This window comes from Aeromicrobium sp. 636 (assembly GCF_024433585.1).
Lineage (GTDB): Bacteria > Actinomycetota > Actinomycetes > Propionibacteriales > Nocardioidaceae > Aeromicrobium > Aeromicrobium senzhongii.
The window spans coordinates 224,148-336,841 of sequence record NZ_WNJU01000003.1 but is presented as its reverse complement, the minus strand read 5'-3'; the positions used below and the strand labels follow the sequence as shown (position 1 = coordinate 336,841).

Genomic DNA, 112,694 nt, shown 5'->3' with positions numbered 1-112,694 from the left:
TGCAGTCGCTGGCCGTGCGGCGCGTGTCGACGGCACTCGTGGTGGCGGTGGGCTGGCTCTACCTGATCCCGCAGTTCCAGGGCGCCGGGCTGACGCTGCAGACGGTCCTGGACGCTCCCCGCTGGTTCGGCACGGTCCTCGTGGCCGTCATCGTGACCGTGAGCGTGGCCCTGGGCGGCATGCGCGCCATCACCTTCGTCCAGGCGTTCCAGTACTGGCTGAAGCTGACCGCCCTGCTCGTGCCGGTGATGTTCCTGCTGCTGGCGTGGTCGCGCGACGGCCGGCCCGGGACCCAGGCGCCCGTCGACTGGTGGGTCCCGCTGGGCGACGGCGGCCCCGAGGCGATCTACTCCACCTACGCCGTCATCGTCGCGACGTTCCTGGGCACGATGGGACTGCCGCACGTCGTCGTGCGCTTCTACACCAACCCCGACGGCCACGCGGCGCGCCGGACGACCCTGGTCGTCCTGGTGCTGGTCTCGGCGTTCTACCTGCTGCCGACGATCTACGGCGTGCTGGGTCGGGTCTACGCCTCGGACCTCGTGGCCTCGGGACGCGCCGACGCGGTCGTCCTCGAACTGCCCAGTCGCCTCGTCGCGGGGACGGCCGGCGAGTTCCTGACCGCACTGGTGACCGCGGGCGCCTTCGCCGCGTTCCTGTCGACCTCGTCGGGAGTGACGATGGCGCTGGCGGGCGTGGTGGGTCAGGGACTGAGCAGCCACGGCCCGTGGCGGGGACGGCTCTCCTCGATCGCCGGGCTGCGGGTGGCGGCCGCGTTGTGCGTGACCGTGCCCCTCGCCCTGGCGTTCGTCACCGAGCCGATCCCGGTGGCCAGCTCGGTCATCTTCGCCTTCGCTCTGGCGGCGTCGACCTTCTGCCCGCTCCTCGTGCTGGGCATCTGGTGGCGCGGGCTGACCTCGGCCGGCGCGATCGCCGGGCTCCTGGGAGGCGGCGTCTGTGCGGGCGTCGCCCCGTTCGTGTCCCTCGCCCTCGACACCGAGGGATGGTGGAACACGCTGATGAGTCAGCCGGCGCTGTGGTCGGTACCGGTGGGGTTCGGCCTGATGGTGGGCGTCTCACTGGCGACGCGGGGCACCGTCCCCGCCACGGTCGGACGCACGATGGTGCGCCTGCACACGCCCGAGCGGGTGCAGGTCGACCGGCGATTCTGAGTCAGACGCTGCGCGACGTGTCGAGACGGTCGAACGCGTCGAGCACCTGCTCCATCGTGGGCTTCTGGGCCACCGTGGCGACGGAGGACTCGACGAGCCCCTCGCGCTCCTGGCGCAGGTGGCGCTTGACGGTGGAGGTGGAGCACCCCAGCCGCTCGGCCAACTCGCGGCAGGTCTCGTCGGGGTGGGCCCGGCGGGCGCCCATGACCTCGTTGTGGTCGACGGGCCCGCCACCGACGCGAGCGGTGCCGTACGCGCCGGAGTCGACCCGGACCTCGATGCCCAGCTCTCGGCGCATCGCCCGGCGGTCGGCCTCACTGGTGCAGGCGAGGAACCCGGAGACGTCGACCTCGACCACGGCCCGGTAGAGGCAGTCGTCGAGCACCGAGCAGCCGGCACAGCGGCGATGCGCCGCGGCCTTCTTGCCCTGGTAGTCGCGCCACTGCTCGGCGGTGACGTCGCGACGGGACGGCGGGGACAACAGGATCTCGTCCTGGTACATCGCCGGCGCCATGGCGCACGGCGGGAGGGTCGGCCTCATTGCCCATCTCCTGGAGTTGCGGGTGCTTCCAGTCTAGAGGTACATTCCGCCGGCATCACCCGGGGTGACGGGTGTCTCGCCCTCGCCACCTTCGCCACCCTCGCCCCGGTTCGCGCCGCCCGGAAGCGCCAGCCGCATGTTGTGCAACTGGCTCTGGGCCTGGACCTGCTGGGCGTACAGCGCCGCCTGGATCCCGTGGAAGAGCCCCTCCAACCAACCGACGAGCTGGGCCTGGCCGACGCGCAGCTCGGCGTCGCTCGGCGACTCGGCGTCGAACGGCAGGCTGAGGCGCTCGAGCTCCTCGACGAGCTCGGGAGCGAGGCCGTCCTTGAGCTCGTCGATGGACTGGTGGTGGATCTCGCGCAGGCGGGCTCGGCTGGCGTCGTCGAGGGGCGCAGCCTTCACCTCTTCGAGCAACTGGCGGATCATGCCGCCGATGCGCATGACCTTGGCGGGCTGCTCGACGAGGTCGGTGAGCGCCGTGCGGGACTTGTCCTGCGGGGCGGGCACCGGCTGGCCGTGCGGGTCGATGATCCGGTCGTCGGTCATGGCCTCAGCCTAGGCATGCCGCTGCAGGAGCGCCGCTCGACCTCAGACACCGACGTCCAGCACGACCTTGCCGATGTGCGAGGACTCCTCGAGGATGCGGTGGGCGTCGGCCACGCGCGCCAGCGGCACGGTCTCGTGGACGATCGGACCCAGGCGGCCCTGCTCGATCAGCGGCCAGACGTGCTCGACGAGGTCGGCCATGATCTCGGCCTTCTCCTGGGCCGGGCGGAACCGCAGGGACGTCGCGGCGATGGTGCCCTGCTTCGCCAGCAGTGCCCCCAGGTTCAGCTCGCCCTTGCGTCCGCCCTGCATGCCGATGACGACGATCCGGCCACCGCGCGCCAGGGAGGCCACGTTCTGGGCGAGGTACCTGCCGCCGATGATGTCCAGCACGACATCGACGCCCCCGAGGTCCTGGCACGCCTCCACGAAGTCGTCCTCGCGGTAGTTCACGACCACGTCGGCGCCGAGCTCGCGGACGGTCCGGGCCTTGTCCTCGCTGCCGACCGTCGTGACGACCGTGGCCCCGAAGGCCTTGGCCAGCTGGATCGCGGTGGTGCCGATGCCACTGGCACCGCCGTGGACGAGCAGCTTCTCGCCCTCGCTCAGGCTGGCCAGCATGAAGACGTTGGACCACACGGTCGCGTACGTCTCGGGGATGGCCGCGGCCTCGATCAGCGTCGTCCCGGTGGGAACGCGCACGACCTGACCCGCCGGAGCGACGACCCGCTCGGCGTAGCCCCCGCCGCTCAGCAGGACGCAGACCTCGTCGCCGGGCGCGTGGTCGGTGACGCCCTCGCCCACGGACTCGACGATGCCGGAGCACTCCAGCCCGAGGACGTCCGTGATGCCCGGGGGCGGCGGGTAGTGACCCTGTCGCTGCAGCAGGTCCGCGCGGTTGACGCCCGCCGCGGCGACCGTGACGGCCACCTCGCCCGGCCCGGGTGCGGGGTCGGGCAAATCGGCGACGACGAGGCTCTCGGGGCCTCCGGGCTCTTCGACGATGACGGCTCGCATGCCCACCACGGTAGTGACCGGCACACTGGTGCGTATGCAGTTGACGCTCGTGCAGATGGCCGCGACCCTCGACTCGGCGGCGAACCGTGCCCGGATCGAGGAGGAGCTCCGGCCCCTCGAGGGCCAGGATCTGGTGGTCCTGCCCGAGGCGGTGATGCACGACTTCGGGCCCTCCGACCACGACCTGGCGGCCGTCGCCGAGCCGTTGGACGGACCGTTCGTCGACCTGCTGAGCCGTGAGGCCCGCCGGTTGGGCGCGACGATCGTGGCCGGCATGTTCGAGCGCACCGACGACCTGCCGTTCAACACCCTCGTCGCGATGGGGCCCGACGGCGACCTGGCCGCCACCTATCGCAAGATCCACCTCTACGACTCCTTCGGCTACCGCGAGTCCGAGCGCCTGCGCGCCGGCGACGTCGACCCCGTCGTCCTGCCGGTCGGCGACCTGACCGTGGGCCTGATGACCTGTTACGACCTGCGCTTCCCCGAGATGGGGCGTGCCCTGGTCGACGCGGGCGCCGAGGCGTTCGTGGTCCCGGCCGCGTGGGTCGCCGGCGAGCACAAGGTCGACCACTGGCGCACGCTGCTGCGGGCCCGGGCGATCGAGAACACCGTCTGGGTGGCCGCCGCCGGACAGGGCGGATCGCGCTACAGCGGTCATTCCTTGGTGGCCGATCCGTGGGGAACTATCGTGGAGGAAGCCGCCGGGGGGAACGAGCTGGTCACCGCAGACATCGCGGTGGACGCCGTGCGGCGGTCCCGCGAGGTCAACCCCTCGCTCGCCAACCGGAGGATGCAGACCCTGTGACCACCGTCCAGCCCGGCCGACGTCGCCTCGACACGTCGGTCCCCACGCCGTACGAGGTGGCGACCCGCGAGCCACGCGTCACGTCCGCGCGATGGTCCCGCCTCCTGATGCTCGGGACCTTCGTCCTGTGGGTGCTCAGCACCCTCGGCGCGACCACCGCGATCGTGGACGTGGGTGCGCCGCAGTGGCTCTGGCGCCCCAGCGCGGCGGCGCTGCTGGTCGCCTTCTCGGTGATTCTGACCCACCGTGTCGGCGGCTACATGCGCATCTGGGTGAGCCTGACCCTGCTGTTGTCCGTGGCCGCCCTGGTCTCCGACCTGAACTTCCTGCTGGCGGCCGCAGCGGGCGCCACCGCCGTCCTCTCGTCCGTCTCTGCCGTCGTCTTCACGCGGCCGGCGGACTCCGTCCTCGAGGTCCTGCGCGAGTACCTCGTCATGCTCTCGTTGGCCCTCAGCGGCGCGGTCGGCGTGGCGGCCTGGAACGCCACGGTCGTCGTGCGGCCGTTCGGCCTCATCGTCATGGCCATCGCCGTGACCCTGGCGATCGCGATCGTCTGGCGGCTGGGCTCGGGCCTGCACGGCCTGGGCCGGAACCACCTCAAGCTGCTGATCGTGATCGCCGTCGTGGCTGTCGGCCTGTTCTACTACGGCAGCTTCGTGCGCACCGCCGGATCGCCGGGACTGAAGAACCTCCTGGACGACGCGATCGTGTGGCTGCGCCAGACCATCGGCGGTGTCCCTCGGCCGTACGAGTTCCTCATCGGCTTCCCCGCGCTCGTCGTGGGCACGTCGATGCGCTCGCGCTATCGCGAGGGCTGGTGGGTCTGCGTCTTCGCCGTCGTCGGCACGGTGATCGTGGCCAACTCGCTGATCGACCCGCGTGCCTACCCCTCGTACTTCGCCCTCTCCACGCTCTACAGCGCCATCTTGGGGCTCGCCCTGGGGCTCCTCGTCCGTGCGGTCTTCCTGCGGCCGCGGACGTCCCGTGCCGCCCGCGCGGTCCAGCAGTCCCGCCGTTCCGAGCCGGAGCGTTTCTCGCCCCTGCGCTGAGCCCCACGGCCCGCTCCCGACGCCGCGACCAGAGGAATGCCAGAATCGGTGCAGGTGTCGTCGCTCCGGTGGCGGCCCTGGAGGGGTGCCGGAGTGGCCGATCGGAACCGCCTTGAAAGCGGTCGCTGGCAGTGATGTCAGCCGCGGGTTCGAATCCCGCCCCCTCTGCGTGACTCGTTACCGACTCGACCGGGCGCACCTCATGGTGCTCGCCGGTGTGTGCTTCATCGTGGCCGCCGTGAGCGTCCTCGTCGCCTTCCTGACCGCAGGAGGCGGCGGCCTCGCCAACGGCGTGGCGATCGTGGCGGGGGGCATCGCCCTCGTCGCGCTGCTCGTGGCTGCCGTCGCCAACCTGCGACCGCCCGTGGTCCTCACGCTCGACCCCGCCGGGTACCGCGCTCGGGGGCGCCACGGCGAGGGAACGTGGAAGGGCGTCGAGTCCGTCGAGGTCAGCGACGGCCTGCTGCGCTTCACCGACGGCGCGGGCGCCGTCACGGCATTCCCGCTCAGCCTGGTCGACCGCAGCCGCCGGGCCGAGCTGATCCGCGAGGTCTACGACCGGCTCAACACCGCCCACGGCTACCGGCGCTTCGACCCGACCGACGCCGGCTGACCCGCACCCGACGCACAGCGGCTCAAGGAGCGGGCCTGTCTTCCTCCTCGACGTCGTCGGCACGCGCGAACCACTGGCCGCCGGGGTCGGCCAGCTCCGGGAGGATGTCCCACCACGAGACGTCGTGGGTCAGTCTCGGGCCGTCTCGGTCGATGATGATCGGATCGCCGGCTGGAGGGGTGGTACCGGTGAACTCCTGGATCTCCAGGTCGAAGTAGGACAGGCCGTCCGCGATGGCCTTCCGGCCGGGATGAGCAGTCGTGGGGAAGAACTCGTCATTGAGGTAGGCGACAGCGCCCTCGATCTCGACGTCGAAGGCCCGTCCGCCGCCCCAGGAGGACTTCGCGATGACCAGCCGGGACCCGTCCTCGGAGTACTCGGGTACGCCACCGAGCACGGACAGCAGGTCCGCCACGGTGAATCCCGGTCCGGGTGAACCCTGGGCGTCCTGGGTCATCGACTTCCTCCGTACCGGTGCCGCTCGGCGACGACCAGTACATCAGCCCACGGCGCAACCACCACGGCTTTCGCCGAACTCGGCGGCCGGGAACGAGAGAACCCCCGCCGGGCTCTCGCTCGACGGGGGCTCCCACGTGACTGATTGGCGGAGATGGAGGGATTTGAACCCTCGAGAGGTTTAAACCTCAACCCGCTTAGCAGGCGGGCGCACTAGGCCACTATGCGACATCTCCAGACAACCGGATCAGGATACCCACCCGCACCCCCGACCGCCGAATCAGGGCAGTCGTTTGACGATCGAGGCACCGCGCTCGTAGAAGTCCTCGGGCAGATCCGCCAGCGGTGTCGCCTCGTGCGGATGCGCGCGCATCCCGTCCAGCAGCAGGGTGCGCATCCGGCGGGCGAGCCACGCACGGTTCTCCGGGGCGGCCGTCTGGACCGCGCTCAGCATCAACGGAGCGGCACTCAGGTCGGCCACGGTCAGGTCCGGGCGCGCCATGCCCTCCTCGACGGCCCGCTCGGCCACGGTCCGCAGGGTGCCGACCCACCGGTTCGTCGGGCGGTAGTCCGGATCGCTGATCGCCAGGCGTCGCATCACCTCGGCCACGATGCGCCGGTCGATCATCACCTGGGTGGACTCGTCGACGATCAGCTCGAGCGCCTCCCACCCCGACTCGATCTGCAGCGCCCGCTCGGCGATGTCGTCGAAGAGCGCGATGTGGCGGTCGTACAGGGCGCGCCACAGATGTTCCTGCGAGGCGAAGTTGCGATAGAGCGTCCCCGTGCCGACCTTCGCGGCGGCTGCCAGCGCGTGCATCGGTGCGTCGAGGCCGTTCTCGGCGAAGTAGACCTCGGCGGTGTCGATGATGCGTTCACGGTTCGCCACAGCGTCACGACGCATGGGAACACGGGGCTTTTCGGACATCACCACCAATTTACGCGATGCTGAGCAAAAGGGGTCCTCGCACCCGATTTCGCGCCCGGGAAGGGTCCAAGGTAGACTCGTCGAGGCCCGCAAGGGTACGCGCCCGTAGCTCAACGGATAGAGCATCTGACTACGGATCAGAAGGTTAGGGGTTCGAATCCCTTCGGGCGCACCACATCAGGAACGCCCCTCAGTGATCTCACTGGGGGGCGTTCTTCGTTTCCCGGCGGCCGTCATCCTGCGCCGGCTCGGGGCCCAGTGGCTGTGCCTTCCGCTGAGGCGCTCACCGGGTGGTCGCGGCGCGCCACGCCATCAGCTGGCGGTGGACGTTCCACGCGCCGACGAGCACGGGCGTGTCACCCAACTCCGGGACGACCTCGGTGAGGTCGGGGTCCAGAAGCCAGTCGCGCGGATGGATGAAGAGCGCCTCGTTCTGAGGCCCGCCGATGCCTCCGTGCGAGCCGACCTGCTCCTCGAAGGCGTGCACCCTGTCGAGCGCGTCGACGGTCGAGAGGACGACGAGATCGCCGGCATCGGTCAGCGCGTGCAGGCGGGCCAGGTCGGCCGCCGTCCGCGAGGGGTAGCCCAGCAACGGGTCATCACCGCTGGCGGCGCTGGACCCGCCGAGACCGCGCACGCCGTGACGGCCGATCACGAGGGGATCGCCGGCGTCGTCCGTCGACATCACCAGGCCCACGCCGGGGCTGTCCAGCAGCCCTGGCACGAGGGCGGGCCACGCGGCGTCGATCTCGGCGAGGTTCGGCCTCGAGGACAGGCGCCGGAACCAGATCATGCCCAGGTTGCCGCCGCCCGTGACGGCGACCTCCGGGTCGTCGGAGCCGGCGACGAGGCCCTCGGGGGGTGCCCGGTTCTCGCCGACCACGGCGGAGATCAGGGCATGGACGGGGCCGCGCTGCTCGCCCTCCTCGGTCGTCGTGAGCACCGTGGCGTCCGAGCCTCCCGACCTCATCAGCTCGACCACGCGATCGGCGAAGGAGCAACCGGCGAGCTGCGAGAACGGTGCGCCCAGGCTCTGTCCGTGGTCCGACACCACCACGAGGTCGTAGCGGGTCGCGACCGACCGGGCGACGTCCTCCAGTGCCGCGAGTGCGCCGTCGAGACCTTCGATCGCCGCCATCGACTCGGGCCGCTCCGGACCGGCATGGTGCGCGATCTCGTCGTAGTCGACGAAGTCCACGAAGATGATGGGTGACCCCCGCGTCATCTCGTCGGCGATCAGCGACAGGTCGAGCTTGCGCAGCAGCACGTTGGTCAGGCCGCGCAGCACGGCGTAGTCGACCTTGCGCGGGATCCGGGGCCGGACGTCGCGCACGCGCTGGCGGTGACCCTGGCGGAACTCCTTGATCACCTCGCCCACGGTCAGGACGAGCGCGCCGGGGAGCAGGAACGGTCGGATGAAGAACGACAGGTAGGTCGATCCCGAGCCCAGGTCGCGCAAGCGGGTCGAGCGGCTCACCGTGAGGTACGAGCGTGCCGCGCCGCCGGTGAAGGTCGTGCTGATCGCGGTGCCGTCGCGCAGGAGCCCCGAATCCGCCGGGAAGCGCGCCTCGATCACGCGGGCGTCGGCCGGGTTCCCCGCGACGAGCAGGCGGCCGGCGCGGCGGTCCCACCAGCGGTAGGCGGGGATGTCCGCGCTCCCGTGCAGGAAGCCGGCCATGCTGGCGGGCGTCGTGCACGGGATCGTCGACCACCAGCCGGTCAGCGTGTGGCTGGAGCGCACCCAGCGAGCGATGTTCGGTGCCTGGCCGCCGGCCAGGGCCCGTCGCAGGACCGGCAGCGCCACCCCGTCGAGCTGCACCACCAGCAGGCCGCGCGGTCGATCCTCCCGGCCGACGCCGGCGCGTGCCCACCTCTGGCGCAGACCGCCGCCCGTGGCGGCCCCGACGACGTAGTGGCTGTCCGTGGCGCCGGAGAGCCACCTCCCGCAGGCCATGACCGCCCCGGCGACCAGCAGGACCACCAGGGTGTCGCCGATGCCCAGGTCCGTGTGCGCCGCCAGGTCGATCGCCGCACCGAGCACGAGCACCTGGGCTGCGAAGCCCAGCACCAGCGCCGTCAGGACGCTCCCTCCCGACGCCAGCAGGCGCAGGGGTCGCGACACGATCGCGTCGAGCACGAACATCGCGACGAACACCACGACGACGAGGAGCAGCTCATCGGTGACGCTCACCCCCACGGCCGCCAGGCCCAGCGTCAACGCGACCGCCGCCACCACGACGGTCCACACCGCCTGCAGGACGTCGGCGACCCCCGGCACCCAGCTCGCCCCGGTGCGCTCGGGTGCCGGTGAGGCCCACCCTCGCTCCGTGGCGTGGCTCACATGGTCATCGTTCCACGAGTGAGCTCCGTGCGGACTCCCATCGAGGTCCCGACGATGCGGGTCGCCGGCGCCTGCGCGGCCATGGCCGTGCGGAACCGATCGCCGGGTGAGGCGAACCAGTGGTCGTGCGTAGGGCCCGTCGAGCGCAGCACCACGGGCCAGAAGGTGCCGTGGTGCACGGGGACCACCCAGCGCGCCCCCACGTCCCGGACGGCCGCGGCGGCCTGCACGGGGTCCAGATGCTCGTCCCCCAGGGACGGTCCCCACCCGCCGATCGGCACGAGCGCGAGGTCGACCGACGCGACGCTCGTGAAGTCCATGGGCCCGGTGTCGCCCGGGTACCAGCAGGTCGTGTCCGCCCGGGCGAACCGGAATCCCAGCGCCGGAGCGCTCGCGCTGCGCGGTCGCCGGTCGCGGCGGCCGTCGTGCCGCGCGGGCAACACCTCGATGTCGACGCCCGCCGCGGTGACGCGGTCGCCCGGCACGACCTCGATCACGTTCAACCGCTCCAGGGAGCGAACGGCGCGCACCGCCCCGCGCGGCACGACGATCGGCACGTCGTCGGCGAACCGGCGCAGCGTCGGCAGGTGCAGGTGGTCGTGGTGCAGGTGCGAGATCAGGACGAGGTCGGCTCGCGTCGCGCGAGGGCCTGGCGGAGGACCGGTGCGGCGCAGGTGGAACAGCCGACGCGCCGTCAGCGGATCGGTCGCGACGGTCGCACCGAGCAGCTCGACCGTCACGAAGGCATGGCCCCACCAGGTGACCGCGGTCATGCCTTCAGTGTGCGCGTCGGCGGCCCCGGCCGACCAGCGCCGACCGTGCCCGTAACACAAGGCCCACGGGCGACATCCGGCGAAAGCCCTCGCATCCCGGCACACGAGCGCTCCGACGGGCGGCGAAGAGGAGTCGCTGGTCCGGAAACTTGTTACATCGATGCGATCCGATGAACGCCGGACGACATCACCGCGTAACCATCGCTGTCGAGACTCGATCCCGCCCCTGCTCCGCGTCCCCGGCGGAGCTTCCCCCCACCTGAGAGGGATCAGATGATCAAGCAACGAGGATGGCGCCTCGCCACCGTGGCAGCGCTGATGGCGGTGCCACTGGCGGCCGTGCCGGCCCAGGCGGCCGACGGCGAGTTGGCGTCCGGCTCCGACTGGAGCGTCTCCCGCACCGCCGGCGGCTACCTGGTCACGGTCGACCTGCCGAAGCGCCTGCCGATGGTCTCGGATGCGCCCACGATCGAGGTCGACGGCACGCCGATCGGCATCGCCACCGAGTCCGCCGACGGCAAGAGCCTGTCGGTCTTCACGGCGGACGCCTCCGTGGTCGACGCGGACGACGTCGAGGCCGGTTGGTTCAGCAAGCCGTCGGGCGCCCGCGTGAAGATGGCCACCCTCGACGAGATCGCCCAGGCCGACCCCGAGGCCCTCGACGCGAACCCGGCGTCGCTCGGCAGCCACGAGCACACCGAGGCCGTCTACAACTTCGGAGCGCAGTCGATCCCGCTGGCCGGCATCGGCGGCATCCGCGGCGAGCTGCAGGGCAAGATCTACCTGCCGAAGACCGGCGGACCCCGCCCCGTCGTGCTGCTGCTGCACGGCCGCCACACCTCCTGCTCCACCGGGACGGCCAACCCGAACCGCTGGCCGTGCGGACCGAACCAGATCAACGTCCCGAGCTTCGCCGGCTACGACGGCACCGGCCGCGCGCTGGCCAGCCACGGCTACGCCGTCGTGTCGATCTCGGCCAACGCGATCAACTCCAACGACAACCAGCTCGCGCTGGACCAGGGCGCCCAGGCGCGCGGTCAGCTGCTGCTCGACACCCTCTCGATGCTGAAGAAGGCCAACGAGGGCGCCGCGGTGAGCCACTACGACGCGCAGCAGGAAGGCAACGTCACGCTCGCGCAGGCGCTCGCCGACCAGAGCCCACTGCCGGGCCTGTCCGAGGGCACCGCGGGGCTGGCCCCCGCCGACCTCGTGGGGCGCTTCGACTTCTCGAACATCGGCATGATGGGCCACTCCCGCGGCGGCGAGGGCGTCACGTCCGCGGCGACCCTGAACCAGGGCCTGGAGAAGCCGTGGAAGATCACGTCGATCCTGCCGCTGGCGCCGGTCGACTTCGCCCGCATGACGGTGCCGAACGTGCCGATGAACGTGATCCTGCCGTACTGCGACGGTGACGTCTCCAACCAGCAGGGCCAGCACATGCTCGACGACTCGCGCTACGCGTTCGACGACGACGTGCTGCGCAGCGGCGTGTGGATGATGGGCGCGAACCACAACTTCTACAACACCGTCTGGACACCGGGGAAGTACGACTACTCCGTCTCCGACGACTGGGGTGCGAACTCCACCGACGCCGTCTGCGGCCCGCGCTCGAGCACGAACATCCGGCTGAGCGCCGACGCGCAGTACGACGCCGGCACGGCCTACATGGCCGGCTGGTTCCGCCTCACGATGGGTGACGAGAAGCAGTTCCTGCCGATGTTCGACGGCTCCGCCTCGGTTCCGGAGGTGCTCGGCTCGGCCGACATCCGCAGTGTCTCCACGGCTCCGGCCTCGGCGCGCCAGACGATCACGACGTTCGAGAAGGCCAGCTCGCTGGTCAAGGTCCAGGGTGCTGCCACGGCCACCGTCTGCGCCAGCGCGGCGGGTCGCACCGTGACGCAGTCGCTCGCGGCCTGCACGTCCTCGGCACTGGGCACCAGCGCCCAGCCGCACTGGACGCCTGCCTCGAACGGCGGCAACGTCCCGGCCACGCCGGTCACGAAGTTCTCGTGGACGGCCCTGTCCTCGGGCACCGGCAACGCGGCCACGGCCAGTGAGGTGCGCGTCAACGTCCCCGCGAAGGCGCGCAACGCGTCGTCGATGGAGCGCCTGTCGGTCAAGGTGGCCGCGGACGACACCGTCGACAGCAGCACGGCGCTCTCGGTCACCGTCGTCGACGGCTCGGGTGCGACCCACACCGTCCCGGTGGCGGATCTGAACGCACTGGCCGTCTCGCGACTGCCCGCCTCGACCGATGCACGGTTGAAGAAGATCGTCCTGCAGCAGGTCGACCTGCCGGTCGCCACGCTGAAGGACGCCGGCCTGAACGTCTCGGACATCCGTGAGGTCCGCTTCGGCGCCCTCGAAGGTCCGGACGGCCTGGCTGCCGGTGGCGTGTTCCTGTCGGACCTCGCGTTCGAGAGCTCGGCGGTCGGCACGGCGGACAGCAAGACCGTCCCCACGCTGAACGTGAAGGCCCCCGTCGTCGACGAGGGCAACGCTCCCGGCACGGCCGACATCGCGGTCTACCTCGACGACGCCGCGTCGATCCCGGTGACCGGCTACGTGTCGGCCCTCGGGTCGGCCACCGGTCGCGCCGGCATCGCCATGGAGAAGGTCACCTTCGCCCCCGGCGAGACCTGCAAGGTCGTCACGGCGCCGATCCTCGGCGACACCGCGGCCAGCACGACGAACTCCACGTCGGTGAAGACCTCGGTCATCAACACCCAGGGTGCCGTCATGGGGGCCGACGCCCTCGACTGGATGATCGTCCGCGAGGACGACGGCGTCACGGGCTCGGCGACGGCGCTGCCGTCGGCGGGCGTCCAGGGCGATGCCTGCGCCGAGCTGGCAGCCCAGGACGAGGCCGTCGAGGTCTCGGTCGGTGACAGCAAGCCGCAGCCCGGCGAGAGCCTCACGGTGACCGCCGGCGGGTTCCGCTCCGGCGAGGGCGTCACGATCACGGTCGACGGTGTCGACCCGGTCGTCACGGCCGCCGATGCGACCGGCGTCGTGACCGCCGCGATCGTCATCCCCGAGACCGCGACCCGCGGCGCCGCGACCGTCTCGGTCACGGGCAGCGGCACCGGTCGCACGGGCGAGACCTCGGTCTCGATCCTGGACGCGAGCTCGACGAGCCTGTCGATCTCGCCCGAGGCCCCGGCGATCAACGAGGCCGTGACCCTCACGGCGACCGTCACCGGCGGGGACACCACGGGCTCCGTGGAGTTCCTGGACGGCGACACGTTCCTCGGCACCACCGAGGTCGTCGACGGCACGGCCACCGTGGAGGTGCCCGGCTTCAAGGCGGGTGCGCACACCCTCGTGGCGCGCTTCGCCGAGACCGGCGTCACCGCGGGCTCGGCCTCCAACCCGGTCGCCTTCACCCTGGTGAAGGGCAAGCCCACGATGGTCATGTCGCTCTCGAGCGCCTCGACCGTCTTCGGGCAGGCCGCGAAGCTGTCGGCGAACGTCGGGGACGCGGACGGTGGCACGGTCACCTTCCGCTACGGCGCGGTCACGAAGACGGTCCCGGTCGCCAAGGACGGCTCCGCCGCCCTGACGCTGCCGGCCACCCTGAAGCCCGGTCGCTACACGGTGTCGGCCGCGTACGACGGCACCGACCGCACTGCCGCCAGCGCGAGGATCTCGACGTCGCTGGTCGTGACCAAGAAGGGCACGTCGGCGTCCGTCTCGGCACCGAAGTCGGTCAAGGCCGGCAAGGCCCTGCGCGGCAAGATCGCCGTCCGCGGCGGTGTCGCCGGTGTGGCGCCCACGGGCACCGCCAAGGTCTACGTCGCGAAGGGCAAGGGCGGCTACAAGCTGGCCAAGACGGTCCGCGTCCCGTCCTCGGGCAAGGCGACCTACGTGGTGAAGACGCCCAAGAAGCGCCAGAGCCTGCGGGTCAAGGTCGTCTACTCCGGTGACGCCAACTACGGGTCCAGCAAGTCCACCGTCAAGGCGGTGCGGGTGCGCTGATCCCTCACGACGAGGCCCCGGCAGCGATCAGCTGCCGGGGCCTCGTCACGTCCGGGCCGCGACCGAGCGGCCCACCCACGGGAAACGCCCCGGTCGCCGAGGCGACCCGGGGCGGCCTTGACCGCCTTGCTGACCTTCGTGACCGGCGCCCAGCCGGACTTCGTGCCCGTCACCCTTTCGTGAGGGGGAGGTCCGCTCATCCTGTCCAACTCGCGTCCCGGGCGCCACGAATCGCCTCAAGATTCGCGCGCCCGCAACATCGGGAGGTCGCCTGCGGACCCCTGCCTGAGATGCGATCAGGCCCCATCCGTGTTCGCATGGTGGGGACGAAGAATCGAGAGGAAGGCTGGAGTCATGGGACTTGATGACAAGTTGAAGAACACCGCTGACGACCTCAAGGGCAAGGGCAAGGAAGCCACCGGCAAGGCCAGTGACGACAAGAGCCTCGAGGCCGAGGGCAAGGGCGACCAGGCCAAGTCCGACCTCAAGCAGGCCGGCGAGAACGTGAAGGACGCGTTCAAGCACTGAGCACAGACCTACGACGAGGGCCCCGGGAATCCGATGATTCCCGGGGCCCTCGTTCGTGGAGCGCTCAGACGGTCGGCGGCACCGTTCCGGTGACTCCGGGCTCGGCCGTCGGGGACGTGGTGCCGGCCGTCGGCTGACCCGGCGTCGTGTACGTCGACGCGGTGTAGGTCGGCTCGTCGGCCATCTTGGCCTTGACGAATGCGGCGATGCCCGCGATCCCGGCGGTGAGGAGCCCGACGAAGGCGACCTTCTTCACACCGGCGAACCGCGGCTTCTTCTGGATCGGCAGCCGGTCGCTGACGTCGTCCGGCAGCTTGTCGACCAGGCCGTCGCGCAGGTCGAGCAACTCGGACTTCTCCGGCAGCTTCTCGATGAGGTCGTCACGCAGCGCCAGCCATTCGGCCCGGTCCGGAAGTCGCTCGATCAGCTGGTCCTTCAGGTCGCGCAGATCGGCGCCGTCCGGCAGCTGCTCCACGACGGTGTCCTTCACGCTCTTCTTGCCCTTGCCCACAATGGCTCCTTCGCACAGATGTCGTCGGAGTCCCATCGTGGCTCACGACGGAGTCGTACGCACCTCGGAAGAACCTTCGAGCACGACCTCGGCGGCCTCCTTGTCGGGCCGCAGCCCCCGCCAGCTGGCGTGGCGCAGGTGCCCGGCGGGCGACCAGTCGCCGTAGACGACCTCGCCCACGACCTTCGGCGTCACCCACGTCGCGTCACGCGACGCCGCGGTCTCGACCTCGTCGACGAATGGCGACGTCTTGCGGGTCAGCGGGTCCAGGAGCCGGCGCAGGCGCAGGCGCTCGTCCTCCGTGAAGCCGGTGCCGACCCTGCCGAGGTACCGCAGGCCTCCCTCGACGGGCACACCGAGCAGCAACGAGCCGATCCCCCGGCCACCCTTGCTGGGGCGCCAGCCGCCGACGACGACCTCCTGGGCCTCTTGGTTCTTGATCTTCAGCCAGTCCGTCGACCGCGCCCCGGGCTCGTACGGGGCCTTGCGCCGTTTCGCGACGACGCCCTCCAGCTTGTGGCGACGACTGAGCGTGACCGCCTCGTCGAGTGAGCCGCCATGGGCCGGCGGCACCTGGACCACGTCGCCGGTGAGGTCCAGGTCCTCCAGTGCCACGCGGCGGTCGTCGTAGGTCTGGTCCCGCAGGGACGTGCCGGCGTGCTCGATCAGGTCGAACACCAGCAGCCGCGTGGGCACCGTGCGCCGGAGTCGCTCGACGTCGGCGGCCTTGGTGACGCCCATGCGCTGCTGCAGGCGACCGAAACTGGGCACGCCGGACTCGTCGAAGGCCACGATCTCGCCATCGAGCACGGCGTCCAGACCCAGGCTCGCCAACTCCTCGACGACCTCGGGATAGCTGGCGCTCACGTCGTTGTGGTTGCGCGAGAACAGCCGCACCTTCTCGCCACCGACCACGGCGATGCACCGGATGCCGTCCCACTTCAGCTCGTAGGCCCACTCGTCGCCCGAGGCGTCCCTGGCGCCGGCCAGCACCGCCAGCATCGGCGGAACGAACCCCGAGCGCGCGGCCTCCTCGGGCGGCTTCGACGTCGCCTTCTTCTGCGGGGCGGGCTCGTTCTGCTCCTTCATCAGGTGGATCAGCCAGTTCTCGCCGGTCTTGATCAGCGCGAGCCGCTTCGATCCGCCGAGTCCACCGTCGCGGGTGCCGTGCAAGGTCGCGATGACCTCATGGTCGTTCCACTTCTCGAGGTCGTAGTGCCCGTGGTCCCAGATCGTGACGTGCCCGGCGCCGTACTCACCCTTCGGGATGTCGCCGGCGAACGTGGCGTACTCCAGCGGATGGTCCTCGGTCTGCACCGCCAGATGGTTGCCCGTGGACGACTCGGGCACGCCCTTCGGCAGCGCCCACGAGACCAGCACGCCATCACGCTCCAGCCGGAAGTCCCAGTGCAGACGACTGGCGTGATGCTCCTGGATGACGAAGATCGGGTCGCCGGTGCGCCCGCGGACGACCGAGTCCGGAACCGGCTCAGGCGTCTTCGCGGCATCGCGCATCGACCGGTAGGTCGCGAGCCGGTCGGTCATCGGCGCCGCCAGCGCCGCCATCGGGTCGCCGCGCTCGGCCAGCCGGGCGGGCACCTCGTCGAGGGTCAGGTGACGCAGGTTCTCGTCCAGCTCGTCCCAGTCGCGCGGGACGGCGACGGTGGGCTCGGCACGGCCACGCAGCGAATACGGCGAGATCGTCGTCTTGTTGCCGTTGTTCTGGCTCCAGTCGACCAGGACCTTGCCCTGGCGCTTGGCCTTGGACATGTCACTGACGACGAGCTCGGGCATGACGCCCTCGAGCGCCTGGGCGACCTGCTTGGCGAAGGCGTTCACGTAGTCGGAGTCGTGCTGGCCGTCCAGCGGCGCGTACAGGTGGATGCCCTTGCTGCCACTGGTGACGGGCACGCACTCCAGGCCGACGTCGGCGAGCAGCTCGCGGGCCGCATGGGCGATCTCGACGCACTCCGGCAGGCCGGTTCCCGGGCCGGGGTCGAGATCGATCACGAGGCGATCGGGATTCTGGGCCACGCCGGTGGCGTCGACCCGCCACTGCGGGACGTGCAGCTCGAGCGCGGCCACCTGCCCCGCCCACGCGAGATCGGCGACCGACTCGAAGATCGGGTAGGTGTTCGTGTGCGACCGGTGCTTGATCGTGACCCGCCGGATCCACGAGGGCGCGGAGTCGGGCAGGTTCTTCTCGAAGAAGACCTGTTCCTCACTGCCGGTCCCGTTGACCCAGCGCTTGCGCGTCACCGGGCGGCCTGCCAAGTGCGGCAGCAGCCACGGCGCGACCGCGACGTAGTAGGCGATGACGTCGGCCTTCGTCGTCCCGGTGGCGGGATAGATGACCTTGTCGCTGTTGGTGAGTCGCAGCAGGCGTCCGTCGACCGAGACGGTCTGGGGCGCGGTCCGTGGCATCTCGCGAACCCCCTGCACCGTAGACTTGATACTTCAGACATTGTGAAGGAGCGGCCTTGAACGTGCCCGATTTCTTCTCCGAAGTCGCTCTTGACCTCCATCAGCAGCGCACGACGGCGAAGACCGTCGACCTCATCACCGAGTATGCGAAAGTCGCAGCCGACTGCAACGACGCCGGCATCATGCTGGTGCACAACCGCACCAAGATCGAGACTGCCGCCTCGACCTCGGACCGGGTCGTCGAGTCACACCAGTTGCAGCACGAACTCGACGAGGGTCCGTGCCTGGACGCCCTGGAGTCCGGCGGCAGCTTCGTGTCCAACGACGTCCAGACCGACGCACGCTGGCCCGCGTGGGGCCCTGCGGTCGCCGACCTGGGGATCCACAGCGCCATGAGCGTGCTGCTGGAGACGCGCGAGCGGCGCTACGGCTCGCTCAATCTGTACGCCGACCGCCCGGACGCGTTCGACTCGAACGACTTGGCCACGGCGACGATCTTCGCCCGTCACGCCTCGGTCGCCCTGGCCAACGCCCATCAGGAGCAGGGTCTGCTGACCGCGATCGACGCGCGCAAGATCATCGGCCAGGCGCAGGGCATCTTGATGGAGCGCTTCGACATCGAGTCCGACCGGGCGTTCGAGGTATTGCGGCGCTACTCGCAGAACCACAACCAGAAGCTGCACGCCGTCGCGACCTGGGTCGTCGAGAACCGCAAGCTCCCCGTGACCGACTTCCCCCACGCGGTCAAGGTCGAGATACCGGCTCAGCCGAGCGGCGACACGCAGCCCACCTGACCGTCAGGCCGACGACTTCTTCTTCGCCGGCTTCTTCTTGGGCTTCTCGTCGCCCTTGCGCGCCTCGACGCTGCGGCGCAACGCCTCCATCAGGTCGACGACCTCGGCGCCCTCGTCCTCCTGGACACCGAAGGTCGCCTCGCTGTCGATGCCCTCGCCGGCCTTCTGCTTGGCTTCGATCAGGGTCTTCAGCTGTTCCTGGTAGTCGTCGGTGAACTGGCTCGCGTCGAAGTCGCCGGCGAGCGACTCGATCAGCTGCCCGGCCATCGCCAGCTCCTTCTGCGTCACCTTCGCCGTGTTCTCCAGGACCGGGAAGTCGGCGGTGCGGACCTCGTCGTCCCACAGCAGCGTCTGCAGCACGAGCACGTTGTCGCGCACGCGCAATGCGCCCAGCCGGGTGCGCTGGCGCAGGGCGAAGGTGACGACGGCCGTGCGCTCGGTCTCCTCGAGCGCCTGGCGCAGCAACGAGTAGGGCTTGAGCGCCTTCTCCTCCGGCTCCAGGAAGTACGGGTTGCCCAGCCGCAGCACGTCGATCTGGTCGTCGGGGACGAACTCGACGACGTCGATCTCGTGGCTGCGCTCGGCGGGCAGCGACTTGAGGTCCTCGTCGGTCAGGACGATCGTCTTCTCGCCGTCGTCGAAGGCCTTGTCGATGTGCTTGTAGGCGACGATCTCCTTGCAGATCTCGCACCGGCGCTCGTAGCGGATGCGGCCGCCGTCCTCGTCGTGGACCTGGTGCAGCGACACGTCGTGGCTCTCGGTGGCGGAGTAGACCTTCACCGGCACGTGGACCAGCCCGAAACTGATCGCGCCCTTCCAGATGGCTCGCATCTGGCCAGTATCGGCCCTCAGCGCCGCCAGCGCGAGCGCTTGGACCCGGTGGCCACGGGCCGCTCGATCGGGACGAAGCCCGGCTCGTACGGTTCGAGGCCCGAAACGCGCTCGTCCAACTGGTCGAGCGCGCGGGGCAGGTCGTCGAACGTCACCCCGGCCAGCTGATTGGGCGAGAACCGCCACCACGCCAGCTCCTGCAGCCGCTCGCGGGTCTGCGGATCGACCCGGTCGCGGATCGGTCGGGCAGGCACTCCCCCCACGATCGAGTACGGGGCGACGTCGTCGGCCACCACCGCGCCGGCCGCCACGACGGCCCCGTCGCCGATGGTCACTCCGCGCAGGATCACGACCTTGGCGCCGATCCACACGTCGTTGCCGACGACGGACGGCTCACCGCGGAACGAGGGGCGTCCCCCGGCCTCGGGGTCGATCACCTCGGATCGGTCGGCCGACGGGTGCCAGCCCCAGGTCGCCTTCTTGTACTGGAAGGAGTTGACCCCCAGCCAGGTCAGCGGATGCCCGGTCGCGCCGATCAGGACGTCGGGCGCGAACTCGCAGTAGCGACCGATCGTGGCCGACTGCGACTCGATGCCGTGGGCCAGACTCGTGAACGCACCGACCCGGGTCACGCCGCCGCGGACCAGCAGATCGCCCAACATGCGGATGGGTGGCTCGGCCAGCAACTGGGACGACCCGACGACTCGCAATCCCTCGGTTCCGCGCGCGTGCTCGACCACGATCGCCAGCCTAGGGCTTCGACGGACCGGGGACGCGCCAGTGCCCGTGTTACCTCCCCGCAACCCGGACACGGAACAATGACCGTCATGGCGTTTCTGCTGCGCGTCGAGCTTCCCGACGTCCCGGGCTCCCTCGGCGCACTCGCGACGGCTCTCGGTAGCGCCGGAGCCGACATCGAGGCGATCGAGATCGTCGAGCACCGGCCCGACGGCGTCGCGGTCGACGACGTGCTCCTCGAGCTGCCCCACACGGTCATGCCCGATGCGCTGATCACGGCGTGTCAGGGCCTCGAGGGCGTCCATGTCCACTGGATCAGCCGCTACAACGCAGGGGCCAACCTCAGCATGGACCTCGAGGCCGTCGAGGCGTTCACCAACGAGCCCGACCTGGCCATCGCCCGGCTCATCGAGGTCATCCCGTCGACGTTCCGCACCGACTGGGCGCTCGCGATCGGCCCCGGCCCGGACGGTGCGCAGTTGCTGCACGGGTCGTCCGCCGCCCCGAAGATCGTCCCCGAGTGCGACGAGTGGCTGTCGGTCGAGCACGCGAGCCCGCTGCCCGAGGTGTCCGCCTGGGACTCCACGGTCCTCGCGGGGTCGCCCGCCGTGACGCGTGCGGGCACCCGGTTCTTCGTCGCCGTCGGGCGCCACGGCGGACCCGAGTTCCTGGCCTCGGAGATCGCCCGGATCGGCCACATGGTGTCGCTGGCCGCGTCGGTCCAGACCGACGACGACTGACTGCTACTTCTGGTCGGTGACCGGCGTGTGGGCGTGGTGGAAGCGGCCCAGGGCCTCCACCTCGGCCTCCATGGCCGGCACCGTCTTGCGGGTCAGCAGCCGCACGTAGGGCGTGGTGGCCGGCGAGTTCACGAACGCCTTGGTCCAGTTCGCCAGCAGGACGGCCTTCGGCACGTAGACGCGGCTCTTGCGTTTCGCCAGGCCGATGAGGATCTTCTCGGCGCAGGTCTCGACGTCCGTGGTCGTGTTGGCCGGGTAGGGCAGCTTGGTCCGGATCGCCTTGAAGGACGGCAGGTCGGCCTCGGCGTTGCGGACGATGTCGGTGTCGATCCACGAGGGGTGGCACAGGCCGACCTTGATGCCCAGGTGGGCGACCTCCTGGCGCAGCGCGATCCCGAGGGCCTCGTTGCCGGCCTTGCTGGCGGCGTACGCGCTCAGGCCGGCGATGTTGGAGAAGGCCGCCAGCGACGAGACGACCAGGAGATAGCCCTTCGTGCGCTCCAGGTGCGGAATGGCGTACTTGGCCGTGCGGAAGACCCCGTTGAGGTTCACCTCGATGACGCGCTCGAAGGCCTGGTCCTCGATCTGGCGCACGGTGCCGTACGAGGCGATGCCCGCGTTGGCGACGACGTGGTCGAGACGGCCGAAGTAGGCGGCCGCGGCGTCGATCGCGTCCCGGACGTCCTCGCTGTTGCGGACGTCGGCCTCCCACCAGGCGGCCGACTCGCCCAGCTCGTCGCTGAGCGACGCCAGCAGGTCCGGTTCGAGGCCGACGAGCGCGACCCGCCCGCCGTGGGCGACGTAGGCGCGGGCGACGGCGGCACCGATACCGCGGGCCGCTCCGGTGATCAGGGCGACCTTGCCGGCGAAGTGCTGGGGCTTCAGAGAGGACATGCCCGTCAAGATACCGCCGGTATGTGGAATGTGTCACCCGCAATGTCACATCCGGTCCGCCACCGGGTGGATCGTGGCGCACGGTGTCCATGTGACCCACCTCATGGCCGAGGGGGAATCCAGGCGGGCTATCCTCTGCGGGATGAGCACCCCTCCACCCGAGCTCGGCTCGATGCGGATCGGCGTCGTCAAGGAATCCGCCCCCGGTGAGACTCGTGTCGCCGCGACGCCGGCGACCGTGAAGCAGCTGATCGACCTCGGTTACCTCGTCACCGTCGAGCACGGCGCCGGCGAGGCCTCGAGCTTCACCGATGCAGCCTACGAAGCCGCCGGCGCGACCATCAGCGACAAGCCGGACACGTGGGCCAGCGACGTGATCTTCAAGGTCAACGCCCCCACCGAGATCGAGATCGCCCTCATGCTCGACGGCGCCACGCTGATCAGCATGATCAGCCCCGGCCTCAACCCGAAGCTGGTCGAGACGCTGGCGTCGCGTCCCATCACGGTCCTGGCGATGGACGCGGTGCCGCGCATCTCGCGCGCGCAGTCGATGGACGTGCTGTCGTCGATGGCCAACATCGCCGGCTACCGCGCGGTGATCGAGGCCGCCAACGAGTTCGGCCGCTTCTTCACCGGCCAGGTCACCGCCGCGGGCAAGGTCCCGCCGGCCAAGGTCCTGGTCGCCGGCGCCGGCGTGGCCGGCCTCGCCGCGATCGGCGCCGCCTCCAGCCTCGGCGCGATCGTCCGTGCCACCGACCCCCGTCCCGAGGTCGCCGACCAGGTCAAGTCGATCGGTGGCGAGTACCTCGAGGTCGTCGTGCCCGACGAGGACAAGGAGGTCTCCACCGACGGCTACGCCAAGGCCACCAGCGAGGCCTACGACAAGCGGGCCGCCGAGCTCTACTCCGAGCAGGCCGCCGACGTCGACATCATCGTGACGACCGCCCTGATCCCGGGCCGCCCCGCGCCCCGCCTGATCACCGCCGCCGACGTGGCCACCATGAAGCCCGGCAGCGTCATCGTCGACATGGCCGCGGCGCAGGGTGGCAACGTCGAGGGCTCGGTCGCCGGCCAGAAGGTCGTCACCGAAAACGGCGTCACGATCCTGGGCTACACCGACCTCGCGGGCCGGCTGCCCACCCAGGCCTCGCAGCTGTACGGCACCAACCTGGTCAACCTGATGAAGCTGCTGACGCCGGGCAAGGACGGCCAGATCGTCCTGGACTTCGACGACGTCGTCCAGCGTGGCGTCACCGTCGTGCGCGACGGCGAGAAGACGTGGCCCCCGCCGCCGGTCCAGGTCTCGGCTGCTCCCGCGCCCGTGGCGGCCGCCGAGCCGGCCCCGGCTCCCGAGCCCAAGAAGCCCGTCAACCCCGCGATCAAGATCGGCGCGATCGCCGTCGGCGTGCTCGCGTTCTTGTGGGTCCTGGCGAACGCGCCCGGACAGCTGCCCCAGCACTTCACCGTGCTGGCGCTGTCGATCGTGATCGGCTACTACGTGATCGGCAACGTCCACCACGCGCTGCACACCCCGTTGATGAGCGTCACCAACGCCATCAGCGGCATCATCGTGGTCGGCGCCATGCTCCAGATCGGCGATTCCGACGCGGTGATCCGCGCCCTGGCCTTCGTCGCCGTTCTCGTCGCCAGCATCAACGTCTTCGGCGGTTTCGCCGTGACCCGACGCATGCTCAGCATGTTCTCGAAGTGAAGGGCTGATCCGTGACTGCCTCCTCCTTGGCCAATGCCGCGTACCTCGTCGCGGCACTGTTGTTCATCCTCAGCCTCGCCGGCCTGAGCAAGCACGAGACGGCCCGCCGCGGTGTCGCCTTCGGCATCTCGGGCATGGCCATCGCGCTCGTCGCGACGTTCATCCTCGTCGTCGACTCCGAGCCCGGCATCGGCCTGGCGCTGCTGATCGTCGCCATGGTGATCGGTGCCGCGATCGGCCTGTGGCGCGCCAAGCTCGTCGAGATGACGGGCATGCCCGAGCTGATCGCCCTGCTGCACTCGTTCGTCGGCCTGGCCGCCGTGCTGGTGGGCTGGAACGGCTACCTCGCGCACGGCGACTTCGCGACCCAGTCGCTCGAGGACATCCACAACGCCGAGATCTTCATCGGCGTGTTCATCGGTGCGGTCACCCTCACCGGCTCGATCGTGGCGTTCCTCAAGCTGAGCGCCCGGATGAAGAGCGCCCCGCTCGTGCTCCCGGGCAAGAACTGGATCAACCTCGGTGCGCTCGCGCTGTTCCTCATCTTGACGATCGCGTTCGTCATCAACCCGTCCCTGGTGCTGCTGATCGCCGTCACGATCGTCGCGCTCGCCCTGGGCTGGCACCTCGTGGCCTCGATCGGCGGCGGCGACATGCCCGTCGTCGTGTCGATGCTCAACAGCTACTCCGGTTGGGCCGCGGCCGCGTCGGGCTTCCTGCTCGGCAACGACCTGCTGATCATCACCGGCGCCCTCGTGGGCTCCTCGGGTGCCTACCTGTCCTTCATCATGTGCAAGGCGATGAACCGCTCGTTCATCTCCGTGATCGCCGGCGGATTCGGCATCGAGGCCGGACCGTCCGACGACACCGACTACGGCGAATACCGCGAGATCACCGCCGAGGCCGTGGCCGAGATGCTGTCGGACGCCAAGTCCGTCGTCATCACCCCCGGCTACGGCATGGCCGTCGCCCAGGCCCAGTACCCGGTCGCCGGTCTGACCAGCATCCTGCGCGAGAAGGGCGTCGACGTCCGCTTCGGCATCCACCCCGTCGCCGGTCGCCTGCCCGGTCACATGAACGTGTTGCTCGCCGAGGCCAAGGTCCCGTACGACATCGTCCTGGAGATGGACGAGATCAACGACGACCTCGCCGAGACCGACGTCGTGCTGGTCATCGGCGCGAACGACACGGTCAACCCGGCCGCCTCCGAGGACCCGACCTCGCCCATCGCGGGCATGCCGGTCCTGCACGTGTGGGAGGCCAAGAACGTCATCGTGTTCAAGCGCTCGATGGCCGCCGGCTACGCGGGCGTCCAGAACCCGCTGTTCTTCCGCGAGAACAGCCAGATGCTGTTCGGCGACGCCAAGGACCGCGTCGAGGACATCATCAAGGCCCTCTGACGCACGTCCCGCCTCCGGCGGGCCAGATGTGTGGCGATGCGTACCCTTTCCGCCCGGAAAAGGTACGCATCGCTTCATTTCAGGCGCTTGCGGCCTCGATCTCGGAGCGCAGCCAGGACTTGAGGTCCTCGGGCGCGAAGCTCGCGTCGACCGCAGCGGTCGCCAGCGCCCGGAGTCCGGCCTCGTCCAGGCCCAGCAACTCCGCGGCGATCTCGTACTCGGCGTTGAGCGTCGTGCCGAACATCGGCGGATCGTCGGAGTTGATCGTGACGGTCACCCCGGCCTCGACGAGGGACGGCAGCGGGTGCTCCTCCAGGGAGGGCACCGAGCGCGTGCACACGTTCGACGTCGGGCACACCTCCAGCACGATCCCGTCGGCGGCGAGGCGCTCCAGGAGGGCCGGGTCCTGCGCGGCCGCGATGCCGTGCCCGATGCGCTCGGCGCCGAGCTCGTCGATGCTGTCCCAGATCGACTGCGGGCCGGTCGACTCCCCGGCATGCGGCACGCTGTGCAGGCCGGCGGCACGTGCCGCCGCGAAGTGGGGGGCGAACTGCGGCCGGGGCACGCCGATCTCGGGCCCGCCCAGTCCGAAGCCCACCAGGGCATCGGGCTGCAGGCGCAGCGCCGTGTCGAGGGTGACGTCCGCCGCCGGCAGTCCGGACTCACCCGGGATGTCGAAGATCCACTGCAGCGCCGTGCCGAAGTCGCGCTCGACGGCCCGCCGCGCGTCCTCGATCGCCTCGACGTACGCCTCGGCGGCGATCCCCCGCGCGATCGACGTGTACGGCGTCATCGTCAGCTCGGCGTACCGGACGTTCTGGGCCGCCAGGTCGCGACCGACCTCGTGCGTCAGGATCCAGATGTCCTCGGGCGTGCGCAGCAGGTCGACGACCGAGAGGTAGACCTCGATGAAGTGCGCGAAGTCGGTGAAGGTGAAGTACTCGGCCAGCGCCTCGGGGTCGGACGGCACGGGCGAGTCCGGGTGCCGGGCCGCCAACCGCGCCACCGTGTCCGGCGCGGCCGAGCCCACGTGGTGGACGTGCAACTCCGCCTTCGGCAGCGCCGCGACGAAGTCCTGCATCAGTCGACGACGCCGTACAGCCGATCCCCGGCATCGCCCAGGCCCGGCACGATGTAGCCGTTCTCGTCGAGGCGCTCGTCCAGACCGGCGCTGAAGAGCTGGATCGGCACGTCGATGTGGGCCGTGTCCCGCTCGAGCCGCTCGATGCCCTCGGGGGCCGACAGCAGGGTGATCGCCGTGATCTCCTTGGCGCCGCGCCGGACGAGGAAGTCGATCGCCATCGCCAGCGTGCCGCCCGTGGCCAGCATCGGGTCCAGGACGTAGCACTGGCGGCCGTCGAGCCGGTCCGGGAGGCGCTCGGTGTAGGTCTCGGCCTCGAGGGTCTCCTCGTTGCGGATCATGCCCAGGAAGCCGACCTCGGCCGTGGGCAGCAGGCGCTGCATCCCCTCGAGCATGCCCAGGCCCGCGCGCAGGATCGGGACGACCAGCGGACCGGGGCTGGTGAGGCGGACACCGTGGGTCGTGGTGAGCGGCGTGGTCACCTCGATCGGCTCGACGCTGACCTCGCGCGTGGCCTCGTACGCCAGCAGCGTGACGAGCTCCTCGGTGAGCCGACGGAAGGTCGGGGAGTCGGTTCCCGCGTCTCGCAGGACCGAGAGCTTGTGGGAGATGAGGGGGTGGTCGGCGACGTGGACACGCATGGGTCGAGGGTAGCGGCCGCACGTGGACGTCTGTCACCATCGCAGGGTGGCCGAGGACGATGTGGACTTCGTGATCGCCGCGTACCGCGACGACGGTGCGTGGACCGTGGTCGAACTCCCGGCGCGCCTGGGCGAGGACTTCGAGGCGTTCACCGGCGCCCTCGCGCGGTTCCCCTCCGACGTCGGCGTGCTCGGCCTGGCGTCGGTCAACGACGACTTCTTCGTCATCGTGCGCCGCAGCGGCGACCACGTGCGCGCCCTGCTCTCGGACGCCACCGCGGCGTGGGACTGGTCGCTCGCGGTGGACCTGGCCGAGGCGGTCGACGCGCCCGACGGCGACGAGGAGCCCGTGCCGGTCGGCGATCTCGAGATCGTCAGCGACCTGGGCCTCGCGTCGGTCGAGCTGGGGCTGCTGTGCGACGACGACGACCTGTTCCCCGACGAGGCGCTCGCGTACGTGGCCGACAAGCTCGGCTTCGGCGACCAGTTCGAGGCGATCGTCGGGTGACCTGGGTCCCGTTCATGCAGCGGGCGCTCGAGCTGGCCCGCGAAGCGGCGGCCGGTGGCGACGTTCCCGTGGGCGCGGTGGTGGTGCACGACGGCTCGATCATCGGCGAGGGCCGCAACGTCCGCGAGCGTGACGCCGACCCCACGGGTCATGCGGAGGTCGTGGCACTGCGCGAGGCGGCCCGTCGCCTGGGTCGCTGGCGCCTCGACGGCTGCACGCTGGTCGTCTCCCTCGAGCCGTGCACGATGTGCGCCGGCGCGCTCGTGGCCGCGCGCGTCGACCGCCTCGTCTTCGGGGCCTGGGACGACAAGGCCGGGGCCGTCGGCTCGCTGTGGGACGTCGTGCGGGACCGCCGCTTGAACCACCGGCCGGAGGTCGTTCCCGAGGTGCTCGCTCCCGAGTCCTCCGTGCTGCTGCGCTCGTTCTTCGGGCGCTGACGGTTCCCCCACGCACCCCATCGGGGAATACCCCGGGCCCGTGCGCGTTCTACTAGTTGAATCTTTAACTATCTTCTGGGAGACTGGCCCCATGAGCAGCATGCAGATCGGCATCTTCACCGTCGGCGACGTCACGACGGACCCCACGAACGGCACGACGCCGAGCGAGCACGAGCGCGTCAAGAACACCGTCGCGATCGCGAAGAAGGCCGAGGAGGTGGGCCTGGACGTGTTCGCCACGGGCGAGCACCACAACCCGCCCTTCGTTCCCTCGAGCCCGACGACGACGCTGGCGTACATCGGCGCGCAGACCGAGCGCATCATCTTGTCGACCTCGACCACGCTCATCACCACGAACGACCCGGTGAAGATCGCGGAGGACTACGCCACGCTGCAGCACCTCGTGGACGGCCGCATGGACCTCATGCTCGGCCGCGGCAACACGCCCCCGGTCTACCCGTGGTTCGGCAAGGACATCAGCAAGGCCGTCGAGCTGACGATCGAGAACTACCAGCTGCTGCGCCGGCTCTGGTCCGAGCCGGTCGTCAACTGGGAGGGCAAGTTCCGCACGCCGCTGCAGGGCTTCACGGCGACGCCCGCTCCGCTCGACGGGGTGGCGCCGTTCGTCTGGCACGGCTCGATCCGCACCCCCGAGGTCGCCGAGCTGGCCGCGTTCTACGGCGACGGATACTTCGCCAACAACATCTTCTGGCCGAAGGAGCACTACATCCGGCTGATCAACTTCTACCGCCAGCGCTACGCCCACTACGGGCACGGCACGGCGGAGCAGGCGATCGTCGGCCTCGGCGGTCAGTTCTTCATGCGCAAGAACAGCCAGGACGCGGTCAACGAGTTCCGGCCGTACTTCGACAACGCGCCGGTCTACGGTCACGGCCCGAGCATGGAGGACTTCACCGAGCAGACGCCCCTCACGGTCGGCAGCCCGCAGCAGGTCCTGGAGCGCACCCTGGCGTTCGCCGACTACTTCGGCGACTACCAGCGCCAGATGTTCCTCGTCGACCATGCCGGACTGCCGCTCAAGACGGTCCTCGAGCAGCTCGACCTGCTCGGCGAGATCCTGCCCACCATGCGCGCCGAGTTCGACGCGCGGCGACCGGCGAACGTGCCGGACGCTCCCACCCACGCCGCGCGCGTCGCCGCGCGTGACGCCGCGCTCGCCGAGGAGGTGTCCGCATGACCCGCATCGTCGCCCTGTCGTCGGGCGTCGGCGAGCCGTCGACCACGCGCCTGCTGGCCGACCGGCTCGCCGCGGCGGCAGGCACCGCCCTCGGCGGCGCCAGCATCGAGGTCGTCAACCTGCGTGAGCTGGCGCACGAGATCACCGATGCGGCCCTCACCGGGTTCGCCGCGCCACGACTGCAGCACGTGTACGACCAGGTCGGTGAGGCCGACGCGCTGATCGTCGTCGTCCCGACGTTCAAGGCGTCGTACCCCGGCTTGTTCAAGTCGTTCGTCGACGCGCTCGACAACGACGCGCTGATCGGCAAGGTCGTCCTGCTGGGGGCGACGGGTGGCACGGCGCGGCACTCGATGGTGATCGACTTCGCGCTGCGGCCGCTGTTCGCCTACCTGCAGGCGGTGGTCGTGCCGACCGGGGTCTTCGCGAGCCCGCACGACTGGGGATCCTCGGGCGAGGGCACGCTGCAGAGCCGGATCGAGCGCGCCGCCGGCGAGTTGACCAGCCTGCTCGGAGGTCAGGGGTCCGGCCGGTCGAAGAACGACGAGATCGATCTGTTCAGCGAGACGATGCTCTCGATCAGCCAGCCCGACTGATCGACCGCTCAGGGTGTCGCGGCCACGACGGCCGCGACACCCGTGAGCACCGCGGCGACGGCTCCGTGGACGAACCGCTGCTCCCACAGCACGGCGGTGAACTCGCGCAGCACCGCGGCCGCCCACAGTCGCGGCCCGGTCGAGGCGCCGAGGCCGTGGCCGGCCAGCCCGGCGTCCCGCATCAGCATCGCCGCGCGGAAGGCGTGGAAGTCGTTGGTCACGACGGCGAACCGGCCCTGCTCGAGCCCGTGGTGCGCGGCGATCTCGGCACTGAACCGCAGGTTCTCGTCCGTCGACGTCGACCGGTCCTCGCGGCGGACGAGCGCCTCGTCGACGCCGCGGTCCACGAGGTACCGAGCCATCGCGACGGCCTCGGGCACCGTCTCGTCGGGGCCCTGTCCCCCGGCGCAGATGACGTGCGTGTCGCGACCGCGGGACCGCGAGCGCTCCAGCGCGACGCGGGCGCGGTCGAGCCGGGACGCCAGCACCTGGCTGACCCGGTCGCCGTGGAGCCCGGCGCCGAGCACGATCACGACGTCCACGGGACGGGCCCAGCGGCGCACGATGCGGCCGTAGACGGCGCCGTAGCCGACGAACGCCACGAAGAGGAAGGCGACGTAGAACGCCGGCGTGCCCAGCACGAAGAGCCAGCCGACCAGGTCGTCCGCCGCCCCAACCCAGGCCCCCAGGACGGCCGCGCAGTAACCGAGCGCGACCACTCCCAGCGCCACCGCGACCCGCCCGACGCGGGCCCGGCCCGGCTGGCGACGCATCGTCAGCCCGCACAGGACGCTGAACGTCGCCAGGGACGCCAGCGCGAGAAGCAGCGCGGCCAGCACGCCGCCCGGTCCGGCGACCGCCAGCACCGTCGCGCCCGCGGCGAGGAGCGCGAGGACCCCGACCGAGAGGCTCCGCGGCTCGCGCCACGCGACCGCCGCGGAGGCCACCGCGAGCAGCGCCACGAGCGTCCAGACCACGCCCCGACCCTAGGGGCGAGCGGCCCGTTCCGCCCCGATTGGGTCGGACCGGGGTGACTGCCGTAAACTCCTCGGCGGTGGCGTGTCCGAGCGGCCTAAGGAGCACGCCTCGAAAGCGTGTGTGGGTTCACGCCCACCGTGGGTTCAAATCCCACCGCCACCGCCAGCATCACCAGGACCCCCGTCGAGCGCGAGCCCGGCGGGGGTTCTGTCATGTCCCCCGTCGCCCGCGACGACGCATCCGGCTGGATTCGGCCCCGTGGGTCACCGTCGACGGGATACGTTGCTGACACCGTACGAGGAGTAGACGATTGCGCGAGACCTGGCTCTCCGAAACGGTCACCCGTGACCCGCGGACCGTGCCGGGATTCGACCGCGCCGTCGAGCTCGGCCTGACCCCCCGAACCCCGGCCGACCCGCCGCCGACGGTGACGACGAACTCCCGTCGCCTACTGCTGGCCATCGTCGCGACGACCTTCAGCCTGTTGCTCGTGGTCTTGCTTCTCGCCAACGCCACCCCCGCGCCACCGTGGCTCCTCGGCCTCGTCACCGCGTTGACGCTCGCCATCATCGTGAGGATGTTCGTTCGGCTCCGGCGCGTCATGTGGGACGAGATCAGCGCGGGATACTGCCGGGTCGACTACATGGTCGCTCTGTTCAGCCGCGACCCCGAGTACCGGTTCCCGGCGAGCCGCATGCGCGGCGCGCCCTGGGACCTGCGAGGCCTGTGGCGACTCGCGGACGACGGCTCCGTGGTCGTCGAGCCCGACTGGTCGGTGCTGCCGCCCGGCCACTATCCCTCCCCGAACCGCCCGGGCCAGCTCGAGCTCTGGACGGGAAGCGCGTGGGCCTACCGGTACGAGGAGCCCCGCGTCCCGTTCCTCTGAGAACTCGGCCCGCTCGCCGCTGGAGCCGACAGAACGTAGGCTGACAATCCACGGGAGGGGGGTCTCGCATGTGTTTCTCGATCGAGGCCGACGTGGTCGCAGGCGTCGCACTCCTCCCCGTGGCCGCCCTGTCCCTTCGCGAGGTCCGGCACGTGCGGGAGGTGCCGTTCGCTGCACTTCCGCTCCTGTTCGCCCTCCATCAGCTCACCGAGGCGCTCGTCTGGGCGGGGCTGGAGGGTCACGTCTCGGCAGGCGTCATGCAAGCCGCGGCGACGGTCTACGTGCTCTTCGCCTTCCCCGTGTTACCGACCTTGGTACCCCTCGCCGTCCTCCTGCTCGAGCCGAAGGGCGCACGGCTGCGGGTGGCGCCGTTCGTCGCTCTCGGCCTGGTGGTCTCGGCCCACCTGGCGTATGTCGTGCTCAACGGGCCGCTCGTCGTCGAGGGCCATGACCACGCCATCGTGTATCGGATCGATCTCCAGCACGGCATGTTCTGGGCGGTGCTCTACATCGCTGCCACGGTGGGGCCGGCGCTGTTGTCGGGCTACCCGTCGATCGTGGCCTTCGGTGCGCTCAACCTGGTGGGGCTCTCGCTGGTCGCCCTCATCTACCGCGACGCCTTCGCCTCGCTCTGGTGCGTCCTCGCGGCCCTCCTGTCGGTGATGGTGCTGCTGCACATGTATCGCCGGCGGCGCCTGCCCGACCCGCACCGGCTCCGCGGACAGCCGCTGGTGCCTGTCCACTGAAGCCCGGCATCAGCGCGACGAGCGGCACCGCGCGCACCCGCATCCGGCGTGCGGCGCGTCGGGTCAGCCGATCTCGGCCAGGCGCGGGGCGACCTTCTCGCCGAACTCGGTGACCCAGCGGACCGGGTCGGGGCCCTCGGGCTGCACGGAGACCGTCTCGATGCCCAGCGCGGCGTACTGCTCGACCTTCGCCAGGAAGGCGTCGGGATCGGCGACCGCGTCGCCCGGCGGCAGCATCGTGCGGTGGATCTCGGCGGGGTCACGACCGACGTCCTCGCAGTGGCGTTCGAGGACCTCGAGCTTGTGCTTGATGCCGTCGACGCCGATCGGGAAGAGGTTGCACGCGTCGCCGTACTGGGCGACCAGGCGCAGTGTCTTCTTCTCGCCCTGGCCGCCGATCACGATCGGCGGGTGGGGCCGCTGGATCGGCTGGGGCTGGCAGATCGTCTCGGCCAGCTGGTAGTGCCTCCCCTCGTACGGACCGTCGTCGTCGCTCCACATCTGGTGGACGATCTGCAGCGTCTCCTCGAGTCGCTCGAAGCGCTCGCCGAGCGGCGGGTACGGCACGCCCAGGGCCAGGTGCTCGCGCTCGTACCACGCGGCGCCGAGGCCCAGGACCGCCCGACCGCCCGACAGGACGTCGAGCGTGGTGACCGTCTTGGCCAGGAGTCCGGGGTGGCGGTAGGTGACGCCGGTGACGAGCAGGCCGAGCTTGACCCGCTCGGTGACGCCTGCCAGGAAGCCCAGGGACGTGTAGCCCTCGAGCATCGGGTCCTCGGACCGGCCGACGTTCTCCATCTGGAACCAGTGGTCCATCAGGGTGACCGAGTCGGCACCGATCTGCTCGGCCGTCCGAGCGGTCTCGGCCAGGGTCGGGCCGAGCGTGTCCGGCTCGCCGGGCAGGGTGAAGTTGTAGACGTGAACGCTGAATCGCACGACGTCAGCGTAGGCACGACTCCACGATCGGCGCGATCGCTGCGCGATCCGTCAGGTCGACGGCGGGGTCGCTCAGGACCTCCAGCATCGCCTGGTCGTCGGGCGTGAGAGCGCGCTTCCCCGCCAGCGCCTTGCGCACCCCGGCCATCATCGAGCGTTCCACGACGTTGAGCCGGTCGCGGTCCATCGCACCGCGCAGATGGAAGACCTCGAGCCGGTCCCGCAACGCGGGATCGAACTTCGCGGCGACCAGCTCGTCGCGCTTCGTGGAGAGGTCCGGGTCGCTCAGACCCACCGTCACGAGCACCCAGCGGGTCGAGCTGCCGATCTGCATCGCGTCCTTGAGGACGCCGCTGTCGCGCAGCAGCGGCCCGTAGATCGCGGCGCAGAAGACCACGAGGTCCTGCTCGGCCAGGTGGTCGGGCGAGACCTCGTCGGAGGCCACGACGCGCGCGTCCAGCGCTTCGGCGATCCACTCGGCGTAGCGCCTCGCGGATCCGTACTTGGAGGCATGCACCACCAGGATGTCCACACCTCGAGGTTAGGCCTCGAGGGGGTTCCCCCGCGATGCGCCGAGCCCTCGACCTGCTCCTCGACGGCGTGGCGCGCGCCACCCCGCCGGCCCGACATCGGCACGACGGTAGGTTGATCGCGTGACCACGCGCCGGCTGCTGCTCGTCAACGGGCCCAACCTCAACCTGCTGGGCACGCGCGAGCCCGACATCTACGGCGCCGAGACGCTCGACGACGTCGAAGCCCTCGTCACCGAGGTCGCCACGGCGCGCGGGTACGAGATCCGGGCGATCCAGAGCAACCACGAGGGTGTGCTGATCGACGCCATCCACGAGGCGCGCCACGACTGCGCCGGCATCGTCATCAACCCCGGCGGGCTGACCCACACCTCGGTCGTCCTGCGCGACGCGCTGTCCGGCGTGGCCCTGCCGGTGGCCGAGATCCACATCTCCGACGTGATGGCCCGCGAGCCCTTCCGGCACCACTCGTACGTGGCCGACGTCGCCGTCGTGCACGTCGTGGGCCAGGGCGTGCCGGGCTACCGCGTGGCCACCGAGCGAATCATCGACCACATCGACGGCCGTTAGGATCACCCGCTGATGCGAGGGAGGGCGACGCCGTGAGCGCGCACGATCTCGACGTCATCCTGCTGGTGGGATCCGGGGTCCTGATCCTCGCGGTGCTCGCCGTGCGGCTCTCGGTCGGCGTGGGCCTGCCGTCGTTGCTGATGTACCTGGGCCTGGGCGTCCTGATCGGGTACGACGGGGCCGGCGTGCAGTTCGCCGACGCGAACCTGGCGCTCATGCTCGGCCTGTCGGCGCTGATCCTGATCCTGGCCGAGGGCGGCCTGACCACGAACTGGTCCCAGATGCGACCGTCGCTGGGCCTGGGCGTCCTGCTGGCCACGGTGGGCACCTCGCTCAGCGTCATCATCGTGGCCGCCGGAGCGCACTGGATCTTCGGCCTCGAGTGGGAACTGGCCGTCCTGATCGCCGCGGTCCTGTCCCCCACGGACGCCGCGGCTGTCTTCTCGGTGCTGCGCTCGGTTCCCTTGAAGTCGCGGGTCTCGGGCGTGCTCGAGGCCGAGTCGGGACTCAACGACGCCCCGATCGTCGTCCTCGTCACCGCGATCAGCGTGGGCGAGATCGGCCACTACGGCGCGACCGGGTTCTTCGCCCTCGTCGTCTACGAGCTCGTGATCGGCGCCCTGCTGGGCCTGCTGGTCGGAGCCGGTGGAGCCAAGCTGCTGCGGCGGGCCGCGCTGCCGGCCGCGGGTCTGTATCCGCTGGTCGTGTTCGCCATGACGGTGCTGGCCTACGCGCTGGCCGCGACGATCCACGCCAGCGGCTTCGCGGCCGTCTACGTCGCCGCCGTCGTGCTGGGCAACACCGAGCTCCCCCACCGCTCGGCCACGCGGTCGTTCGTCGAGGGGATCGGCTGGCTGGCGCAGATCGGGCTGTTCGTCATGCTCGGTCTGCTGGTGCACCCCAGCGACATCCAGGCCTGGCACATCGGCGCGGGCGTCGGCATCGGCGCGCTGCTGACCTTCGTCGCCCGGCCGGCGTCGGTCGCCGCGTGCACCGCCTGGTTCCGGGTCGGCTGGCGTGAGCAGCTCTTCATCAGCTGGGCCGGGCTGCGCGGCGCGGTGCCGATCGTGCTGGCCACGATCCCGCTGGCCAACGGCGTCTCGCACTCGATCGACCTGTTCAACACGACGTTCGTCGCGGTCGTCGTCTACACGATCATCCAGGCCGGTCCACTGGGCCGGTTGGCGCGCTGGTGCGGGGTCGAGACGGATCGGGGACGCGAGGTCGAGATCGACGCCGCACCGCTCGAGCGGGTCTCGGCCGACCTGCTGCAGATCCGCGTGCCACCGACGTCACGACTGGCGGGGGTCGAGGTGGGCGAGCTGCGCCTGCCCCGCGGCGCCTCGGTCACGATGGTGGTCCGCGACGACTCGACGTTCGTGCCGCATCGCACCACGCGGATCCTGGTCGGCGACGACCTGCTCATCGTCACCACGCGCGATCTGCGCGAGGAGGTCGAGCGGCGACTGCGCTCCGTCGCCCGCCACGGCCGCCTGGCCGGGTGGGACCAGGATCCGCGCACCCGTCGCAGCGACTGAGCTACGGCAGCGTGATGGCCGGGACGCAGACGGACACGTCACGACCCGCCTCGATCTTGGTGCTCGCGTCCTTGTTCAGGCCGGCGTACTTCGGGCCGATGAGGATCGAGATCCCGTCCTCGGTCTCGAAGTCGGCCGGGACCCGCTCGACCTTGCCCTTGAACTGCGCGGCCACGAGGCGGACACGCGGGTCGTCGGGCTCGTTGGTGAGGATCGCGACGTTCTTGGTCCGGACCTTGCCGGGGTTGTTCTTCGCGACACCGCCGAGGAAGCCCCGCCGCTCCAGGTTGATCTTGACGCGGTTCGCCGCACCGGTTCGCCGGCTCGAGTTGTAGACGTGGACCATGACGAGGTTGCTGCTGAGGACCTCGCCCCGCGCGACCTTCTTGATCTCGCAGGCGGCCTCTTCCGACACCGGCTCGGGGCTGGCGAACGACAGCCTGATGCCCAGCAGCGTGCCCATCACGAAGATCCCCGCGGCGGCCAGGACGACCAACCGCTGTGCGGCCTTGTTCACTGGTTCTTCCCGATCGTGTGGACGCGGGCGTGGACCATGGTGCGCTGCTGCAGCGCGGCACGCAGGGCCCGGTGCAGTCCGTCCTCGAGGAACAGCTCGCCCTTCCACCCGACGACGTGCGCGAACAGGTCACCGAAGTAGGTCGAGTCGCTGTCGAGCAGGGTCTCGAGGTCGAGCGTCTTCTTCGTGGTGGTGAGGTCGTCCAGACGGACCTGCGTGGGCGCGATGGCAGCCCAGTCCTGCTGGGTCAGTCCATGGTCCGGGTACGGTCGCCCGTCCCCCACGCGGCGAAAGGTCACCTCGTCAGTCTAAGGGGCTCACCGCAAATCGGGGCCACCGTCCGAACCCCGGTGCGTCCTGCCACCGGGCGGTGGAGCGCAGGCAGTCGGCGCGGGAACCTGAGAGACTCGGGAGGTCCATCTCCAGGAAGAAGCGGTGATCAGATGTACACGGGGGTTTCGCGGATCGCGACGGGACTCGTCCTGTCGGTGGGTCTGCTCGCACCGGCACTGGTGAGCGTCCCGGCCGAGGCGGCCGAGCCGACCTACGTGACGAAGAAGATCGTGATCGGCAAGAGCCACCAGGGGCGCAACATCGTCGGCTACTACCGGGGCCACCCGAACGCCAAGCGCGTCCTGGTGATCCTCGGTCAGATGCACGGTGACGAGCCGGCCGGCCGCAAGACCGCGCTGCACGCGATCAAGCGGGTCAAGCCCAAGGCGGGCACCGGGTTGTGGATCGTCCCGACGATGAACCCCGACGGCGCCGCGAGGAAGACCCGCACGAACGCCCGCGGCGTCGATCTCAACCGGAACTGGCCCACGAGCGGCTGGATCAAGGGCAAGAAGGGACGCACGTACGGCGGCGCGAAGAAGGCCAGCGAGCGCGAGACGCGCGCCATGATGGCGTTCCTGAAGAAGTACAAGCCGGACTACATCACCTCGTTGCACCAGCCGCTGAAGGGCATCGGCAAGGCCGGCAAGGACGTCGCCTTCGAGAAGCGTCTGGCCAAGGAGCTCAAGCTCAAGCGCAAGTACTTCGGGGTCTCGCAGGGCAAGGGCACCTCGCCGACGCTGACCGGCTGGTACAACCGCCACTACGCCAAGCACGGGACGGCGATCACCGTCGAGTACGGGCGCAAGCCCAGTGCGGCGTACGTGAAGGGCGCGAGCCGCGGCCTGATGCGCGCGGCACGCGTGCACCCCTAGGAACGCAAGGACCCCTCGCGTACCCGGCAGGGACCACTGACCCTTGCTGCATTCCTGCCCTGGGGGAGTTGGGTGATGTGCCGCCACGCGAGGGGCTGCACACCAATATACGGGTCAGGCTCCAGCCGCGTGACGGACCCCGCGGACCCGCGCCCCGCAGACCTGCACAGGATCTTCACGATTCGTCCCCGCATCCTGCCGATCGGGCCTCCTAGGTTGGGGGCATGACCGCACGCCGCATCCTGCTCGTCGAGGACGAGCCGACCATCGGGGCCGCCGTGACCGACCGGCTGACCGCCCACGGACACGAGGTCGTGCGGGCGTGGGACGGCCCCGGCGCCGTCGCGGCGTTCGAGGAGCACGAGCCCGATCTGGTCGTGCTCGACGTGATGCTGCCCGGCTTCGACGGGCACGAGGTGTGCCGCCGGATCCAGGCCGTCCGGCCGGTCCCGGTATTGATGCTCACCGCCCGCGACGACGAGGCGGACGTGCTGGTGGGGCTGGCGGTCGGTGCCGACGACTACCTGACCAAGCCGTTCCGGATGAGGGAACTGGTGGCACGTGTGGCCGCCCTGCTGCGCCGGGTCGACCGCGCCGCGGAGCTGGCGTCCTCGCCTGCTGAGCCCGTGCGCACGTGGGGCGACCTGCGGCTCGACGTGGGGGCGCGGCGCGTGTGGCTCGCGCAGGACGAGATCCACCTGACGCCCACCGAGTTCGATCTGCTGGTGTGCCTGGCCAGTTCGCCCGGGGACGTCCTGTCCCGCGAGCGGCTGCTCGCCGAGGTGTGGGGTTGGGCCGAGGCGTCCGGGACCCGCACCGTCGACAGCCACGTCAAGGGCCTGCGGGCCAAGATCGGCGCCGACCGGATCCGCACCGTGCACGGCGTCGGGTACGCGCTCGAGGTAGGGACCCCACGATGAGCGGCCCACTGGACCCGATCCGGTCGGTCAAGTTCAAGCTGGGGCTGCTCGTCGCCGCGAGCGTCTCGGTGGCGGTCGTCGTGGCCACGTTCGGCGCGGCCAACGACGTTCCGATGTGGCTCATCAGCCCGGTGACGGTGACGCTCGCCCTGGCCGTCACGCAGCTGCTCGCGTCGGGGATGACGTCACCGTTGCGGCAGATGACCGTGGCCGCGTCGCGGATGGCGCGCGGCGAGCACCGCACCCGGATCACCGACACGTCCCGCGACGAGATCGGCGACCTGGCCCGCGCGTTCAACGCGATGGCGGCCGAGCTGGAGCAGGTCGAGCGGCAGCGTCGCGACCTCATCGCGAACGTCAGCCACGAGCTGCGCACGCCGTTGACCGCGATGTGCGCCCTGCTGGAGAACCTGGCCGACGGGGTGAGCGAGCCCGATCCCGCGGCCCTGCGCAGCGCCCTGGCCCAGGCCGAGCGGCTCTCGGCACTGGTGTCCGATCTGCTCGACCTCTCGCGGCTGGACGCCGGCGCGGCACCCATGGAGCCCGAACCGGTCGCGGTCGCGGCGCTGCTCGAATCGGCGGCCGACGAGTTCCGCTACGACGACCGCGACGTCACGATCGCCGTGACCGTCGAGCCGGCCGACCTCGTGGTCGAGGCCGACGCGGCGCGCTTGCGCCAGCTCGTGGCCAACCTGGTCGACAACGCCCTGCGGCACTCCCCGGCCGGCGGAACCGTCACGGTGAAGGCCACCGCGGCGGGTGACGACTGGCGGCTCGAGGTCGCCGACGAGGGGCCGGGGGTGCCGGCCGAGTCGCGTGACCGCGCCTTCGAGCGCTTCGGCACGCTCGCCGAGACCGAGGGCGGCGGTGGGACCGGGCTGGGCCTCGCGATCGCCCGCTGGGTGACCGACCTGCACGGCGGGTCGATCGGCTTCGTCGATCCCGAGCCCGGACGCACCGGCGCCCGCGTCCTGGTCACCGCCCCCCGTCATCCGTCCCCCGTCCCGACGGGCACGTCGAAGGAGATCCCCATGGCCCCGACCCGTACGCCCGCCTCACCGCCGCCGCAGCCACCCCTGACACCGTTGCCGTCCATGACCGACTCGCTCTTCGGCGGGTTCTGGCCCGATCCCGGCACGCCCGGACGACCGCGCCTGCTCGGCTGGGCGCTCGGGGTGGGCGTCCTGGCCGGCATCGCCCTGCCCTTCAACGACCTGGGCCTGGGCACGTTCCTCGTGCTGATGGCGGCCGGACTGCTGATGCTGTTCGCGAGCCCGCGGCGACGGGAGCCGTTCACGATCACCTGCGCGCTGCTGTGCACGGCCCTGGCCTCGGTCGCGGTGATCCGCGACGCCGAGTGGATCGTCATCCTGTGCCTGATGGCCGGCGGCGGCCTCGCCACCGTGGCTCTCACCGGCGCCCGCCGACTCCCGACGTTCATCCTCTCCGCGATGTCCTGGCCCCTCGCCGGACTGCGCGGCCTGCCGTGGCTCAGTCGCACGCTGCGCACGTTGACCGGGACCGGCAACGGGATCGCCGTCCTGCGCACGGCCCTGTGGTCGCTCCTCGGTGTCGTGGTGTTCGCCGCCCTGTTCATGTCCGCCGACGCCCTGTTCGCCGAGTGGTTCGGCGCGCTGGTCCCCGACCTCGGCTCGGCGGACTTCGCCGTGCGACTGTTCGTGGCCGTCGCGATCGCGGGGATCGCGCTGGCCGGTGCCTACCTCGCGCTGAATCCGCCGCAGGTCGAGACCGTGCGGTGGGACAACCGGCCCGTGGCGAAGCGGTTTGAGTGGCTCGTGCCGGTGCTCGTGATCGACGCGGTGTTCATCGCCTTCCTGGTGGCGCAGGCCGCGGCGATCTTCGGCGGTCGCGCCTACTTCGAGCGGACCACGGGGCTGACCTACGCCGAGTACGTGCACCAGGGCTTCGGCCAGCTGACGGTCGCCACGGCGTTGACGCTGCTGGTGGTCTGGGCCGCCTCGCGCAAGGCTCCTCGCGAGACGGCGGCCGACCGAGCCTGGCTGCGCGGTGCCCTCGGCCTGCTGTGCGTGATGACGCTGCTGGTGGTGGCGTCGGCACTCCACCGGATGTCGCTCTACCAGGAGGCGTACGGCTTCACCCAGCTGCGACTGCTGGTGGACGTCTTCGAGGGCTGGCTGGGCCTGCTGGTGCTGGCGACGCTCGCGGCCGGCTGGCGGCTGCGGGGGGCCTGGCTGCCGCGGTTCGGTCTGCTCAGCGGCGTGGTGCTGCTGCTGGGGATCGCCGCGATCAACCCGGACGCCTGGATCGCCGATCACAACCTCGACCGCTACGAGTCCACCGGCAAGGTCGACTGGTACTTCCTGGCCCAGCTGTCCGACGACGCGGTGCCGACCCTCGAGTCGCGCCTCGGCGCCGACCGCGACTGCGTGCTGACGGCGGTCCGGCCCGACCCGGGGAGCTGGCTCGAGTGGAACCTCGGTCGCAGCCGCGCCGAGCACCTGGGCGTCACCACGAGTGTCAACGCGGTGTACGACGATCCCTGCCCGGGACAGACCGCCGACTGACCGGGACGGGGCCGATTCGCCGGGCGCGACGCGGTCCACGTAGACTCTCCGGCGGAGGATTCGCATAGTGGCCTAGTGCGCTCGCTTGGAAAGCGGGTTGAGTGAAAGCTCTCAGGGGTTCGAATCCCCTATCCTCCGCCAGCAAGGACAGAAGCCAGCGGGCGGTACGCACCAGCGTGCCGCCCGCTGGTGTGTCCGGCGGCACCGCGGCGGGGGCTTGCCTCCGCCAGCAAGGACAGAAGCCAGCGGGCGGTACGCACCAGCGTGCCGCCCGCTGGTTCTTTTTTTCCCGCCGCCCCGGGCTCCTGCAGATGCGGACTGCCCCGATCCGTGCGACCGTCATCCGAGACAAAACGGCTTACGCACTCGCGTGGACCGTCCCCAAGGGAAGGGACCCTGACATGTACTTCGGTGGCTCCATTGCTCTCATCGCCATCGGCGCGATCCTCGCGTTCGCGGTGCAGGACACCATCTCCGGCATCGACCTCACCATGATCGGCTACATCCTGATGGCCGCTGGCGTGTTGGGCATCGTGCTCACGCTCATCGTCAACTCGCAGCGCGACCGCGGCGTCCGCGACGGCGGGCGCGACGACCTCCCGCCTGCACGCTGACCCGCCACCACCTCGCCTCGACGCCCGCCGGAAGCATCTGCGACCGGCGGGCGTTGACGCGTACATGCGTGGTGAATACAAGGTCCCCGGCGGCAAGCTCGTCGCGGTCGACCTCAAGGTACACAACGACCGGTTGAGCGACGTCAGCGTCTCGGGGGACTTCTTCCTCGAGCCCGAAGAGGCGCTCCTCGACATCAACGCGGCCCTGACGGGGTTGTCCGTGGACGCCTCCGTCGAACAGCTCACGTCGGCCATCGAGGGCGCGGTGGACTCCCAGACCGCCTTCATCGGCTTCACCCCCGAGGCCGTCGGCATCGCCGTGCGGCGGGCCCTGGGCAAGGCCACCGGCTGGCACGACCACACCTTCGACGTCATCGGCCCGGTCACGCTGGACCCGGCGATGCACGTCGCGCTGGACGAGGTCATCGGCCGCGAGGTCGCCGAGGGCACCCGGCCCCCGACGTTCCGGTTCTGGGACTGGGACAGCCCGTTGGTCGTCATCGGCTCGTTCCAGAGCTACGCCAACGAGATCGATCCCGAGGGCGCGGCCAAGCACGGCATCAACGTCGTGCGGCGCGTGTCCGGCGGCGGGGCGATGTTCATGGAGCCGGGCAACACCATCACCTACTCGCTCGTGGTCCCGAAGTCGCTCGTCGAGGGCCTGAGCTTCGAGCGCTCGTACTCGTTCCTGGACGACTGGGTGATCGAGGCGCTGGCCGAGGTGGGCGTGAAGGCGCACTTCGTGCCCCTCAACGACATCGCCAGCGACGCGGGCAAGATCGGTGGAGCGGCGCAGAAGCGCCTCGCGGCCGGCGCGGTCCTGCACCACGTGACGATGGCCTACGACATCGACGCCGACAAGATGACCGAGGTCCTGCGGATCGGCCGCGAGAAGATGAGCGACAAGGGCACCCGGTCGGCCAACAAGCGCGTCGACCCGATGCGCTCGCAGACCGGCCTGTCGCGCGACGCCATCATCGACGCGTTCCTGCAGACCTTCCGGCGCCGGTACGCCACCCACGAGTCGGACTACACCGAGGCCGAGCTGGCCGAGGCGCGCGAGCTCGTCGACGCGAAGTTCTCGAAGCGGGAGTGGACCCACCGGGTTCCGTGACGTGACGGTTTACCACGGGACCGTGGTAAACAAGCGCCTCCCAAGGGAAGTTTCCCTTGGGAGGCGCTGAAGTACCACGGGACCGTGGTAAACCGACCGTGCCGAACTCAGCCGATCGGGTCGAACACGTCGTGGTCGCCGACGGTGGCGGCCAGGCGGGCGCGGTGGAAGTCCGCGTCGCCGATGAGGTGCTCGATCGCGATGAGACGGCTCGCGTAGTGGCCGACCGAGTACTCGGCGGTCATGCCGATGCCACCGTGCAGCTGGATCGCGTCCAGGCCGATGTGCTTGCCGGCGACGCTGGTCTGCAGTGCCGCGTGCGAGGCCGCCGTGGCCAACTGCTCAGGCGTGGTGTCCTCGTCGGCCGCCACGATCGTGGCCCACATGATGGTGCTGCGAGCCAGCTCGAGGGTCACGTACATGTCCGCGGCGCGGTGGTTGAGCGCCTGGAACGTGTTCAGCGTGACGCCGAACTGCTTGCGCGTCTTGAGGTAGCCGACCGTGGTGGTCAGGGCCGTCTCCATCGCGCCCAGCGCCTCGTGCGCGTAGGCGATCCGGGCTCGGTCCAGGGCGCTCTCGATCGCGGCGGTCTGGTCGCCACCCTCGCCCAGCTGCACCGCGGGGGTGTCGCCGAACGTGACGGTCGCCGCGCGGCCGCCGTCGTTGGTGATCGTGGTCTCGACCGCCGTGGCGCCCTCGACCAGGAACACGCCCGTGCCGCCCTCGGGCAGCGCGGCCGTCACGAGCAGCAGATCGGCGCGCTCGGCCTGGACGACCGGCGCCTTGACCCCGTTGAGCACACCGTCGGCGAACGTCACGGAGGACGCGTCGGCCGACCAGCGCCGACCGGGCTCCATCCACGCCAGGATCGGCAGGATCTCGCCACCGGCGACGGCGTCGACGTACTGCTTCTTCTGCTCGTCGGTGCCCAGCGCGTCGATCAGGCCGCCGGCCAGGACGATCGCCTCGACGAACGGGTCGGGCGCGATGACCTTGCCCAGCTCCTCGGCGGCCAGCGAGACCTCGACAGGGCTGGCCTCGAACGGCAGGCTCAGCACGCCCATCTCGGCGAGCTTCTCCCAGGCGGTGAAGCCCGGGTCCGTCGCGGTGGCCTCACGACGCGTCTCGGACGAGTCGTAGACGTTGGTGATCAGACCGCGGACGGCCTTGACGAGAGCCTTCTGCTCCGAATCGATGGTGAAGTCCATGTCACAGTCCCAGGATCGTGCCGGCGATGATCTGGCGCTGGATCTCATTGGATCCGCCGTAGATCGACACCTTGCGGTTGTTGAGGAAGATGCGGGTCTCACGACTCGTGATGGCCGCCGGGCCCTCGAGGTCGACGAAGAGATCCGAGACGGCCTGCGTCAGCTGCGAGCCCTTGATCTTCAGGACGCTCGACGCCGGGTGCGGCTTGTCGCCGGCCGAGCCGGCGGCCACGCGCAGGGCGGTGAGCTCGAGCGCGTTGAGTTGGTTCTCGAGGTCGACGATGCGCGACGCGTACTGGTCGAAGACGCCCATCTCCTTGGCCTTGTCCTTGGCGGTGGCCAGGTTGCGCTGGCTGGCGCCGACCTGGGCGATGCCGACGCGCTCGTTGCCGAGCAGGAACTTGGCGTACGTCCAGCCCTTGTTCTCCTCGCCGACGAGGTTCTCGACCGGGACGCGCACGTTGTCGAAGAAGACCTCGTTGACCTCGTGGCCGCCGTCGATCAGCTCGATCGGACGGACCGTGAGGCCTTCGGTCTTCATGTCGATCAGCAGGAAGCTGATGCCCATCTGCTTCTTGGGCGCATCAGGATCGGTGCGGACGAGGCAGAAGATCCAGTCGCCGTACTGGCCGAGCGTGGTCCACGTCTTCTGGCCGTTGACGACGTAGTGGTCGCCGTCGCGCACGGCGGTGGTGCGCAGGCCGGCGAGGTCGGAGCCGGCGTCAGGCTCGGAGAAGCCCTGGCTCCACCAGATGTCGAGGTTGGCGGTCGCCGGGAGGAACCGCTCCTTGATCTCCTGCGAGCCGAAGGTCGCGATGACGGGGCCGACCATGGAGGCGTTGAACGCCAACGGCGGGATGACGCCGGCCAGCTGCATCTCCTCGTGCCAGATGTGGCGCTGGAGCTGGGTCCAGTCCTTGCCGCCCCACTCGACCGGCCAGCCCGGAACGGCGAGCCCTGCGGCGTTGAGGGCCTGCTGCGACCGGACGATCTGGTCACGGGTGATCTCACCGTGGTTGATCATCGTGTCGCGGATGTCCTGCGGAACCTGGGTGGTGAAGAACTCACGCATCTCCTCGCGGAATGCCTGGTCCTCGGCTGACAACTGAAGTCTCATGAGTGCCCCTTCGCACTAAGCGCTTGCTTACCGGTGAGAATACTGTGCAACTCCCGTTGACACCAGCGAGTCACTTCCGTTTCGACTTGGCGCGGAACGGGCCCACGAGGCGGGGGCCGGACAGCCTGCGCTCGAGCCGTCGGGTCTCGCGTCCGAGTGGCTGGGCGGCGTACTCGCCCAGGATCACGCCAGCGGCCAGAGCCACGGCCACGGCCGACGCGGTGATGCCCGAGGAGATGCCCGAGAGGTTCTCCTCTGCCAGCTGGGCCAGCGAGCGGTAGATCGTCAGACCCGGCAGCAACGGCACGATGGCCGGGACGACCATCACCAGAGCCGGTACCCGCAGCCAGCGCGATGCGGGATAGCTGACCACACCGATGACGAACGCCGCGATCGCCGCGCCCCACGGCCGGTCGAGCCCGTTCTGCACGAGGGCCGACGCCAGGGCGCCGGCGGCCGCTCCGATCACGGCGATCGCCGGCACGGAGGACCACGGCGCGTACGACTGGACCGCGAAGCCGGCGGCGGCGACGCCCGCGCCGATCGTCACGTACGGCAGGTACGACATATCCGGCCAGACGGTGCCCGAGCCGAGGTCGACACCGAGCATCCGGCCCACCATCAGGCCACCGCTGACGCCCGCCACGATGCCGGCGGTGGCCAGCAGGACCTCGAGCAGCCGCGCCACGGCCGTGAGGTGGTAGCCCGTCAGGGCGTCCTGGATCGCGCCCATGAGGCCCAGTCCGGCCAGCAGCACGACGATGTTGGCCGCGATGACCAGCGACGGCGGCGCGGGCAGCGAGAGCGCCGCCACGGACACGGCGATCAGCGAGGCACAGAGCCCGCCGACGACCTGGATGTAGAAGTCGGGCAGCCGGCGCACCTCGAGCAGTCGCCGGAGCAGCTCGATGGCGACGGCCGCGACGAAGGCGGTGAGGCTGACGAAGAACCCGCCGCCCAGCATCAGGGCCACACCGGCGCCGACCAGGCCCGAGGACCCGATCACGATCGCGCGAGGTCGCGCGTGACCGCTCGTGGCGATCGCCGAGAGACGCGAGCGCGCCTCGTCGAGATCGATCTCGTTCGCGAGCAGCTCGGCCACCAGCCGGTCGACGGCGGTGACGTCCTCGAAGTCGGTCTCGCGACGCACGACGTTGCGACGCAGCAGCAGCGGCGGCTCGTCGAGCTCCTGGTCGTGGACCATCGTCAGCATGATGTGGGTGACGTCGACGTAGGTGCCGCGCAGTCCCAGATGGTGGCAGATCGACGACATCGTGGCCGAGACGTCGGCCGTTCCGGCACCGTTGGACAGCAACATCTCCCCGACCCGGAGGGCGAAGTCCATGATCCTCAACGTCTGAGGTGCCGAACTACTCATGGGTCCACCATGTCGGACGACACGGAACGGTGGACAGGGCCTCGGTCCGGTCTCCTTCCGTACGCGCCTCAGCGCGCCGGGATCACCGCCGCTTGAGCACCTTGCTGACGACCGGATGCCCGTTCTTCCAGCCCAGCTTGCCGACGTAGAGGTGCTTGGGCCCCTGCCCGCGCTTGAACCCGGGCTCCTGCCCGTTCCAGAACAGCACCCACGTGCCCGGCGAGGTGGCGATCGCCTGGGCGTTGCCCTGACCCCACGTGTTCGTGCCCGCCGGGAAGGTCACCCGGCGCGCCGTCGTGGGCCAGCCGGTCCACAGGCTCCGGTTGGTGCGCGACTGCGTCCAGTACCGGTCATGCGTGCCGTACCAGCCCCAGGACGTGAACAGCACGTACTTGCCACCGCGGTGGATCAAGGAGGGGTTCTCCTCGATGTACCGGTGGCGCTTGCTGGTCAGCTGGACGCTGCGTCCGTTCCGGTTCACCGGATTGGCGATGAGCTGGTTCGGCCGGGCCGGGTTCAGCGCCACCATCCGGATCGTCGTGTGCCAGTACTTCTTGCCGTTCCTGGTGTACCCGTGCGACGTCTTGTAGGTCAGCACGGTCTGGCCGTTCACCACGGCGGGGGTGGCGTCGATCAGGCTCGTGGTGCCCTCGTTGGGGATCAGGTCCTTGGGCTTGGTGCCGCTGCCCTTGAAGCACGACAGCGGGCGCGCGTCCGGGACGAAGGGGCCCGTGGGACGAGTCGACGTGCCCGTGCCGATGCAGCGTTGCGAGCCGCGACCGGGGACCAGCGCCGAGTAGAACAGCACCCACCGGCCGTTGGTGCCCCGGATGATCGACGGGGCCCACACCGAGCGCTTCTGCTTGGCGGACTTGGCCCATGCCGGCGTGCCGGTCAGCAGCGTCGTGCCGGTGCGCTTCCACGGACCGTTCGGCTGCGGAGCCGTGGCGAAGGCACCCGGCTTGTTCCACGAGGTCGTGTGGGTCATGACGTACCCGCCCGACGGCAGCTTGGCCACACCCGGATTGGCCCACTTCTTCAGGATCGGGGCGTCCGGGCCGGCCGCCTGGGCGGCGGGCGCCGTGAGCGCTCCGGCACCGAGAACGGCGACGGCGGAGACCGCTGCCAGGACGAGACGTCGGTACGGACGATTCATGGTTCTCTCCCGGATGAAGGGACCGGCGGGCCGGTCGATTCGGAGTCTAATCACGGCTCGGTCCCGGACGGGCGATTATGAGGACGAGCGGTGCTCGCGCCGTTCGCCGCCTACGCTGGGGGCGCCAACGGACGTCGCAAGGAGCACCATGACCGGCTGGATCGAGGACATCCTCCAGGACCCGTACGAGCAGCTGACGCTGGACCTGGGCACCGACCCCGACGGCGAGGGCGCCATCCGCGCGACGCTCGTCCGACGCCGGTTCGAGGGCGAGCCGCGGGCCGCCGTCATCTACGTCCACGGCTTCTCCGACTACTTCTTCCAGACCGAGCTGGCCGAGTTCTACGCCGATCGCGGTTACGCCTTCTACTCGCTCGACCTGCGCAAGTGCGGCCGCTCGCTGGACGAGGGGCAGACGCCTCACTTCGTCTCGGACCTGTCCCTCTACGACGCCGAGCTCGACGAGGCGCTGCGCATCGTCCGCTCCGAGGTGCCGGACGTGCCGATCGTGCTCTCGGCGCACTCGACCGGCGGCCTGGTCCTGCCCCTGTGGCTCGATCGGATGAACCTCCTGCCCGGTGGCACGCGCGCCCGCGGCATCGCCGGGATAGTGCTCAACAGCCCGTGGTTCGACCTGCAAGGGCCGGCGTGGATGCGCACGGTGGGCACGACGGTCGTCCGCAGCGTGGCGAAGGCTCGGCCTCTCGACCGGATGAAGCTGCCCTTCACCGACTCTTACGGAGCGAGCCTGCACTCGTCCCGCGGCGGCCAGTGGGACTACGACATCGCGTGGAAGCCGCTGGAGGGCTTCCCGGTGACGTACGGCTGGATGGGAGCCGTGCGGCGCGGTCACGCCCAGCTGCACCGCGGCCTGGACATCGGCGTGCCGTCGCTCGTGCTGCGGTCGCACCGCACGTGGTTCAGCCGCAACCACCACGCCAAGACCGACACCTCCGACGCCGTGCTCGACGTGCGGCAGATCGTGCGCTGGTCCGGGTGTCTCGGCGACGCGGTCACGTCCCTGCCGGTTCACGGCGCGCGCCACGACGTCTACCTCTCGAACGACGAGCCGCGGGCCGAGGCGTATCGCCTGACCGCGGAGTGGCTCGACCGCTGGATCCCGTGAGCACTCCCTGGGCCGCGGCGGCCCGGCTGGCCCCACCCCTGCCCACTTTTGGAAACGGATTCACCTCGATTCGGCCGATGCACGTGAATCCGTTTCCAAAAGTGGGAGGTGGGGTGGCGCCATGAGCCGCACCATCGGGTTCGACCTGGACATGACGCTGATCGACTCGCGTCCGGGGATCCGCGCCGTGTACGAGGAGCTCTCGCGTCAGACGGGCGTGTTCATCGACGCCGAGCTGGCGGTGTCGCGACTCGGTCCTCCGCTGACCTGGGAGCTGGAGCACTGGTTCCCGGCCGAGGCCGTGCCCGAGATGTTCACCCGGTACCGCGCCATGTACCCCGAGATCGCGATCCCCCGGGTCCTCGCGATGCCCGGCGCCGCCGAGGTGCTCACGGCCGCCCGCGAGCTCGGACGCGCGATCGTCATCACCGCCAAGGCCGGCGACAACGCCGCGCTGCACCTCGACCACCTCGGCCTGCCGTACGACGCGGTCATCGGCGACGCCTGGCGCGAGCAGAAGGCCGAGGTGCTGGTGCGCGAGTCCGCCGACACCTACATCGGCGACCACGTGCACGACATGGACGCCGCGCGCATCGCCGGAGTCACCGGCATCGCCGTCCCGTCGGGGCCGTGCTCGGCCGAGGAGCTGCGCGACGCCGGAGCCGACCACGTCGTGAGCGACCTGGCAGCCGTGGTCTCGCTCCTGCGGGGTGCGTGAGCCGCATGTGACGCAGGTGACAGCTCTTCCGACCGCGGTAGTAAGATCGCCGACGCTCGGGGGAGCTGATCCATCTCGGAGATCCCCCATGTCGTCGCGTTCGCACCTTCTCGTCCCTGCCGTCGTCGCGCTCGTCGTCGGGGTATCCGTCCCAGCGGTCGCCGACGACGCGATCGACGACCCCGGTCAGACCCCCCCGGCCGCCCTCGCGCCGTCGGAGGAGCCGACCGAGGAACTGCCGAGCGACCCGACCCAGCCCACCGCCTCCGCTCCCACGGAGAAGCCGGCGGCCGAGGCATCCCAGCAGCCCACCGCGGCACCGACGACCGAGCCCAGCGCCTCCGCGACACCGAGGTCGAGGCCGACGCAGCGACAGGCCGAGACCCGCCTCGCCGCTGCCGGCGCCATCACGGAGGTCAGGACCTACTGGCAGCTCCAGCAGGCCGTGTCGACCTGCGCCGCGGGTGACGTGACCCGACTGGCGGCGGACGTCTCGGTCAGCGGTCAGGTCCTTGTCGTCTCGTGCGACGCCACGCTCGACCTCGCCGGGTTCGACCTGAATCTCGAGGGACTGCTCGTCGACGGCGGATCTCGGGCGACCATCGACGACTCCGTCGGCGGCGGGCGGCTGACCTCCTCGAGCCGCCACTACCGCATCGCGGCGATGTCTCCCACAGCCGGCTCCGAGCTCACGATCGCCGGCGGCACCATCACCACCACCGGAGCGCACTCCATCGCCGGCCTCACGGTTCCCGCGAACGCCACCCTCAACATCACCGGCGGCACCGTGACTGCCACGGGAGGAGCGATGTCCGCCGGCATCGGCGGCAACGGCTGGGCCGACTCGGGGACGACCACCATCAGCGGCGGGACCGTGCACGCGACCGGCGGCTACCAAGGCGCCGGCATCGGCGGCGGCTACAACCGCAGCCAAGGCCCGATCTCGATCACCGGAGGAACCGTCACCGCCATCGGACGCGGCGGCCAGTACAGCACGACGGACGAGGGCGGCGCCGGCATCGGGACCGGGGACGACGGATATTCCCGCGGTCCGATCCTCATCGGTGAGCACGCCGCCGTCACCGCGACCGGAGGGCCCCTCGCCTCCGCGATCGGCTACGGGGGCGACGCCTTCGACTACAGTGCCGACGCCGACGCCAAGGTGCGGGTCACGATCAACGGCACGGTCCGCACGAACGGCATCCTCAACACGTACAACGGCGTCTACACGATCGGCAGTACTGGCCAGGTCCTCGGCCTCGAGAGCGATCCCCAGGCCGGCCCGGTCATCACCGGCAGCGGCACGATCGTCAACAACGGCGCGATCCGACCGACCTCGGTGGCATCGACCGCCAAGGTCAACAACCATCACTTCACCGTCTCCTACGACCTCGCCTCGGGCACCGCCGGGCCCGGCGGCGCGCCGAGGGCGAAGATCTATGCGCCGACTCTGCGCGCCGCCGGCGTCACCCTGCCGGCGCGACCCACGCGCAGCGGCCACGTCTTCGACGGGTGGCATCGCTCCGCGACGCGAATCTCCGAGACGACGGACCTCGGTACCGGCTCGACCAACGGCTCCGCCGTGGCGATCGGCCTGCGCGCCCAGTGGCTCACGGTGAGCAACTACCTGACCGCGAACCTCGGTTCGGGATGCACTCCCGGCTCGATCGTGCGTCTGCCCGAGGACATCACCTCGGCCGCCTCGGTGCCCGTCGCGTGCACGCTGACCCTCGACCTGAACGGCCATGGCCTCACCGCCGCGGGCGTCACGATCGCCAGCGACAAGACGCTGACCGTCGATGATTCGCAGGGCGACGGGACCCTCACCAGCACCTCGACCAGCGAGGCCGGGATCGGCACCAGCGGGGCCGCCCTCGTCGTCGACGGCGGCACCATCGAGGCCACCGGCGGCCGACGAAGCGCCGGCATCGGGGGTGCCGAGGGCGGCGCCCCGGGCACGATCACGATCAACGGTGGCGTGGTCACCGCGACCGGCGGTGAGTCAGGCTCCGGCATCGGCAGCGGCGAGCTCGGCACTCCCGTGGACATCACGATCACCGGCGGCACCGTCACGTCCACCGGTGGCGCCGCCGCCAGCGGCATCGGTGGTGGCGGCCGCAGCCCTGCGGGCGACATCACCATCTCCGGCGGCACGGTTGACGCCACCAGCGGCTCCAACGCCTCCGCGATCGGTCCCGGCTCCTTCGCCGGCCACGCACCCGGCTCGAGCGAGGGGTCGCTGACCGTCTCGGGCGGTGCCGTCACCGCCACCGGGGCCGGCCACTCGTCCGGCGGAACAGGCGGGCACCTCTCCCGGCTCGCCCACATCGACATCACCGGCGGCACGCTCACCGCGTCCGGCACGGACGAGAACTCCGGTCTCGGAGGGTCCTTCACGAACTCGTGGCCCGACGTCACGATCGGCGCCGGCGCGACGGTCACGTCGATCGACGGCCCGGCGTACGCGGCATCCGCATCCGGCACCCCGAGCTTCCCGCGGGGTCACCTGCAGGTGGACGGCACGCTGCGGCTGCCCAGCAGCGCGTTGAACGTCGACCGGTTCGCCTCGGCGAGCATCGGTTCCACGGGCAAGGTCCTGGGCACGGTCGCCGACCCCACCGCCGGTGGCGCCATCGCCGGCAGCCGCGTCGCGCTCGACAACCAGGGCATCATCGCGCTGAGCGACGTCACCGCGTCGGTCACTGGTCACCACTACGCCGTCACCGCGGGCAGCGACACCGTCAAGATCTACGGCCCGACCATGACGGCTGGCCATCGGTCCCTTCCCGCAGACCCGACCCGCGGCATCGACGTGTTCACTGGTTGGACCCACGCGGGCGACCCGTTCACCGCCACCACGCCCTTGCTCGGCCCGAGCACCAACGGTGCAGCCGTTCCCGTGGCACTGACCGCCACGTGGGACGAGGGCATCGCGGCGTTCGACCGCTCGGCCACCACCGTGACGGCCGGGGACCCGGTCGCGGTTGACCTCACCCTGACCGACGGCAGCGGCGACACCGTCACCGTCGACCCCGCCGACTGGGACCTCACCCTTCCGACCGGCGCCTCGCTCATCCCGGAGGGCGGCGGCTGGGAGCTCCTCGGCACGCGTGCCGGCACGGCGACGATCGTGGCCTCGACCGAGGTCCGTGGGCGCACCTATACCGCCGAGCTCGAGTTGACGGTCCAGGCGGCGGTGCTGTCCCAGCTGGTGCCGACCTTCACCGGCACGGCCGCTCAGGGCGAATCCGTCACCCTGGCGACAGACGGCACCGACCGGTTCGGCAACGACCTGGGCGACGTCACCGGCGACGTGACCTTCACCAGCTCCATCGCCTCCGACGTGATCGACGGCGACCAGGTCTCCTTCACCGAGGCAGGGACCCGAATCGTCACCGCAACCCACTCCAACGGCACCACCGCCACGCTCGCGATCAACGTCGCCGTCGTCCTGGACGAGGTCGTCACCTTGGATCTCGCCTCCACCGGCACTCCTGCCCAGGGCGAGACGATCACCTTGACGGCCACCGGCACCGATCGCTTCAACAACGACCTCGGTGACGTCACCGGCGACGTGACGTTCACCAGCTCCGACCCCACCGACGTCATCGACGGAGACGAGATCTCCTTCACCAAGGCCGGCAAGCGGACCATCACCGCGACGCACACGAACGGCACCGTCGCCACCCTCCTGGTGGACGTCGCGGTCGTCCTCGGCGAGGTCGACGGCATGGAAGTGGGCTTCACCGGCGCAGCTCGCCAGGGCGACACCATCGTCCTGACGGTGACCGGCACCGACCGGTTCGGCAACGACCTCGGCGACGTCACCGACGACGTGACCTTCACCAGCTCCGTCCCGACCGACGTCATCGCCGGCAACCGGATCACGTTCCCGCACGCGTCACCGCACACCATCACCGCGACACACACCGACGGAGCGACCTCGACCCTGCTGATCGAGGTCGAGCCGCTGCCCGTCGCCGTCGACGAGCCCACGGACCATGCGGACGACCCCGAGGCAACCGCAAAGCAGGCTCAGGACGACGCGGCTCTGGCCGAAACCGGCAGCACGGCGACCGCCTGGTGGTTCGCGTGCGGTCTGGCGCTCCTGCTCGCCGGTGTCGGCACGACGAGACGTGCGCGGCGCCGATGACCACTGTCGGCGCGGGCGTCTAGGCTGGTCTCCGTGGACGCACCCCCCTTGGCTCTGTACCGGCGATACCGGCCCGAGACGTTCGCCGAGGTCATCGGTCAGGATCACGTGACCGCACCACTGCGTCACGCCCTGGCCAACAACCGGGTGAACCACGCCTACCTGTTCAGCGGCCCGCGCGGTTGCGGCAAGACCACCAGCGCCCGGATCCTGGCGCGCGCGCTCAACTGCGAGAAGGCGCCGATCTCCGATCCGTGCGGCGAGTGCCAGAGCTGCCGCGACCTCGCGCGCGGCGGCCCGGGCAGCATCGATGTCATCGAGATCGACGCGGCCAGCCACGGTGGCGTCGACGACGCGCGCGACCTGCGCGAGCGGGCGTTCTTCGCCCCGGTCAGCAGCCGGTACAAGGTCTACATCATCGACGAGGCCCACATGGTCTCCCCGCAGGGCTTCAACGCGCTGCTCAAGCTCGTCGAGGAGCCGCCGCCGCACCTGAAGTTCATCTTCGCCACGACCGAGCCCGACAAGGTCATCGGCACGATCCGCTCGCGGACCCACCACTACCCGTTCCGGCTCGTCCCACCGAAGCTGCTCGGCGACTACATGCTCCAGCTGTGCCAGAGCGAGAATGTGCGCCTCGAGCCCACCGCGCTGCCCCTCGTCGTGCGCGCCGGCGGCGGGTCCGTGCGTGACTCGCTCAGCGTGCTCGACCAGCTGCTCGCCGGCTCGGGCCCCGACGGCATCACGTACGACCTGGCCGTCCAGCTGCTCGGGTACACGCCCGACTCGCTGCTCGACGAGGCGATCGAGGCCTTCGCCGTCAGCGACGCGGCCACCGTGTTCGGTGTCGTCGACAAGGTCATCGAGTCCGGTCAGGACCCGCGCCGCTTCGCCGAGGACCTGCTCCAGCGCTTCCGCGACCTGGTGATCCTCAAGGCCGTTCCCACCGCCGCCGAGTCGGGCCTGCTCGAGACCCCGGCCGATCGCACGGCCGTCCTGCAGCGTCAGGTCGCGGGCTTCGAGCCCACCGAGCTGACGCGGGCGGCCGACCTCGTCAGCACCGCCATCACCGAGTTCCGCGGGGCCACCGCCCCCCGGCTGATGCTCGAGCTGATGTGCGCGCGGATCCTCGTGCCCGGTGCCGACAACTCCGTCGAGGGCTTCCACGCCCGCCTCGACCGCCTCGAGCGACGCCTCTCCGGGGCTGCCCCGGCGCCCGAGACCGTCGTCGCGCCGCCGGCTGCTCCGGCGCCCGCGCCCGCGGCCGCTCCCCCTGCCGCCGCGACGCCCGCTCCCGCTCAACCCGCTCCCGCCCCGGCCGCCCCGGCTGCCGACGAGACACCGGCCGAGCGCGACGAGCCGCGTCCCGAGGCACCGGTCGCAGCGCCCGCCACGCCCAGCACCAGCGCAGTGCCCACCGCCCCGGCAGCCGAGGTCACACGTCCTGCCGAGCCCGCCCCGGCGCCCGTCGCCGAGACGACACCGGTCGAGACCGCGGCTCCCGCTCCCGCCGCTCCCGCACCCGCCGCTCCCGGGCAACTCACGACCGCCGACGTGCGGCGGATGTGGCCCCAGGTCCTCGAGCGCGTCCAGCACCTGCGCCGATTCACGTGGGTCATGCTCAGCCAGAACGCGCAGGTCGCGGCGCTCGACGGCTCCACGCTGACGCTCGCCCTGGTCAACACCGGCGCGCGTGACTCGTTCGTCAAGAGTGGCTCGGACCAGATCGTCCAGCAGGCGCTGTCCGACGTCATGGCCGTCCAGTGGCGCATCGAGGCGATCGTCGATCCCTCCGCCTCGCCCACCGGCAGCGCGCCGGCCGGCGGCTCGGCACCGGCCGCGACGCCGGCTGCGGCACCGTCCGCACCCACCGAGTCGCGGGTGCCCGAGTCGGTCCGCGAGGCACTGCGTCAGGGTCCCGTCCCGATCACGCGGGTCGATCCCGACGCCGGCGTCGACCCGAACGACCCCGTCGTCGACGACGGCTCGCAGGATGCGGAGGCGCTCCTCGCCGAGCACCTGGGGGCCGAGGTCATTGACGAGACCCCCTACCGCTGACCCCTCGCACGTGCCGGTCCGGCGCCGGCTCGACCTGACCGCCACGCCCCCCGAGGTCCTGCGTCGGCTCCGCGGCCGCGACCGCCTCGTCGCCCTGCTGGGCGCGTGGCACCAAGGCGAGGCGCTGATCGCCTGCGAGCCCGTCCGGCTGCTCGAGACGTGGGACGACGTCGACCTGCCCCGACTGGACGCCGACGGCTTCGGCGGCGGTTGGATCGGCGCCTGGGGCTATCGCCTCGGCAGCCAGGTCGAGCACCTGCCCGAAGGGCCGCCCCGGCCGATGCCGCAGCCCGACCACCGCGCGGGGTTCTACGACCTCGTCCTGCGCCGGGTGCGCGGCACCTGGTGGCTGGAGTCGATCGGCGACCCCGATCCCGCGCGGATCGAGGAGCTCATCGCGACCGTCAGCGCGCCGACGGTGGCCGCTCCGTTCAACGTCGGCAGGTTCGACATGACCCCCAGCCCGCAGGCCCACCGCGACGCGATCAGCCGGGCGCTCGGACACATCGCAGCCGGCGACATCTTCCAGGTCAACCTCTGTGCGCGACTCGAGGCCACCTTCGAGGGCGACCCCCTCGACGCGTTCTGCGCGGGCGTCGAGCGACTGAAGCCCGCCTACGCCGCCTACGTCTCGTCGCCCGAGGGCGCGCTGGCCAGCTTCTCGCCCGAGCTGTTCCTGCGCCGGACCGGCGACGAGGTCCTCACCTCCCCGATCAAGGGCACCGCTGCCCTGTCGACCGATCCGCGCGAACTCGAGGCCTCGGCCAAGAACCGGGCCGAGAACGTCATGATCGTCGACCTCATGCGCAACGACCTCGGCCGAGTCGCCGTGCCGGGCTCGGTCCGGGTGCCCGCGCTGAACCGGGTCGAGCGGCACAGCGTCTGGCACCTGGTCTCCGACGTCGTGGCCCACCTGCCCGCCGGAACAACCGACCGTGACCTGCTGCGCGCGACGTTCCCGCCCGGATCGGTCACGGGCGCCCCCAAGGTGCGCGCGATGGAGCTCATCGCCGAGCTCGAGGCGACGGGGCGCGAGGCCTACACCGGCGCGATCGGCCACGTCAGCGCCGCCGCCGGTCTCGAGATGAACGTCGTGATCCGCACCTTCGAGTTCGCGACGGCGCCCGACGGCACCACCCGGGTGTGGCTGGGCGTCGGGGGCGGGATCGTGGCCGACTCCGACCCGGCCGGCGAGTACGCCGAGTGCCTCGACAAGGCCCGACCCCTGATCGACGCGATCGGCGGCCGGCTCGATCTGGTCGCGCCACCGGCACCCGCCGCCACGGCCACGGAGCCCGAGCCGAGTCCGAGCGGGCCCGTCGACGTCCATCTCGGGGTCTTCGAGACCGTCCTGGTCCTCGACGGGCGCGCCGTCGACCTCGACGCCCACCTCGCCCGACTCGACGCCAGCGTCCGCGCCGTCCACGGCACCACCGTGCGCGCCGGCCTGGAGGAGGCGGTGCACGCCCGCGTGGCCGGACTGATCGGTCCGCACCGCCTGCGCATCGACGCCGCACCGCAGGGCGGGGACGTCGGGATCTCGATGGCGACCGCACCGCTCACGCCCACCGAGCCGGCCTGGTCGCTCGTGGCGCGTGTGGTCCCCGGCGGTCTGGGCCCGCACAAGTGGGCCGACCGCGCTCGCATCCCCGTCGTGCCGGGGCACGAGCCGCTCGTCACGGACACCGACGGCTCGGTGCTCGAGACGGCACGCGCCAACCTCTTCGCGGTGCTGGACGACGGCCTGCACACCCCGGCGCTGGACGGACGGCTGCTGCCGGGCACGGCTCGGGCACGCGTCATCGAGCTGGCGTCCGCACTGGGCCTGCCCGTCTTCCAGCACCGGATGACCACGGCCGACCTCGCGACCGCCACCGAGGTGTTCGCCACCAACGCCCTGCGCGGCATCGTGCCGGTCACCTCGTGCGAGGGGGTGGGCCGCTGGACGCCCGGTCCCGTCACGGCACGCCTCGCGAGCGCCCTCGAGCATCGCGAGACCGCACCGCGCGCCCCCGCGAGGTCGACCGACCCGTCCGCGACCGCTCGGGTCCTGTTCATCGACAACTACGACTCGTTCGTGTTCAACCTCGTGCAGTACGTCGGCGAGCTGGGCGGCCGTACCGAGGTGGTGCGCAACGACGAGGTCGGTGTCGACGACCTGCTGGCCGGCGACTTCACCCACGTGGTCGTCTCCCCGGGGCCGGGAACCCCGGCGGACGCCGGCATCAGCGCCGAGGTGGTGCGCCGGTTCGGGCCCCACACGCCCGTCCTCGGCGTCTGCCTGGGCCACCAGGTCATCGCCGAGGTCCACGGAGCCACCGTCGTCCGCGCCGAGCAGGTCGTCCACGGCAAGTCCTCCCTGGTCCACCACGACGGACTGGGGGTCTTCGCCGACCTGCCGTCGCCGCTGACCTGCGCTCGCTACCACTCCCTGGTGGTGCAGGACGTCCGCGAGCCGCTGACGGTCACCGCCCGCACCGGCTCCGGGATCGTCATGGGCGTGCGTCATCGCGACCTGCCCGTCGAAGGCGTCCAGATCCACCCCGAGTCGATCCTGACCTCGCACGGCCACGACCTGCTGGCGACCTTCCTGCGTCGGCACCCCGCCCCTGGCGTCGTTTGAGAGGATGGGACCACGGCCCTTCACGGCCGCCGGACGAGTGGAGTCGTACCCGGAGCGCGACAAGACGGCCACGAAGGAGTGCGTCATGTCGTGGATCGTCCTGGTCGTATCGGGTCTGTTCGAGGCCGTGTGGGCCACCGCCCTGGGCCGTAGCGAGGGCTTCACGAAGCTCGGTCCGTCCCTCGTCTTCGCCGGTGCCGTCGTCGTGAGCATGGGTGGTCTCGCCTGGGCCATGCGCGACCTGCCGACCGGCACCGCTTACGCGGTGTGGGTCGCGATCGGCGCCGCCGGAACCGTCACCTACGCGATGCTCACGGGCTCCGAGCCCGCGTCCGTGGCCAAGATCGCGTTGTTGCTGGGCCTCGTCGGGTGCGTCGTCGGGCTGAAGATGCTGGACCACTGACTAGGCTGACGACGTGTACGAAAGTGTGATCCAGGACCTCATCGACGAGCTCGGACGTCTGCCGGGCATCGGCCCGAAGAGTGCCCAGCGGATCGCCTTCCACCTGCTCGATGCCGATCCCGACGACGTGAAGCGCTTCGCCCAGACCCTCGTCGACGCCAAGACCAAGGTCCTGTTCTGCTCGGTGTGCGGCAACGTCACCGTCGACACGACCTGCCGCATCTGCGCCGATCCGCGCCGCGACGCGACGGTCTTGTGCGTGGTCGAGGAGAGCAAGGACGTCATCGCGATCGAGCGCACGCGCGAGTTCCGCGGCCGGTACCACGTGCTCGGCGGCGCGATCAGCCCCATCGCCGGCATCGGCCCCGACCAGCTGCGCATCAAGGAACTGCTGCTGCGCCTGCAGGACGGCACCGTCACCGAGGTCATCATCGCGACGGACCCCAACCTCGAGGGTGAGGCCACCGCGACGTACCTGATGCGGATGCTGGTGCCGATCGGCCTGCGCGTCACCAAGCTCGCCAGCGGCCTGCCCGTCGGCGGCGACCTCGAGTATGCCGACGAGGTCACCCTCGGGCGCGCCTTCGAGGGCCGCACCGCCGTCGGCTGACGCGCACCCCGTCCACCCCCGGGACAGGAGCCGAGGATCCCAGCGACCACGGGCTAGACTGACGCCGGCGCAGCGTGGCGCCGACCCACTGCGCCTGCAAACCCTCTGAAGCAAGGAAATGTCCATGGGCATCGTCGTGCAGAAGTACGGCGGCTCGTCGGTGGCGGACGCCACCAGCATCAAGCGAGTCGCCAACCGCATCGTGGCGACCAAGAAGGCCGGTCACGACGTGGTCGTCGTCGTGTCCGCGATGGGCGACACGACCGACGAGCTGATCGACCTCGCGAACCAGGTGTCGCCGCTGCCCCCGGGCCGCGAGCTCGACATGCTGCTGACCGCCGGCGAGCGGATCTCCATGGCGCTGCTGGCCATGGCGATCGAGACGCTCGGCCAGGAGGCGCGCAGCTTCACCGGCTCGCAGGCGGGCGTCCTCACCGACGACGTCCACGGCAAGGCCAAGATCATCGACGTCACGCCCGGCCGGCTGCAGTCGGCCATCGACGACGGTGCGATCGTCATCGTCGCGGGCTTCCAGGGTGTCTCGCAGACCACGAAGGACATCACGACGCTCGGTCGCGGCGGCTCGGACACCACGGCCGTCGCGCTCGCCGCGGCGCTGAACGCCGACGTCTGCGAGATCTACACCGACGTCGACGGCATCTTCACCGCCGATCCCCGGATCGTGCCCACGGCCAGCCGCATCCCGGCGATCTCCTACGAGGAGACGCTCGAGATGGCCGCCAACGGCGCCAAGATCCTGCACCTGCGGTGCGTCGAGTACGCCCGCCGCAACTCCATGCCCATCCACGTGCGGTCGTCGTTCAGCGACAGGACCGGCACGTGGGTCGTGGCCAGTGAAGACGTCAGCAAGTACACGGAAGAAGGACAGGCGATGGAGCACGCCATCATCTCCGGGGTCGCCCACGACCGCAGCGAGGCCAAGATCACCGTCGTCGGCGTCCCCGACAAGGTGGGCTACGCCGCCCCCGTGCTGCGCGCCCTGGCCGAGGCCCAGATCAACATCGACATGATCGTCCAGAACGTGTCGGCCGCCGCCACGAACCTGACCGACATCTCGTTCACGCTGCCGCGCGACGACGGCCAGACCGCCATGACCGCCCTGGCCCGCCTCAAGGACCAGATCGGCTTCGAGCGCCTGCAGTACGACGACTCCGTCGGCAAGGTCTCGATCGTCGGTGCGGGCATGCGCTCGCAGCCCGGCATCACCGCCACGTTCTTCGAGGCGCTGGCGTCCGCCGGCGTCAACATCGGCATGATCTCGACCTCCGAGATCCGCATCTCGGTCGTCGTCGGCGAGAACGAGGTCGACGCGGCCGTCAACGCCGCCCACGAGGCGTTCAACCTGGGCGCGGCCGACACCGAGGCCGTCGTGTACGGAGGGACCGGACGATGAGCGCACGCATCGGAGTCGTCGGCGCGACCGGCCAGGTCGGCGCCGTCATGCGCCAGCTGCTGGAGGACCGCGACTTCCCCGCCGAGTCCGTCCGCTTCTTCGCCTCGGCACGCTCGGCCGGCAAGACGCTGCCGTTCCGCGGCCAGGAGATCGTCGTCGAGGACACCGCCACCGCGGACGTCTCCGACCTCGACATCGCGCTGTTCAGCGCCGGCGCCACGATGAGCAAGGTCGAGGCGCCCCGCTTCGCCGAGGCCGGGGTCACCGTCATCGACAACTCGTCCGCCTGGCGCAAGGACCCCAGCATCCCGCTGGTCGTCAGCGAGGTGAACCCGCACGACATCCCGGCCGCGGACGGCCCGCGTGATCGCGGCATCATCGCCAACCCGAACTGCACCACGATGGCCGCGATGCCGGTCCTCAAGCCGCTGCACGACGCCGCGGGCCTCGTCCGGCTGACCGTCAGCAGCTACCAGGCCGTCTCCGGATCGGGCCTGGCCGGCGTCGAGGAGCTGCACTCGCAGGCCCTCGCCACGGTCGAGAAGGCCGACGCGCTGACCCACGACGGTCACGCCGTGTCTTTCCCCGAGCCGGTCAAGTACGTCAAGCCGATCGCGTTCAACGTGGTCGCGCTGGCGGGCTCGATCGTCGACGACGGCTCGCACGAGACCGACGAGGAGCAGAAGCTGCGCCACGAGTCGCGCAAGATCCTCGGCCTGCCCGACCTGCGGGTCGCGGGCACGTGCGTGCGCGTGCCGGTCTTCACGGGCCACTCGCTGTCGATCCATGCCGAGTTCGCCGACGACATCACGCCCGAGCAGGCGACGCAGATCCTGTCGTCCGCCCCCGGCGTGCAGTTGGCCGACGTGCCGAACCCGCTCGACGCGGCCGGCCAGGACCCCAGCTTCGTCGGCCGGATCCGTCAGGACCAGTCGGTCGAGGGCAACAAGGGCCTGGTCCTGTTCGTCACCGGCGACAACCTGCGCAAGGGCGCCGCGCTCAACACGATCCAGATCGCCGAGCTGCTCGTCTGATCCACCCCGGACGTCCCGAGATTTGCTCCGATTTCCACCTTTCAGAGGGTTTGAAAGGTAGAAATCGGAGCAAATCTCGTTATGCGCGGAAGGCCTCGAAGTCGTCCAGGACCTCGGGGTTCTGCAGGGCGCCCTTCGCGGCGGCCTCGTCGACCGGGGTGCCGCGCAGGATCTTCTTGACGGGCACCTCGAGCTTCTTGCCCGAGAGCGTGCGCGGCATGCCGCGCACCTGGTGGATCTCGTCGGGCACGTGGCGCGGCGAGAGCTTGGACCGCAGCTCGGTGGTGATCTGCTTCGTCAGGGCGTCGTCCAGCCGTGCGCCCTCGACCAGCGCCACGAACAGCAGCAGCCGTCCGGCGCCGCCCTCGGTGTCCTCGAGGTGCACGACGATGCTGTCGGCCACCTCGGGCAGCGACTCGACCACCGAGTAGAACTCCGAGGTCCCCAGCCGCACGCCGCCGCGGTTGAGGGTGGCGTCGCTGCGCCCGGTGATCGTGCACGAGCCGTACGACGTCAGGTTGATCCAGTCGCCGTGGCGCCAGACGCCGGGGAAGTCCTCGAAGTACGCGGCGCGGTAGCGCGAGCCGTCATCGTCGCCCCAGAAGCCGACCGGCATCGAGGGCATCGGCTGCTTGATGACCAGCTCGCCGAGCTGGTCGCGCACCGGCTGCCCGGACTCGTCGAAGGCGTCGACGTCGCAGCCCAGGCAGCGGCAGGAGATCTCGCCGGCGTAGACCGGCACGGTGGGTGCGGCTCCCACGAAGGCGGCGCACGTGTCGGTGCCGCCCGAGACGGAGCACAGCTGCACGTGCGGCTCGAACTCCTCGTAGACCCACCGGAACCCGGCCTCGGGCAGCGGGGCGCCCGTGGAGCCGATCGCACGCAGGGACGACAGATCCGCGATCTGCGCGGGATGCAGGTCCTCCTTGCGGCACTGCAGCAGATACGGCGCACTGGTGCCGAAGTACGTGACGCCGACCTCGGCCGCCATGCGCCACAGCTCGCCCAGGTCGGGGTGGGCCGGGTTGCCGTCGAACATCACCACGGTGGCTCCGACGCCGATCCCCGAGACGAGGTAGTTCCACATCATCCAGCCGGTGGTGGAGAACCAGAAGAAGCGGTCGGCAGGCCCCAGGTCGCTCTGCAGGGCGAGCGCCTTGAGGTGCTCGATCGTGATGCCCCCGTGCCCGTGCACGATCGGCTTGGGCAGGCCCGTGGTGCCCGACGAGAACAGGACGTACAACGGCGCGTCGAAGGCGACCCGGGCGAACTCCAGCGGGCCGCCGGTCGCCGTGAACTGTTGCCACGTGATCGCCCGGTCCGGCGCGGGCGCGGCGGGGTCGAGGTACGGCAGCCACACCACGGTGCGCAGGCTGGGCAGGGCGGCGGTGATGGTCTCGACCTGCTCGCGGCGGTCGATGCCCTTGTCGCCGTAGCGGTAGCCGTCGACCGCCAGCAGCACGACCGGCTCGATCTGCTGCCAGCGGTCGATGACGCTCTGCGTGCCGAACTCGGGGGCGCAGGAGGAGAAGATCGCGCCAAGGCTGGCCGCGGCCAGCAGCAGGACGAGCGTCTCGGGGATGTTCGGCGAGTACGCGGCGACCCGGTCGCCGGGGCCGACGCCGGCATCGATCAGGCCTTGCCGTGCCCGCGCCACCTGGTCGCGCAGACCGGCGGCCGTCAGGCTGACCTCGTCACGGCTCTGCGAGCGGCCGACCACCACGACGTCGTCGTCGGCGCGGCCGGGCAGCCGCAGCATCGCCTCGGCGTAGTTCAACCGGACGTCGGGGAACCAGCGGGCCCCGGGCATCGAGGCGTCCGGCAGGACCTCGGTGGCGTCGCCGTCGTACGGCAGCTCCAGGTACTCCAGCCACGCGCCCCAGAACCCGGCGACGTCGTCGACCGACCACTGCCACAGGGAGTCGTAGTCGGGGACGTCCACGCCCCGGCTCTGCGCGATCCACGCCGCGAACTGCTCGATCGGCGTGGTGCCCCGGTGAGGCGGTTTCCAGAGGACGTCGGCGGACATGCCCGCAGTCTAGGACGGCGATGGCGCTGTGTCGGCGCGGCGCGGAAGGACGGCCCCAGGACCGATGCGTCGAGACGATCGGCGACCCTGCCTTCCCCAGCAGGTCGACGATCGTCTCGACGTCGGCGTGCCCCCGCCCACACCGGCACGTTCCGACCAGGTCGGGTGACGCAACGGCTTCACGGCAGTTCTCCCTGCTCCGATCGCGTCACACCAACGCTCCTGGGCCTGCCGGGTTCCCGGTCCCCCTCCGGTGAACAGACCACATCTTGCCCAACTCTCCCAGTGACCAAGGGCCGTTTCTGGAGAAAAGGATGGGAATTGTGATGCAGTCGACACCAGTGAGGCTGCGTGCCGATCGAAGCCTGCCGCGCGTCGCGGACCGACAACGAAAAGATCCCCGGAACCCGAGGGTTCCGAGGATCTGATCGTGCTGAGGCACTGGTCGGGGTGACAGGATTTGAACCTGCGGCCTCGTCGTCCCGAACGACGCGCGCTACCAAGCTGCGCCACACCCCGTGTGCAACCTTGGAGATTCTACCCGGTCAAGGTGAGAACTGTCGCCTCGGGTCGGCAGGAGAACCGGAACGGGGTGAATGGCGAGGTGCCGCAGCCCGCTGAGACGTGCAACCAGGAGGCGTCGTGACCGGGCGTGCGGTGGGTGTGCAGGCCGTTCGCGCGGGCCCGGTCGATGTCGCAATTGGTGACCAGGGCGCCGAAGCCGGGTACCTGCAGCTGGCCTCCGTGCGTGTGGCCGGCGAGGATCAGCTCGTTCCCGGCGGCGTTGAACGAGTCGAGCACGCGCAGGTAGGGGGCGTGGGCCACCCCGATGCGCAGGTCCGCCGTGGCGTCGGCGGGCAGGTGGTCGAGCCGGTCGAACCGCAGGTGCGGGTCGTCGACACCCGTGAAGGCGATGTGCGTGCCCTTGACCGTCAGCTCGCCCCGGTCGTTGTTGAGGTCCAGCCACCCCTGCTGCGTGAAGGCGGCGCGCAGGTCCTCGAAGGGCAGGTCCCGAGGCCGGCTCCAGTCGCCGCCGACGTCGACTCCCGTGCCGCCGCTCAGGTAGGACGTGGGGCTCTTCAGCTTCGGCGAGAAGTAGTCGTTCGAGCCGAAGACGAACACGCCGGGGACGTCGAGCAGTCCGGCGAGCGAGGCGACCAAGGGCGCCACGGAGTCCGCGCGCGCGAGGTTGTCGCCCGTGTTCACGACCAGGTCCGGCTCCAGCGCGGCGAGCGACTCGAGCCACTCGCGCTTCGGCAGCTGGCCGGGCAGCAGGTGGATGTCGGAGAGGTGGAGCACCCGCAGCGGCTCGTGCCCGGCGGGCAGGACGGGAGCGGTGAACTCGCGGACCACGAACCGGCGGCTCGCCTCGATGTACGAGTAGCCCAGCGTGCCGAGCCCGAGCGCGGTCGTCGCGGCCAGCAGCCGTCCCAGTGCCATGCGGGCAGCCTAGTCCTGCGGTGCCAGCGGACTCAGATCCAGCCGTGCTCGTAGGCGTGCTCGGCGGCCTCGTACCGCGAGGACGTGTCGGTCTTGGCCATCGCGCTCGACAGGTAGTTGCGCACCGTGCCCTCGGCCAGGTGCAGCGTCCCGGCGATCTCGGCGATCGACGCGTGCCGTCGGGTCAGGCGCAGGGCGTCGAGCTCGCGGTCCGACAAGGGGCACGTCTCGGCCTCGAGCGCCGCCGCGGCGACCTCGGAGTCGACGTAGCGGCGTCCCGCCGCGACCTCGCGGATCACCTGTGCCAGCGTGGACACCGGGCTCGACTTCGGCACGAAACCCGAGATCCCGGCGGCCATGGCCCGCCGGAGCACGCCGGGACGAGCATGGCGGGTCATGAGCACCGAGCGCGCCGGGGGTGCGATCTGGGTCGACACCTCAATCCCGTCGGTCGGTGGCATCTCGAGGTCGAGCAGGACCACGTCCGGCTCGTGCAACCGGACCAGGTCCAGGCCGTCCGCGCCGTTCGCGGCCTCGCCCACGATGTCGAGGTCCTCCTCCAGCGCGAGGAGGGCCACGATCGCGCTGCGGATCATCTCCTCGTCGTCGACGACCACCACGCGGATCACACCGTCACCTCCAGCGTGAAGAGACCGTCATCGCGCCGCACCGCGAGTCGGCCACCGGCGGCGGCGGCGCGCTCGGTCAGCGAGGCGAGGCCCGTCCCGTGGGACGACGCCGACGGGCCTGCCCCGTCGTTGGTGATCGTGAACCGGTGCGGCGACGCGGCGATCCGCACCGAGGTCGCGTCGCTGTGGCGCAGGATGTTCGTCGTCGCCTCCCGCAGCGCCAGGGCGAAGAGCGGCTGCTCGAGCTCCTCGGCGCAGTCGACCTCGACGGCGGCGCCGGCGGCCTCGAGCACGGCGGCGGCGTTCGCCATCTCCTCGCGCAGGCTGGTGCGGCGGTAACCCCGCACGATCTCCTTCGTCTCGGCGATGGCCTCCCGGGCGATCTGCTGGACCTCGTGCATCGAGGCGCGGGCGGCCTCGGGGTCCCGGTCGAGCTGGCGCTCGGCCAGCTCGGCCTTGAGCGCGATCACCTGCAGGTGGTGGCCCTGGACGTCGTGCAGGTCGGCCGCGAGCCGCAACCGCTCGCGCACCGCGGCCAGGTCGGCCTCGGCCTCGCCCTTCGACCGGACCTGCAGCATGAGCTGCCACAGCCAGACCTGGAAGATGCAGACGACCGGAAGGAACAGGGCCAGGTAGCCCAGCACGTAGCCGCCCTCGTCGTCGAGGTCGCGCAGCTGCTCCCACCCCCCGATGGCGTAAAACCCGACGAGCAGCACCAGCACGAGCGGCACCACGTTGTTGCGCCACCGCGGTGCGAGGTCGATCGCCAGCAGCGACACGACCAGCCAGGGCACGAGGACGACGCCGGGCGGAAAGGTGGGCGGCAGCCACGCCAGCGGGAAGACCAGCAACGCGGGAGCCAGGTATCTCACCCGCTGCCCCCAGGAGAACTGCTGCTGACCGAGCCCCGCCTTCGCGGCCGCGATCAGCGGACGACAGGAGAACCACACGACCGCTGCGATGACGACGAGCAGCCCGACGGTGCGGACGACCGCGATGCCTTCTGCAAGGTCCGCCAGGGCGCGAACCACCGGCCCGATCAGGCCCATCACCACGTAGAGCCACAGGCTCGTCGCGGTGTAGCGCCAGGTGGCGACGAAGCCGTCGGGATTCGGACTCACGCCGACGACCGTATCCGAGAGGGCGCATGACAGATGTCATGAGTTGTGGTGACGCCGCACTCTGGCCGGTCCCGCCGCCGTGACGCCAAGGTGGAGCCATGGACATCACCGACGACACCGTCATCGAGGCCCGCGGGCTGTCGTGCTCCTACGGGGACTTCGTCGCCGTGCGCGACCTCGACCTGACGGTCCACCGCGGCGAGCTGTTCGCCCTCCTGGGCACGAACGGCGCCGGCAAGACCACGACCATGGAGACCCTGGAGGGCCATCGCGGCGCCGACGGCGGGCAGGTGCGCGTGCTCGGGCTCGACCCGCAGCGCGACCGGGCCGCCCTGCGGCCGCGCATCGGCATGATGCTCCAGGAGACCGGGTTCGCCGGCGACCTGACCGTCCGCGAGACGCTCGAGATGTGGGCCGCGCTGACGACTCGCCCTGACCCCGTCGACGACGTGCTCAAGCGCGTCGAGCTGGCCGATCGCGCCGACACCCGGGTCGTCCAGCTGTCCGGCGGCCAGCGCCGTCGCCTCGACCTGGCGCTCGCCACGCTCAACCGGCCCGAGGTGCTCTTCCTCGACGAGCCCACCGCCGGCCTGGACCCCGAGTCGCGTGAGCGCACGTGGGGCATCGTGCGCGACCTGCTGGCGGGCGGCACCACCGTCGTCCTGACGACGCACTACCTCGAGGAGGCCGAGTCGCTGGCCGATCGCATCGCGATCATGCACGGTGGCCGCGTCGTCCGCGAGGGCACCCTGGAGCAGATCGTGGGGGCGGCGCCGGCGCAGATCTCGTTCCGCGCGCCGGTCGCGGACGGGGCCCGCCTGGAGCGTGAGCTGCGCACCGTCGTCGACCCGCAGGACGTGCAGGTCCAGGGCGACCTCGTCCGGCTCGGGGTCGCCGACCTGCAGCCCGCCCTCGGTCGCCTGTTGGGCTGGGCCGACCAGCACGGCCACCGCCTCGGCCGCCTGCACGCCCAGGAGGCGAGCCTGTCCGAGGTCTTCACCCGCATCAGCCAGGACCGCATCGAGGAGAACGCATGAGCACCGCGACCACCACCACCCGACCGTCGGCCTCGCGGGCGTGGGTGATCGCCCGCACGGAGCTGCGCCTGATCGCCCGGTCCAAGGCCACGCTGGTCAGCGCGACCGCGTTCCCGCTGATGTTCGCGGCCTTCGTCATCGCACAGGCCGAGACGGCGCGGAACGCCGCCGTCGGGATGATCTGCATGGTCCTGGCGTTCTTCGCCCTGTTCGCGATCTACCTCACGGCCACGACGACGCTGGTCACCCGCCGCCAGGACCTGTTCCTCAAGCGGCTGCGCTCCGGCGAGACGGGCGACGGTGCGATCCTCGCCGGCGTGTTGGCGGCGCCGCTGGTGCTGTTCCTGGCCCAGGTGACCGTGGTCGCGGGCGTCCTGGTCGCGCTCGACATCCCGGCCCCCTCGCGGCCCTGGTGGCTCCTGGCCGCCGTCGTCGGCCTGGTGGCGTCGACCCTGACCGCAGCCACGGCCACGGCAGCGATCACGCCGAACGCGAGCGCGGCCCAGATCTCGACGATGCCCTACATCACCGTCGTGCTGGGATCGCTGGTCGCCGGGCCGTTGGTGGAGAGCCCCTACCTCGACCTGACGCCCGGCGGAGCGCTCGTGACCCTCGTCCGGGCCGCGTACGACCTGGAGCTGGCCGGCAACCCCGGGTTCGCCATCGCGGGCCTGGCGTTGTGGACCTGGGTGGGCGTCGACCTCACCCGCCGGCTCTTCCGCTGGGAGCCGCGGCACTGAGGGAGGCCCGCGCCGACAGGTGGGAGACTGGAGCCATGTCAGCTCTCAAGGATCGACTCCGCGACGACCTCAACACCGCCCTGAAGGCCCGGGACGCCCTGCGCACCTCGGTCATCCGGATGGCGCTGGCGGCGATCACGAACGCCGAGGTCGCCGGCAAGGAGGCGCGCGAGCTGACGGACGACGACGTCCTGACCGTCCTGTCCTCGGAGGCCAAGAAGCGCCGCGAGTCGGCCACCGCCTTCGACGAGGGCAACCGCCCCGAGCTGGCCGAGAAGGAGCGGGCCGAGGCCGCCATCTTGGCCGAGTACCTGCCCGAGCCGCTGAGCGACGAGGAGATCTCGTCGATCGTGGCCGAGACCATCGAGCAGACCGGCGCCGCGGGCGAAGGCATGAAGGCCATGGGCAAGGTCATGGGCGCCGTGACGGCGAAGACCAAGGGCCGCGCCGACGGAGGCGCCGTCGCGGCCGAGGTCAGGCGCCAGCTCGGCGCCTGAGCGCAGCGTGAAACGAGCGGGGCCCGTGGGTGACCACGGGCCCCGCTCGTCCGTTCACATCGCGTGACTCAGTCGTCGCCGCGGTCGCCGCCGCGGCCCCGGCCTCGGTCGCCACCACGGGCCGGCCGATCGCCGCCGCGGGCGTCCGGCTTGGCCGCGGCCTTCTGCGCACTGGGCAGGCTCGCCGAGTCGAACTTGGCCGGCGTGAGGCTCTTCTCGATCTCGCCCATCGCCGCCTTCCACTGCGGACCCGCCAGCGACGAGCCGCCCGCCTGGCTGAACGACACCGGCACGCCGCGCAGGCTCGTGTTGACCAGACCGGCCGGTCGACCGTTCTTGGTGATGCCGGCGATCATCGACGCCGCCGAGATCTCGGGGGTGTAGCCGACGTACCAGACGGCCTTGGAGTCGTTGGTCGTACCGGTCTTGGCGGCCGACGGGATGCTCAGGCCGGTGCCGTTGCTGTAACCGAAGCCGCCCGGCTGCTGCAGGCCCACGAGGATCGCGTTGATCGTCGCGGCGTTCTTCTTGCTCATGACGCGCTTGCACTCGGGCTTGTACTTCTTGAGCGTCTTGCCGTTGCGGTCGAGGATCTCGGCGACGGGGGCCGGCTCGCAGTACTCGCCGCCGGCGGCGGGCGTGGCGTACGCGGCCGCCATGTCCAGCGGGCTCACGTCGATCGGCCCGAGCGTGAACGACGGGACGTAGCTGCCGGGGTCGCCCTTCTTCGGGTCGGGCTCCTCGATCGGGATGCCCATCTTCTTGGCCATCTTGACCGTCTTGCACAGGCCCGCGTCACGCTCGAGCTGGGCGAAGTACGTGTTGACGGACGTGCGCAGCCCGCTGACCATGTTGAACCCGCCGGCGCCCGTGGAGTTCTTGACCTCCCAGGGCCCCGTGCCTCGTCCGTCACAGTCGAAGTAGGTCCCCGTGGGGATCGTCATCGTCTGGGGCGAGTTGTACGACTTGCTCGGCGGGATGCCGTCCTCGAGCGCCGCGGCGGTCGTGAACATCTTGAAGGTCGATCCGGCCTGGAAGCCGGCCGAGTCGCCGTACTTCCGCGGCACGGAGAAGTTGATGTAGGTCTCGCCCTGCTTCTTGCCCATCGAGCGCGACTGGCCCAGGGCCCGGACCTTGCCGGTGCCCGGCTCGACCAGCGCGAGCGAGCCGATGGCCTTGTCGGTGGGGCCGACGTACTTCTTGACGGCCTGGTTGACCGACTCCTGCATCGACAGGTCGATGTTGGACTTGATGGTCAGGCCGCCGCGCTCGAGCATCGTCTGACGCTCCTTGACCGTCGCGCCCAACGCCGGCTCCTGCAGCAGGTAGCGGCGGATGTAGTCGCACGAGAAGGACGCGACCGAGTCGACGCAGCCGTTGGGGAAGGACGTGATCTTCAGGCCGATGGTGGTGGCGCTGAGCTTCTCGGCCTCGGCGGTGGGGATCTTGCCGAGGCGGGCCATGACACCGAGCACGGTGTTGCGGCGCTGCAGCGCGCGCTCGGGGTACACGCGCGGGTTGTACTGCTCGGGGTTCTGGACCAGGCCGGCCAGCGTGGCGGCCTGCGAGGTCGACAGCTTGTCAGGGCTGACCGAGAAGTAGTGATAGGCCGCGGCGTTGACGCCGTAGGCGCCGTCGCCGAAGTAGGCGATGTTCAGGTAGTGCTCGAGGATCTCGTCCTTCGAGTACTCCTTCTCATAGTTGATCGCCAGCTTCAGCTCGCGGATCTTGCGGGCCGTGGACACCTCGGTGGCGGCGGCGCGCTGCTCCTTGGTGGCGGCCTGCTGGACGAGCGTGAGCTTGACCAGCTGCTGCGTGATCGAGGAGCCGCCCTGCGTCTCACCGGCCGAGGCGTTGTTCATGAGGGCGCGCAACGTGCCCTTGAGGTCCAGCGCACCGTGCTCGTAGAACCGGTAGTCCTCGATCGAGATGATCGCCTCCTGCATGACGGGGGCGATCTTCTCGAGGGGGACGTCCTGGCGGTTCTCCTGGTAGAAGTACGCGATCCGACGGCCGTTCGAGGCCAGCACGCGGGTGGTCTGCGGGTTGGGCAGGTCCTGCAGCGCGAGCGGCAGGTCGACGATGTCCTTGGTGGCCTTGTTGCCCGTGGAGGCCACGAAGGCCGTCCCGGGCACGAAGATCACGGCGATGATCACGCCTGCCAGGACGGACAGCCACGCGATCGAACCGATCGCCCCCCACACAGAGGTCGGCTTCGGTTCGCTCTCGGCGACCTTCTTGATCGATTCGCCCATGTCCTGCCACGCCATGGCATGAGGATACGGGAGTTTCGCAATGTGACCACGGACCGTTGCGATGCCGTGAGCCGCCGGTCCGGCGCGGGCGCCGGACGATTCGGACGAACCACGGAGTGACTCTTTGGAACTATGTACCAACTACCCGGACGAATCTGTCCACTTCAGCCGATCATCCCTACGCTGGTGGCACAGCAGAAACAAATTCTCCTTCCGGTCACGGGGACCGGGGGGATCTCGGGAAAGGTCTCTGCGCATGTGGAACGAAAACTGGTCTCAGGACGCCGCCTGCTTGGGCAAGTCGGACGATCTCTTCGTCAAGGGTGCCGAGCAGAATCGCGCCAAGGTCGTCTGCAACGGCTGCGAGGTCCGCGCCGAGTGCCTGGCCGAAGCCCTCGACAACCGCATCGAGTGGGGCGTGTGGGGCGGCATGACCGAGCGGGAGCGCCGCGCGCTGCTGCGTCGCAAGCCCAACGTCCGCCGCTGGCGCGACGTGCTCGTCCCCGCCAACTGACCCTCTCCGTCTCAGTCGCCCTGCGGGGTGCCGAGGTGATGACCGATCGTCCGTAGTCCCGCCACGTCGTGGACGTCCGTGTCCAACGCCGGCACCGGGACGATCTCGACGTTCCCGTGCGCGGCACTGAACCGCTCGCGCAGTCGGTTCTCGCGCTCGGCCAGTCGCATCCGCTCGGCGTGCACGTCGAGCAGCTCGGCCGTCCGGCGCTCCGCCGCCTTCCCCCCGGCCAGCCGTGGCGCCGCGGACTCGGCGTCCACCGCGCTGACACCGGCGGCCGCCTCGTCGTGCACCCGGTTCACCACCAGGCCCGCCAGCGGCATGTCGTCGGCCGCGAGCCGCTCGACGAAGTAGGCCGCCTCGCGCATCGCCGCCGACTCGGGCGCGGCGATGACCAGGAACGCCGTCCCCTCGGCCTGCAGCAGCGAGAACGTCGCCTCGGCGCGCTGGCGGAATCCGCCGAACAGCGTGTCGAAGGCCGCGATGAACGTCTGCATGTCGGTCAGCACCTGCGCGCCGAGCACCTTGTTGAGCGCCCCCGTGACGAGGCCGAGTCCCGCCGACAGCATCCGCGCCGGACCGCGGGCCGGCGCCAGCATCAATCGGATGAACCGTCCGTCCAGCAACGACGACAGCCGCTCCGGGGCGTCGAGGAAGTCCAGGGCCGACCGCGACGGCGGCGTGTCCACGACGATCAGGTCCCAGCGGTTCTCGCCGTGCAGCTGGCCCAGCTTCTCCATCGCCATGTACTCCTGCGTGCCCGCGAACGAGCTGGACAGGGCGACGTAGAACGGGTTGCTCAGGATCTCGGCGGCCTTCTCGGGCGAGGCGTGCGCCTCGACGACCTCGTCGAAGGTCGTCTTCATGTCCAGCATCATCGCGTCGAGCGAGCCGCCGGCCGACGTGTCGATCCCGGCGACCGGCCGCGGGGTGTTGTCGAGCTCGAGCAGGCCCAGCGACTGCGCCAGCCGCCGTGCCGGGTCGATCGTCAGCACGCAGACCGTGCGTCCCTGCTCGGCGGCACGCAGCGCCAGCGCGGCGGCCGTCGTGGTCTTGCCGACACCACCGGCGCCGCAGCACACCACGATGCGGGTCTGCGGGTCGCCGATCAGCCCGTCCACGTCGATACGCACCGGCTCGTGGGCCGAGGAGATCCGACGCTCGGTGCGCGGACGGCGCTCGCGAGGGGTCGTGGTCGCGCGGCCGCTCATCGGGCGTCCTCCACCAGAGGAGCCAGCGTGTCGGCCAGATCCTGCAGGGCGCCCAGGTCGATCCCGCCGGTCAGCATCGGCAGGCTCAGGTGCGGCCGTCCGCAGCTCTCGATGATCGCCCGCTGCTCGTTCTGCAGCCGTTGCCGCTCGACGTGCCCGAACCCGTCGGCGACGAGCGTCGCCGCGGCCTGGCGCGGGAGTCCGACCCGCTCGAGCACGGGAGCGACGGCCTTGGCGTCGAGGCGGCCGGCCTCGAGCGCCTCGACCGTGTCGGGCGAGAGCAACGAGGGGCGCACCAGGTTCACGACCACGTGGCCGACCGGCAACCCCGCCCGGGTGAGCTCCGCGATGCCGTCGAGGGTCTCCTGCACGGGCATCTCCTCCAGCACCGTGACCAGGTGCACGGCCGTCTGCGGGCTGCGCATCATCGTCATGATCGATTCGGACTGGGTCTTGATCGGGCCGACCTTGGCCAGCCCGGCGACGTCGTCGTTGACGCCCAGGAAGCGGGTGATCCGGCCCGTGGGCGGCGCGTCGACGACCACGGCGTCGTAGACGAAGTCCGAGGACTTGTCCTTCGTGCGTCGCCGCGCGGCCTCGTAGACCTTTCCGGTCAGCAGCACGTCGCGCACACCCGGCGCGATCGTCGTCGCGAAGTCGATGACGCCGAACTTGTCCAGCGCCCGCCCGGCCCGGCCGAGCCGGTAGTACATCTGCAGGTACTCCAGCAGCGCAGCCTCGGGATCGATCGCGAGCGCGTGGACGTGACCGCCGGAATCGCTCGTGGCGATGCGGCGCTCCTCGTAGGGCAGCGGCGGCACGTCGAAGAGCTGGGCGATCCCCTGGCGACCCTCCACCTCGCACAGCAGCACCTTCTTGCCCTGGTCGGCCAGGGACAGCGCGAGGGCGGCGGCCACGGTCGTCTTGCCGGTGCCGCCCTTGCCGGTCACGACGTGCAAGGGGGTCGAGTTCGCCACGCCGTCGAGACTACCGAGGGTCGGGCCCTCGCGTCGGTCGAGAAGCCGTCGTGGTTCCGGCGATACAGTCGGGCCATGACCAAGTGGGAATACCTGACGGCACCTGTGCTCGTCCATGCGACCAAGCAGATCCTCGACAACTTCGGACGCGACGGCTGGGAGCTGGTGCAGATCGTCCCGGGCATGAACCCGGAGAACCTCGTGGCCTACTTCAAGCGGCCGGTGGCCTGATCATGGGCGCCGTCGTCGAACGCCTCGCATCGATGGGGCTGACCGTTCCCGACGTCGCCGCTCCCGTGGCGTCGTACGTGCCCGCGTTGCGCAGCGGGTCGCACGTCTTCACGTCCGGCCAGCTGCCGTTCGTCGACGGGGCCCTGCCGGCCGTGGGCAAGGTCGGCGCCGAGGTGTCGCCCGAGGACGCCCACGAGTACGCCCGCCTGTGCGGCCTCAACGTCATCGCGGCCATCAACTCGATCGCCGACCTCGACACGGTCGTACGCGTCGTCAAGGTCACCGTGTTCGTGGCCAGCGCCCCCGACTTCACGGGGCAGCCCGGCGTGGCCAACGGCGCCAGCGACCTGCTCGCGGCGGCCTTCGGCGCCGCCGGGTCGCACACCCGCAGCGCGGTCGGCGTGGCCGTCCTGCCGTTGAACTCGCCCGTCGAGGTGGATGCGATCGTCGAGGTGGCCTGACGTGCTGGTGCCCGTCCCGCCGAAGGCCCTGAAGCGGCTCGAGACCTTCGACCCGGCCGACGCCGTCCAGCCCAAGGACGCCGCCACGATCGCGGTCGTCCGCGACGGTGAGGCCGGACTGGAGGCGTTCCTCATGCGCCGCCAGGCCTCGATGGCGTTCGCGGCGGGCATGTACGTGTTCCCCGGTGGCGGCGTGCAGGACGACGACGGCGAGCCGATGACGTGGGTCGGGCCGGAACCCGAGGAGTGGGCCGTCCGGTTCTCGTGCGATCCGGAGCTGGCCCGGCGTCTGGTCGTCGCCGCCGTGCGCGAGACCTTCGAGGAGACCGGCGTGTTGCTGGCCGGCCCCGACGAGCACTCGATCGTGGGGGACACCACCGATCTGGCCGGGGCCCGCGACGAGCTCGAGGCGAAGAAGATGTCGTTCGCGCAGTTCCTCGCCGACGAGAAGCTCGTGCTGCGCGCCGACCTGCTGGGCGCGTGGGCGCACTGGATCACCCCGGCGCTCGAGCCGCGCCGTTACGACACCCGCTTCTTCGTCGCCGCCCTGCCCGAGGGTCAGCGGATCGGCACGGTCAGCACCGAGGCGGACAAGTCGTTGTGGGCGCCCCTGGCGGACGTGCTCGCGCTGGTCGATGCCGGCCGGGCGGCCATGATGCCGCCCACCGCCGTGACCTGCCGCGAACTGGCACCCCTGGCAGCCGGCGACGTGCTGACGGCCTCGGCCGAGCGGACCATCAAGCCCATCGAGCCCCGCTTCGTCCGGGTGGACGGTCAGTGGTGGCTCGACATCGATCGTGAGGAAGAGCTGTGACCACCTCGGTGACGCCCCGCGCGTCGTTCATCCTGGCCGACAACCCCGGGATCATGACGCTCGACGGCACCAACACCTGGATCCTTCGCGAGCCGGGCGCCGACCGGTCCGTCGTGGTCGACCCCGGCCCCGACATCGCCGAGCACATCGACGCCGTCGTCGAAGCGGCCGGCGAGGTCGCGCTCGTGTTGTTCACCCACCACCACTGGGACCACACCGACGCCCTCGAATCGATCGTCCGGGCCACCGGCGCGCCGACCCGGGCGATCTCGCCCGACTACACCCGCTCGGCCGATCCCCTGCGCGACGGCGAGACCCTCGAGGTCGACGGGCTCACGATCGAGGTGGTGACCGCGCCCGGTCACACGAAGGACTCGGTCGCGTTCCTGCTGCCGCAGGACCGGGCGTTGCTGAGCGGCGACATGGTCCTGGGTCGGGGCACGACCGTGGTGGCCCATCCCGACGGCGCCCTCGGCCCGTACCTGGACTCGATGCGGCGGTTCCGCGCGCTGGTCACGAACGGGCAGGTCGAGACGATCCTGCCGGGTCACGGACCCGTGATCGACGACCCCGGCGCCGTCCTGGACTTCTACCTCGCCCACCGCGAGGAGCGCCTCGAGCAGGTGCGGTCCGCCATGGCCGCCGGCGCCGTCAGCGCACGTGAGGTGGTCGAGAAGGTCTACGCCGACGTCGACCCGGTCCTGTGGGACGCGGCCGAGCTGTCCGTGCGCGCCCAGCTGGAGTACCTGCGGGGGTGACGGTTTACCACGGGACCGTGGTAAACACGCGCCTCCCCAAGGAAACTTCCTTGGGGAGGCGGTGAACTACCACGGGACCGTGGTAAACCGACGAGGGTCAGCGCGAACGGCGCTTGAGACGCTCGAGGTCGAGGATGATGACCGAGCGGGGCTCGAGCCGCAGCCAGCCGCGGGAGGCGAAGTCGGCCAGCGCCTTGTTGACCGTCTCGCGCGAGGCGCCGACGAGCTGCGCCAGCTCCTCCTGCGTGAGGTCGTGGTTGACGTGGATGCCGTCGTCGGCCTCGCGTCCGAAGCGCGCGGCCAGGTCGAGCAGCGCCTTGGACACGCGACCGGGCACGTCGGAGAAGACCAGGTCGCCGACGACCTCGTTGGTGCGGCGCAGGCGGCCGGCCAGCTGGTTCAGCAGCGCGTACGCCACGTCGGGGTGCGACTGCAGGACCGGGTTGAGCGCGCTGTGACCGAGGCTGCGCAGCTCGACGTCGGTGACGGCCGTGGCCGTCGCGGAGCGGGGGCCGGGATCGAAGAACGACAGCTCGCCGAACATCTGTCCGGGGCCGAGGATCGCGATCAGGTTCTCGCGGCCGTCGACCGAACGGCGGCCCAGCTTGACCTTGCCCTCGATGACGACGTAGAGCTGATCGCCCTCGTCGCCCTCGCCGAACAGGACCTCGCCGCGGCGCAGTGACACCGCGGACATGGAGGACTCGAGGGCGCCGGAGGCGTCGTCGTCGAGGCCGTTGAACAGAGGGGCTTGGCGCAGAACTTCATCGGTCACTCTCCTAGTTTCCCACATGCAACCCAGATCACACGTACGATGTCTGCATGCGGGTGTGCCGTGTCCGGATACGGTGTTAGCGTGCCCGCCGATCCGAGCCCCGCGACCCCCCGTCCGGCGACCTCGTTGGTACGGCGTGCACGCAAGATCGACCGGGTGCTCGCCGAGACCTATCCCGACGCCCACTGCGAGCTCGATTTCGACAATCCGTTCCAGCTCCTGGTGGCCACGGTGCTCTCCGCGCAGACCACCGACCGGCGCGTCAACGCGATCACCCCGGCGCTCTTCGCCGCCTATCCCGATGCCGCTGCACTCGCCGGGGCCGACCGCACGGCGGTCGAGGAGATCATCCGCCCCACGGGGTTCTTCCGCGCCAAGACCGAGAGCATCATGGGACTGTCCTCGGCCCTGGTCGAACGGTTCGACGGCGAGGTGCCGGCCCGCCTGTCCGACCTCGTCTCCCTGCCGGGCGTGGGTCGCAAGACCGCCAACGTCGTCCTGGGCAACGCGTTCGGCATCCCCGGGATCACCGTCGACACCCACTTCGCCCGGCTGGCCCGGCGCTTCGAGTGGGTCGACGAGGCGACCGCGAAGGATCCGGTCAAGACCGAGCACGCCGTGGCGGCGCTCTTCCCCAAGCGCGACTGGACGATGCTGTGCCAGCGCGTGATCTGGCACGGCCGCCGCCGCTGCCATGCCCGTACGCCAGCCTGCGGCGCGTGCCCCGTCGCCCACTGGTGCCCCTCGTACGGCATCGGCCCCACCGACCCGGAGATCGCCGAGGCGCTGGTCACCACCCAGGGACCCGCATGACCCAGACTCCCCCCACGTCGCTGCCGGACTGGCTGCGACCGCTCGCCGACCTGCTCGGCTCCGTCGAGGCCGAGCAGCTCGCTCCCCGGTTCCCCCACCCGCCGGCCGACGCCCGGCCCGCCGCGGTCCTGATGCTCTTCTCCGAGGGCGAGCGAGGCCGCGAGCTGCTGCTGACCGAGCGCGCGGCCACGCTGCGCAACCACGCCGGCCAGATCTCGTTCCCCGGCGGCAAGCAGGACGACACCGACCGCGACCCCGTGCACACCGCGCTGCGCGAGGCCGAGGAGGAGGTCGGACTGGACCCGAGCGAGGTCGTCGTCTTCGGCACGCTGCCCACACTGTGGCTGCCGCCGAGCAACCACGCGGTCACGCCCGTCCTGGGCTACTGGACGAACCCGCACCCGCTGACCGCCCACAGCCCCGACGAGGTCGAGCAGGTCCTGCCGACCTCGCTGGACCTGCTGCTGGACCCGGAGCGCCGGTTCAGCGTCGTCCACCCCTCCGGGTGGACCGGACCCGCCTTCGACATCGGCGCGGAGACCCCGTTGTGGGGCTTCACCGCCGGCATCATCTCCCGACTCTTCGAGCGCCTGGGGTGGGAACGCCCGTGGGACGCCACCCGAACCCGACCACTGCCGGAGTGACATGAACTGGCTCGATCTCGTCCTGATCACGACGTTCGTGGTCTACGCCTACGCCGGCTGGGTCCACGGGTTCGTCTCGAACGTCTTCTCCGGCGGTGGTCTGCTGCTCGGCTTCCTGCTCGGCATCGCCCTGGCGCCGCGGTTCTTCACCCAGGGGTCCGGTGACGCCCTGTCGGCGGTCATGTCGATCGTGTTCGTGTTCGTCGTCGCCGCCGTGGGCAACTTCACCGGCAGCATGATCGGCCGCTCGCTGCGCATCCGCCGAGGCCCGGGGCGCGCGATCGACGCCGTGCTCGGAGCCGCCTTCGGCACCAGTGTCGTGATGGCCGCGTCCTGGGCGCTGGGCTACGCGGTGAGCGCGTCGACGCTGCCGTACGTCAGCGCGGCGGTTCGCGACTCGACGGTCCTGCAGCGCGTCGACCAGCTCATGCCGCAGCGCGCCGGCGAGGCCCTCCAGGCCTTCACCGACACGCTCACCGGCGACGTCTTCCCCCGGTACCTCGACCCGTTCGAGACCGAGATCATCCCCGCCACCGAGCCGCCGGACGACAAGACGCTGGCGCTGAAGTCGGTCCGTGCCGCCCGGGCCAGCGTGGTGCGCGTGCTCGGTGAGGCGGAGTGCAACCGCACCATCGAGGGCTCGGGCTTCGTCATCGCCCGTGACCGGATCATGACCAACGCGCACGTCCTGGCCGGGGTGGACGAGCCCACCGTCACGGTGGGCAACCGCCGGTACGACGCACGGCCGGTGTGGTTCGATCCCGATCTCGACCTCGCCGTCGTCGACGTCCCCGGACTGGACGCGAAGCCCCTCCGCTTCGAGACCGGCGCCCAGCAGGGTGACCCCGCCGCCGTCCTCGGATTCCCCGAGAACGGTCCGTTCGACGCGCGCTCCGCGCGAATCCGTGGCCGACTGGACCTGAAGGGTCCCGACATCTACGGGAACGGCCGCGTGTCGCGTGACGTCTTCTCCATCCGCTCGCTCGTCCGGTCGGGCAACTCCGGCGGGCCACTGATCTCGACGAAGGGCGAGGTGATCGGAGTGATCTTCGCGGCGTCCATCTCCGACCCGGAGACCGGTTACGCGGTGACCGCGGCCGAGACGATCCCGATCGCGCGGGCCGCGGCGCGGGCCGAGGCCACGGTGTCGACGGGCCAGTGCGCCTGATGCGCACCGTCGCGACCGCCCTGCTGTGGTGCGTGGCCACGGCGGCCACCTTCGTCGGCATCGGCGCGGGCTGGACGGCCACGCACATCCAGAGCGAGAGCGGCTTCGTCGACCTGGTCTCGCAGGTCGGCGACGACCGGCAGGTCCAGCGGGCGGCCGCCGACACTGCCGGCGAGGCGTTCGCGGACCGGACCGGGTTGACCGGCGTCCTGCACGACCGGATCGCGGACGTCGTCCGCGACGGGGTGCTGCGCCTGACGGACTCCCCGGACTGGGACAAGGCGTGGGCCGAGGTGGCACGCGACACGCACCAGCGGCTCTACGCCGAGCCGACCCCGAAGAACGTCCGGGCCGACGTCTCCCCCTTGGTGGAGGTCGCCCTCGGCGAGGTCTCGGCGAAGCTGCCCGTCGACCTGCCGCCGCCCGGTGAGCTACTGGTCACCATGAGCGAGAAGGACCCGGCCGACTTCGTGGCTGCGACGTCGCGCGCCAGGGCGACGACGACCGTCGCGGTCGGGACCGCGGTGATCGCCGCCCTGCTGGCGCTCGTGGTGTCGCGGCGACGGGGCACCACACTGGCCGCCCTGGGCCTCGGTGCCGTGCTGGCGGCCGCCGCGTGGTGGGTCCTGGGCCGGCTCGCCCTGCCCCGCCTCGTCGACGAGCAGGCCGCCGCCACCACCGAGGCGGGTCGCCATCTGCGCGACGAGCTGACCGACCACGTCGTCGCGTCGCTGGACGTGACGTTGATCTGGGTGGCGCTGGGTGGCGCCGCTCTGGTCGTGGTGGGACTGGTCAGCCGCGCGCGGCGGTCTTGACGCGGTTCCCCGCCGCGTGGTTGCCGGGCTTGAGCGCCGACGGCAGCTGACGCGCCGTGCCGATGGACTTCTCGGGCACCCGGATCTTCTTGAACCGCGACCACGCCACGAGCAGGAGGACCACAGCCACGAGCAGGTAGAACACCGTGACGATGAGGAACGCCCACGCCGCGTGGAGACCGGTCATCGTCAGGAAGTAGGCGATGGTGACGGAGCCGAGGATCAGCACGAGCAGCAGCAGGAATGCGGCGGCCGCGACGAGCGCTGCGCCGATGCCGCCGGCCTTCACGCTGACGCGCAGCTCGGACTTCACCAAGGCGATCTCGTGCTGGACGATCGACGACAGGTCGCGGGTCACATCTGCGACGAGTCGTCCGATCGTGGGGTCGTCCGTGGGCTTCGTCATGGTGTGAGCGTACCCAAATCCCGCCGGGGCAGCCCTTCGTGGCCACCCCGGCGGGCGCGGGGGTCCCGCTGGGGTCATTCCTGGTCGGCCGCGGGCTTCTTCAGTCCGGCGGTGATCAGCTCCATGACGGACGAGTCCGCCAGGGTGGTCGCGTCGCCGACCTCGCGGTTCTCGGCGACGTCACGCAGCAGCCGCCGCATGATCTTGCCCGAGCGCGTCTTGGGCAGCTCGGGGACGACGATGATCTGGCGCGGCTTGGCGATCGGCCCGATCTCCTTGGCGACGTGGTCGCGCAGCGCGGCGATGTGCTCATCGGTGGACTCCGCTGCGGACTCGCGCAGGATGACGAAGGCCACGACGGCCTGTCCCGTCGTGTCGTCGGTGGCGCCCACGACCGCGGCCTCGGCGACGGTGGGGTGCGAGACGAGCGCCGACTCGATCTCGGTGGTCGACAGGCGGTGGCCCGAGATGTTCATGACGTCGTCGACGCGGCCCAGCAACCAGATGGCGCCGTCCTGGTCCTTCTTGGCGCCGTCACCGGCGAAGTACATGTTCGGGAAGCGCGCCCAGTAGGTGTCCTTGAAGCGCTGGTCGTCGCCCCAGATCGTGCGGAGCATGGCCGGCCACGGCTCGGTGAGCACGAGGTAGCCGCCCTCGCCGTTGCCGACGGGGTTGCCCGCGTCGTCGACGACCTCGGCGCTGATGCCCGGCAGCGGGCCCATCGCCGAGCCCGGCTTGGCGGCGGTGACGCCCGGCAGCGGGCTGAGCATGTGCGCACCGGTCTCGGTCTGCCACCACGTGTCCACGACGGGCGTGCGGTCGCCGCCGATGTTCGTGCGGTACCAGACGTACGCCTCGGGGTTGATGGACTCACCGACCGAGCCGAGGATGCGCAGCGTCGAGAGGTCGTACTGCGCGGGGATGTCGTCGCCCCACTTCATGAAGGTGCGGATCGCGGTGGGGGCGGTGTAGAAGAGCGTCACGCCCTTCTCCTGGATGATCTCCCACCAGCGGCCCTTGTGCGGGGTGTCGGGCGTGCCCTCGTAGAGGACCTGCGTCGCCGCGTTCGCCGTCGGCCCGTAGGCGATGTAGGAGTGTCCGGTGACCCAGCCGACGTCGGCGGTGCACCAGAAGACGTCGGTGTCCCGCTTGTGGTCGAACACCGCGTCGAAGGTGTACGCGCACTGGGTCAGGTAACCGCCGCTGGTGTGCAGGATGCCCTTCGGCTTGCCGGTCGTGCCGGAGGTGTACATGACGTACAGCGGGTGCTCGGCGTCGAAGGCCTGCGGCTCGTGCTCGGTCGAGGACTCGTCGACCACCTCGTGCCACCAGACGTCGATGTTCTCGTCGAAGGCGACGTCCTCACCGGTGCGGCGCACGACCAGCACGTTCTCGACCGGGCTGGCGTCGCCGAGCTTCGCGATCGCCTCGTCCACCGCCGGCTTGAGCGCCGACGGGGCGCCGCGACGGTAGCCGCCGTCGGCGGTGACGACCAGCTTCGCCTCGCAGTCCTCGACCCGGCTGGCCAGGGCGTCGGAGCTGAAGCCGCCGAACACGACGGTGTGCGGGGCGCCGAGGCGGGCGCACGCCAGCATCGCGACGACGGCCTCGGGGATCATCGGCAGGTAGATCGCCACGCGGTCGCCGGCCTCGATGCCGAGCTCCTCCATCGCGTTGGCGGCCTTGCAGACCTCGTCCTTGAGCTGGGCGTAGGTGATGTCGCGCGTGTCGCCGGGCTCGCCGACGAAGTGGATCGCGACCTTGTCGCCCAGTCCGTTCTCGACGTGCCGGTCGACGCAGTTGTACGCGACGTTGAGCTTGCCGCCGACGAACCACTTCGCGAACGGCGGGTTCGACCAGTCCAGGACGTCGGTGAACGGAGTGTCCCAGGTCAGCCGGCCGGCCTGCTCACCCCAGAAGCCGAGGCGGTCCGCCGCGGCGCGGTCGTAGGCGTCGGCCTTGACGTTGGCGTTCGCGGCCAGTTCCGCCGGCGGCTCGAAGATGCGGTCCTCGGTGGCGAGGTTGTCGATGCCGGTCTGAGTCACGGGTGGGCCTCCTGGGCGGGATGCGGTGTGTCGCGGGTCACCATTGTGGACGACTCCACCGTGCCCCATCCCCACCGGTGTGCGCCAGCACACACCGCTGAGCGGCTCCTGCGCTGCGGTGAACGGTGCCGGCTCAGTCCAGCCAGCGACGGAGCTCGGCCGCGAGGCCGTCCTCCTCGACGGCGCCCGTGACGTCGTCGGCGGCCGCCTTGAGCTCGTCGGGGGCCTGACCCATGGCGACGCCACGGCCGGCCCACTGGAGCATCTCGAGGTCGTTGTTCCCGTCGCCGACGGCGAGCACGTCGGCGGCGGTCAGCCCCATGCGGTGGCACACGACGTCCAGCCCGGAGGCCTTCGAGACGCCCTCTGGCGCCAGGTCGAGCCACGCCGTGTAGCCGATGTAGTAGTTCGTGCCCTCGAGGCCGAGGTCCTCCACGAGCGAGGAGAACTTGTCGCGGTCGTGGTCGGGGGCGCGCACGACGACGCGGGTCACCGGCTGGGACACCATGCGCTCGACCTCGTCGAGGATGATGTCGCCGCTGATCTCTCCGTGCGGGAAGGCGCGGTTCACGCGGTACCCCACGCCGACCTCCTCGACCGCCACGAGCGCCTCGGGCACGCGCTCCAGGACGCGGCGCACGGCCTCACGGGCGTCGAAGGTCGTGGTGTGGACGACCTCGAACGGGTCGACCTCGAACACCACCGAGCCGTTGCTGGCCACGCCGAGACCCTCGCGGAAGCCCAGCTTGTCGAGCACGTCGTAGACGCCCGGCACCGCACGGCCGGTGGCGATGACCACGGGGATCCCCTGCTCGCGCAGGGCCAGGATCGCGTCCTTGACCGCAGGGCTCAACTGGTTGTCATGGTCGACGATGGTGCCGTCGACGTCGAGTGCGACGAGCCGGGGACGCCACGCCATGGCTCAGCGGTCCCCGACCGGGCGCAGGACCTCGCCCAGGTACGGGTGCAGCGCCGCCGGCAGGCGGACCGAGCCGTCGGCCTGCTGGCCGTTCTCGAGCAGGGCGACGATCGTGCGGGTCATGGCGCACAGCGTGCCGTTCAGCGTCGCCACGTGCGACGTGCCGTCCTCGCCGGTCGCGCGCGTGCGGGTGTCCAGCCGGCGGGCCTGGAACTCGGTGCAGTTCGAGGCCGACGAGAGCTCGCGGTACTTCGCCTGGGTCGGGATCCACGCCTCGCAGTCGAACTTGCGGACGGCCGACAGCCCGAGGTCGCCCGCCGCCACGTCGATGACCCGGAAGGGCAGCTCGAGCTTCTCCAGCCACGCCTTCTCCCAGCCCAGCAGCCGCTCGTGCTCGGCGGCCGCCTCCTCGAGCGTGGTGTAGACGAACATCTCGACCTTGTCGAACCAGTGCACGCGGAAGATGCCCCGCGTGTCCTTGCCGTACGAGCCGGCCTCGCGCCGGAAGCACGGGCTGAAGGCGGCGTAGCGACGCGGCAGCGACTCGGTGGGGAGGATCTCGCCACCGTGATAGGCCGCGAGCGGCACCTCGGAGGTGCCCACGAGGTACAGGTCGTCCTTCTCCAGGTGGTAGACGTCGTCGGCCGCCTGGCCCAGGAACCCGGTGCCCTCCATCGCCTGCGGCTTGACCAGCGCGGGCGGGATCATCGGCGTGAAGCCCCAGTCGGCGGCGGTCTTCATCGCCAGCTGCACGAGCGCCAGCTCCAGCTGCGCGCCGACGCCGGTCAGGTAGTAGAACCGCGAGCCGCTGACCTTGGCGCCGCGCTCGACGTCGATCGCACCGAGCATCTCGCCCAGCTCGAGGTGGTCGCGCGGCTCGAAGCCCTCGGCGGCGAAGTCGCGGGGCGTGCCGATCTCCTCCAGCACGACGAAGTCGTCCTCGCCGCCGGGCGGCGCGTCCACGGTGGGGTTGGGAAGCGTCTTCAACAGGTCCTCGAACGCCCGGGCGGTCTCGGCCTGGGCGGCTTCCGCGGCCTTGACCTCGACGCTGAGCTCCTTGGTGCGGGCCAGCAGAGCCTGCTTCTCCTCACCTTGGGCCTTCGGGATCTGCTTGCCGAGCTGCTTCTGCTCGGAGCGGACCGCCTCGAAGGCCACGATGGCGGCGCGACGGGCCTCGTCGGCCGCGATCAGGTCGTCGACGAGCTGGGACGACTCGCCGCGACGCTCCTGGGCGGCTCGCAGCAGGTCGGCTTCGTCACGCAACAGTCGGGGATCGATCACCCCGCCAGCCTAGCGAGGCGCGACCGGCCGAGCTGTCGCGGCGCGGTTACGCTTGGCGGGCGCCACACCGACGAGAGGACTGCCGTGACGATCGACCTGCGCCGTGCCGACGGTGACCGGCCGTTCATCCCCACCCTCCTGATGGCGGTCGAGGCGGTCCTGTTCGTCCTCCTGACGGTGCTCGTCACCACCACGTGGCGGCCCCTGATCGACCTCGACCAGAACGTGGCCGAGTGGGCGTACGACGTCACGGACGGACGCCCGTGGCTCGTGGACGTGCTGGACGTCGCCGCGACCGTGACCAGCAACTGGAGCGTCGGCGTGGCGCTGGCGATCCTGGCCGGCGTGCTGTGGTGGCGCAACGAGCGCCTGCTGGCGATCTGGGTCGTGGTCAGTGCCGTCGTGGTGCTCGGCGGCAACGCCCTGATCAAGCTGGTCGTCCGGCGTGAGCGCCCCGTCTGGGACCTGCCCCTGCACGAGATCGGCGGCCACTCGTTCCCCAGCGGTCACTCCGCCGGCGCCGGCCTCTTCTTCACGGTGCTCGCCCTGCTGACGATCGTCCTGACCGGGCGCGGTCTGCGCCGGCGACTGTTGCTCACGCTGTGGATCGTCCTCGCACTGCTGGTCGCGGCCGACCGTGTCTTCCTGGGGGTGCACTTCCTCAGCGACGTGACGGCCGGCCTGTGCTTCGGCAGTTTCGTCCCGCTGTTGCTGTGGCGGCTGACGGTCAGCGGCAGTGGCCGGGCCCCGGCCGAGACCGCCGTCCTGACCGGCTCCGGCCAGCGCCGCGCCGCCGTGGTGCTGAACCCGGTCAAGGTCGGTGACGTCGAGGACTTCAAGACCAAGGTGCGCCAGGTGGGCGCGCTGCACGGGTGGGGCGAGCCGCGGTGGTTCGAGACCACCGTCGAGGACCCGGGCCACGGGCAGACCCGTGCCGCCCTGGACGCGGGCGTCGACCTCATCATCGCCGCGGGCGGCGACGGGACGGTCCGCTCCGTGTGCGAGGAGGCCACCCGCTCCGGTGTGGCGATCGGCGTGCTGCCGCTGGGCACGGGCAACCTGCTGGCCCGCAACCTCGACATCCCCGTCAACACCCGCGATGCGCTCGACGTGGTCTTCGGCGGACAGGACCGCGCGATCGACCTGGCCAGCTTCTCGACCGACGGCGGCACCGAGACCTCGTTCCTGGTCATGGCGGGCCTGGGCATGGACGCGATGATCATGACCGGCGTCAACGAGGACCTCAAGAAGCGCGTGGGCTACCTCGCGTACTTCCTGTCGGGCCTCAAGGCGGTCACCTTCCCGCGCACCAAGGTCGCCATCACGCTCGACAACGACCCGCCGCGGCACTTCCGCGCCCGCACCGTCGTGATCGGCAACGTGGGATTCCTGCAGGCGGGCATCCCGCTGCTGCCCGAGGCCCAGATCGACGACGGGGTGCTCGACATCGTGGTCGTGGCCCCGAAGCGCTTCATCGGCTGGCTGTCGATCGTGGCCCGCGTGCTGATGCGTCGCAAGTCCAACGACGAGCGGTTGGCGCGGCTGTGCGCCCAGAAGGTGCACATCCGCGCCGAGAAGCCCGTGCCGATGCAGTTGGACGGCGACCCGGTCGGTGAGTTCCAGGAGATCACCGCCCAGGTCCACCCCGGCGTCGTGCTGGTGCGGGTTCCCGCCAGCCTGGCCCCGGCGCCGTAGCCGGCGTCAGCTTCCCGGGACGATCGCCGTGATCACGGTGCCGTCCGCGCGGCGACGCCCGGCGACCGGCTGCGGGGTCCCTTCGATGTGCGGACCCTGCCCGTCGAGCGGGACCAGCGTCGGATCGCCCGGCGAGACCTTGACCGTGCGGCCCCGCACGCTGAAGACCGGGTCGACCAACTCACCCAGCCCGTTCGGCTGCTGCTCCTCGATGAACAGCTCCAGCTCGTTCTGACGGACCGTCACCCGCACGCGGGTGCCCTGGATCGTGAGGCGGTAGATCAGCTCGTCCCACGCCTCGGGGAGCCTGGGGTCGAGCGTGAACTCGCCCTGGTGGTCGCGGAAGCCGCCGAAGCCGCAGGCCAGGACGCTCCAGATGCCGCCGGTCGAGGCGACGTGCACGCCGTCGGTCGCGTTCTTGTGCCGGTCGGCCAGGTCGACGAACAGGGCGCCGAGGAAGTAGCGGTAGGCCAGGTCGCGGTACCCGACCTCGGCGGCGATGATCGACTGCACGACCGCGGACAACGTGGAGTCGCCGGTGGTGATCGGGTCGTAGTACGCGAAGTTGGCACGCTTCTGCTCGTTGGTGAAGTGGTTGCCCTGCAGGTACAGCGCCAGGACCACGTCGGCCTGCTTGATCACCTGGAACCGGTAGATGACCAGCGGGTGGTAGTTCAGCAGCAGCGGCCGCTTCTCCAGCGGGGTGTTGTCGAGGTCCCACACCTCGCGCTCGAGGAAGTGCTGGTCCTGCGGGTGCACCCCGAGTGCCTCGTCGAACGGGATCGCCATGTTGCGCGCCGCCCGCTCCCAGTCGCCGACCTCGTGGTCCTTCAACCCCAGCCGGACGACCATGCGGTCGTAGGCCATCGAGTCGCGCTGACTGAGCAGCTTCACCGACTGGGCGGCCGCAGCCAGGTTGAACCGGGCCATGACGTTGGTGAAGAGGTTGTCGTTGACGACCGTCGTGTACTCGTCGGGGCCGGTGACGCCGTGGATGTGGAAGGTGCCGACCTCCTCGTCACGCCAGAAGCCCAGGTCCACCCACATCCGGGCCGTCTCGACGAGGATGTCGATCCCCTGACGGAACATGAAGTCCTCGTCGGAGGTGGCGAGGTAGTACTGCGCCACGGCATACGCGATGTCGGCGTCGATGTGGTACTGCGCCGTGCCGGCGGCGAAGAAGGCAGAGGCCTCCTCCCCGTTGATGGTGCGCCAGGGGAACAGGGCCCCGGACTGCGACATCTCGTGGGCTCGCTTGCGGCCGGCGTCGAGCAGGCTGTACCGGAAACGCAGGGCGTTCCGCGCGTGGTCGGGGTTCGTGTAGGTCAGGAACGGCAGGACGTAGACCTCGGTGTCCCAGAAGTAGTGGCCGCTGTAGCCCGACCCCGTGAGGCCCTTCGCCGGGATGCCCGCACCCTCGGCGCGGGCGCTGGCCTGGGCGACCTGGAACAGGTTCCACCGGATCGCCTGCTGGACCTCCACGTGGCCGGGGACCTCGACGTCGGAGCGCTTCCAGAAGTCCTCGAGCCAGGCCCGCTGGTCGTCGTACTGCTTCTGGACGCCCTCATGGAAGGCGCGGTCGAGCGTGCGGCGGCACCGGTCGACCAGCTCACGCGCCGGAACGCCGCGGGAGGTGTGATAGGCGACCAGCTTGGTCAGCCGGATCGGCACGCCGGGCTCGGCGGCGATCCGGTACGTCACCTTGGCGAGGTCGTCCTCGACCTGGACCGTCGTGTCGCTGTGGTTGTCGGTCACCAACTCGTGGTCGGCCGCGACCGCGAGCGTCATGCCGCTGTCGTAGCACCGGAACCCCAGGGCCACGCGGCCCTCGTCGGCGTCGCCCCAGCGGTACTTCGGCTCGAGCACGCGGCGGTCGAAGCCCTCGGACTTGCGGGGATCGTGTCCTTCACCCATCGCCTTGGAGCGGACGTGGTACTCGTCCTCGCCGTCCTGGCGGTTGAGGATCTGCGAGGACAGCGCGATCGGGGCGCTGGCGTCGAGCATCGTGACCTCGAACTCCAGCACGGCCAGGTGCCGCTGGGCGAACGAGACCATGCGCGTCGCGACGACCTTCACCAGCTTGTTCGACGGGGTGCGCCACAGGATCTCGCGGCGCAGGACCCCGTCGCGGAAGTCCAGGGAGCGCTCGTACTCGAGCAGGTCGGCGACGCTGAGCAGCAACGGCTCGTCGTCGACGTACAGCCGGATGACCTTGGCGTCGGGAACATTGACGATGGTCTGGCCGACACGGGCGAACCCGAACGCCTCCTCGGCATGGTGGATCGGCCATGTCTCGTGGAAGCCGTTGATGAAGGTGCCGTGGGTGTGGGAGTCACGGCCCTCGGTGACGTTGCCGCGCATGCCCAGGTAGCCGTTGGCCACCGAGAACAAGGTCTCGGCCACGCCCAGATCGGTCTGGTCGGGGTGCGTCTCGACCAGTCGCCACGGATCGACAGGCCACCGGGAGCGGTCGAGGAAGTCGGCGGACTCCGGCGCCTCGTGCCAGCTCACAGCAACTCCGCCAGGTCGGACACGACGACGTCCGCGCCGTTCTCGCGCAGGACGTCGGCCCCGGCGCCTCGATCGACGCCGACCACCAGACCGAAGTCACCGGCTGCGCCGGCCTGCACGCCCGAGACCGCGTCCTCGAGGACGACCGAGCGCTTCGAGGCGACGCCGAGTCGCTCGGCGGCGATGAGGAAGGTGTCGGGTCTGGGCTTGCCCGCGATGTGCTCGGCGGCGGCGACCTCGCCGTCGACGACCACCTCGAAGCGGTCGGCCAACCCGGCCGCCGCCAGCACGGGCCGCGCGTTGCGCGAGCTCGACACGAGGGCCGACTTCACACCGCGCTCCTCGAGCGCGTCGAGCAGGGCGATCGAGCCGGGGTACGCCTCGACACCCTCGGTGCGCAGCACCTCGGAGAAGTAGTCGTTCTTGCGGTTGCCCAAGCCGCAGACCGTCTCGACGGACGGGTCGTCGGAGGGGTCCCCGTGGGGGAGCTCGATTCCTCGGGACCCGAGGAACGAGGCGACACCCTCGTAACGCGGCTTCCCGTCGACGTAGGCGAAGTAGTCCGCCTCCGTGTAGGGGTCGACGTCCCGGCCCTGCAGGAAGTCGGTGAACATCCTGGCCCAGGCCAGTTGGTGCACGCGAGCGGTCGGAGTGATCACTCCGTCGAGATCGAACAACGCGGCGTCATAGTCGTTCCAGTCCACGTCTTCCAGCCTAGGCTGCCCACATGACAACCGCGTGAATGCGGGTGCACCCGCGTGCGTTGGGCGACGAGAACCCCACGGATTCCAGTCAGCGGATGGTGACCTGACGGCTGATCAGCTCGCGCCGTGCCGTCCGCTCGTCGCTGCTGAGCTCGTCGGTGCGGCTCTTCGCCTCGTCCAGCACGGCGGCGAAATCGGGCACCGCCGCGTCGAGCTCCGCGGCGCCGACGCCGTCGAGCTCCCACACCGGCACGAGCAGGCCGTGCGCCCGGAAGATCCCGATCAGCTCGGTGCCCTCGCCCAGCGAGTCCGTCCCGGCGGCGCGCAGGCGAGCGAAGGCGTCCAGCAGCGGTCCCTCGTCGTCGAGCATGATCCAGCGCAGGTAGGAGTGGTCGCCCATGTCCGTGACGTACGCGGAGTCGGTGGCCGTCAGCTTGGTGGTGGGCGCGATCGTGGCGTTGGCCTCCTCCAGGGCGGCCGCAGCGGCGGACGAGTCACGGTCCTGCTCGACGAGCCACCAGTCGAAGCCGTCGTGCAGCTCGACCTCGAAGTCGCTGTCGGGGTCGATGAGGTCCTGCAGGCGCGCGCCGACGCCCGGCGCCGTCATGCGGATCGGGGTGCCCGGCTCGGTCTCGCGGGCGATCTCGATGACGTGGGCCAGGTCGCGGCTGATGTCGCCGTGGTTGTGCATGACCTGCAGACCCACCCAGATCTCGCCGTCGGGACGGACGAGTCCGGCACCGGCGCCGGGCAGCAACGAGCAGATCCGGACGGTGCCGCCGTCGCGCAGGCCGACCGTCGCCGTGGCGGACGGCACGAACTCACGCAGGGCGACCCAGTCGCCCTCCGACGGCAGTCCCTCGAAGGTGCGCGCGACGAATGGCATGCGCTGCTTGGCCGGCTTGGTACGCCTCGACTTCTTGCCCATGACCGACACGCTATCCGCCCGCCGCAGCGGGCCGGTGATCAGGCCAGCGCGAGCTCGGCGCGCACGCAGGTGCCGCCGGTCAGGTCGACCGACCACTTGTCGGCGACCCGGCTGATGATCGACAGGCCACGACCGCCGAGGGAGTCCTCGTCGAACGGGCGGGGCACCATCTCGGTGCAGTGGCCGGCGTCGCGGACGCTGAGGTTGAGCAGACCGTCGTCGATGCTCCAGGAGATCTCCATCGTGCCGTCCTGGTCCGGCGTGCCGTGGGCGACGGCGTTGGCGATCATCTCGCTCAGCACGATCAGGGCGTTGTCGATGACCGGGGAGTCGATCCGGTTGATGGTCAAGAATGCGGCCAGCTTCGTGCGGGCGATGCCCGGGGTGGAAGACTCGAATGGCAGTCGCACCACATCGCGACTGTGCACCATCTGTCCCCCTTTCGATTCCCCCGGCAGGTGACCTGCAGCCTCATGCGAGGGCGCGCCTTCGCCGGCGCGCACCCGTGGCTACTAACAATTAACCATTCAACCGCCACCGTTTCAAGGCCCTCACGGAGGTCCACCGTCTCATGACCGACCACGAACTCACGCGTCTCGAGCCCACCGAGGTGCCCGATCCGGTCCCGGCCGAGTGGATCGTGCTCGACGTGCGCGAGCCGTTCGAGTGGGCCGCGGGACACCTGCCCGGGGCGCTCCACATCCCCCTCGGCGACCTGCCGTTCCGGGTCGACGAGCTCGACCCCGAGCGCCCCGTCCTGGTCGTGTGCCACCTCGGCCAGCGCTCGGCGCACGCCGCCGCGTGGCTGACCCACCGCGGTCACGAGGCGATCAACCTCGAGGGCGGGATGGACGCGTGGGAGGCGGCGGGCCGCACCGTCGTGACCTGACGGACGCCCCCGATTGCACCGCGGCTGACGGAGTGCAAGACTGCACTCCGTGTCGAAGAGTGCAATGCAACTGCGTCGGGAGCGGACCCTCCTGACGATCACGCGCTGCGCTCGCGAGCTGACGCAGGAGCGCGGACTCGACGGCTTCACCATGGACCAGCTGGCCGAACGGGCGGGCGTCTCACGACGCACCCTGTTCAACTACGTGCCGGGCAAGGTCGACGCCGTGCTCGGTCCCGAGCACGAGGTCGAGCCCGACCTGCTGGAGACCTTCCGGGCCGGCGGGCCGACCGGTCGGCTCCTGGTGGACGTGAAGGAGATCGTGCGCGCGACCGTGGCGGCCGACTCCCCGGACCCCGCCGAGATCGACGCGATCCGGCGCCTGCTGTGCAGCGACCCTCGCCTGATGACCGCCGTGCACGAGCGCTTCGTCGAGAAGTCGCGACTGCTGTCCGAGGCGATCACCCGCCGCGAGGGCCGGGCGATCGAACCGCTCACCTTGCGTCTGCTGAGCGCCGTCGTCGTCACCGTGTGCGATGCCGCCCTCGACGAGGCTCTCGCGACACCGACCCGGACGTTCGCGGAGTGCCTCGACCTCGCCTTCGACACCATGAGCTCGCTGTTCGAGCCGGCTCACACCTGACCACCACGATCCCCGACCCCCCACCCCAGGAGACGACCGCCGCATGGCAACCCTGCTCTATCGACTCGGCAAGACCGCCTACCGGCGTTGGCCGATCTTCCTCGCCGGCTGGCTGGTGGCCCTCGTGGGCCTCGGCGCCGTCGCGGGTTACCTGTCCAAGCCCATGTCCAACACCTTCTCGATCCCCGGCATCGAGTCGGTCGAGGCCGCCGAGCTGCAGCAGGAGCTCTTCCCCGCCGCGGCCGCCGTCGACGCGCCCAGCGCCACGATCGTCGTGGCCGCCCCGGCGGGCGAGAAGCTCGCGCAGGAGCCGCAGGCGGCCGCGGTGGCATCGCTCGTCGCCGACATCGCCTCGATCGAGGACGTCAAGGAGGGCGTCGTCGGTCCCGTCGAGGCGGCGGCCGGCCTCGAGGGGCAGGTGACCTCGGGCATCGATCAGGCACAGGCCCAGGCGAAGGACGCCGGCCAGCCGTTCGACCGCGACGCGGCGCTGGCCCAGGCGCAGTCGCAGATCCGTGCCGCCACACCACTGTCCGAGGACGGCCGGGTCGGCACGATCGCGTTCACGTTCGACGTGCCCACGGTCCTCGAGGTCACGCCCGAGATGCAAGATGCCGTCACGGCCGCGATGGACGACGCCCGTGACGCGGGGTTGACCGTCGAGGTCTCCGGGTCGGCCATGCAGGCGATGGAGCCCGCGGGCGCCTCGTCCGAGTTGATCGGCATCGCGCTGGCGCTGGTGATCCTGGCGCTGACCTTCGGCTCGCTCGTGGCGGCCGGCATGCCCATCGTCACGGCCGGCATCGGCGTGGGCATCGGCATCACCGCCATCACCGCGATGACCGCCATCACCGAGGTCCCGTCCAGCACGACCGCCCTGGCCAGCATGCTGGGGCTGGCGGTCGGCATCGACTACGCGCTGTTCATCCTGGCGCGCTACCGCAACGAGCTCGACCACACTGACGACCGCGAGGAGGCCATCGGTGTCGCGGTCGGAACCGCCGGCTCCGCCGTCGTGTTCGCCGGCCTGACGGTGATCATCGCGCTCGTCGCGCTCAGCGTCGTCGGGATCTCGTTCCTGACCGCCATGGGCCTGGGCGCCGCGGCGACCGTCACCGTCGCGGTGCTCGTCGCCCTCACCCTGCTGCCGGCCACCCTGGGCCTGCTGAAGTCCAAGGCGTTCGGCGGCACGTTCCGCCGGTACCGCCCGGCGCGCGAGGCCAACGGCCACATCCTCAACAACGGCGTCCGCTGGGCGCGGTTCCTGCGCAAGGCGCCGCTGGCCTGGGTGCTGCTCGTCGTCGTGGGTCTGGGTGTGCTCGCCGTTCCGGTCAAGGACATGCACCTGGCACTGCCCACCGACAGCACGGCGGCGAAGGACACCACCCAGCGCAAGGCGTCCGACCTCGTCACCGAGGCCTTCGGCCCGGGCCGGTTGTCACCGATGCTGTTGGTCGTCGACGCCCGTGGCGTGGAGGACCCGCAGGAGCAGCAGGCGGCCTACCAGGCCGTCACGGCGTGGGCGAGCGGTCAGGACGACGTCGCCAACGCGATGACGGCCGCAGCCAACGACAAGGGCGCGATGATCCTCATCCAGCCGTCCACCGGCGCCGAGGACACCGCGACCGAGGAACTGCTGGAATCGCTGCGCGACGGCGAAGAGGCGATCGAGGAGCAGACGGGCACCACCGTCGGCGTCACCGGCCTGACGGCCATCCAGGCGGACGTCTCGCAGATGCTGGCCGACGCGCTGCCGCTCTACCTGGCCATCGTCATCGGCCTGGCCTTCGTGCTGCTCGTCATGGTGTTCCGGTCGTTGCTGGTGCCACTGACCGCCACCTTGGGATTCCTGCTCTCGGTCATGGCGACCCTGGGTGCGACGGTCGCGATCTTCCAGGAGGGCCTGTTCGGCTTCTTCCCGGGCCAGCCGATCGTCAGCTTCATCCCGATCTTCCTGATCGGCGTGGTCTTCGGGCTGGCGATGGACTACCAGGTCTTCCTGGTGACCCGGATCCGCGAGGCCCACGTCCACGGCGCGTCCTACCGCGAGGCCGTCGTCGACGGGTTCCGCAACAGCGCCCGCGTGGTGACGGCTGCCGCGCTGATCATGACCGCGGTCTTCGGCGGGTTCATCTTCATGGACGAGCCGATCGTGCAGTCGATGGGCTTCGCGCTGGCCGCCGCGGTGATCTTCGATGCCTTCATCGTGCGTCTCGTGCTGATTCCGGCACTGATGTACCTGATGGGCGAGAAGGCCTGGTACCTGCCGAAGTGGCTGGACCGGATCATCCCCAACGTCGACATCGAGGGCGAGAACCTGCACCGTCCGCACCTGGACGACCACTACAGCAAGGTCTGAGCCGACACGGCGCACGGGCCGCCCTCGGATTCGTCCGAGGGCGGCCCGTCGTCGTCGTCGTGGCAGGACCGGCTCAGCGGTCCCACACGCCGGGATCCCCCGGGTAGGACGGCGCGTTGGGCGGGACCTCGGCACGGGGCGGGGCCACGGGGACGACCGGCGCGGGCGGGGCGACCGCCTGCGGCGGCACGCCCGGCGGCACGTAGGGCGGCGGCGGGACCACGCGGTACGCCGGGACAGGAGCCGGCAACGGGGGCAGCGATGGCCTCAGCCGCTGGAGGTCGTGCCGGCGGGCGGACCACTCGACGAGCGCCCAGAAGACCAGGCACATCACGGTCGACGGCACGACCTCGTTGAGGAACCCCGCGCCCTCGCCGCTGGAGTCGACCAGGCCCAGCACGTCGAGGACCATCAGGACGGTGTTGTTCGCGATGTGCAGCCCGATCGCGGCCTCCAGGCCGCCGGTGCGGATCGTCATGACCGCGGCGATGACACCGAACAGGAACACCGAGACCAGGCCCCAGAAGTCGTAGACGTGGCCGGCGGCGAACAGCAGGCTGGTGGCCACGACCGGCACGACGGCCCAGCGGGTCCAGGAGCCGATGAGCTGCATCAGCGCCCCACGGAACACGTACTCCTCGGCGGAGGCCTGGAACGGGACGACGAGCAGCACGACCAGCAGCGATGCGACGGCCCGGCCGTCGAGCGATGCGAACTGGACGGAGTCGTCCCCGACCACGGCCGCGACGACCACGGAGAGCCCCAGGGTGACCCCGACGACGAGGAACCCGAGAGCGACGCAGCGGCCGAGCCAGCGCCAGCGCAGGTGGCCCGCGACCGAGTGCAGGTACCCGACGTGACGGCGCCACACCAGGGCCACCGGCACCAGGACACAGGGGATCAGGGCGGCGATGGTGCCCAGCTGGAACAGCAGCATCCCCGGGTCGTCGATCGCGATGTCCGTGCTGGCCGAGCCGAGCCACGCGTCCGTGTCGGCGCCCGACGCCACCAGGACGATCATCAACACGATGGTCAGACCGACCGAGATCGAGCCGTAGAACACGATTCCCAGCACCGCCGCCACAGGCAGTCGCCAGTGGGCGAAATCGGGCGATTCGCGGGCCAGCCGGTGATAAGGCGTCACCCCCGCATCCTCACACAACGCACGACGCCCCCGACCCTGTGTGCACAGGGCGGGGGCGTCGGGGCGAAGACTTACTTCGCGGCAGCCTTGAGGCGCGAACCGGCGCTGACCTTCACGCCGAAGCCGGCCGGGATGTCGATGGTCTCGCCGGTGGCGGGGTTGCGACCCGTGCGGGCAGCGCGGGCGACGCGCTCGACCGAGAGCACACCGGGGATGGAGATCTTCTCGCCCTTGGCGACCGAGTCGATGACGAGCTCGGCGAAGGCGGTGACGAACTCGTCGACGTCCTTCTTGGTGCTGCCGGTCTTGGCGGCCAGCTCGGCCACGAGATCGTTGCGGGAAAGTGCCACGATTCTGCTCCTGAAATGGATGTGATGGGTACGTCCAGCAGTCTAGGGAGCGCACCGGGGGTGCTTCCCCCCGGGGGCCTTCGGCGTGTCGCGAGATTTCAGTCCCAAACGGGCGCGGGACGGTCGACGAGCGTCTCGATCGTCGCCAGGTAGGACTCCCGTGAGACGACCTGGACACCGAGCGTCGCCAGGTGCTCCGTCTGCCACTGGGTGTCGATGAGCCACTCCGGGAGGACCGACATCCGATCGACCAGGGCGACCAGCGCCGCCTTGGAGGCGTCCGTGCGGCGATGGAACATCGATTCGCCTGCGAACAGGGATCCCAGGCCGAGTCCGTAGAGCCCGCCGACCAGCCGACCGTCCTCGTCGCGCGTCTCGACGCTGTGCGCGTAGCCCAGATCGTGCAGGCGCAGGTAGGCCGACCGGATCGACGCGGTGATCCACGACCCCGGACGACTCGGGTCGGCACAGGCGTCGATCACGGCCTCGAAGTCGGTGTCGACGGTGAAGGTGAAGCCCCGCAGAGAGCGCCGCAACGACCGCGAGATCCGCAGGTCACCCGGCCGCAGCACCCCGCGTTCCAGGGGAGACCACCACAGCAGGAGGTCGCGGTCGGGCATCGGGAAGGCGCCGTGGCGGTACGCCTCGACGATGGTGGCGGGCTCCAGGTCGGCGCCGTACGCGATGCAGTCGTCCTGGGGCCAGTCGCGTGGATCGAACGTCCACGGCGAGGGTGGCAGGGGGACCGGCTTCATGCGTCCAGCATGGACGCCAAGTGATGCTCGACCGCATCGCCCCACTCGTCGATCTCGGCGCCGGTGGCCGTCACCAGGGCGCGGTGCCACGTTACCGCACGGTTCACCGCATGCGTGAGCGCCGAGGCCCGCCACAGCCGGTCGAACTCGGCGGGCTCGATCTCCCACGCCTCGGTCCACGCCGTCACGACCTCCGGCCACGGGACCGAGCCCTCGCCGGTGACCACGCCGTACGGGACCGACAGGATCTCGATCGCGTGCGCCCACATCCCGTCGCCGAGGTCGAAGAAGGCGATCCGCTCGTCCTCGTGCAGGTTGCCCGGGTGCAGGTCGCCGTGCTGCCACGTCGACGGCACCGACGACTCGGCCAGCTCCGCGCAGGCGTCGACCAGCTCGGAACGGCGTCCGCGGAGCTCGACGATCCGCTCCGGCGCCACCAGGGCACCGTGCCCGGCCGTCGCGTGCTCGTGGAGCTGCAACAGCCGGTCGAACCGGCCCACGACCGTCTCAGGGCCGGCGTCGGGAAGCCCCGTGGCCAGCAGCTCCGCACGGTGCGGCACCAGGGCGCGCTGCACCCGCGCCGCCTCGGCCAGCGCGAGCCGCCAGTCCTCCAACGTCGCGGTGCGCTGGTCCGCCAACGTCGGGCCGTGGTCGAGGGTGAGCATCCATCCACGGTCGCGCTCGACCGCCAGCGGGTGCTGCACCGAGCCGGGGACCAGACGCGCGAGCGCCTGCTGCAGCGCCGGCTCGAACGCCATCGACGGGCAGGCCGCCTTGAACCACACCACGCCCCGGTCGGTCGGCACCGTCAGCTGGGTCGACCACGGACGGATCCGGGGCTGCTCGATGGTGCCGGTGACGGCGATCGCGTGGTCGGCCAACGCCGCCCGGATCCACCCCTGCGCCTCCGTGCGCCACTGCGGTGTCGCCACCCGCGTGGAGAACGGCTCGTGCACCATGGGCCAACCCTAGGGGCGGCACGCCCCGCAACGCCGGCGGCGACGCGACCGAGGGGCGCATTCGCGCATCCTTCCTATGCTTGCGGCATGGGAATGATGAAGGACCGCATCGCCAAGGAGGCCGGCACGCGCGTCGTGCCCAGCGTGGCATCGGGATACGTCCGCGCGGTTCTGGACATGGCGATCGACGGAGTCGGGCCGCTGCGCCCCGTGATCGAGACCGCCGGGGCCAAGCTCGCCTCGCACGGCGGTGACGTCGAGAAGGCGGTCGCCTCCCTCGTGCGGTCGCACACCAGCCTGGCGGGCGTGCAGGGCTTCGTCACCAACATCGGCGGCATCGCCCTCGCCCCGGCCACCGTGCCCGCGAACGTCGTCGGAGTCACGATCGTGCAGTGCCACCTCGTCGCGAGCATCGCCCACCTGCGCGGCTACGACCTCGAGGATCCGCGCGTGCGCAACGCCGTCCTCGCGGTGATGCTCGGCGAGGACACCGTGGCCGAGATGGTCAAGAAGAAGCGGCTGCCCTCCTCGCCGATGGCCCTGGCCACGTCGCCCGTGCACGATCCGCTGCTGGACGACCGGATCGCCAAGGAGGTCACCGGGGAGTTGGTCGGCCGCACCATCGGCCGCCGGGCCCTGATGCTCGCCGGCAAGCGCATCCCGCTGCTCGGCGGGGCGGTCGGCGCCGGCGCCGACGGCTTCGGCACCTGGCAGGTCGGCCGCTACGCCCAGAGCGAGCTCAGGGACCGCCGCCTCAAGCGCAAGCGCTGAGCGCCTCTCCCCAAGCACGAGATTTGCTCCCTTTTCCACCTTTCAGAGTCTTTGAAAGGTGGAAAAGGGAGCAAATCTCGGGAGAGGGCGGTCAGGCCAGGGCGCGCACGACCGCGGACGGGCTCTCGCGGCCGAGCGCCTTCGCCATCGTCACGCTGGCGCGGACCAGCGCGGCGAGGTCGACCCCGTGCTCGATCCCCAGTCCGTCGAGCATCCAGACGAGGTCCTCGGTCGCGAGGTTGCCGGTCGCGCTCTCGGCGTAGGGGCAGCCGCCCAGGCCCCCGGCGGACGCGTCGAACGTCGTGATCCCGCACCGCAGCGCGGCCAGGGCGTTGGAGAGCGCCTGCCCGTAGGTGTCGTGGAAGTGCATCGCCAACCGGTCGACCGGCACGCCCGCATCGCCGAACTCCCGGACCAGCCGGGCGACATGGCCGGGGGTGCCGACGCCGATGGTGTCGCCGAGGGACAGCTGGGACGCGCCGAGATCGAGCAGGCGCCGGCCCACGCGGACGACCTGGGCCGGGTCGACGGGTCCCTCCCACGGGTCACCGAAACACATCGAGACGTACGCCCGGACGTCCACGCCCTCGGCGAGCGCGCGCCGGACGACGGGCTCGAACATCGCGAACTGGCCCTCGACCGAGCTGTTGAGGTTTCGCTCGGCGAACGTCTCGGTGGCGCTGGCGAAGATCGCGATGTGGCGCACGCCCGCTTCGAGGGCACGGTCGAGTCCTCGCTCGTTCGGCACCAGCACCGGGAGGGGGACGCGGCCCGAGACGGGCAGCCGGTCCACGACCTCGGCGGCGTCGGCGAGCTGGGGCACCCACTTCGGATGAACGAAGCTGGTCGCCTCCACGATCGGCAGGCCCGCCGCGACCAACTCCTGGATGAACGCGACCTTGACGTCGACGGGGACGATCGCGGACTCGTTCTGCAGGCCGTCACGCGGACCGACCTCGTAGATCGTGACGCGGTCCGGAAGGGACGGGTCACGCTCGACCATCGGCAGTGCGGTCACGACTCCTCCAACGGCTCGACGTGGAACAGCAACTCACCCATCTTGACCTGACGACCCAGCGTGGCGACCTCGGTGACGACACCGGCATGGGCGGCGGTCAGGGCGAGCTCCATCTTCATCGCCTCGACGGCACCGAGTCGCTGGCCGGCCTCGACCCGATCGCCCTGCGCGACGTCGACCGCGATGACGGTGCCGGGCATCGGGGCCGTGACCTCGGCGTCGCCGGCGTGCAGGACGCGTGGCCGCCGCGTGCCGTCGGGCCGCTCGAACACGTAGGTCTCGCCCTCGACGGCGACCCAGGCCCGTGCGCCGTCCGTGGTCGCCGGCAGCACGTGGTCGGACCAGACGGTCACCTCGTGCCGGATGCCCTCCTCGTCGACGACGGGCATTCTCAGCGGTGCCGCGGGGCCCGCCGAGCGCCAGCCGTCGTCGGGCTCGGGCCACAGCAGCCGGGCCGCGACCGCCGCCGCGTGGGCAGGCACCGCGGGAGTGGTCAACAGCTCCTCGGGAGCCGTGTCCAGCCAGCCCGTGTCCATCACCGCGTCGCGGAAGGTCGCGGAGTCCACGACCCGGCGCAGGAAGCCGACGTTGCTGCGGATGCCGAACACGGCCGTCATCTCGAGCGCCTCGACCATCGCGTCGACCGCCTCGGCGCGATCGTCGCCCGCCACGACGATCTTGGCGATCATCGGGTCGAACGACGACGTGACGTCCGCGCCCTCGGCGTCGCCGATGACGGACTCGACGCGGGCGCCCGGCCACCAGACCTCGCGGATCCGGCCGGCCTGCGGCAGGAATCCCGCTGCCGGATCCTCGGCGTAGACGCGCACCTCGATCGCGTGACCGACCGCCGTGATCTCGTCCTGGGTCAGCGGCAGGGACTCGCCGGCCGCGACCGCGAGCTGCCAGTGCACGAGGTCCGTGGCGGTGACCTCCTCGGTCACGGGGTGCTCGACCTGGAGCCGGGTGTTCATCTCGAGGAAGAACGCCTCCTGGCCCATCACGAGGTACTCGACGGTGCCGGCGTTGACGTATCCGACCTCGCGGCACAGGGCCACGGCCGCCGAGCGGATCCGGTCGCGCACCCCGGGGTCGAGGTCGGGCGCGGGGGCCTCCTCGACGACCTTCTGGTGACGACGCTGCACCGAGCAGTCGCGATCGAGCAGGTGGACGACGTTCCCCTGCTCGTCGCCGAAGACCTGGACCTCGACGTGACGGCCGCCCTCGACGTACCGCTCGACCAGGAGGGTGTCGTCGCCGAAGGCCGCACGGGCCTCGCGCGCCGCAGTCGCGAGCGCCTCGGCCAGCTGCTCGGGGTGTCGCACGACGTGCATGCCCTTGCCTCCGCCGCCGGCCGCCGCCTTGACCAGGACCGGGTAGGCGTCCGCCGGGACGGCCTGCGGCTCGTACCGAGGCATGACCGGGACGCCGGCCCGCTCGGCGACCTCGCGCGCGCGGTCCTTGCGGCCCATCACCTCGATGACGTCGGCGCTGGGCCCGACGAACACCAGGCCGGCGTCGGTCACGGCGCGCGCGAATCCGGCGTTCTCGGACAGGAACCCGTACCCCGGGTGGATCGCCTCGGCCCCCGTGGACCGCGCGGCCTCGATGATGGCGGCCCCGTCGAGGTACGAGGGCACCTCGACGACGGCATCGGCCAGTGCGATGTGCGCGGTGTCACCGGGGACGTGGACCGCCACCGAGCGGATGCCCAGCTCGCGGCAGGCCCGCAGGACACGGGCGGCGATCTCGCCGCGGTTGGCGACGAGCACAGAGTGCAGAGCCATGTCACTCACATCCGGAAGATGCCGAAGTTCGGCGTGGGAAGGGGGGCGTGCGACGCGGCCGCGAGGCCGAGTGCCAGGACACGGCGGGTGTCGACCGGATCGATGATCCCGTCGTCCCACAACCGGGCGGTCGAGTAGTACGGCGAGCCCTGGGTCTCGTACTGGTCACGGATCGGCGCCTTGAACCGCTCCTCGGCCTCCGGGGACTCGAAGTCGCCGCGCACGGTCGCCAGCACCGAGGCCGCCTGCTCGCCGCCCATCACCGAGATCCGGGCATTGGGCCACATCCACAGGAATCGCGGGTCGTAGGCGCGGCCGCACATGCCGTAGTTGCCGGCGCCGAACGAGCCGCCGATGACGACGGTGAACTTCGGGACGACGCTGGACGCGACCGCCGTGACGAGCTTGGCGCCGTCCTTGGCGATGCCGCCGTTCTCGTACTCCTTGCCGACCATGAACCCCGTGATGTTCTGCAGGAAGACCAGCGGGATGCCGCGCTGGTTGGCCAGCTCGATGAAGTGCGCGCCCTTGAGCGCCGACTCGCTGAACAGGATCCCGTTGTTCGCCAGGATCGCGACGGGCCAGCCGTCGATGTGCGCGAACCCGCACACGAGCGTGTCGCCGTAGAGCGGTTTGAACTCGTGCAGTCGCGAGTCGTCGACGATCCGGCTGATGACCTCGCGCACGTCGTACGGCGTCCGCGAGTCGACCGGCACGACGTCGTAGAGACCCTCGGGGTCCTCGCGCGGCGGCAGGGCCTCGCGGCGGGTGATCGTCGGCTCCGCCGGTCGCGCGAACGTGTCGACGATCGAACGGACCAGCTGCAGGGCGTGGTCGTCGTCGTCGGCCAGGTGGTCGACGACGCCCGAGATCTTGGCGTGGACCTCGCCGCCGCCGAGGTCCTCGGCGGTGACGACCTCGCCCGTGGCCGCCTTCACCAACGGCGGGCCGCCGAGGAAGATCGTGCCCTGGTCCCGCACGATCACGGACTCGTCGCTCATCGCCGGCACGTAGGCGCCTCCGGCTGTGCACGAGCCCATGACGGCGGCGATCTGCGGGATCCCGCGGGCCGACATCTGGGCCTGGTGGAAGAAGATCCGGCCGAAGTCGTCGCGGTCGGGGAAGACCTCGTCCTGCATCGGCAGGAAGGCGCCGCCGGAGTCGACCAGGTACAGGCACGGCAGGTGGTTGTCGGCCGCGATCGTCTGCGCGCGCAGGTGCTTCTTGACCGTGAGCGGGTAGTACGTGCCGCCCTTGACTGTCGCGTCGTTGGCGACGATCACGCAGTCGCGTCCGGACACCCGGCCGATGCCCGTGATGATGCCGGCGCTGGGCACGGCGAACGGATCCTCCCCGTACATGTCGTACGCGGCCAGCGCGCCGATCTCCAGGAACGGCGAGCCGGGATCGAGCAACCGGTCGACCCGCTCCCGGGGCAGCAGCTTGCCGCGCGCGACGTGCCGGTCGCGTGCCTTCTCCGAACCGCCTCGCCGCGCGGTCGCCGTACGTTCCCTCAGCTCGGCGACGAGCTCTCGCATGTCCACGGCTCGAAGGTTAACACTCATTAACCTGTCCTTGCTATGCTCCTGTGGTGAGCCGTCGAGACCAGATCCTGGACACGGCCGCGGGCCTGTTCGCCGCGCGCGGTTACCACGGCGTCTCGGTCCACGACATCGGCGAGGCGTGCGGCATCTCCGGACCCGCGATCTACAAGCACTTCACCGGCAAGGAGGACCTCCTCGCCCAGTCGCTCACCTCGATCAGCGAGCAGCTGCTGGCAGGCGGCCGCCAGCGGCGGTCCGAGGCCACCGGGCCCGAGGCGGCACTGGACGCGCTGATCGCGTGGCACGTCGAGTTCGCCCTCACCCACCCGGCGCTGATCGTCGTCCAGGACCGCGAGTGGGCCAACCTCTCGATCGACGCCCAGCAGACGGTCCGCGAGCTGCAGCTGTCCTACATCGACGCCTGGGTCGACACCCTGCGCGAGCTGCGTCCGAACCTGGACCGCGCCACCGCACGCGCCGCGACCCAGGCGGTGTTCGGACTGATCAACTCGACCCCGCACTCGGCGCGCATCAGCCCGGAGGCGATGTCAGAGCTGCTGGTGTCGATGGCCCGAGCGGGCGTGCTCGCGACCGGAGTGTGACGGTCGCGACCGCCACACCGACCATCATCACGACGCCGCCGACCCACTCCAGCGTGCTGGGCACCTCGTCGAGGGCGACCCAGGCCGACAGCACGCCCACCGGCGGCACGAGCAGGATGAACGGCACCACACTGGCCGCCGGATAGGTCGCCATCAGCCGGTTGAAGATCGTGTACCCGACCAGCGACGCCAGCACGACCGTGTAGAGGGTGCTGACCCACGCCCCGAGGCCGAACCGGCCGATCGCATCGGCCATCTCGGCCGGACCGTCGACCACCAGGGACACCGCCAGACAGGGCACCGGCACCACCAGCGCCGACCAGACCACGAGCGACAGCCCCGAGGACACCTTCGCGGCGCGGGCGATGACGTTGCCGATCGCCCATGACAGGGCCGCGCCCACCGTCACGAGCAACGGGACCAGCGGCGCGTCCTGGTGGAAGCCCCACGCCACGACGACGAGTCCGGCCGTCCCGATGACCGCGCCGAGACCCTGGCGCACGGAGGCCCGCTCGCCCAACGCCACCGCGGCGATCACGATCGTGAAGATCACCTGGGCCTGCAGGACCAGGGCGGCGAGTCCGGCCGGCATCCCGATCGCCATGGCCAGGTACAGCAACCCGAACTGACCGAAGCTCATGAACAGACCGATGCTGAAGACGACGCCGAACGGCGCCTGCGGCCGTGGCACGAAGAAGACCAGCGGGAGCGCCACGAGCGCGAACCGGATGGCGAGGAACAGGAACGGCGGGACGTCGGCCAGACCGACGTGGATGGCGACGAAGTTGCAGCCCCAGATCACCGCGACGAGGACGGCGAGCAGGCTGTCGCGGCGGGTCACCGACCCATGCTCGCACGCCACGACCGCGTCCGGCCCGGGCCCGGCCCGCCAACCTTCGTCATGATCGCGCCAGCAGCGGCGGGGTCACAGCGGCAGCGAGATCACCGGGGGGACGGGCCGGCCGGCCGCGAGCAGATCGAGCACGTCGCGCTCGTGGGGGACGGTCGGCTCGGGCAGGTCGTCGAGCGGGAACCAGCCCATCTCGGCGGCCTTGTCCGCCTCCTGCAGCCCTGCCTCGCCGCTCCAGCGGGTGACCTCGAAGATCGCGTCCAGCCGCTGCTCCACCTGGGGCCCGCCGCGCTCGAACCGGTGGAGGGCGGTCAGCGGGCGCAGATCGGCGGGATCGATCGTGACACCGGCTTCCTCGTACGCCTCGCGCACGGCCGCCTCGTGGACCGACTCGCCCGGATCCACGTGGCCGGCCAGGAGCGCCCAGTGGCCGTCGCGGTAGCCCGTGCCCTCCCGCAACTGCAGGAGGACCTCGTCGCCGCGCCGCAGGATCACGTAGGCGGCCGCGACGAGCAGGCTGCGCTCTCCGGCGTGGTCGTCGCTGGGGTAGTGCTCGGTCACGCGCCCAGTGTTCCAGCGCCGACGCTCACGGGCGACACCGCTGCGCGTAGAACTGCTCGAGCGACTGGTGGATCTCGTCGTCGAGCGGCAGCGTGAAGTAGCCGTACTCGAGCCCCGGCGTCCGCACCCAGGCGCCGAAACGCGATCCGACCTTGTCCTCCGCCACGATGTGCGGATCGCACCGGCCCATCACGACGTCGAGCGTGAGTCGCTGCGGGCGATCGAGGGGGAGCTCCACCTCCGCCGGCGTCCGAGGGCCGAAGGCGAACCGCAGCGTGGGCGCGAAGCCCAGCAGCACGGTGTCGTTCGGGCGCCGAGGAGTGAGGGTGATCCGGCTCGACCACGTCCCGCCCCGGACCTGCGGTGCGCCGACGGTCATCGTGACCGCCTCGTCGAACGCCTGCTCACCGCAGTCGCCGTCGACGAGGTCACGCAGCACGCCGTAGGGGTCCTCGACCGGCAGCACCGATCGCCGTTCCTCGTCCCCGAACCGGTACGTGAGGTCGGCCGAGGCCGTCAGTCCCTCCCCCCCGGGACACGTGCCGGTCGGCGGGTCCACGTCGAGTCCGGTGCCCGACCCCGCACCGACCTCGTCGCTGCCGCTCCACCGGACGGGCTCGGACCACCGGTTGGAGGTGAGTCGCATCGACGTCAGCTCGATCCGTCGGTCGGTGTCGTTCGAGACGGCCACGGCGATCTCGCGCGTCAACCGCTTGCCGCGGTACTGCATGACCTCGGCCGTCAGCCCGTCCGGCGGGTCGGTGCGCTCGGGCTCCGTCGAGCAACCGGCAGCCAGCAGCATCACCCCGGCCAGTGCGATGCGCCCCCGCATGGGCCGAGTGTAAGCCCGATCAGCCGCGTCGCAGGGTCCGTCGCGAGACGAGGGCCGCACCCAGCGCGACGAAGATCGCGGCACCGGCCGTGAACTGGACGCCCAGGTCGAACGCGGACGCGGCCGACGCCTCGATCCAGCCCTGCACCGGGTCTCCGAACTTCTCGGCGAACTGCATCGTGCTGCCGAGCGTCTCGAAGGCGTTCTCGTTCTCGCCGTACTGCGCGACCGACGGAATGGTCAGGTTCGACCGGAAGGTCGCGGTCAGCACGCTGCCGAGCACGGCCGTGCCGAGGACCGCGCCGATCTCGTACGCCGTCTCGGAGATCGCCGAGGCGGCACCGGCTTTCTGCGGCGGCACGCTGGACAGGATCAGGTCGTTCGTGATCGTCTCCGCCAGTCCGATCCCGATGCCCAAGATGGTGAAGGCCACCATCACCGAGATCACCGTCGGGTGCCCGGTGAACGCCGCGAGCGCGTAACCGCCGGCGGACAGGACGAAGCTCAGCGGCACGAGGGTGCGCGGCGGGATGTGCTCGACCACGCGCACGGCCGCGAAGCCGGCCACCATGGTGGCGACCGAGCCCGGGACGAGCACCAACGCCGACTCCATCGGGGACAGGCCCAGCACCAGCTGCAGCAACTGGGCACCGAAGAACAGGAAGCCGGCGAGCGCCATGAGGCTGAGCGCGTTGGCCGCGAGCGCCCCGCTGAACACGGGGTTGCGGAACAGCGTCAGGTCCAGCATCGGCGAGGAGCTGCGCTGCTGGCGGCGGACGAACAGCCACCCGGCCACGATGCCCAGCGCCAGCGACGCGAGGGTCGTGTCGTCCAGACCGTGGCCGGCGCCGTGCTTGATCGCGAAGACCAGCGGCACCATCGCGAGCAGCGACAGGACCACCGAGATCGGATCGAACGGGCCCGGCTGGGGATCGCGGGACTCCGGGATCGTCGCCAGGGCGAGCGGCACGAAGACGATGATCATCGGGACGTTCAGCAGGAAGACCGAGCCCCACCAGAAGTGCTCCAGCAGGTAGCCGCCCACGACCGGGCCGAGCACGGCGCCGCCGGAGAACATCGAGGCCCAGGCGGCGATGGCCGTCCGGCGGTCGCGCGCGTCCTCGAAGATGTTGCGGATCAGCGACAGCGTCGAGGGCATCAGCGTCGCGCCGAAGAACCCGAGCAACGCCCGGCCGGCGATCAGCATCTCGGGGGACGAGCTGAAGGCGGCGAGGGCCGACGCGCCACCGAATCCGACCGCGCCGACCACGAGCAGGCGACGGCGCCCGATCCGGTCGCCGAGGCTGCCCATCGCGATGAGCAGACCCGCCAGCATCAGGGCGTAGATGTCGACGATCCACATCAGCTGGTTGCCGCCCGGGCGCAGGGACTGACTGATCTCCGGCAGGGCGAAGGACAGCACCGTGTTGTCCACCGACACGAGCAGGACAGGGATCATCAGCACGGCCAGCGCGGTCCATTCGCGGCGGCCGGCGCGCGTGGTGGAGGAGGTGAACGACGACATCAGAAGAACTATACCGTCCAGACGGTACAGTTCCAAAAGGACTGGTGTCACAGTCGTTTTCGTGACCGGGGTCACGGCTTCGGGCGTGTCGCCCCCGCCGCGAGCCACACTCACTAGGCTGGGTGCATGGCCGAGGAACGCAGCACCCGCGACCGCGTCCTCGACGCCTTCGAGCGACTCCTGGTCAGCACCGGCAGCCGCGCGGCCACCCTCGACGCGGTGGCCGCCGAAGCCGGCGTGTCCAAGGGCGGACTGCTCTACCACTTCCACAGCCGCGAGGCGCTGGTCGACGGGATGGTCGAGCGGCTGCGCGAACAGGCGCGCGCGGACGTGGCGAAGATGCTGTCCGCACCCCAGGGGCCCGTCGAGTTCTACCTCGAGACCTCGGTCGACTCCGGCAGCGACTTCGATCGTGCCCTGATCGCCGCCTCACGCATCGCGCAGGAGAACGACGCCGGTGCCCGCACGGCCCTGGCCGAGATCCGCGAGGCCTGGTTCGACGTGCTGAACGAGCACCTCGGCGACGTCGCGCTCGCCCGCACGATCCAGTTGATCGGCGACGGCCTCTACTTCGACGACACCACCGGCCTGGCCCACCCGGACGCCCTGACCCACGTGCGCGAGGTGCTCAAGCGCCTGCCGTGACGCGACGGATCAGGCGTCGCGCCAGACCGGGTCCAGCTCCTCGTACTCGAGTCGATCGAGCACCCCCAGATCCGGCGCCGCCACCTCGTAGGTGACCTGCTCGGCGCCGTACGACACCTCGATGACGTCGGTGCCGCGCCGCAACCGGTTCTCGAGCGCTCCGACCTCGGCGACCGACGCCACGATCCGGGCGCGGCGCCACAGCACCCGCTCGCGGGTTCCGGCGACATCGAGGACCGCGGCGGTGGCGTCGCCGTAGGCGCGCACGAGACCGCCGGCCCCCAGCAGCGTGCCACCGAACCAGCGCGTCACCACGACCACCACGTCGCTGACCTCGCGGCCCGAGACGACCTCGAGGATGGGCCGGCCCGCGGTGCCCGAGGGCTCGCCGTCGTCATTGCTCCGGCGCAGGGACCCGTCCGGGCCGATGACGAACGCGGTGCAGTGGTGACGGGCGTCGTGGTGGGTGGCACGGACCTCCGCGATCAGCGAGCGCGCGGAGGCCTCGTCCTCGACCCGGCCGGCCCGCGCCAGGAAACGCGACCGGAGCACGACGATCTCGGCCTCGGCGGTGCCGCCGAGCGGTCGATCGATCGTGCGGTAGGCCGCCACCTCAGTTCTTGCGCAGTTCCAAGAAGATCGAGGGACCAAAGTCGCTGGCGGCCAGCGGCTTCTGCAGGACGCGCTCGACGGCCACGAGGACCTTCGTCGGCACGATCCGCTTGAGCTTCTGGCTGCGCAGGTTCGAGACCGAGAGCTTGCGCTGCAGGGTCAGGCCCGCAGCGGCCAACTGGCTCACGACCGTGTCGATGTTGTGGTTGACGAACGCGATCGCGTCGGGCTCGTCGGCCGCGACGGTGCGGATGCTGACGGGCTCCTTCGGCAGCGCCTTGCCGGCCTTCTTGAAGGCGCGACGGTTCTTGAAGTGGCCGTAGTTGGCGACCTCGATGATCGCGGTGCCGCCGGGCGCGAGCACGCGGGCGATCTCGGCGAACTCGTCGGTGGGCTCGGGGATGTGGTGCATGACGCGGACCATCGTGATGAGGTCCAGCTCGCCGTCGTCGAACTTCAGGGCGTCGGCCTGCTGACGCTCGCGGATGACATCGGTGCCGGCGAGGAACTTCTCGGCGGCATCGAGCTGCGTCTGGCTGGGCTCGGCGAGCGTGACCCGGTCGGCGTACTCGCGCAGCAACAGCGCGAGGCGGCCGAAGCCACCGCCGACGTCGGCGGCCTTGGCGAAGTGGCGGCCCCGCAACAGACGGCGAATCGCCACCTGCTCGGCGGCGTTCTCGTAGTCGCGGTTGTTCCAGTACTGGGTGTAGTCGTAACCCCGGTCGTACTGGTCGGCGACCTTCTTGCTCGGCTTGTCCTCGTTCACCGGGCAACCCTAACAATCACGGGCTGACGAGAGCACCGACGCACGGGCTCAGCTGAAGGTGCGCGGGCCGAACTCCGGCTCGGTCTTGGCCATGCCGGCCTTGCGGGCGATGGCGGTGTTGGGCGACTTGAACATCGCACGCTGCAACTTGCGCTCCAGCGAGAACGCCCGGCGGGGCTGCGCGCGGCGCGTCTCGTTGAGCAATCGCTTGGACGCCGCGACCGAGTCCGGCGAGCGTGCCAGGAGCTGGTCGACCAGCTCGAGAGCCGGCTTGAGCGGGTCCTCGGCGACTCCCGAGGCGATGCCGTACTCGACGGCCTTCTCGCCGGAGAAGATCTCGCCGGTCATCACGAGGCGCTTGGCCAGGTCGGCGCCGACCAGCTCGGACAGGGCGACGGTGCCGCTCATGTCCGGAACCAGGCCCCACTTCGCCTCGAGGATCGACCACTGGCAGTCCGGCGACGTGAACCGGAAGTCCGCGGCCAGCGCGAGCTGGATGCCGCCGCCGAACACGTGACCGCGGGTGACCGCGATGACCGGGACCGAGAGCCGGCGCCAGGCCCACAGGGGCTCCTGGAACCGGTTCGTCCCCTTGAACGGGTTCGGCAGGAAGTAACGCGTGACGCGCTTCTTGTCGCCCATCACCGAGCCGAAGTCCAGACCGGCGCAGAACGACGGTCCGCGACCCTCGAGCAGGACCACGCGAACGTTGGGATCGGCCTCGATCCGGTCCGCCGCCTCCATCAGTCCGTCGAGCACGTCGAACGTGATCCCGTTCAACTTGTCGGGGCGGTTCAACCAGACGTGGGCGATGGGCCCTTCGATCTCGGTGACGACATGGGGTTCGGCCATGGCATCAGGGTAGGGGGCTGGCTCAGCGCCTCATGCAACTGCGCCGCGGCCTGGGACAACGAGTGCGAGGTGGCCATGCCGTCGGGCCATCCGGTGCCGCCCAGGAGCAGGCGCGTGCTCCGGCCCAGGGACTCCAGCCGGACCAGGTCCTCCTCGGACGGCCCGACGTAGGAGGCCCACAGGAACACGGCCGCGGGACTGCTGCTCGTGACGAACGCCTCGAGCGACTCGATCGGCAGGCGTGCGCCCAGCTCGGTCCAGGGATGACCACGCTTGGCCAGCGCCGCGCCGAGGGCGACGATGGGCAGCTTGTGCTGCTCCTCCTCGATGCACGCCAGGACGACGCGGGACGGGCCCCGGGTGGGGTGCTCGTGCGCCGCGGCCCTCAGCGCGCTCAGGATGCCGGCGGTCACCAGATGCTCGGACGCGACGCCCAGCCGGCCGTCCGCCCACTGCACGCCGACCTCGATCATCGCCGGGGCGATCACCTCGTCCCAGGCCTCCTCGATGCCGAAGCGCGCGATGGCGTTCTCAGCGACCGACTGGACCTTGGCCGCGTCGAACTCCTTCGTGCCGGCGAGAATCTCGAAGACCGCCTGTTCGTGGCCGGAGGCACGTAGTCCTTCCGGGCCGGACCCGACGATGGCCGCGAGCTCGTGCGGCGCCAGTCGCTTGACCCGGTCGGCCGCGTCGTGGGCCGAGAGTCCGTCCTCGATGAACCGGGCCATCGTGGCCACCCGGTCGGCATCGATGATCGTGTAGCGCCGGTGGCCGCCCGTCGTACGGAACGTGGGCCCCACGCCGTATCGACGCTCCCACGTGCGAAGCGTCGGGGCGGCGATTCCCAGCATTTCGGAGAGCGCGCCCACGGTCCACCGGCGGTGCATGGGTCAGATCCTAAAACTTATTCAAGCTACTTGCCAAGTGAATAGATTGACTAGTACGGTCGGACTACTTGACCGGGTTGTGCACCCAGCCCGGGTCAAATCCTCACCCTTGGGGAAGGGGCAGGTTTCATGGTTAACATCAAGCGACTTCCGTCGCCGATCATCGAGTCCTACGAATGGCAGTGGGATGGCGCCTGCATGGGCGTCGATTCCTCGGTCTTCTTCTCACCCGAAGCCGAACGCGGCATGAAGCGTCACCGTCGCGAAGAGTCCGCCAAGGCGGTCTGTGCCACGTGTCCGGTCATCGACCGGTGCCGCGAGCACGCGCTCGCCGTCCAGGAGCCGTACGGCGTCTGGGGCGGACTCACCGAGTCCGAACGCGCCGAGATCCTGGCCGGCCGCGTGTCGGCCGCGGTCTGATGGCCGGCTCGAAGCAGGGCAAGGCCAGTACGTCGGCCAAGATCCTGTACCAGCCGATCGGACTGATCTCCTCGATCGTCGCGGGGGTCATCGCCACCGCGATCTTCAAGCAGATCTGGAAACGGGCCAGTCCGAACAGCACCGGGGACGCCCCCGGGCCGACCCAGTCGGAGTTCCCGCTCAAGGAGATCGTGCTGGCCGCGGTCGTCCAGGGCGCGATCTTCTCCGGCATCCGGGCGATCGTCCAGCGTCAGGGAGCCAAGGCGTTCGCCAAGGCGACCGGCGAGTGGCCCGGCGACTGAGCGCTTCGCGCGCTCGGAACGTCGGCTCGTCGCAGGACGACGTCGAAGAACTGCATCGCCGATGGCCCCGGGGGATTCCTCGGGGCCATCGGCGTTCCCAGCTCAGATCGGGGCGTACAGCGCCGCCGGTGCGCCCGTGACGGTGGCCCAGTAGCGGTCGCCGAAAGACCAGTGCCACCACTCGGGCGGATAGTTCACCAAACCCGCGCCCGACATCGCCGCGCCCAAGACGTCGCGCAGCCGGTGCGCCTCGGCGGGGATGTTCGTCGCCGCCGTGAAGCAGGCCTCGTCGCTCTCGTCGGGCGTGGCGTTCACCCGCGTGCCCAGATCGAGCTCGCGTCCGTCCACCGCCAGCGTGAGGTCCACCGCCGCGCCGCACGGGTGCGGCGCCACGCCCGGGGGCGAGATGTGCTGGCTCGCCTCGATCGCCACCTGCTCGGCATTGCGGCCAGGACGCGCCGCCGCGAGCTCCGCGCAGTGCTCGTCGAAGTACCGCTGCTGCAGGGCGGCCGGTCGATGGCACTCGACAACCAGCAGCGAGAAGCCCTCGGGCAGGAGTTGCTGGGCGCGGACCAGGCGCCGGCCCACTCCCTCACGCACCCGCGCCCACGACCCCTGCGGGTCCGCCTTGCGGTGATCGAGGGCCAGTCCGAGCTCACGGACGTCGACCAGCGGCTCGCCGAGGTCGTGCACCGGGACGGCCGCGACGGATGGATCGGACAACAGGAGCATCTGACGATGCTACGGGCGCACGCGGTCGTCACCGGGGAACGAGAAAGGGCCGGATCCCGTGGGATCCGGCCCTTGTCACTGTGCGCGAGGGGGGATTTGAACCCCCACGCCCT

At 70.6% G+C, this 112,694-nt stretch carries 107 protein-coding genes, 7 tRNA genes, 1 other RNA gene, 2 pseudogenes and 1 riboswitch (2 of these 118 cut by a window edge); of the genes and pseudogenes, 58 read left to right on the top strand and 59 right to left on the bottom strand.

The genetic code is table 11. The features are described from left to right. Positions 1-1,172, top strand: partial view of a cation acetate symporter gene (locus tag GL325_RS12455; protein WP_154596069.1) — the 3' portion only. Its footprint begins 334 nt before the window's first position; only the last 1,172 of its 1,506 coding nucleotides appear in the window; the start codon falls outside the window, past its left edge; the stop codon is at positions 1,170-1,172. A 1-nt stretch (position 1,173) separates the two neighbouring features. Here the strand turns inward: GL325_RS12455 and GL325_RS12450 are convergent, their stop codons facing one another. The 3 genes from GL325_RS12450 to GL325_RS12440 are packed head-to-tail and all read right to left on the bottom strand — an operon-like array spanning position 1,174 to position 3,279. Continuing rightward, entirely contained in the window at positions 1,174-1,713 is a 540-nt protein-coding gene (locus GL325_RS12450) for a winged helix-turn-helix domain-containing protein (RefSeq protein WP_154596070.1), read from the bottom strand. A gap of 33 nt (positions 1,714-1,746) precedes the next feature. Further along, positions 1,747-2,262, bottom strand: a complete 516-nt coding sequence (locus GL325_RS12445; protein ID WP_154596071.1) for a bacterial proteasome activator family protein — start codon at positions 2,260-2,262, stop codon at positions 1,747-1,749. A 42-nt stretch (positions 2,263-2,304) separates the two neighbouring features. Beyond that, a complete protein-coding gene (locus tag GL325_RS12440) occupies positions 2,305-3,279 on the bottom strand; it encodes an NAD(P)H-quinone oxidoreductase (protein ID WP_154596072.1) in 975 nt (324 codons plus the stop codon). A 34-nt stretch (positions 3,280-3,313) separates the two neighbouring features. On the opposite strand from GL325_RS12440, the gene GL325_RS12435 reads away from it, so the two are divergent. The 4 genes from GL325_RS12435 (at position 3,314) to GL325_RS12420 (ending at position 5,749) form a co-directional block, all read left to right on the top strand. Then, positions 3,314-4,087, top strand: a complete 774-nt coding sequence (locus tag GL325_RS12435; protein ID WP_154596073.1) for a carbon-nitrogen hydrolase family protein — start codon at positions 3,314-3,316, stop codon at positions 4,085-4,087. Further along, positions 4,084-5,136, top strand: coding sequence for a hypothetical protein (locus GL325_RS12430; protein ID WP_187769755.1), 1,053 nt, complete (start codon positions 4,084-4,086; stop codon positions 5,134-5,136). Before GL325_RS12435 ends, GL325_RS12430 begins: the two co-directional genes overlap by 4 nt. Positions 5,137-5,215: 79 nt before the next feature. After that, positions 5,216-5,304 (top strand) — tRNA-Ser (locus GL325_RS12425). A 1-nt stretch (position 5,305) separates the two neighbouring features. Beyond that, positions 5,306-5,749, top strand: coding sequence for a hypothetical protein (locus GL325_RS12420; protein ID WP_187769754.1), 444 nt, complete (start codon positions 5,306-5,308; stop codon positions 5,747-5,749). A gap of 22 nt (positions 5,750-5,771) precedes the next feature. Here GL325_RS12420 and GL325_RS12415 read toward each other — a convergent pair whose 3' ends face one another. The 3 genes from GL325_RS12415 to GL325_RS12405 all read right to left on the bottom strand — a co-directional run bounded on the left by GL325_RS12415 (position 5,772) and on the right by GL325_RS12405 (position 7,109). Beyond that, positions 5,772-6,206 carry a hypothetical protein gene (locus GL325_RS12415; protein ID WP_187769753.1) on the bottom strand — a complete coding sequence of 145 codons (435 nt, stop codon included), beginning with the start codon at positions 6,204-6,206 and terminating at the stop codon, positions 5,772-5,774. A gap of 145 nt (positions 6,207-6,351) precedes the next feature. Continuing rightward, a tRNA-Ser gene (locus tag GL325_RS12410) sits at positions 6,352-6,441 on the bottom strand. Between the two features lie 44 nt (positions 6,442-6,485). After that, complete coding sequence (locus GL325_RS12405; protein ID WP_187411664.1) at positions 6,486-7,109, bottom strand: TetR/AcrR family transcriptional regulator; 624 nt, start codon at positions 7,107-7,109, stop codon at positions 6,486-6,488. A gap of 123 nt (positions 7,110-7,232) precedes the next feature. On the opposite strand from GL325_RS12405, the gene GL325_RS12400 reads away from it, so the two are divergent. After that, positions 7,233-7,308, top strand: a tRNA-Arg gene (locus GL325_RS12400). 108 nt (positions 7,309-7,416) lie between these two features. Here the strand turns inward: GL325_RS12400 and GL325_RS12395 are convergent. Together GL325_RS12395 and GL325_RS12390 are read right to left on the bottom strand one after the other, a co-directional pair. Then, positions 7,417-9,474, bottom strand: a complete 2,058-nt coding sequence (locus GL325_RS12395; RefSeq protein WP_187769752.1) for an alkaline phosphatase family protein — start codon at positions 9,472-9,474, stop codon at positions 7,417-7,419. Beyond that, a complete protein-coding gene (locus GL325_RS12390; RefSeq protein WP_187769751.1) occupies positions 9,471-10,247 on the bottom strand; it encodes an MBL fold metallo-hydrolase in 777 nt (258 codons plus the stop codon). The genes GL325_RS12395 and GL325_RS12390 overlap by 4 nt, the downstream gene beginning before the upstream one ends. A 273-nt stretch (positions 10,248-10,520) precedes the next feature. Between GL325_RS12390 and GL325_RS12385 the strand changes: the two genes are divergently transcribed. Both GL325_RS12385 and GL325_RS12380 read left to right on the top strand, forming a co-directional pair. Continuing rightward, on the top strand, positions 10,521-14,225 hold the full coding sequence (locus GL325_RS12385; protein ID WP_187769750.1) for an Ig-like domain-containing protein: 3,705 nt from the start codon (positions 10,521-10,523) through the stop codon (positions 14,223-14,225). Positions 14,226-14,579: 354 nt separating this feature from the next. Continuing rightward, positions 14,580-14,753, top strand: coding sequence for a CsbD family protein (locus GL325_RS12380; protein ID WP_154596081.1), 174 nt, complete (start codon positions 14,580-14,582; stop codon positions 14,751-14,753). Positions 14,754-14,817: 64 nt separating this feature from the next. Here GL325_RS12380 and GL325_RS12375 read toward each other — a convergent pair whose 3' ends face one another. Continuing rightward, positions 14,818-15,264 carry a hypothetical protein gene (locus GL325_RS12375; protein WP_187769749.1) on the bottom strand — a complete coding sequence of 149 codons (447 nt, stop codon included), beginning with the start codon at positions 15,262-15,264 and terminating at the stop codon, positions 14,818-14,820. 42 nt (positions 15,265-15,306) lie between these two features. Next, on the bottom strand, positions 15,307-17,688 hold the full coding sequence (locus tag GL325_RS12370; RefSeq protein WP_187769748.1) for an ATP-dependent DNA ligase: 2,382 nt from the start codon (positions 17,686-17,688) through the stop codon (positions 15,307-15,309). Positions 17,689-17,750: 62 nt separating this feature from the next. Between GL325_RS12370 and GL325_RS12365 the strand changes: the two genes are divergently transcribed. Next, on the top strand, positions 17,751-18,482 hold the full coding sequence (locus tag GL325_RS12365; protein ID WP_255467491.1) for a GAF and ANTAR domain-containing protein: 732 nt from the start codon (positions 17,751-17,753) through the stop codon (positions 18,480-18,482). 3 nt (positions 18,483-18,485) lie between these two features. Here the strand turns inward: GL325_RS12365 and GL325_RS12360 are convergent, their stop codons facing one another. Continuing rightward, positions 18,486-19,313 (bottom strand): Ku protein, encoded by an 828-nt coding sequence (locus tag GL325_RS12360; RefSeq protein WP_154596085.1) that lies wholly within the window; start codon positions 19,311-19,313, stop codon positions 18,486-18,488. Positions 19,314-19,330: 17 nt separating this feature from the next. Beyond that, positions 19,331-20,053 (bottom strand): DapH/DapD/GlmU-related protein, encoded by a 723-nt coding sequence (locus tag GL325_RS15775; RefSeq protein WP_187769747.1) that lies wholly within the window; start codon positions 20,051-20,053, stop codon positions 19,331-19,333. An 87-nt stretch (positions 20,054-20,140) separates the two neighbouring features. Here GL325_RS15775 and GL325_RS12350 point away from each other — a divergent pair, with 87 nt between their 5' ends. Beyond that, on the top strand, positions 20,141-20,791 hold the full coding sequence (locus GL325_RS12350) for an ACT domain-containing protein (protein ID WP_187769746.1): 651 nt from the start codon (positions 20,141-20,143) through the stop codon (positions 20,789-20,791). A gap of 3 nt (positions 20,792-20,794) precedes the next feature. Here the strand turns inward: GL325_RS12350 and GL325_RS12345 are convergent, their stop codons facing one another. Beyond that, on the bottom strand, positions 20,795-21,685 hold the full coding sequence (locus GL325_RS12345; protein ID WP_187769745.1) for an SDR family oxidoreductase: 891 nt from the start codon (positions 21,683-21,685) through the stop codon (positions 20,795-20,797). A 172-nt stretch (positions 21,686-21,857) separates the two neighbouring features. Between GL325_RS12345 and GL325_RS12340 the strand changes: the two genes are divergently transcribed. Then, on the top strand, positions 21,858-23,396 hold the full coding sequence (locus GL325_RS12340; RefSeq protein ID WP_187769806.1) for a Re/Si-specific NAD(P)(+) transhydrogenase subunit alpha: 1,539 nt from the start codon (positions 21,858-21,860) through the stop codon (positions 23,394-23,396). A gap of 11 nt (positions 23,397-23,407) precedes the next feature. Next, the gene (gene pntB, locus GL325_RS12335; RefSeq protein ID WP_187769744.1) at positions 23,408-24,796 is read left to right on the top strand and encodes a Re/Si-specific NAD(P)(+) transhydrogenase subunit beta; all 1,389 of its coding nucleotides are present in this window, start codon (positions 23,408-23,410) and stop codon (positions 24,794-24,796) included. Positions 24,797-24,875: 79 nt separating this feature from the next. Here pntB and GL325_RS12330 read toward each other — a convergent pair whose 3' ends face one another. Beyond that, positions 24,876-25,877, bottom strand: coding sequence for an adenosine deaminase (locus GL325_RS12330; RefSeq protein WP_154596090.1), 1,002 nt, complete (start codon positions 25,875-25,877; stop codon positions 24,876-24,878). Next, positions 25,877-26,518: a uracil phosphoribosyltransferase gene (gene upp, locus GL325_RS12325; protein WP_154596091.1), complete on the bottom strand. Its 642-nt coding sequence runs from the start codon at positions 26,516-26,518 to the stop codon at positions 25,877-25,879. Before upp ends, GL325_RS12330 begins: the two co-directional genes overlap by 1 nt. A gap of 46 nt (positions 26,519-26,564) precedes the next feature. Here upp and GL325_RS12320 point away from each other — a divergent pair, with 46 nt between their 5' ends. The 4 genes from GL325_RS12320 (at position 26,565) to GL325_RS12305 (ending at position 29,257) form a co-directional block, all read left to right on the top strand. Then, the gene (locus GL325_RS12320) at positions 26,565-27,026 is read left to right on the top strand and encodes a tRNA adenosine deaminase-associated protein (RefSeq protein ID WP_187411662.1); all 462 of its coding nucleotides are present in this window, start codon (positions 26,565-26,567) and stop codon (positions 27,024-27,026) included. A gap of 14 nt (positions 27,027-27,040) precedes the next feature. Beyond that, on the top strand, positions 27,041-27,463 hold the full coding sequence (gene tadA, locus GL325_RS12315; RefSeq protein ID WP_154596399.1) for a tRNA adenosine(34) deaminase TadA: 423 nt from the start codon (positions 27,041-27,043) through the stop codon (positions 27,461-27,463). 100 nt (positions 27,464-27,563) lie between these two features. After that, a complete protein-coding gene (locus GL325_RS12310) occupies positions 27,564-28,661 on the top strand; it encodes an LLM class flavin-dependent oxidoreductase (protein WP_187769805.1) in 1,098 nt (365 codons plus the stop codon). Continuing rightward, positions 28,658-29,257 carry a CE1759 family FMN reductase gene (locus GL325_RS12305; RefSeq protein ID WP_187769743.1) on the top strand — a complete coding sequence of 200 codons (600 nt, stop codon included), beginning with the start codon at positions 28,658-28,660 and terminating at the stop codon, positions 29,255-29,257. The genes GL325_RS12310 and GL325_RS12305 overlap by 4 nt, the downstream gene beginning before the upstream one ends. Positions 29,258-29,265: 8 nt before the next feature. Here GL325_RS12305 and GL325_RS12300 read toward each other — a convergent pair whose 3' ends face one another. Then, complete coding sequence (locus tag GL325_RS12300; RefSeq protein WP_187769742.1) at positions 29,266-30,234, bottom strand: YdcF family protein; 969 nt, start codon at positions 30,232-30,234, stop codon at positions 29,266-29,268. A 76-nt stretch (positions 30,235-30,310) separates the two neighbouring features. Between GL325_RS12300 and GL325_RS12295 the strand changes: the two genes are divergently transcribed. From GL325_RS12295 to GL325_RS12285, 3 genes are all read left to right on the top strand, one after another. Then, positions 30,311-30,400: transfer RNA gene (locus GL325_RS12295), tRNA-Ser, on the top strand. Positions 30,401-30,545: 145 nt separating this feature from the next. Continuing rightward, positions 30,546-31,121 (top strand): hypothetical protein, encoded by a 576-nt coding sequence (locus GL325_RS12290; protein ID WP_187769741.1) that lies wholly within the window; start codon positions 30,546-30,548, stop codon positions 31,119-31,121. Positions 31,122-31,189: 68 nt separating this feature from the next. Further along, positions 31,190-31,867: a DUF6629 family protein gene (locus GL325_RS12285; protein WP_187769740.1), complete on the top strand. Its 678-nt coding sequence runs from the start codon at positions 31,190-31,192 to the stop codon at positions 31,865-31,867. A gap of 63 nt (positions 31,868-31,930) precedes the next feature. Here the strand turns inward: GL325_RS12285 and GL325_RS12280 are convergent, their stop codons facing one another. Together GL325_RS12280 and GL325_RS12275 are read right to left on the bottom strand one after the other, a co-directional pair. Beyond that, a complete protein-coding gene (locus GL325_RS12280) occupies positions 31,931-32,803 on the bottom strand; it encodes an LLM class F420-dependent oxidoreductase (protein WP_187769739.1) in 873 nt (290 codons plus the stop codon). Positions 32,804-32,807: 4 nt separating this feature from the next. Next, on the bottom strand, positions 32,808-33,335 hold the full coding sequence (locus GL325_RS12275) for a flavodoxin domain-containing protein (RefSeq protein WP_154596096.1): 528 nt from the start codon (positions 33,333-33,335) through the stop codon (positions 32,808-32,810). Between the two features lie 121 nt (positions 33,336-33,456). Between GL325_RS12275 and aroQ the strand changes: the two genes are divergently transcribed. Together aroQ and GL325_RS12265 are read left to right on the top strand one after the other, a co-directional pair. Next, a complete protein-coding gene (aroQ, locus tag GL325_RS12270) occupies positions 33,457-33,903 on the top strand; it encodes a type II 3-dehydroquinate dehydratase (RefSeq protein ID WP_187769738.1) in 447 nt (148 codons plus the stop codon). A gap of 32 nt (positions 33,904-33,935) precedes the next feature. After that, complete coding sequence (locus GL325_RS12265) at positions 33,936-35,441, top strand: potassium/proton antiporter (RefSeq protein WP_187769737.1); 1,506 nt, start codon at positions 33,936-33,938, stop codon at positions 35,439-35,441. A 1-nt stretch (position 35,442) separates the two neighbouring features. Here the strand turns inward: GL325_RS12265 and GL325_RS12260 are convergent, their stop codons facing one another. Continuing rightward, positions 35,443-35,958, bottom strand: coding sequence for a LytR C-terminal domain-containing protein (locus tag GL325_RS12260; protein WP_154596097.1), 516 nt, complete (start codon positions 35,956-35,958; stop codon positions 35,443-35,445). Then, a complete protein-coding gene (locus tag GL325_RS12255; protein ID WP_187411658.1) occupies positions 35,955-36,257 on the bottom strand; it encodes a type II toxin-antitoxin system VapB family antitoxin in 303 nt (100 codons plus the stop codon). Before GL325_RS12255 ends, GL325_RS12260 begins: the two co-directional genes overlap by 4 nt. A 144-nt stretch (positions 36,258-36,401) precedes the next feature. On the opposite strand from GL325_RS12255, the gene GL325_RS12250 reads away from it, so the two are divergent. Continuing rightward, positions 36,402-37,166, top strand: coding sequence for a M14 family zinc carboxypeptidase (locus GL325_RS12250; RefSeq protein WP_187769736.1), 765 nt, complete (start codon positions 36,402-36,404; stop codon positions 37,164-37,166). Positions 37,167-37,169: 3 nt separating this feature from the next. On the opposite strand, the gene ffs is transcribed toward GL325_RS12250, so the two are convergent. After that, positions 37,170-37,266, bottom strand: an RNA gene (ffs, locus tag GL325_RS12245) — signal recognition particle sRNA small type. Positions 37,267-37,390: 124 nt separating this feature from the next. On the opposite strand from ffs, the gene GL325_RS12240 reads away from it, so the two are divergent. From GL325_RS12240 to GL325_RS12220, 5 genes are all read left to right on the top strand, one after another. Further along, positions 37,391-38,086, top strand: a complete 696-nt coding sequence (locus GL325_RS12240; protein ID WP_187769735.1) for a response regulator transcription factor — start codon at positions 37,391-37,393, stop codon at positions 38,084-38,086. Continuing rightward, positions 38,083-40,632 (top strand): DUF4153 domain-containing protein, encoded by a 2,550-nt coding sequence (locus tag GL325_RS12235; protein WP_187769734.1) that lies wholly within the window; start codon positions 38,083-38,085, stop codon positions 40,630-40,632. Before GL325_RS12240 ends, GL325_RS12235 begins: the two co-directional genes overlap by 4 nt. 53 nt (positions 40,633-40,685) lie before the next feature. Next, positions 40,686-40,773, top strand: a tRNA-Ser gene (locus GL325_RS12230). A 260-nt stretch (positions 40,774-41,033) separates the two neighbouring features. Next, a complete protein-coding gene (locus GL325_RS12225; RefSeq protein ID WP_154597189.1) occupies positions 41,034-41,246 on the top strand; it encodes a DUF6458 family protein in 213 nt (70 codons plus the stop codon). 64 nt (positions 41,247-41,310) lie between these two features. Then, positions 41,311-42,360, top strand: a complete 1,050-nt coding sequence (locus GL325_RS12220; protein WP_187769733.1) for a biotin/lipoate A/B protein ligase family protein — start codon at positions 41,311-41,313, stop codon at positions 42,358-42,360. Positions 42,361-42,467: 107 nt separating this feature from the next. Here GL325_RS12220 and GL325_RS12215 read toward each other — a convergent pair whose 3' ends face one another. The 4 genes from GL325_RS12215 to GL325_RS12200 all read right to left on the bottom strand — a co-directional run bounded on the left by GL325_RS12215 (position 42,468) and on the right by GL325_RS12200 (position 47,219). Continuing rightward, entirely contained in the window at positions 42,468-43,568 is a 1,101-nt protein-coding gene (locus GL325_RS12215; RefSeq protein WP_154597191.1) for an acyl-CoA dehydrogenase family protein, read from the bottom strand. A gap of 1 nt (position 43,569) precedes the next feature. Continuing rightward, on the bottom strand, positions 43,570-44,685 hold the full coding sequence (locus GL325_RS12210) for an acyl-CoA dehydrogenase family protein (RefSeq protein WP_154597192.1): 1,116 nt from the start codon (positions 44,683-44,685) through the stop codon (positions 43,570-43,572). Positions 44,686-44,755: 70 nt separating this feature from the next. Further along, the gene (locus GL325_RS12205) at positions 44,756-46,063 is read right to left on the bottom strand and encodes a threonine/serine exporter ThrE family protein (protein ID WP_187769732.1); all 1,308 of its coding nucleotides are present in this window, start codon (positions 46,061-46,063) and stop codon (positions 44,756-44,758) included. Between the two features lie 82 nt (positions 46,064-46,145). Next, entirely contained in the window at positions 46,146-47,219 is a 1,074-nt protein-coding gene (locus tag GL325_RS12200; protein WP_187769731.1) for a hypothetical protein, read from the bottom strand. A gap of 148 nt (positions 47,220-47,367) precedes the next feature. On the opposite strand from GL325_RS12200, the gene GL325_RS12195 reads away from it, so the two are divergent. The 10 genes and pseudogenes from GL325_RS12195 (at position 47,368) to GL325_RS12145 (ending at position 61,358) form a co-directional block, all read left to right on the top strand. After that, complete coding sequence (locus tag GL325_RS12195) at positions 47,368-48,345, top strand: alpha/beta hydrolase (protein ID WP_154597195.1); 978 nt, start codon at positions 47,368-47,370, stop codon at positions 48,343-48,345. A gap of 121 nt (positions 48,346-48,466) precedes the next feature. Then, positions 48,467-49,063, top strand: a complete 597-nt coding sequence (locus GL325_RS12190) for an HAD family hydrolase (RefSeq protein WP_154597196.1) — start codon at positions 48,467-48,469, stop codon at positions 49,061-49,063. Positions 49,064-49,151: 88 nt separating this feature from the next. Continuing rightward, positions 49,152-53,216, top strand: a complete 4,065-nt coding sequence (locus GL325_RS15770) for an InlB B-repeat-containing protein (RefSeq protein WP_187769730.1) — start codon at positions 49,152-49,154, stop codon at positions 53,214-53,216. A gap of 45 nt (positions 53,217-53,261) precedes the next feature. Beyond that, positions 53,262-54,908 (top strand): annotated as a pseudogene (locus tag GL325_RS12170) (DNA polymerase III subunit gamma and tau); the annotation flags it as partial. A 301-nt stretch (positions 54,909-55,209) separates the two neighbouring features. Beyond that, positions 55,210-57,189, top strand: a pseudogene (locus tag GL325_RS12165) (aminodeoxychorismate synthase component I); the annotation flags it as partial. Positions 57,190-57,324: 135 nt separating this feature from the next. Next, the gene (locus tag GL325_RS16125; protein WP_369412462.1) at positions 57,325-57,897 is read left to right on the top strand and encodes an aminodeoxychorismate/anthranilate synthase component II; all 573 of its coding nucleotides are present in this window, start codon (positions 57,325-57,327) and stop codon (positions 57,895-57,897) included. Positions 57,898-57,905: 8 nt separating this feature from the next. Next, a riboswitch (guanidine-III (ykkC-III) riboswitch) is annotated at positions 57,906-57,972 on the top strand. A gap of 10 nt (positions 57,973-57,982) precedes the next feature. Next, positions 57,983-58,300, top strand: coding sequence for a multidrug efflux SMR transporter (locus tag GL325_RS12160; RefSeq protein WP_154597508.1), 318 nt, complete (start codon positions 57,983-57,985; stop codon positions 58,298-58,300). Between the two features lie 13 nt (positions 58,301-58,313). Beyond that, the gene (recR, locus tag GL325_RS12155; RefSeq protein ID WP_187411653.1) at positions 58,314-58,910 is read left to right on the top strand and encodes a recombination mediator RecR; all 597 of its coding nucleotides are present in this window, start codon (positions 58,314-58,316) and stop codon (positions 58,908-58,910) included. 124 nt (positions 58,911-59,034) lie between these two features. Beyond that, positions 59,035-60,324: an aspartate kinase gene (locus GL325_RS12150; RefSeq protein ID WP_154597198.1), complete on the top strand. Its 1,290-nt coding sequence runs from the start codon at positions 59,035-59,037 to the stop codon at positions 60,322-60,324. After that, complete coding sequence (locus tag GL325_RS12145) at positions 60,321-61,358, top strand: aspartate-semialdehyde dehydrogenase (RefSeq protein WP_187769727.1); 1,038 nt, start codon at positions 60,321-60,323, stop codon at positions 61,356-61,358. Before GL325_RS12150 ends, GL325_RS12145 begins: the two co-directional genes overlap by 4 nt. Before the next feature lie 79 nt (positions 61,359-61,437). Here the strand turns inward: GL325_RS12145 and GL325_RS12140 are convergent, their stop codons facing one another. From GL325_RS12140 to GL325_RS16010, 5 genes are all read right to left on the bottom strand, one after another. Further along, positions 61,438-63,387: an acetoacetate--CoA ligase gene (locus GL325_RS12140; protein ID WP_187769726.1), complete on the bottom strand. Its 1,950-nt coding sequence runs from the start codon at positions 63,385-63,387 to the stop codon at positions 61,438-61,440. Positions 63,388-63,829: 442 nt separating this feature from the next. Beyond that, positions 63,830-63,906, bottom strand: a tRNA-Pro gene (locus GL325_RS12135). A gap of 18 nt (positions 63,907-63,924) precedes the next feature. Beyond that, positions 63,925-64,827: a metallophosphoesterase gene (locus GL325_RS12130; RefSeq protein ID WP_187769725.1), complete on the bottom strand. Its 903-nt coding sequence runs from the start codon at positions 64,825-64,827 to the stop codon at positions 63,925-63,927. 32 nt (positions 64,828-64,859) lie between these two features. Continuing rightward, positions 64,860-65,456 (bottom strand): response regulator transcription factor, encoded by a 597-nt coding sequence (locus GL325_RS16015; protein ID WP_187769724.1) that lies wholly within the window; start codon positions 65,454-65,456, stop codon positions 64,860-64,862. After that, positions 65,453-66,577, bottom strand: a complete 1,125-nt coding sequence (locus tag GL325_RS16010; RefSeq protein ID WP_187769723.1) for a histidine kinase — start codon at positions 66,575-66,577, stop codon at positions 65,453-65,455. Before GL325_RS16010 ends, GL325_RS16015 begins: the two co-directional genes overlap by 4 nt. 98 nt (positions 66,578-66,675) lie before the next feature. Between GL325_RS16010 and GL325_RS12115 the strand changes: the two genes are divergently transcribed. The 3 genes from GL325_RS12115 to GL325_RS12105 are packed head-to-tail and all read left to right on the top strand — an operon-like array spanning position 66,676 to position 68,851. Next, the gene (locus GL325_RS12115; protein WP_187769722.1) at positions 66,676-67,614 is read left to right on the top strand and encodes an ABC transporter ATP-binding protein; all 939 of its coding nucleotides are present in this window, start codon (positions 66,676-66,678) and stop codon (positions 67,612-67,614) included. Further along, positions 67,611-68,354, top strand: a complete 744-nt coding sequence (locus GL325_RS12110) for a hypothetical protein (RefSeq protein ID WP_187769721.1) — start codon at positions 67,611-67,613, stop codon at positions 68,352-68,354. Before GL325_RS12115 ends, GL325_RS12110 begins: the two co-directional genes overlap by 4 nt. Before the next feature lie 35 nt (positions 68,355-68,389). Further along, complete coding sequence (locus tag GL325_RS12105) at positions 68,390-68,851, top strand: GatB/YqeY domain-containing protein (RefSeq protein ID WP_187769720.1); 462 nt, start codon at positions 68,390-68,392, stop codon at positions 68,849-68,851. 68 nt (positions 68,852-68,919) lie between these two features. Here the strand turns inward: GL325_RS12105 and GL325_RS12100 are convergent, their stop codons facing one another. Next, positions 68,920-71,121, bottom strand: coding sequence for a transglycosylase domain-containing protein (locus tag GL325_RS12100; RefSeq protein WP_187769719.1), 2,202 nt, complete (start codon positions 71,119-71,121; stop codon positions 68,920-68,922). 241 nt (positions 71,122-71,362) lie between these two features. Here GL325_RS12100 and GL325_RS12095 point away from each other — a divergent pair, with 241 nt between their 5' ends. Then, positions 71,363-71,620, top strand: a complete 258-nt coding sequence (locus GL325_RS12095; protein WP_154597207.1) for a WhiB family transcriptional regulator — start codon at positions 71,363-71,365, stop codon at positions 71,618-71,620. An 11-nt stretch (positions 71,621-71,631) separates the two neighbouring features. Here GL325_RS12095 and GL325_RS12090 read toward each other — a convergent pair whose 3' ends face one another. Both GL325_RS12090 and GL325_RS12085 read right to left on the bottom strand, forming a co-directional pair. Further along, positions 71,632-72,831: an ArsA-related P-loop ATPase gene (locus GL325_RS12090; protein WP_187769718.1), complete on the bottom strand. Its 1,200-nt coding sequence runs from the start codon at positions 72,829-72,831 to the stop codon at positions 71,632-71,634. Then, positions 72,828-73,808, bottom strand: coding sequence for an ArsA-related P-loop ATPase (locus GL325_RS12085; protein ID WP_255467114.1), 981 nt, complete (start codon positions 73,806-73,808; stop codon positions 72,828-72,830). Before GL325_RS12085 ends, GL325_RS12090 begins: the two co-directional genes overlap by 4 nt. Positions 73,809-73,883: 75 nt before the next feature. Here GL325_RS12085 and GL325_RS12080 point away from each other — a divergent pair, with 75 nt between their 5' ends. The 4 genes from GL325_RS12080 to GL325_RS12065 are packed head-to-tail and all read left to right on the top strand — an operon-like array spanning position 73,884 to position 76,072. Further along, positions 73,884-74,039 (top strand): DUF4177 domain-containing protein, encoded by a 156-nt coding sequence (locus GL325_RS12080; RefSeq protein ID WP_153302903.1) that lies wholly within the window; start codon positions 73,884-73,886, stop codon positions 74,037-74,039. Positions 74,040-74,041: 2 nt separating this feature from the next. Then, entirely contained in the window at positions 74,042-74,500 is a 459-nt protein-coding gene (locus GL325_RS12075; protein WP_154597210.1) for a RidA family protein, read from the top strand. A 1-nt stretch (position 74,501) separates the two neighbouring features. Then, a complete protein-coding gene (locus GL325_RS12070) occupies positions 74,502-75,314 on the top strand; it encodes an NUDIX hydrolase (RefSeq protein WP_222865810.1) in 813 nt (270 codons plus the stop codon). Next, a complete protein-coding gene (locus GL325_RS12065; protein ID WP_255956185.1) occupies positions 75,311-76,072 on the top strand; it encodes an MBL fold metallo-hydrolase in 762 nt (253 codons plus the stop codon). Before GL325_RS12070 ends, GL325_RS12065 begins: the two co-directional genes overlap by 4 nt. Before the next feature lie 97 nt (positions 76,073-76,169). On the opposite strand, the gene GL325_RS12060 is transcribed toward GL325_RS12065, so the two are convergent. Beyond that, positions 76,170-76,865 carry a Crp/Fnr family transcriptional regulator gene (locus GL325_RS12060; RefSeq protein ID WP_154597211.1) on the bottom strand — a complete coding sequence of 232 codons (696 nt, stop codon included), beginning with the start codon at positions 76,863-76,865 and terminating at the stop codon, positions 76,170-76,172. Between the two features lie 63 nt (positions 76,866-76,928). Between GL325_RS12060 and nth the strand changes: the two genes are divergently transcribed. From nth to GL325_RS12040, 4 genes are read left to right on the top strand one after another with little or no spacing between them, the layout of a single operon-like run. Continuing rightward, positions 76,929-77,660, top strand: a complete 732-nt coding sequence (gene nth, locus GL325_RS12055) for an endonuclease III (protein WP_255956183.1) — start codon at positions 76,929-76,931, stop codon at positions 77,658-77,660. Continuing rightward, complete coding sequence (locus GL325_RS12050) at positions 77,657-78,304, top strand: CoA pyrophosphatase (protein ID WP_154597213.1); 648 nt, start codon at positions 77,657-77,659, stop codon at positions 78,302-78,304. Before nth ends, GL325_RS12050 begins: the two co-directional genes overlap by 4 nt. Position 78,305: 1 nt before the next feature. Beyond that, a complete protein-coding gene (locus GL325_RS12045; RefSeq protein ID WP_187769716.1) occupies positions 78,306-79,472 on the top strand; it encodes a MarP family serine protease in 1,167 nt (388 codons plus the stop codon). Beyond that, positions 79,472-80,287, top strand: a complete 816-nt coding sequence (locus tag GL325_RS12040; RefSeq protein WP_187769715.1) for a hypothetical protein — start codon at positions 79,472-79,474, stop codon at positions 80,285-80,287. Before GL325_RS12045 ends, GL325_RS12040 begins: the two co-directional genes overlap by 1 nt. Here the strand turns inward: GL325_RS12040 and GL325_RS12035 are convergent. The 4 genes from GL325_RS12035 to serS all read right to left on the bottom strand — a co-directional run bounded on the left by GL325_RS12035 (position 80,265) and on the right by serS (position 84,938). Next, a complete protein-coding gene (locus GL325_RS12035) occupies positions 80,265-80,693 on the bottom strand; it encodes a phage holin family protein (RefSeq protein ID WP_154597216.1) in 429 nt (142 codons plus the stop codon). The two genes, GL325_RS12040 and GL325_RS12035, sit on opposite strands and share 23 nt — an antisense overlap. 74 nt (positions 80,694-80,767) lie before the next feature. After that, positions 80,768-82,738: an acetate--CoA ligase gene (gene acs, locus GL325_RS12030; protein ID WP_187411650.1), complete on the bottom strand. Its 1,971-nt coding sequence runs from the start codon at positions 82,736-82,738 to the stop codon at positions 80,768-80,770. 133 nt (positions 82,739-82,871) lie between these two features. After that, positions 82,872-83,657, bottom strand: a complete 786-nt coding sequence (locus GL325_RS12025; RefSeq protein ID WP_154597218.1) for an HAD family hydrolase — start codon at positions 83,655-83,657, stop codon at positions 82,872-82,874. 3 nt (positions 83,658-83,660) lie between these two features. Beyond that, positions 83,661-84,938 carry a serine--tRNA ligase gene (gene serS, locus GL325_RS12020; protein ID WP_187411649.1) on the bottom strand — a complete coding sequence of 426 codons (1,278 nt, stop codon included), beginning with the start codon at positions 84,936-84,938 and terminating at the stop codon, positions 83,661-83,663. A gap of 84 nt (positions 84,939-85,022) precedes the next feature. Here serS and GL325_RS12015 point away from each other — a divergent pair, with 84 nt between their 5' ends. Then, complete coding sequence (locus tag GL325_RS12015) at positions 85,023-86,633, top strand: YegS/Rv2252/BmrU family lipid kinase (protein WP_187769714.1); 1,611 nt, start codon at positions 85,023-85,025, stop codon at positions 86,631-86,633. Between the two features lie 6 nt (positions 86,634-86,639). On the opposite strand, the gene GL325_RS12010 is transcribed toward GL325_RS12015, so the two are convergent. The 4 genes from GL325_RS12010 to GL325_RS11995 form a co-directional block, all read right to left on the bottom strand. Next, on the bottom strand, positions 86,640-89,144 hold the full coding sequence (locus tag GL325_RS12010) for a glycoside hydrolase family 65 protein (RefSeq protein ID WP_187769713.1): 2,505 nt from the start codon (positions 89,142-89,144) through the stop codon (positions 86,640-86,642). Next, positions 89,141-89,848, bottom strand: coding sequence for a beta-phosphoglucomutase family hydrolase (locus GL325_RS12005; RefSeq protein WP_187769712.1), 708 nt, complete (start codon positions 89,846-89,848; stop codon positions 89,141-89,143). The genes GL325_RS12010 and GL325_RS12005 overlap by 4 nt, the downstream gene beginning before the upstream one ends. A gap of 88 nt (positions 89,849-89,936) precedes the next feature. Further along, positions 89,937-90,776, bottom strand: coding sequence for a DUF5926 family protein (locus GL325_RS12000; protein WP_187769711.1), 840 nt, complete (start codon positions 90,774-90,776; stop codon positions 89,937-89,939). A gap of 38 nt (positions 90,777-90,814) precedes the next feature. Next, positions 90,815-91,189, bottom strand: coding sequence for an ATP-binding protein (locus tag GL325_RS11995; RefSeq protein WP_187411646.1), 375 nt, complete (start codon positions 91,187-91,189; stop codon positions 90,815-90,817). Positions 91,190-91,347: 158 nt separating this feature from the next. Between GL325_RS11995 and GL325_RS11990 the strand changes: the two genes are divergently transcribed. Genes GL325_RS11990 through GL325_RS11980 form a run of 3 tightly spaced genes read left to right on the top strand, consistent with a single transcriptional unit; the run spans position 91,348 to position 94,667 of the window. Then, complete coding sequence (locus GL325_RS11990) at positions 91,348-91,665, top strand: rhodanese-like domain-containing protein (protein ID WP_187769710.1); 318 nt, start codon at positions 91,348-91,350, stop codon at positions 91,663-91,665. 49 nt (positions 91,666-91,714) lie between these two features. Next, on the top strand, positions 91,715-92,308 hold the full coding sequence (locus tag GL325_RS11985) for a TetR family transcriptional regulator (RefSeq protein ID WP_187769709.1): 594 nt from the start codon (positions 91,715-91,717) through the stop codon (positions 92,306-92,308). 43 nt (positions 92,309-92,351) lie between these two features. Beyond that, the gene (locus tag GL325_RS11980) at positions 92,352-94,667 is read left to right on the top strand and encodes an MMPL family transporter (RefSeq protein ID WP_187769708.1); all 2,316 of its coding nucleotides are present in this window, start codon (positions 92,352-92,354) and stop codon (positions 94,665-94,667) included. A gap of 73 nt (positions 94,668-94,740) precedes the next feature. Here GL325_RS11980 and GL325_RS11975 read toward each other — a convergent pair whose 3' ends face one another. From GL325_RS11975 to GL325_RS11960, 4 genes are all read right to left on the bottom strand, one after another. Further along, positions 94,741-95,811 carry a type II CAAX endopeptidase family protein gene (locus tag GL325_RS11975; protein WP_187769707.1) on the bottom strand — a complete coding sequence of 357 codons (1,071 nt, stop codon included), beginning with the start codon at positions 95,809-95,811 and terminating at the stop codon, positions 94,741-94,743. A 71-nt stretch (positions 95,812-95,882) separates the two neighbouring features. Continuing rightward, positions 95,883-96,161, bottom strand: coding sequence for an HU family DNA-binding protein (locus GL325_RS11970; RefSeq protein ID WP_146826569.1), 279 nt, complete (start codon positions 96,159-96,161; stop codon positions 95,883-95,885). A gap of 98 nt (positions 96,162-96,259) precedes the next feature. Next, complete coding sequence (gene aat, locus GL325_RS11965; protein ID WP_154597224.1) at positions 96,260-96,916, bottom strand: leucyl/phenylalanyl-tRNA--protein transferase; 657 nt, start codon at positions 96,914-96,916, stop codon at positions 96,260-96,262. Then, on the bottom strand, positions 96,913-97,875 hold the full coding sequence (locus GL325_RS11960; RefSeq protein ID WP_187769706.1) for a phosphotransferase: 963 nt from the start codon (positions 97,873-97,875) through the stop codon (positions 96,913-96,915). The genes aat and GL325_RS11960 overlap by 4 nt, the downstream gene beginning before the upstream one ends. 87 nt (positions 97,876-97,962) lie before the next feature. Here GL325_RS11960 and GL325_RS11955 point away from each other — a divergent pair, with 87 nt between their 5' ends. Further along, complete coding sequence (locus GL325_RS11955) at positions 97,963-98,646, top strand: EcsC family protein (RefSeq protein WP_154597226.1); 684 nt, start codon at positions 97,963-97,965, stop codon at positions 98,644-98,646. A 91-nt stretch (positions 98,647-98,737) separates the two neighbouring features. On the opposite strand, the gene GL325_RS11950 is transcribed toward GL325_RS11955, so the two are convergent. The 3 genes from GL325_RS11950 to GL325_RS11940 are packed head-to-tail and all read right to left on the bottom strand — an operon-like array spanning position 98,738 to position 102,989. Then, positions 98,738-99,649, bottom strand: a complete 912-nt coding sequence (locus GL325_RS11950; protein WP_187769803.1) for a hydroxymethylglutaryl-CoA lyase — start codon at positions 99,647-99,649, stop codon at positions 98,738-98,740. 11 nt (positions 99,650-99,660) lie between these two features. Then, positions 99,661-101,451, bottom strand: coding sequence for a biotin carboxylase N-terminal domain-containing protein (locus GL325_RS11945; RefSeq protein WP_187769705.1), 1,791 nt, complete (start codon positions 101,449-101,451; stop codon positions 99,661-99,663). Between the two features lie 5 nt (positions 101,452-101,456). Beyond that, positions 101,457-102,989: a carboxyl transferase domain-containing protein gene (locus GL325_RS11940; protein ID WP_187769802.1), complete on the bottom strand. Its 1,533-nt coding sequence runs from the start codon at positions 102,987-102,989 to the stop codon at positions 101,457-101,459. Between the two features lie 53 nt (positions 102,990-103,042). Here GL325_RS11940 and GL325_RS11935 point away from each other — a divergent pair, with 53 nt between their 5' ends. After that, positions 103,043-103,597 carry a TetR/AcrR family transcriptional regulator gene (locus GL325_RS11935; RefSeq protein WP_255467108.1) on the top strand — a complete coding sequence of 185 codons (555 nt, stop codon included), beginning with the start codon at positions 103,043-103,045 and terminating at the stop codon, positions 103,595-103,597. Here GL325_RS11935 and GL325_RS11930 read toward each other — a convergent pair. The 4 genes from GL325_RS11930 to GL325_RS11915 form a co-directional block, all read right to left on the bottom strand. Then, positions 103,527-104,438: an EamA family transporter gene (locus tag GL325_RS11930; RefSeq protein WP_187769704.1), complete on the bottom strand. Its 912-nt coding sequence runs from the start codon at positions 104,436-104,438 to the stop codon at positions 103,527-103,529. The genes GL325_RS11935 and GL325_RS11930 overlap by 71 nt on opposite strands. Before the next feature lie 84 nt (positions 104,439-104,522). Next, complete coding sequence (locus tag GL325_RS11925) at positions 104,523-105,008, bottom strand: NUDIX domain-containing protein (protein WP_187769703.1); 486 nt, start codon at positions 105,006-105,008, stop codon at positions 104,523-104,525. Positions 105,009-105,033: 25 nt separating this feature from the next. Further along, positions 105,034-105,840: a hypothetical protein gene (locus GL325_RS11920; RefSeq protein WP_187769702.1), complete on the bottom strand. Its 807-nt coding sequence runs from the start codon at positions 105,838-105,840 to the stop codon at positions 105,034-105,036. A gap of 19 nt (positions 105,841-105,859) precedes the next feature. Next, positions 105,860-107,365: an MFS transporter gene (locus tag GL325_RS11915; protein WP_187769701.1), complete on the bottom strand. Its 1,506-nt coding sequence runs from the start codon at positions 107,363-107,365 to the stop codon at positions 105,860-105,862. A 126-nt stretch (positions 107,366-107,491) separates the two neighbouring features. Between GL325_RS11915 and GL325_RS11910 the strand changes: the two genes are divergently transcribed. Further along, positions 107,492-108,010, top strand: a complete 519-nt coding sequence (locus tag GL325_RS11910; RefSeq protein ID WP_154597231.1) for a TetR/AcrR family transcriptional regulator — start codon at positions 107,492-107,494, stop codon at positions 108,008-108,010. Positions 108,011-108,019: 9 nt separating this feature from the next. Here GL325_RS11910 and GL325_RS11905 read toward each other — a convergent pair whose 3' ends face one another. Genes GL325_RS11905 through GL325_RS11890 form a run of 4 tightly spaced genes read right to left on the bottom strand, consistent with a single transcriptional unit; the run spans position 108,020 to position 111,127 of the window. Beyond that, positions 108,020-108,622 (bottom strand): YigZ family protein, encoded by a 603-nt coding sequence (locus tag GL325_RS11905; protein WP_187769700.1) that lies wholly within the window; start codon positions 108,620-108,622, stop codon positions 108,020-108,022. A gap of 1 nt (position 108,623) precedes the next feature. Then, positions 108,624-109,388: a class I SAM-dependent methyltransferase gene (locus GL325_RS11900; protein ID WP_154597232.1), complete on the bottom strand. Its 765-nt coding sequence runs from the start codon at positions 109,386-109,388 to the stop codon at positions 108,624-108,626. A 48-nt stretch (positions 109,389-109,436) separates the two neighbouring features. Then, a complete protein-coding gene (locus GL325_RS11895) occupies positions 109,437-110,240 on the bottom strand; it encodes a crotonase/enoyl-CoA hydratase family protein (protein ID WP_187769699.1) in 804 nt (267 codons plus the stop codon). Further along, positions 110,183-111,127 carry a MerR family transcriptional regulator gene (locus tag GL325_RS11890; RefSeq protein WP_187769698.1) on the bottom strand — a complete coding sequence of 315 codons (945 nt, stop codon included), beginning with the start codon at positions 111,125-111,127 and terminating at the stop codon, positions 110,183-110,185. Before GL325_RS11890 ends, GL325_RS11895 begins: the two co-directional genes overlap by 58 nt. Positions 111,128-111,256: 129 nt before the next feature. On the opposite strand from GL325_RS11890, the gene GL325_RS11885 reads away from it, so the two are divergent. Next, positions 111,257-111,547 carry a WhiB family transcriptional regulator gene (locus GL325_RS11885; RefSeq protein WP_154597235.1) on the top strand — a complete coding sequence of 97 codons (291 nt, stop codon included), beginning with the start codon at positions 111,257-111,259 and terminating at the stop codon, positions 111,545-111,547. After that, on the top strand, positions 111,547-111,849 hold the full coding sequence (locus tag GL325_RS11880) for a DUF4235 domain-containing protein (RefSeq protein ID WP_154597236.1): 303 nt from the start codon (positions 111,547-111,549) through the stop codon (positions 111,847-111,849). Before GL325_RS11885 ends, GL325_RS11880 begins: the two co-directional genes overlap by 1 nt. 102 nt (positions 111,850-111,951) lie before the next feature. Here the strand turns inward: GL325_RS11880 and GL325_RS11875 are convergent, their stop codons facing one another. After that, a complete protein-coding gene (locus tag GL325_RS11875; protein ID WP_187769697.1) occupies positions 111,952-112,581 on the bottom strand; it encodes a M15 family metallopeptidase in 630 nt (209 codons plus the stop codon). An 81-nt stretch (positions 112,582-112,662) separates the two neighbouring features. Beyond that, positions 112,663-112,694: transfer RNA gene (locus GL325_RS11870), tRNA-Leu, on the bottom strand (it continues 51 nt past the right edge of the window).

Excerpts from the sequence above, each read along its gene's own strand:
- GL325_RS12450 (WP_154596070.1), bottom strand. The coding sequence starts at position 1,713 with ATGAGGCCGACCCTCCCGCCGTGCGCCATGGCGCCGGCGATGTACCAG.
- GL325_RS12445 (WP_154596071.1), bottom strand. The coding sequence starts at position 2,262 with ATGACCGACGACCGGATCATCGACCCGCACGGCCAGCCGGTGCCCGCC.
- GL325_RS12440 (WP_154596072.1), bottom strand. The coding sequence starts at position 3,279 with ATGCGAGCCGTCATCGTCGAAGAGCCCGGAGGCCCCGAGAGCCTCGTC.
- GL325_RS12435 (WP_154596073.1), top strand. The coding sequence starts at position 3,314 with ATGCAGTTGACGCTCGTGCAGATGGCCGCGACCCTCGACTCGGCGGCG.
- GL325_RS12415 (WP_187769753.1), bottom strand. The coding sequence starts at position 6,206 with ATGACCCAGGACGCCCAGGGTTCACCCGGACCGGGATTCACCGTGGCG.
- GL325_RS12405 (WP_187411664.1), bottom strand. The coding sequence starts at position 7,109 with ATGCGTCGTGACGCTGTGGCGAACCGTGAACGCATCATCGACACCGCC.
- GL325_RS12390 (WP_187769751.1), bottom strand. The coding sequence starts at position 10,247 with ATGACCGCGGTCACCTGGTGGGGCCATGCCTTCGTGACGGTCGAGCTG.
- GL325_RS12385 (WP_187769750.1), top strand. The coding sequence starts at position 10,521 with ATGATCAAGCAACGAGGATGGCGCCTCGCCACCGTGGCAGCGCTGATG.
- GL325_RS12380 (WP_154596081.1), top strand. The coding sequence starts at position 14,580 with ATGGGACTTGATGACAAGTTGAAGAACACCGCTGACGACCTCAAGGGC.
- GL325_RS12370 (WP_187769748.1), bottom strand. The coding sequence starts at position 17,688 with ATGCCACGGACCGCGCCCCAGACCGTCTCGGTCGACGGACGCCTGCTG.
- GL325_RS12360 (WP_154596085.1), bottom strand. The coding sequence starts at position 19,313 with ATGCGAGCCATCTGGAAGGGCGCGATCAGTTTCGGGCTGGTCCACGTG.
- GL325_RS12350 (WP_187769746.1), top strand. The coding sequence starts at position 20,141 with ATGGCGTTTCTGCTGCGCGTCGAGCTTCCCGACGTCCCGGGCTCCCTC.
- GL325_RS12345 (WP_187769745.1), bottom strand. The coding sequence starts at position 21,685 with ATGTCCTCTCTGAAGCCCCAGCACTTCGCCGGCAAGGTCGCCCTGATC.
- GL325_RS12340 (WP_187769806.1), top strand. The coding sequence starts at position 21,858 with ATGCGGATCGGCGTCGTCAAGGAATCCGCCCCCGGTGAGACTCGTGTC.
- GL325_RS12330 (WP_154596090.1), bottom strand. The coding sequence starts at position 25,877 with ATGCAGGACTTCGTCGCGGCGCTGCCGAAGGCGGAGTTGCACGTCCAC.
- upp (WP_154596091.1), bottom strand. The coding sequence starts at position 26,518 with ATGCGTGTCCACGTCGCCGACCACCCCCTCATCTCCCACAAGCTCTCG.
- tadA (WP_154596399.1), top strand. The coding sequence starts at position 27,041 with ATGCAGCGGGCGCTCGAGCTGGCCCGCGAAGCGGCGGCCGGTGGCGAC.
- GL325_RS12310 (WP_187769805.1), top strand. The coding sequence starts at position 27,564 with ATGCAGATCGGCATCTTCACCGTCGGCGACGTCACGACGGACCCCACG.
- GL325_RS12305 (WP_187769743.1), top strand. The coding sequence starts at position 28,658 with ATGACCCGCATCGTCGCCCTGTCGTCGGGCGTCGGCGAGCCGTCGACC.
- GL325_RS12285 (WP_187769740.1), top strand. The coding sequence starts at position 31,190 with ATGTGTTTCTCGATCGAGGCCGACGTGGTCGCAGGCGTCGCACTCCTC.
- GL325_RS12250 (WP_187769736.1), top strand. The coding sequence starts at position 36,402 with ATGTACACGGGGGTTTCGCGGATCGCGACGGGACTCGTCCTGTCGGTG.
- GL325_RS12240 (WP_187769735.1), top strand. The coding sequence starts at position 37,391 with ATGACCGCACGCCGCATCCTGCTCGTCGAGGACGAGCCGACCATCGGG.
- GL325_RS12235 (WP_187769734.1), top strand. The coding sequence starts at position 38,083 with ATGAGCGGCCCACTGGACCCGATCCGGTCGGTCAAGTTCAAGCTGGGG.
- GL325_RS12225 (WP_154597189.1), top strand. The coding sequence starts at position 41,034 with ATGTACTTCGGTGGCTCCATTGCTCTCATCGCCATCGGCGCGATCCTC.
- GL325_RS12220 (WP_187769733.1), top strand. The coding sequence starts at position 41,311 with ATGCGTGGTGAATACAAGGTCCCCGGCGGCAAGCTCGTCGCGGTCGAC.
- GL325_RS12215 (WP_154597191.1), bottom strand. The coding sequence starts at position 43,568 with ATGGACTTCACCATCGATTCGGAGCAGAAGGCTCTCGTCAAGGCCGTC.
- GL325_RS12210 (WP_154597192.1), bottom strand. The coding sequence starts at position 44,685 with ATGAGACTTCAGTTGTCAGCCGAGGACCAGGCATTCCGCGAGGAGATG.
- GL325_RS12205 (WP_187769732.1), bottom strand. The coding sequence starts at position 46,063 with ATGAGTAGTTCGGCACCTCAGACGTTGAGGATCATGGACTTCGCCCTC.
- GL325_RS12200 (WP_187769731.1), bottom strand. The coding sequence starts at position 47,219 with ATGAATCGTCCGTACCGACGTCTCGTCCTGGCAGCGGTCTCCGCCGTC.
- GL325_RS12195 (WP_154597195.1), top strand. The coding sequence starts at position 47,368 with ATGACCGGCTGGATCGAGGACATCCTCCAGGACCCGTACGAGCAGCTG.
- GL325_RS12190 (WP_154597196.1), top strand. The coding sequence starts at position 48,467 with ATGAGCCGCACCATCGGGTTCGACCTGGACATGACGCTGATCGACTCG.
- GL325_RS15770 (WP_187769730.1), top strand. The coding sequence starts at position 49,152 with ATGTCGTCGCGTTCGCACCTTCTCGTCCCTGCCGTCGTCGCGCTCGTC.
- GL325_RS12160 (WP_154597508.1), top strand. The coding sequence starts at position 57,983 with ATGTCGTGGATCGTCCTGGTCGTATCGGGTCTGTTCGAGGCCGTGTGG.
- GL325_RS12150 (WP_154597198.1), top strand. The coding sequence starts at position 59,035 with ATGGGCATCGTCGTGCAGAAGTACGGCGGCTCGTCGGTGGCGGACGCC.
- GL325_RS12145 (WP_187769727.1), top strand. The coding sequence starts at position 60,321 with ATGAGCGCACGCATCGGAGTCGTCGGCGCGACCGGCCAGGTCGGCGCC.
- GL325_RS12140 (WP_187769726.1), bottom strand. The coding sequence starts at position 63,387 with ATGTCCGCCGACGTCCTCTGGAAACCGCCTCACCGGGGCACCACGCCG.
- GL325_RS12130 (WP_187769725.1), bottom strand. The coding sequence starts at position 64,827 with ATGGCACTGGGACGGCTGCTGGCCGCGACGACCGCGCTCGGGCTCGGC.
- GL325_RS12115 (WP_187769722.1), top strand. The coding sequence starts at position 66,676 with ATGGACATCACCGACGACACCGTCATCGAGGCCCGCGGGCTGTCGTGC.
- GL325_RS12110 (WP_187769721.1), top strand. The coding sequence starts at position 67,611 with ATGAGCACCGCGACCACCACCACCCGACCGTCGGCCTCGCGGGCGTGG.
- GL325_RS12105 (WP_187769720.1), top strand. The coding sequence starts at position 68,390 with ATGTCAGCTCTCAAGGATCGACTCCGCGACGACCTCAACACCGCCCTG.
- GL325_RS12100 (WP_187769719.1), bottom strand. The coding sequence starts at position 71,121 with ATGGCGTGGCAGGACATGGGCGAATCGATCAAGAAGGTCGCCGAGAGC.
- GL325_RS12095 (WP_154597207.1), top strand. The coding sequence starts at position 71,363 with ATGTGGAACGAAAACTGGTCTCAGGACGCCGCCTGCTTGGGCAAGTCG.
- GL325_RS12090 (WP_187769718.1), bottom strand. The coding sequence starts at position 72,831 with ATGAGCGGCCGCGCGACCACGACCCCTCGCGAGCGCCGTCCGCGCACC.
- GL325_RS12080 (WP_153302903.1), top strand. The coding sequence starts at position 73,884 with ATGACCAAGTGGGAATACCTGACGGCACCTGTGCTCGTCCATGCGACC.
- GL325_RS12075 (WP_154597210.1), top strand. The coding sequence starts at position 74,042 with ATGGGCGCCGTCGTCGAACGCCTCGCATCGATGGGGCTGACCGTTCCC.
- GL325_RS12060 (WP_154597211.1), bottom strand. The coding sequence starts at position 76,865 with ATGTGGGAAACTAGGAGAGTGACCGATGAAGTTCTGCGCCAAGCCCCT.
- GL325_RS12050 (WP_154597213.1), top strand. The coding sequence starts at position 77,657 with ATGACCCAGACTCCCCCCACGTCGCTGCCGGACTGGCTGCGACCGCTC.
- GL325_RS12045 (WP_187769716.1), top strand. The coding sequence starts at position 78,306 with ATGAACTGGCTCGATCTCGTCCTGATCACGACGTTCGTGGTCTACGCC.
- GL325_RS12040 (WP_187769715.1), top strand. The coding sequence starts at position 79,472 with ATGCGCACCGTCGCGACCGCCCTGCTGTGGTGCGTGGCCACGGCGGCC.
- GL325_RS12035 (WP_154597216.1), bottom strand. The coding sequence starts at position 80,693 with ATGACGAAGCCCACGGACGACCCCACGATCGGACGACTCGTCGCAGAT.
- GL325_RS12025 (WP_154597218.1), bottom strand. The coding sequence starts at position 83,657 with ATGGCGTGGCGTCCCCGGCTCGTCGCACTCGACGTCGACGGCACCATC.
- GL325_RS12000 (WP_187769711.1), bottom strand. The coding sequence starts at position 90,776 with ATGGGCAAGAAGTCGAGGCGTACCAAGCCGGCCAAGCAGCGCATGCCA.
- GL325_RS11990 (WP_187769710.1), top strand. The coding sequence starts at position 91,348 with ATGACCGACCACGAACTCACGCGTCTCGAGCCCACCGAGGTGCCCGAT.
- GL325_RS11980 (WP_187769708.1), top strand. The coding sequence starts at position 92,352 with ATGGCAACCCTGCTCTATCGACTCGGCAAGACCGCCTACCGGCGTTGG.
- aat (WP_154597224.1), bottom strand. The coding sequence starts at position 96,916 with ATGAAGCCGGTCCCCCTGCCACCCTCGCCGTGGACGTTCGATCCACGC.
- GL325_RS11960 (WP_187769706.1), bottom strand. The coding sequence starts at position 97,875 with ATGGTGCACGAGCCGTTCTCCACGCGGGTGGCGACACCGCAGTGGCGC.
- GL325_RS11955 (WP_154597226.1), top strand. The coding sequence starts at position 97,963 with ATGGGAATGATGAAGGACCGCATCGCCAAGGAGGCCGGCACGCGCGTC.
- GL325_RS11950 (WP_187769803.1), bottom strand. The coding sequence starts at position 99,649 with ATGGTCGAGCGTGACCCGTCCCTTCCGGACCGCGTCACGATCTACGAG.
- GL325_RS11945 (WP_187769705.1), bottom strand. The coding sequence starts at position 101,451 with ATGGCTCTGCACTCTGTGCTCGTCGCCAACCGCGGCGAGATCGCCGCC.
- GL325_RS11940 (WP_187769802.1), bottom strand. The coding sequence starts at position 102,989 with ATGCGAGAGCTCGTCGCCGAGCTGAGGGAACGTACGGCGACCGCGCGG.
- GL325_RS11920 (WP_187769702.1), bottom strand. The coding sequence starts at position 105,840 with ATGCGGGGGCGCATCGCACTGGCCGGGGTGATGCTGCTGGCTGCCGGT.
- GL325_RS11915 (WP_187769701.1), bottom strand. The coding sequence starts at position 107,365 with ATGTCGTCGTTCACCTCCTCCACCACGCGCGCCGGCCGCCGCGAATGG.
- GL325_RS11910 (WP_154597231.1), top strand. The coding sequence starts at position 107,492 with ATGGCCGAGGAACGCAGCACCCGCGACCGCGTCCTCGACGCCTTCGAG.
- GL325_RS11895 (WP_187769699.1), bottom strand. The coding sequence starts at position 110,240 with ATGGCCGAACCCCATGTCGTCACCGAGATCGAAGGGCCCATCGCCCAC.
- GL325_RS11890 (WP_187769698.1), bottom strand. The coding sequence starts at position 111,127 with ATGCACCGCCGGTGGACCGTGGGCGCGCTCTCCGAAATGCTGGGAATC.
- GL325_RS11885 (WP_154597235.1), top strand. The coding sequence starts at position 111,257 with ATGGTTAACATCAAGCGACTTCCGTCGCCGATCATCGAGTCCTACGAA.
- GL325_RS11880 (WP_154597236.1), top strand. The coding sequence starts at position 111,547 with ATGGCCGGCTCGAAGCAGGGCAAGGCCAGTACGTCGGCCAAGATCCTG.
- GL325_RS11875 (WP_187769697.1), bottom strand. The coding sequence starts at position 112,581 with ATGCTCCTGTTGTCCGATCCATCCGTCGCGGCCGTCCCGGTGCACGAC.